At 65.4% G+C, this 111,378-nt stretch carries 110 protein-coding genes, 1 tRNA gene and 1 pseudogene (1 of these 112 only partly in view); 50 read left to right on the top strand and 62 right to left on the bottom strand.

The genetic code is table 11. The features are described from left to right. Window positions 1–113 carry the final stretch of an MFS transporter gene (locus HNP55_RS17400; protein WP_184302195.1) on the top strand. It extends 1,189 nt beyond the left edge of the window, so only the last 113 of its 1,302 coding nucleotides appear in the window; its start codon lies off the left edge, out of view; its stop codon occupies window positions 111–113. Here the strand turns inward: HNP55_RS17400 and HNP55_RS17395 are convergent. Genes HNP55_RS17395 through kbl form a run of 3 tightly spaced genes read right to left on the bottom strand, consistent with a single transcriptional unit; the run spans window position 101 to window position 3,190 of the window. After that, window positions 101–982, bottom strand: coding sequence for a MipA/OmpV family protein (locus HNP55_RS17395; RefSeq protein ID WP_184302192.1), 882 nt, complete (start codon window positions 980–982; stop codon window positions 101–103). The two genes, HNP55_RS17400 and HNP55_RS17395, sit on opposite strands and share 13 nt — an antisense overlap. A 41-nt stretch (window positions 983–1,023) precedes the next feature. After that, window positions 1,024–1,971, bottom strand: a complete 948-nt coding sequence (locus tag HNP55_RS17390; protein WP_184302189.1) for an NAD-dependent epimerase/dehydratase family protein — start codon at window positions 1,969–1,971, stop codon at window positions 1,024–1,026. 13 nt (window positions 1,972–1,984) lie between these two features. Beyond that, complete coding sequence (gene kbl, locus HNP55_RS17385) at window positions 1,985–3,190, bottom strand: glycine C-acetyltransferase (RefSeq protein WP_184302186.1); 1,206 nt, start codon at window positions 3,188–3,190, stop codon at window positions 1,985–1,987. Between the two features lie 94 nt (window positions 3,191–3,284). Between kbl and HNP55_RS17380 the strand changes: the two genes are divergently transcribed. Then, window positions 3,285–3,863, top strand: a complete 579-nt coding sequence (locus tag HNP55_RS17380) for a helix-turn-helix domain-containing protein (protein WP_184302184.1) — start codon at window positions 3,285–3,287, stop codon at window positions 3,861–3,863. Here the strand turns inward: HNP55_RS17380 and HNP55_RS17375 are convergent. Then, window positions 3,852–5,111 (bottom strand): YihY family inner membrane protein, encoded by a 1,260-nt coding sequence (locus HNP55_RS17375; RefSeq protein ID WP_184302182.1) that lies wholly within the window; start codon window positions 5,109–5,111, stop codon window positions 3,852–3,854. The genes HNP55_RS17380 and HNP55_RS17375 overlap by 12 nt on opposite strands. An 18-nt stretch (window positions 5,112–5,129) precedes the next feature. On the opposite strand from HNP55_RS17375, the gene HNP55_RS17370 reads away from it, so the two are divergent. Next, window positions 5,130–5,567, top strand: a complete 438-nt coding sequence (locus HNP55_RS17370) for a DUF2069 domain-containing protein (RefSeq protein ID WP_246448492.1) — start codon at window positions 5,130–5,132, stop codon at window positions 5,565–5,567. After that, a complete protein-coding gene (locus tag HNP55_RS17365) occupies window positions 5,567–6,973 on the top strand; it encodes an FAD-binding oxidoreductase (protein WP_184302703.1) in 1,407 nt (468 codons plus the stop codon). Before HNP55_RS17370 ends, HNP55_RS17365 begins: the two co-directional genes overlap by 1 nt. A 5-nt stretch (window positions 6,974–6,978) precedes the next feature. Here HNP55_RS17365 and HNP55_RS17360 read toward each other — a convergent pair whose 3' ends face one another. After that, window positions 6,979–8,166, bottom strand: coding sequence for a cytochrome c biogenesis protein/redoxin (locus tag HNP55_RS17360; protein WP_184302179.1), 1,188 nt, complete (start codon window positions 8,164–8,166; stop codon window positions 6,979–6,981). A gap of 10 nt (window positions 8,167–8,176) precedes the next feature. Then, window positions 8,177–8,713 (bottom strand): DUF2147 domain-containing protein, encoded by a 537-nt coding sequence (locus HNP55_RS17355; protein WP_184302176.1) that lies wholly within the window; start codon window positions 8,711–8,713, stop codon window positions 8,177–8,179. 165 nt (window positions 8,714–8,878) lie between these two features. On the opposite strand from HNP55_RS17355, the gene HNP55_RS17350 reads away from it, so the two are divergent. Both HNP55_RS17350 and HNP55_RS17345 read left to right on the top strand, forming a co-directional pair. Beyond that, window positions 8,879–9,628 (top strand): response regulator, encoded by a 750-nt coding sequence (locus tag HNP55_RS17350; RefSeq protein WP_184302173.1) that lies wholly within the window; start codon window positions 8,879–8,881, stop codon window positions 9,626–9,628. Continuing rightward, window positions 9,625–10,929, top strand: a complete 1,305-nt coding sequence (locus HNP55_RS17345) for a sensor histidine kinase (RefSeq protein ID WP_184302170.1) — start codon at window positions 9,625–9,627, stop codon at window positions 10,927–10,929. The genes HNP55_RS17350 and HNP55_RS17345 overlap by 4 nt, the downstream gene beginning before the upstream one ends. Here HNP55_RS17345 and HNP55_RS17340 read toward each other — a convergent pair. The 25 genes from HNP55_RS17340 to rpsO form a co-directional block, all read right to left on the bottom strand. Continuing rightward, window positions 10,905–14,102 (bottom strand): efflux RND transporter permease subunit, encoded by a 3,198-nt coding sequence (locus HNP55_RS17340; RefSeq protein ID WP_184302167.1) that lies wholly within the window; start codon window positions 14,100–14,102, stop codon window positions 10,905–10,907. The genes HNP55_RS17345 and HNP55_RS17340 overlap by 25 nt on opposite strands. A 3-nt stretch (window positions 14,103–14,105) precedes the next feature. Continuing rightward, a complete protein-coding gene (locus HNP55_RS17335) occupies window positions 14,106–15,242 on the bottom strand; it encodes an efflux RND transporter periplasmic adaptor subunit (protein WP_246448491.1) in 1,137 nt (378 codons plus the stop codon). A 180-nt stretch (window positions 15,243–15,422) separates the two neighbouring features. Further along, complete coding sequence (locus HNP55_RS17330; protein WP_184302161.1) at window positions 15,423–15,983, bottom strand: DUF1178 family protein; 561 nt, start codon at window positions 15,981–15,983, stop codon at window positions 15,423–15,425. An 18-nt stretch (window positions 15,984–16,001) separates the two neighbouring features. Beyond that, window positions 16,002–16,601, bottom strand: a complete 600-nt coding sequence (locus HNP55_RS17325) for an NUDIX domain-containing protein (RefSeq protein ID WP_184302158.1) — start codon at window positions 16,599–16,601, stop codon at window positions 16,002–16,004. After that, a complete protein-coding gene (locus tag HNP55_RS17320; RefSeq protein WP_184302155.1) occupies window positions 16,591–16,899 on the bottom strand; it encodes a DUF2818 family protein in 309 nt (102 codons plus the stop codon). The genes HNP55_RS17325 and HNP55_RS17320 overlap by 11 nt, the downstream gene beginning before the upstream one ends. A gap of 9 nt (window positions 16,900–16,908) precedes the next feature. After that, on the bottom strand, window positions 16,909–18,390 hold the full coding sequence (gene nuoN / locus HNP55_RS17315; protein ID WP_184302152.1) for an NADH-quinone oxidoreductase subunit NuoN: 1,482 nt from the start codon (window positions 18,388–18,390) through the stop codon (window positions 16,909–16,911). A gap of 16 nt (window positions 18,391–18,406) precedes the next feature. Beyond that, the gene (locus HNP55_RS17310) at window positions 18,407–19,939 is read right to left on the bottom strand and encodes an NADH-quinone oxidoreductase subunit M (RefSeq protein WP_184302149.1); all 1,533 of its coding nucleotides are present in this window, start codon (window positions 19,937–19,939) and stop codon (window positions 18,407–18,409) included. A gap of 21 nt (window positions 19,940–19,960) precedes the next feature. Further along, entirely contained in the window at window positions 19,961–22,018 is a 2,058-nt protein-coding gene (gene nuoL, locus HNP55_RS17305) for an NADH-quinone oxidoreductase subunit L (RefSeq protein WP_184302146.1), read from the bottom strand. Between the two features lie 7 nt (window positions 22,019–22,025). Beyond that, window positions 22,026–22,337, bottom strand: coding sequence for an NADH-quinone oxidoreductase subunit NuoK (nuoK, locus tag HNP55_RS17300; RefSeq protein WP_124450575.1), 312 nt, complete (start codon window positions 22,335–22,337; stop codon window positions 22,026–22,028). Further along, on the bottom strand, window positions 22,337–22,984 hold the full coding sequence (locus HNP55_RS17295) for an NADH-quinone oxidoreductase subunit J (RefSeq protein ID WP_184302144.1): 648 nt from the start codon (window positions 22,982–22,984) through the stop codon (window positions 22,337–22,339). The genes nuoK and HNP55_RS17295 overlap by 1 nt, the downstream gene beginning before the upstream one ends. A 68-nt stretch (window positions 22,985–23,052) precedes the next feature. Next, window positions 23,053–23,550 carry an NADH-quinone oxidoreductase subunit NuoI gene (gene nuoI, locus HNP55_RS17290; RefSeq protein ID WP_184302141.1) on the bottom strand — a complete coding sequence of 166 codons (498 nt, stop codon included), beginning with the start codon at window positions 23,548–23,550 and terminating at the stop codon, window positions 23,053–23,055. Window positions 23,551–23,561: 11 nt separating this feature from the next. Beyond that, on the bottom strand, window positions 23,562–24,620 hold the full coding sequence (gene nuoH, locus HNP55_RS17285; protein WP_184302139.1) for an NADH-quinone oxidoreductase subunit NuoH: 1,059 nt from the start codon (window positions 24,618–24,620) through the stop codon (window positions 23,562–23,564). Between the two features lie 13 nt (window positions 24,621–24,633). Beyond that, window positions 24,634–26,967, bottom strand: a complete 2,334-nt coding sequence (nuoG, locus tag HNP55_RS17280; RefSeq protein WP_184302137.1) for an NADH-quinone oxidoreductase subunit NuoG — start codon at window positions 26,965–26,967, stop codon at window positions 24,634–24,636. Between the two features lie 36 nt (window positions 26,968–27,003). After that, window positions 27,004–28,347 carry an NADH-quinone oxidoreductase subunit NuoF gene (gene nuoF, locus HNP55_RS17275; RefSeq protein WP_184302134.1) on the bottom strand — a complete coding sequence of 448 codons (1,344 nt, stop codon included), beginning with the start codon at window positions 28,345–28,347 and terminating at the stop codon, window positions 27,004–27,006. A 14-nt stretch (window positions 28,348–28,361) separates the two neighbouring features. Further along, complete coding sequence (gene nuoE, locus HNP55_RS17270) at window positions 28,362–28,871, bottom strand: NADH-quinone oxidoreductase subunit NuoE (protein WP_184302131.1); 510 nt, start codon at window positions 28,869–28,871, stop codon at window positions 28,362–28,364. A 15-nt stretch (window positions 28,872–28,886) separates the two neighbouring features. Further along, entirely contained in the window at window positions 28,887–30,140 is a 1,254-nt protein-coding gene (locus HNP55_RS17265; RefSeq protein ID WP_184302128.1) for an NADH-quinone oxidoreductase subunit D, read from the bottom strand. Window positions 30,141–30,142: 2 nt separating this feature from the next. Continuing rightward, entirely contained in the window at window positions 30,143–30,736 is a 594-nt protein-coding gene (locus tag HNP55_RS17260; protein ID WP_184302125.1) for an NADH-quinone oxidoreductase subunit C, read from the bottom strand. 33 nt (window positions 30,737–30,769) lie between these two features. Continuing rightward, window positions 30,770–31,246 (bottom strand): NuoB/complex I 20 kDa subunit family protein, encoded by a 477-nt coding sequence (locus tag HNP55_RS17255; protein ID WP_046113908.1) that lies wholly within the window; start codon window positions 31,244–31,246, stop codon window positions 30,770–30,772. Between the two features lie 134 nt (window positions 31,247–31,380). After that, a complete protein-coding gene (locus tag HNP55_RS17250; RefSeq protein ID WP_184302123.1) occupies window positions 31,381–31,740 on the bottom strand; it encodes an NADH-quinone oxidoreductase subunit A in 360 nt (119 codons plus the stop codon). A gap of 215 nt (window positions 31,741–31,955) precedes the next feature. Next, a tRNA-Leu gene (locus HNP55_RS17245) sits at window positions 31,956–32,040 on the bottom strand. Between the two features lie 206 nt (window positions 32,041–32,246). Then, window positions 32,247–32,621, bottom strand: coding sequence for a preprotein translocase subunit SecG (gene secG / locus HNP55_RS17240; RefSeq protein ID WP_184302120.1), 375 nt, complete (start codon window positions 32,619–32,621; stop codon window positions 32,247–32,249). Between the two features lie 64 nt (window positions 32,622–32,685). After that, entirely contained in the window at window positions 32,686–33,426 is a 741-nt protein-coding gene (gene tpiA / locus HNP55_RS17235; RefSeq protein WP_184302117.1) for a triose-phosphate isomerase, read from the bottom strand. A 24-nt stretch (window positions 33,427–33,450) separates the two neighbouring features. Next, window positions 33,451–34,437: an NAD(P)H-quinone oxidoreductase gene (locus tag HNP55_RS17230; RefSeq protein WP_184302115.1), complete on the bottom strand. Its 987-nt coding sequence runs from the start codon at window positions 34,435–34,437 to the stop codon at window positions 33,451–33,453. A gap of 16 nt (window positions 34,438–34,453) precedes the next feature. Further along, a complete protein-coding gene (gene pnp / locus HNP55_RS17225) occupies window positions 34,454–36,589 on the bottom strand; it encodes a polyribonucleotide nucleotidyltransferase (RefSeq protein WP_184302113.1) in 2,136 nt (711 codons plus the stop codon). A 286-nt stretch (window positions 36,590–36,875) separates the two neighbouring features. Next, window positions 36,876–37,145, bottom strand: coding sequence for a 30S ribosomal protein S15 (gene rpsO / locus HNP55_RS17220; protein ID WP_184302110.1), 270 nt, complete (start codon window positions 37,143–37,145; stop codon window positions 36,876–36,878). Window positions 37,146–37,496: 351 nt separating this feature from the next. Between rpsO and HNP55_RS17215 the strand changes: the two genes are divergently transcribed. Beyond that, entirely contained in the window at window positions 37,497–37,940 is a 444-nt protein-coding gene (locus tag HNP55_RS17215) for an Hsp20/alpha crystallin family protein (protein ID WP_184302107.1), read from the top strand. On the opposite strand, the gene tsaD is transcribed toward HNP55_RS17215, so the two are convergent. The 9 genes from tsaD to uvrB form a co-directional block, all read right to left on the bottom strand. Continuing rightward, window positions 37,941–38,981, bottom strand: coding sequence for a tRNA (adenosine(37)-N6)-threonylcarbamoyltransferase complex transferase subunit TsaD (tsaD, locus tag HNP55_RS17210; RefSeq protein WP_184302105.1), 1,041 nt, complete (start codon window positions 38,979–38,981; stop codon window positions 37,941–37,943). It lies immediately after the preceding gene. 15 nt (window positions 38,982–38,996) lie between these two features. Further along, window positions 38,997–39,335, bottom strand: coding sequence for an ISC system 2Fe-2S type ferredoxin (gene fdx, locus HNP55_RS17205; RefSeq protein WP_184302102.1), 339 nt, complete (start codon window positions 39,333–39,335; stop codon window positions 38,997–38,999). A 39-nt stretch (window positions 39,336–39,374) separates the two neighbouring features. Beyond that, entirely contained in the window at window positions 39,375–41,231 is a 1,857-nt protein-coding gene (gene hscA, locus HNP55_RS17200; RefSeq protein WP_184302099.1) for a Fe-S protein assembly chaperone HscA, read from the bottom strand. 3 nt (window positions 41,232–41,234) lie between these two features. After that, window positions 41,235–41,753 carry a Fe-S protein assembly co-chaperone HscB gene (gene hscB / locus HNP55_RS17195; RefSeq protein WP_184302096.1) on the bottom strand — a complete coding sequence of 173 codons (519 nt, stop codon included), beginning with the start codon at window positions 41,751–41,753 and terminating at the stop codon, window positions 41,235–41,237. A gap of 80 nt (window positions 41,754–41,833) precedes the next feature. Continuing rightward, on the bottom strand, window positions 41,834–42,157 hold the full coding sequence (iscA, locus tag HNP55_RS17190; protein ID WP_091724270.1) for an iron-sulfur cluster assembly protein IscA: 324 nt from the start codon (window positions 42,155–42,157) through the stop codon (window positions 41,834–41,836). 9 nt (window positions 42,158–42,166) lie between these two features. Next, window positions 42,167–42,562, bottom strand: coding sequence for a Fe-S cluster assembly scaffold IscU (iscU, locus tag HNP55_RS17185; protein WP_184302094.1), 396 nt, complete (start codon window positions 42,560–42,562; stop codon window positions 42,167–42,169). 32 nt (window positions 42,563–42,594) lie between these two features. Beyond that, on the bottom strand, window positions 42,595–43,809 hold the full coding sequence (locus tag HNP55_RS17180) for an IscS subfamily cysteine desulfurase (RefSeq protein WP_184302091.1): 1,215 nt from the start codon (window positions 43,807–43,809) through the stop codon (window positions 42,595–42,597). A 29-nt stretch (window positions 43,810–43,838) separates the two neighbouring features. Further along, window positions 43,839–44,372 (bottom strand): Fe-S cluster assembly transcription factor, encoded by a 534-nt coding sequence (locus HNP55_RS17175; protein WP_184302088.1) that lies wholly within the window; start codon window positions 44,370–44,372, stop codon window positions 43,839–43,841. 184 nt (window positions 44,373–44,556) lie between these two features. After that, a complete protein-coding gene (gene uvrB / locus HNP55_RS17170) occupies window positions 44,557–46,671 on the bottom strand; it encodes an excinuclease ABC subunit UvrB (RefSeq protein WP_184302085.1) in 2,115 nt (704 codons plus the stop codon). Between the two features lie 205 nt (window positions 46,672–46,876). On the opposite strand from uvrB, the gene HNP55_RS17165 reads away from it, so the two are divergent. The 3 genes from HNP55_RS17165 (at window position 46,877) to rsxB (ending at window position 50,447) form a co-directional block, all read left to right on the top strand. Beyond that, window positions 46,877–48,079, top strand: coding sequence for an amino acid aminotransferase (locus HNP55_RS17165; RefSeq protein ID WP_184302082.1), 1,203 nt, complete (start codon window positions 46,877–46,879; stop codon window positions 48,077–48,079). A 263-nt stretch (window positions 48,080–48,342) separates the two neighbouring features. Beyond that, a complete protein-coding gene (locus HNP55_RS17160) occupies window positions 48,343–49,713 on the top strand; it encodes a polyhydroxyalkanoate depolymerase (protein WP_246448489.1) in 1,371 nt (456 codons plus the stop codon). Window positions 49,714–49,781: 68 nt separating this feature from the next. Then, on the top strand, window positions 49,782–50,447 hold the full coding sequence (rsxB, locus tag HNP55_RS17155; RefSeq protein ID WP_246448512.1) for an electron transport complex subunit RsxB: 666 nt from the start codon (window positions 49,782–49,784) through the stop codon (window positions 50,445–50,447). A 17-nt stretch (window positions 50,448–50,464) separates the two neighbouring features. On the opposite strand, the gene HNP55_RS17150 is transcribed toward rsxB, so the two are convergent. From HNP55_RS17150 to HNP55_RS17135, 4 genes are all read right to left on the bottom strand, one after another. Further along, window positions 50,465–51,265, bottom strand: a complete 801-nt coding sequence (locus HNP55_RS17150) for a ChbG/HpnK family deacetylase (RefSeq protein ID WP_184302079.1) — start codon at window positions 51,263–51,265, stop codon at window positions 50,465–50,467. An 11-nt stretch (window positions 51,266–51,276) separates the two neighbouring features. After that, entirely contained in the window at window positions 51,277–51,654 is a 378-nt protein-coding gene (locus HNP55_RS17145; protein WP_184302076.1) for a GtrA family protein, read from the bottom strand. Then, the gene (locus HNP55_RS17140; RefSeq protein WP_409993754.1) at window positions 51,651–52,586 is read right to left on the bottom strand and encodes a glycosyltransferase family 2 protein; all 936 of its coding nucleotides are present in this window, start codon (window positions 52,584–52,586) and stop codon (window positions 51,651–51,653) included. Before HNP55_RS17140 ends, HNP55_RS17145 begins: the two co-directional genes overlap by 4 nt. 92 nt (window positions 52,587–52,678) lie before the next feature. After that, complete coding sequence (locus HNP55_RS17135; protein ID WP_184302071.1) at window positions 52,679–54,124, bottom strand: ArnT family glycosyltransferase; 1,446 nt, start codon at window positions 54,122–54,124, stop codon at window positions 52,679–52,681. Between the two features lie 95 nt (window positions 54,125–54,219). Here HNP55_RS17135 and nth point away from each other — a divergent pair, with 95 nt between their 5' ends. The 4 genes from nth to HNP55_RS17115 all read left to right on the top strand — a co-directional run bounded on the left by nth (window position 54,220) and on the right by HNP55_RS17115 (window position 56,151). Continuing rightward, window positions 54,220–54,864: an endonuclease III gene (gene nth / locus HNP55_RS17130; protein ID WP_184302068.1), complete on the top strand. Its 645-nt coding sequence runs from the start codon at window positions 54,220–54,222 to the stop codon at window positions 54,862–54,864. Next, window positions 54,833–55,099, top strand: a complete 267-nt coding sequence (locus HNP55_RS17125; protein ID WP_409993753.1) for a DUF904 domain-containing protein — start codon at window positions 54,833–54,835, stop codon at window positions 55,097–55,099. Before nth ends, HNP55_RS17125 begins: the two co-directional genes overlap by 32 nt. Then, window positions 55,096–55,431 carry a cell division protein ZapA gene (locus HNP55_RS17120; RefSeq protein WP_184302063.1) on the top strand — a complete coding sequence of 112 codons (336 nt, stop codon included), beginning with the start codon at window positions 55,096–55,098 and terminating at the stop codon, window positions 55,429–55,431. The genes HNP55_RS17125 and HNP55_RS17120 overlap by 4 nt, the downstream gene beginning before the upstream one ends. Before the next feature lie 258 nt (window positions 55,432–55,689). After that, the gene (locus tag HNP55_RS17115) at window positions 55,690–56,151 is read left to right on the top strand and encodes an EVE domain-containing protein (protein ID WP_184302060.1); all 462 of its coding nucleotides are present in this window, start codon (window positions 55,690–55,692) and stop codon (window positions 56,149–56,151) included. An 11-nt stretch (window positions 56,152–56,162) separates the two neighbouring features. Here HNP55_RS17115 and HNP55_RS17110 read toward each other — a convergent pair whose 3' ends face one another. Then, on the bottom strand, window positions 56,163–57,185 hold the full coding sequence (locus HNP55_RS17110) for a GGDEF domain-containing protein (protein WP_184302057.1): 1,023 nt from the start codon (window positions 57,183–57,185) through the stop codon (window positions 56,163–56,165). 389 nt (window positions 57,186–57,574) lie between these two features. On the opposite strand from HNP55_RS17110, the gene HNP55_RS17105 reads away from it, so the two are divergent. From HNP55_RS17105 to HNP55_RS17080, 6 genes are all read left to right on the top strand, one after another. After that, entirely contained in the window at window positions 57,575–58,804 is a 1,230-nt protein-coding gene (locus HNP55_RS17105) for an NAD(P)/FAD-dependent oxidoreductase (protein WP_184302054.1), read from the top strand. Window positions 58,805–58,984: 180 nt separating this feature from the next. After that, entirely contained in the window at window positions 58,985–59,197 is a 213-nt protein-coding gene (gene rpsU, locus HNP55_RS17100) for a 30S ribosomal protein S21 (RefSeq protein WP_007833691.1), read from the top strand. A gap of 179 nt (window positions 59,198–59,376) precedes the next feature. Further along, window positions 59,377–59,823, top strand: coding sequence for a GatB/YqeY domain-containing protein (locus HNP55_RS17095; protein WP_184302051.1), 447 nt, complete (start codon window positions 59,377–59,379; stop codon window positions 59,821–59,823). A gap of 21 nt (window positions 59,824–59,844) precedes the next feature. After that, on the top strand, window positions 59,845–60,189 hold the full coding sequence (locus tag HNP55_RS17090; RefSeq protein WP_184302048.1) for a TIGR01244 family sulfur transferase: 345 nt from the start codon (window positions 59,845–59,847) through the stop codon (window positions 60,187–60,189). A 141-nt stretch (window positions 60,190–60,330) separates the two neighbouring features. Next, a complete protein-coding gene (locus HNP55_RS17085) occupies window positions 60,331–60,939 on the top strand; it encodes a TRAP transporter small permease subunit (protein ID WP_184302045.1) in 609 nt (202 codons plus the stop codon). Then, window positions 60,939–62,450: a TRAP transporter large permease subunit gene (locus HNP55_RS17080; protein WP_184302043.1), complete on the top strand. Its 1,512-nt coding sequence runs from the start codon at window positions 60,939–60,941 to the stop codon at window positions 62,448–62,450. Before HNP55_RS17085 ends, HNP55_RS17080 begins: the two co-directional genes overlap by 1 nt. Here HNP55_RS17080 and HNP55_RS17075 read toward each other — a convergent pair. Beyond that, window positions 62,447–63,529: a TRAP transporter substrate-binding protein gene (locus HNP55_RS17075; RefSeq protein ID WP_184302040.1), complete on the bottom strand. Its 1,083-nt coding sequence runs from the start codon at window positions 63,527–63,529 to the stop codon at window positions 62,447–62,449. The genes HNP55_RS17080 and HNP55_RS17075 overlap by 4 nt on opposite strands. A 111-nt stretch (window positions 63,530–63,640) precedes the next feature. Continuing rightward, window positions 63,641–65,047 carry a metalloprotease PmbA gene (pmbA, locus tag HNP55_RS17070; protein ID WP_184302037.1) on the bottom strand — a complete coding sequence of 469 codons (1,407 nt, stop codon included), beginning with the start codon at window positions 65,045–65,047 and terminating at the stop codon, window positions 63,641–63,643. 119 nt (window positions 65,048–65,166) lie between these two features. Between pmbA and yjgA the strand changes: the two genes are divergently transcribed. Further along, entirely contained in the window at window positions 65,167–65,742 is a 576-nt protein-coding gene (yjgA, locus tag HNP55_RS17065) for a ribosome biogenesis factor YjgA (RefSeq protein WP_184302034.1), read from the top strand. Next, window positions 65,735–66,322: a molybdopterin adenylyltransferase gene (gene mog, locus HNP55_RS17060; RefSeq protein WP_184302031.1), complete on the top strand. Its 588-nt coding sequence runs from the start codon at window positions 65,735–65,737 to the stop codon at window positions 66,320–66,322. The genes yjgA and mog overlap by 8 nt, the downstream gene beginning before the upstream one ends. On the opposite strand, the gene cysE is transcribed toward mog, so the two are convergent. Both cysE and HNP55_RS17050 read right to left on the bottom strand, forming a co-directional pair. Beyond that, window positions 66,315–67,091, bottom strand: coding sequence for a serine O-acetyltransferase (gene cysE / locus HNP55_RS17055; RefSeq protein WP_184302029.1), 777 nt, complete (start codon window positions 67,089–67,091; stop codon window positions 66,315–66,317). The two genes, mog and cysE, sit on opposite strands and share 8 nt — an antisense overlap. A 53-nt stretch (window positions 67,092–67,144) precedes the next feature. Further along, window positions 67,145–67,918, bottom strand: coding sequence for an RNA methyltransferase (locus HNP55_RS17050; RefSeq protein ID WP_184302026.1), 774 nt, complete (start codon window positions 67,916–67,918; stop codon window positions 67,145–67,147). Window positions 67,919–68,085: 167 nt separating this feature from the next. On the opposite strand from HNP55_RS17050, the gene HNP55_RS17045 reads away from it, so the two are divergent. The 9 genes from HNP55_RS17045 to HNP55_RS17005 all read left to right on the top strand — a co-directional run bounded on the left by HNP55_RS17045 (window position 68,086) and on the right by HNP55_RS17005 (window position 77,641). Beyond that, window positions 68,086–69,048: an inositol monophosphatase family protein gene (locus HNP55_RS17045; RefSeq protein WP_184302023.1), complete on the top strand. Its 963-nt coding sequence runs from the start codon at window positions 68,086–68,088 to the stop codon at window positions 69,046–69,048. 81 nt (window positions 69,049–69,129) lie between these two features. Next, on the top strand, window positions 69,130–71,712 hold the full coding sequence (gene mutS / locus HNP55_RS17040; protein WP_184302019.1) for a DNA mismatch repair protein MutS: 2,583 nt from the start codon (window positions 69,130–69,132) through the stop codon (window positions 71,710–71,712). Further along, complete coding sequence (locus HNP55_RS17035; protein WP_184302016.1) at window positions 71,709–72,557, top strand: alpha/beta fold hydrolase; 849 nt, start codon at window positions 71,709–71,711, stop codon at window positions 72,555–72,557. Before mutS ends, HNP55_RS17035 begins: the two co-directional genes overlap by 4 nt. An 80-nt stretch (window positions 72,558–72,637) precedes the next feature. Continuing rightward, window positions 72,638–74,284, top strand: coding sequence for a CTP synthase (locus HNP55_RS17030; protein ID WP_184302013.1), 1,647 nt, complete (start codon window positions 72,638–72,640; stop codon window positions 74,282–74,284). A 15-nt stretch (window positions 74,285–74,299) separates the two neighbouring features. Continuing rightward, complete coding sequence (locus tag HNP55_RS17025; protein WP_184302010.1) at window positions 74,300–74,593, top strand: DUF1330 domain-containing protein; 294 nt, start codon at window positions 74,300–74,302, stop codon at window positions 74,591–74,593. Window positions 74,594–74,682: 89 nt separating this feature from the next. Continuing rightward, entirely contained in the window at window positions 74,683–75,966 is a 1,284-nt protein-coding gene (gene eno / locus HNP55_RS17020) for a phosphopyruvate hydratase (RefSeq protein ID WP_184302008.1), read from the top strand. A 65-nt stretch (window positions 75,967–76,031) separates the two neighbouring features. Then, window positions 76,032–76,301: a septum formation initiator family protein gene (locus tag HNP55_RS17015; RefSeq protein WP_184302006.1), complete on the top strand. Its 270-nt coding sequence runs from the start codon at window positions 76,032–76,034 to the stop codon at window positions 76,299–76,301. Window positions 76,302–76,331: 30 nt separating this feature from the next. Beyond that, on the top strand, window positions 76,332–76,973 hold the full coding sequence (gene pnuC / locus HNP55_RS17010) for a nicotinamide riboside transporter PnuC (protein WP_184302003.1): 642 nt from the start codon (window positions 76,332–76,334) through the stop codon (window positions 76,971–76,973). Then, window positions 76,970–77,641, top strand: coding sequence for an AAA family ATPase (locus HNP55_RS17005; protein ID WP_184301999.1), 672 nt, complete (start codon window positions 76,970–76,972; stop codon window positions 77,639–77,641). The genes pnuC and HNP55_RS17005 overlap by 4 nt, the downstream gene beginning before the upstream one ends. 3 nt (window positions 77,642–77,644) lie before the next feature. On the opposite strand, the gene HNP55_RS17000 is transcribed toward HNP55_RS17005, so the two are convergent. Together HNP55_RS17000 and HNP55_RS16995 are read right to left on the bottom strand one after the other, a co-directional pair. After that, complete coding sequence (locus tag HNP55_RS17000; protein ID WP_184301997.1) at window positions 77,645–78,601, bottom strand: Hsp33 family molecular chaperone HslO; 957 nt, start codon at window positions 78,599–78,601, stop codon at window positions 77,645–77,647. 52 nt (window positions 78,602–78,653) lie between these two features. Next, window positions 78,654–79,178, bottom strand: coding sequence for a gamma carbonic anhydrase family protein (locus HNP55_RS16995; protein WP_184301996.1), 525 nt, complete (start codon window positions 79,176–79,178; stop codon window positions 78,654–78,656). Between the two features lie 169 nt (window positions 79,179–79,347). On the opposite strand from HNP55_RS16995, the gene HNP55_RS16990 reads away from it, so the two are divergent. The 3 genes from HNP55_RS16990 (at window position 79,348) to HNP55_RS16980 (ending at window position 81,546) form a co-directional block, all read left to right on the top strand. Beyond that, window positions 79,348–80,154, top strand: coding sequence for a ferritin-like domain-containing protein (locus HNP55_RS16990; protein WP_184301994.1), 807 nt, complete (start codon window positions 79,348–79,350; stop codon window positions 80,152–80,154). Window positions 80,155–80,211: 57 nt separating this feature from the next. Further along, window positions 80,212–81,132, top strand: a complete 921-nt coding sequence (locus HNP55_RS16985) for a DMT family transporter (protein ID WP_184301992.1) — start codon at window positions 80,212–80,214, stop codon at window positions 81,130–81,132. A gap of 120 nt (window positions 81,133–81,252) precedes the next feature. Beyond that, window positions 81,253–81,546 (top strand): hypothetical protein, encoded by a 294-nt coding sequence (locus HNP55_RS16980; protein WP_221439648.1) that lies wholly within the window; start codon window positions 81,253–81,255, stop codon window positions 81,544–81,546. A 9-nt stretch (window positions 81,547–81,555) separates the two neighbouring features. On the opposite strand, the gene HNP55_RS16975 is transcribed toward HNP55_RS16980, so the two are convergent. Continuing rightward, entirely contained in the window at window positions 81,556–82,152 is a 597-nt protein-coding gene (locus HNP55_RS16975) for a PAS domain-containing protein (protein ID WP_184301988.1), read from the bottom strand. A 36-nt stretch (window positions 82,153–82,188) separates the two neighbouring features. Next, window positions 82,189–82,659, bottom strand: a complete 471-nt coding sequence (locus HNP55_RS16970) for an Lrp/AsnC family transcriptional regulator (protein WP_184301986.1) — start codon at window positions 82,657–82,659, stop codon at window positions 82,189–82,191. A gap of 175 nt (window positions 82,660–82,834) precedes the next feature. Between HNP55_RS16970 and HNP55_RS16965 the strand changes: the two genes are divergently transcribed. From HNP55_RS16965 to HNP55_RS16915, 11 genes are all read left to right on the top strand, one after another. Then, complete coding sequence (locus HNP55_RS16965; RefSeq protein ID WP_184301983.1) at window positions 82,835–84,145, top strand: aspartate aminotransferase family protein; 1,311 nt, start codon at window positions 82,835–82,837, stop codon at window positions 84,143–84,145. 165 nt (window positions 84,146–84,310) lie between these two features. Next, entirely contained in the window at window positions 84,311–85,621 is a 1,311-nt protein-coding gene (locus HNP55_RS16960) for an NAD(P)/FAD-dependent oxidoreductase (protein ID WP_184301981.1), read from the top strand. Continuing rightward, window positions 85,621–86,409 (top strand): gamma-glutamyl-gamma-aminobutyrate hydrolase family protein, encoded by a 789-nt coding sequence (locus tag HNP55_RS16955; protein ID WP_184301979.1) that lies wholly within the window; start codon window positions 85,621–85,623, stop codon window positions 86,407–86,409. Before HNP55_RS16960 ends, HNP55_RS16955 begins: the two co-directional genes overlap by 1 nt. Before the next feature lie 91 nt (window positions 86,410–86,500). After that, complete coding sequence (locus HNP55_RS16950) at window positions 86,501–87,868, top strand: glutamine synthetase family protein (RefSeq protein WP_184301977.1); 1,368 nt, start codon at window positions 86,501–86,503, stop codon at window positions 87,866–87,868. A gap of 22 nt (window positions 87,869–87,890) precedes the next feature. Then, window positions 87,891–89,273 (top strand): aspartate aminotransferase family protein, encoded by a 1,383-nt coding sequence (locus HNP55_RS16945; RefSeq protein ID WP_184301975.1) that lies wholly within the window; start codon window positions 87,891–87,893, stop codon window positions 89,271–89,273. Window positions 89,274–89,385: 112 nt separating this feature from the next. Next, window positions 89,386–90,513, top strand: a complete 1,128-nt coding sequence (locus tag HNP55_RS16940; protein WP_184301973.1) for a polyamine ABC transporter substrate-binding protein — start codon at window positions 89,386–89,388, stop codon at window positions 90,511–90,513. 20 nt (window positions 90,514–90,533) lie between these two features. Next, window positions 90,534–91,631, top strand: coding sequence for an ABC transporter ATP-binding protein (locus HNP55_RS16935; protein ID WP_184301972.1), 1,098 nt, complete (start codon window positions 90,534–90,536; stop codon window positions 91,629–91,631). Beyond that, window positions 91,628–92,557: an ABC transporter permease subunit gene (locus HNP55_RS16930; RefSeq protein WP_184301970.1), complete on the top strand. Its 930-nt coding sequence runs from the start codon at window positions 91,628–91,630 to the stop codon at window positions 92,555–92,557. Before HNP55_RS16935 ends, HNP55_RS16930 begins: the two co-directional genes overlap by 4 nt. Beyond that, window positions 92,557–93,408, top strand: coding sequence for an ABC transporter permease (locus HNP55_RS16925; RefSeq protein ID WP_184301968.1), 852 nt, complete (start codon window positions 92,557–92,559; stop codon window positions 93,406–93,408). Before HNP55_RS16930 ends, HNP55_RS16925 begins: the two co-directional genes overlap by 1 nt. A 42-nt stretch (window positions 93,409–93,450) precedes the next feature. Next, on the top strand, window positions 93,451–94,848 hold the full coding sequence (locus HNP55_RS16920; protein WP_184301964.1) for a DUF3138 family protein: 1,398 nt from the start codon (window positions 93,451–93,453) through the stop codon (window positions 94,846–94,848). 7 nt (window positions 94,849–94,855) lie between these two features. Then, window positions 94,856–96,358, top strand: a complete 1,503-nt coding sequence (locus HNP55_RS16915) for an aldehyde dehydrogenase (protein WP_184301961.1) — start codon at window positions 94,856–94,858, stop codon at window positions 96,356–96,358. Here HNP55_RS16915 and HNP55_RS16910 read toward each other — a convergent pair. From HNP55_RS16910 to HNP55_RS16890, 5 genes are all read right to left on the bottom strand, one after another. After that, on the bottom strand, window positions 96,352–100,494 hold the full coding sequence (locus tag HNP55_RS16910; protein ID WP_184301960.1) for an NACHT and WD repeat domain-containing protein: 4,143 nt from the start codon (window positions 100,492–100,494) through the stop codon (window positions 96,352–96,354). The two genes, HNP55_RS16915 and HNP55_RS16910, sit on opposite strands and share 7 nt — an antisense overlap. Further along, the gene (locus HNP55_RS16905; protein ID WP_184301957.1) at window positions 100,491–101,894 is read right to left on the bottom strand and encodes a toll/interleukin-1 receptor domain-containing protein; all 1,404 of its coding nucleotides are present in this window, start codon (window positions 101,892–101,894) and stop codon (window positions 100,491–100,493) included. Before HNP55_RS16905 ends, HNP55_RS16910 begins: the two co-directional genes overlap by 4 nt. Before the next feature lie 127 nt (window positions 101,895–102,021). Beyond that, window positions 102,022–103,116 (bottom strand): rhodanese-like domain-containing protein, encoded by a 1,095-nt coding sequence (locus tag HNP55_RS16900; RefSeq protein ID WP_184301954.1) that lies wholly within the window; start codon window positions 103,114–103,116, stop codon window positions 102,022–102,024. A gap of 19 nt (window positions 103,117–103,135) precedes the next feature. Further along, on the bottom strand, window positions 103,136–103,552 hold the full coding sequence (locus tag HNP55_RS16895; protein ID WP_184301952.1) for a DUF6691 family protein: 417 nt from the start codon (window positions 103,550–103,552) through the stop codon (window positions 103,136–103,138). 1 nt (window position 103,553) lies between these two features. Then, on the bottom strand, window positions 103,554–103,997 hold the full coding sequence (locus tag HNP55_RS16890) for a YeeE/YedE family protein (RefSeq protein ID WP_184301949.1): 444 nt from the start codon (window positions 103,995–103,997) through the stop codon (window positions 103,554–103,556). A gap of 119 nt (window positions 103,998–104,116) precedes the next feature. On the opposite strand from HNP55_RS16890, the gene HNP55_RS16885 reads away from it, so the two are divergent. Genes HNP55_RS16885 through HNP55_RS16865 form a run of 5 tightly spaced genes read left to right on the top strand, consistent with a single transcriptional unit; the run spans window position 104,117 to window position 107,738 of the window. Continuing rightward, entirely contained in the window at window positions 104,117–104,557 is a 441-nt protein-coding gene (locus HNP55_RS16885; RefSeq protein WP_184301946.1) for a GNAT family N-acetyltransferase, read from the top strand. A gap of 7 nt (window positions 104,558–104,564) precedes the next feature. After that, window positions 104,565–105,497, top strand: a complete 933-nt coding sequence (locus HNP55_RS16880) for a DMT family transporter (protein WP_184301943.1) — start codon at window positions 104,565–104,567, stop codon at window positions 105,495–105,497. Window positions 105,498–105,513: 16 nt separating this feature from the next. Next, window positions 105,514–106,503 carry a succinylglutamate desuccinylase/aspartoacylase family protein gene (locus HNP55_RS16875; protein WP_184301940.1) on the top strand — a complete coding sequence of 330 codons (990 nt, stop codon included), beginning with the start codon at window positions 105,514–105,516 and terminating at the stop codon, window positions 106,501–106,503. Window positions 106,504–106,514: 11 nt separating this feature from the next. After that, window positions 106,515–107,159, top strand: a complete 645-nt coding sequence (locus HNP55_RS16870; protein WP_184301938.1) for a DsbA family oxidoreductase — start codon at window positions 106,515–106,517, stop codon at window positions 107,157–107,159. Between the two features lie 33 nt (window positions 107,160–107,192). Continuing rightward, entirely contained in the window at window positions 107,193–107,738 is a 546-nt protein-coding gene (locus tag HNP55_RS16865) for a PaaI family thioesterase (RefSeq protein ID WP_184301936.1), read from the top strand. Here HNP55_RS16865 and eda read toward each other — a convergent pair. The 4 genes and pseudogenes from eda to HNP55_RS16845 all read right to left on the bottom strand — a co-directional run. After that, window positions 107,729–108,367, bottom strand: a complete 639-nt coding sequence (gene eda, locus HNP55_RS16860; protein ID WP_184301933.1) for a bifunctional 4-hydroxy-2-oxoglutarate aldolase/2-dehydro-3-deoxy-phosphogluconate aldolase — start codon at window positions 108,365–108,367, stop codon at window positions 107,729–107,731. The two genes, HNP55_RS16865 and eda, sit on opposite strands and share 10 nt — an antisense overlap. A gap of 25 nt (window positions 108,368–108,392) precedes the next feature. Then, window positions 108,393–110,210, bottom strand: coding sequence for a phosphogluconate dehydratase (edd, locus tag HNP55_RS16855; protein WP_184301930.1), 1,818 nt, complete (start codon window positions 110,208–110,210; stop codon window positions 108,393–108,395). Between the two features lie 323 nt (window positions 110,211–110,533). Further along, a complete protein-coding gene (locus tag HNP55_RS16850) occupies window positions 110,534–111,253 on the bottom strand; it encodes an ABC transporter ATP-binding protein (protein WP_184301927.1) in 720 nt (239 codons plus the stop codon). A gap of 17 nt (window positions 111,254–111,270) precedes the next feature. Beyond that, window positions 111,271–111,378, bottom strand: a pseudogene (locus HNP55_RS16845) (ABC transporter ATP-binding protein); the annotation flags it as partial.

Here is a 111,378-nt window from a genome sequence, read left to right as displayed (position 1 = left end):
ACGCCACCGGCCAGACCAGCTGGGGCATGCTGATGCTGGCGGCCAGCTTGTTGCTGGGGGCCTTGCTGGTCTTGCTGGCCGTCAAGCTGCCGGCCCGGGGTCAGTTGCGATAACCCAGGCTGAGGCCCAGGCTGTAGCCGCCGGCACGCTCGCTCAAGGGGCTGGCCGCTGCCGCCCCGAGCAAATGGCTCCAGCCCAGGCTGCTATTGAAAACCCAGTGCGGGCTCAGGGCGCGGGTATAGCTCAGGCCCAGATTGGCCTCGCTGAAACTGGCGCCCGGCGTGTAGCTGCGGCCCAGGCGCTGGGCGGCCTGGCTGTCGGCGGGCACGCCGAAGTAACTGAGCATATAGCGGCCATCGCCGCCGCTCAGGCCCGCGCCCGCCATCAACTCGCTGGCGCCGTCGCTGGAACGGTAGAACCGGTGGGCCAGATCCATATTCCAGATCGCCCCGCCCTTGCGGCCCAGCGCGTCCTGGCTCCATGCGGCGGAGAGCTGCCATTGCGGCGCCAGGGTCTTGCTGGCGTAGAGCCGCAGGCGCAGGGTGCGGCCGATATCGGGCAGGCCTTCGGTGTAAGCGGCATCGCTGCTGCGGCGGCCGCTGTCCAGGCGCAGGGTCAGGCCCAGGCGCAGCGTTGCCGAGCGATACAGATCGCGGCTGGCGCCCGAACCCGGGCCTATGGACTCCGCACCAAAACCCATCAGGCCGGCGCCGCCGGAACTGGACAAGCGCCATTTGCCCCAGCGCGCCGCCCACATGGGTTTGATCGAGGTTTCCATGCTGCGCGCGCCGGGGTAGGACGGCGCGTAACTCAGGCTGGCGCCCAGCAGATAACGCAAATCATCGCCGGGCAGATCGAACCAGGAGGGCTCGGCCGGCTGCGGCTGGCCGCCCTCGGCCCCGGCTTCTGCGGCCACCACCGAGTTGGCGGCGGCCCACAAGCTCAGGCAAAAAAAGGCGGGGGCAAGAAGCTTGCTGGGCATGATGAGCCCAGCTTAGCAGCAGCCCCGCAAAGCAAGGCCGCTTAAACCGGCTCTTTGCGGGCTATTTCCTTCAACATATCGGCCACGATGGCGCGCAGGTCGTACTCCAGCTTCCAGCCCCAGTCGCGCTGGGCCTCGCTATCGTCGATACGCTGCGGCCAGCTGGCGGCGATGGCCTGGCGGAAATCGGGCGCGTAGGCGATCTTGAAATCGGGCAGATGGGCGCGGATGGCCGCGGCGATCTCGGCCGGGGTGAAGCTGACACCGCCCAGATTGTAGGAACCGCGCTGCTTGACGGATTCCGCCGGCGCTTCCATCAGCTCGATGGTGGCACGCAAGGCGTCGGGCATATACATCATGGGCAGGCCCTGCTTCTCTTCGAGGAAGCAGTTGTAGCTGCCGGTCTTCAGTGCGTGGTAGAAGATGTCGACCGCGTAGTCGGTGGTGCCGCCGCCGGGCGGGGTCTTGTGGCTGATCAGGCCGGGGTAGCGGATGCTGCGCACGTCCACGCCATGGTTGGCGTGGTACCAGGCGCACCAGCGCTCGCCCGCTAACTTCGAGATGCCGTAGATGGTGGTCGGGTCCATCACCGTGGTCTGGGGCGTGTCCAGCGTCGGCGTCGAGGGGCCGAAGGCGGCGATGGAGCTGGGCCAGAAGATGCGTTCCAGCTTCTGCACCCGGGCCAGTTCCAGCACATTCAGCAGACCCTTCATATTCAGGTCCCAGGCCCACATGGGGTGCTTCTCGCCGGTGGCCGAGAGGGCGGCGGCCAGATGGTAGATCTGGGTGATGCCATGGCGCTTGACGACGGCGGCCAGGGCGGCGGCATCGGTCACGTCCAGCATCTCGTGCACCAGCTGGGGCACGCGGCCTTGCGGGGCCAGATCGCTGGTGATGATATTGGCATTGCCGTGGCGCAGGGCCAGCTCGGCGGCCAGCTCGGAGCCAATCTGGCCGTTGGCGCCGATGATGAGGATCTTGGTGGTCATAGTAAAAAAGAAATTAGGACTTGATCAGGCCCAGTTCACGGCCCGCCTGGGTGAAGGCGGCCACGGCTTTTTCCAGGTGTTCGCGCTCATGGCCGGCCGAGACCTGCACACGGATGCGGGCCTGGCCCTTGGGCACGACGGGGAAGAAGAAGCCCACGGCGTAAATGCCCAGTTCCAGGATGCGGGCGCTGAGTTTTTGCGCCGTCACGGCGTCATAAACCATGATGGGCACGATGGGGTGGCTGCCGGGCTTGATCTCGAAACCGGCGGCCTGGATGGCCTGGCGGAAATAGGCGGTATTGGCTTCCAGCTTGTCGCGCAAGGCGGTGGAGGCTTCCAGCAGGTCCAGCACCTTGATGGAGGCGCCAACGATGCTGGGCGCCACGGTGTTGCTGAACAAATAGGGGCGCGAGCGCTGGCGCAGCAATTCGATCACTTCCTTGCGGCCGCTGGTGAAGCCGCCCGAGGCGCCGCCCAGGGCCTTGCCCAGGGTGCCGGTGATGAGGTCGATCTTGCCGAACACGCCACGGTACTCATGCGTGCCGCGGCCGGTCTGGCCCAGGAAGCCGCTGGCATGGCATTCATCGATGCCCAGCAAGGCGCCGTACTGGTCGCACAGGGCGCGGATCTTGTCCAGCTGGGCGATGGTGCCGTCCATGGAGAACACGCCGTCGGTGAACACCAGGGTGTGGCGGGCGCCGGCCGCCTTGGCGGCCTCCAGCTGGGCTTGCAGATCGGCCAGGTCGTTGTGCTTGTAGCGCAAGCGCTTGGCCTTGCACAGGCGGATGCCGTCGATGATGGAGGCGTGGTTCAGCTCGTCGCTGATGATGGCGTCCTGCTCGCCCAGCAGGGGCTCGAACAGGCCGCCGTTGGCGTCGAAGGCCGCGGCGTAGAGGATGGTGTCCTCGGTGCCCAGGAATTTGGACAGCCGGGCCTCCAGGGTCTTGTGCAGGTCTTGCGTGCCGCAGATGAAACGCACCGAGGACAGGCCATAACCATGAGTCCGCAGGGCCTCGTGCGCGGCCTCTATCACCTCGGGGTGAGAGGACAGACCTAAGTAGTTATTTGCGCAGAGATTGATGACCTCGCGGCCATCATTGGTGTGCACCACGGCACTCTGGGCGCCGGTGATGATGCGCTCGCTCTTGTAAAGGCCGGCCTCGCGAATGCCGGCGAGTTCGGCATTGATGTGGGCGTAGAAGTCTTGCGCTGTAGCCATGGTCTGTCTCCTGATGCACAATTCACTAAATTGAACGCAGTTCGATATATCGAATTTGTGTGCAGTATCTAGGATTTCATTTTCAAGGTCAAGCATGTCTGCAGCGAATCTCGACACCCTAGAACCTCCCAAGGTAGGTGCAACCCTGCAAGCCTTGCGGCAGGCCCAAGGTCTGTCGCTGGACGAGTTGTCCCGCCGCGCCGGGGTTTCCAAGTCCATGTTGTCGCAGATCGAGCGCAATCAGGCCAATCCGACCGTGGCCGTGGTCTGGCGCCTGGCCAATGCCTTGCGGGTGGAGCTGGCCGAACTGCTGGGCGGCGAGCGCACAAGCCCGCCCGCCATCGAGACCGTGCCGGCCCATGGCACGCCGGCCATGAGCAGCCCCGACGGCCTGTGCCAGCTGCGCATCCTGGGCCCTATCGATCTGGCCGGGCAGTTCGAGTGGTATGAGCTGAGCGTGCAGCCCGGCGGCGCGCTGGAGTCGGCCGCCCATGAGCCCGGCTCGCGCGAGCATCTGAGCGTGCTCAGCGGCAGCCTGGTGGTGAACGCCGGCGGTGCCTCGCAGACCCTGTCGGCGGGCGAGACGGCCCGCTACGCGGTGGACGGGCCCCACGCCATCCGCAACCCGGGCCAGCAGCCCGCCATGGCCCTGCTAGTGGTCTTACACAGCTGAGCCAGGGGCCGCCTCGGGCGGCAGCAGATCGACCAGGCGCAGGCGCTCCCAGTCGCTGCGCGCCCACAGCAGCTGCAGGCCCGGCGTGCGCTGGGCCACGGTGGCTTGCAGCAAGGCCTGGGCCGGCACCTGCTCCGGCGCGCACAGCAGCACCAGGCGCTGCACGCCGCCCTCCTCCAGCCGGCCCACCCAGTCCAGCCCGACCAGGCCGTCCAGCACCGCCTCCAGCTGCAGCGGGTCCACCCGCAGCGTCAGCGCCAGGGTCGAGCTGCTCAAGCCCCCACGTCCCTCGCGCTGCGCGCGCCACAAGGCCCGCAAGACGTCCAGGGCCAGCTCCAGCTGCAGCCCCGGCGCCTCGGCCCGGCGCGGCATGCCGCCGGCCAGGCTGGGCGCATTGGCCGCGAGCACGGCGCCGATCAGCATGATCACCCAGCCCAGATAAAGCCAGATCAGGAACACCGGCACCACGGCAAAGGCGCCGTAAAGCGTCGAATAGGTCGGCACATGTTTCAGATACCAGGCCAGCGCCCATTTGGCCGCGCTGAAGGCCAGGGCCACGAACAGCCCGCCAAAAGCGGCATGGCGCCAGCGCACATGGGTGTTGGGCACATAGTGGAACAGGCCCGATACCGCGGCCGCCATGATCAGCACCTGCACCAGGGACAGAAAGAAAGACCAGTTGCCGGGCAGATCGCCCAGCCAGTCCTGGCCGGTGGTGATGGCATAGCTGGTCAACACGATGCTGCCGCCCAGGATCAGCGGACCCAGCGTCATCGCAAACCAGTAAACCAGCACCCGCTGGGCGATGGGCCGTGGCCGCTTGACCCGCCAGATCAGATTCAGCGTGCGGTCTATCGTCAGCATCAGGGCCAGGGCGGTGAAGCCCAGCAAGGCCACGCCCATGCTGCCCAGGCCCTTGGCCTTGGCGGCAAACTGGGTCAGGCCGGTCAGCACCGGCCGGGCGATATTGGCCGGGATCAGGTTCTGCAGAAAGTACTTCTCCAGCGCCACCTGGAAGGACGAGAACATGGGGAAGACGGTGAACAAGGCCAGCATCACCGTCAGCAAGGGCACCAGGGAGATCAGCGTCGTGAAGGTCAGACTGCCGGCCGTCAGGCCCAGATGCTCTTCCTTGAAACGGGCATGCAGATTGACCAGCACCAGCCACAAACGGCTTTGGCGGATTTGGCTGAACTTCCTCGGCGCCGGAGCGGCGGCATTCGGATCGATAACAGGGGAATTTCTCATGCTGGCTATGATGCCAGCATGTCCGCACCCTCCCCCATGAACGCCCCCACAAGCCCCCTCACCTCGCCCGCCGCCCCGGCCCAAAGAACGCAGGCCGATGCCCGCGAGGCCCTCAGCCGCTGGCTGGCCCTGGGCGGACTGATCGCCCTCTTTGTGCTCTGCCTGGCCTGGGAGCTGTGGCTGGCCCCCACCGGCCGCGGCACCCTGGCCATCAAGGCCTTGCCCCTGCTGATCCCCATGGCCGGCCTGTGGCGCTACCGGCTCTACACCTTCCGCTGGTTGAGCCTGATGATCTGGCTCTATTTCGCCGAAGGCGCCGTGCGCGCCACCAGCGAGCAAGGCCTGTCCGTCTGGCTGGCGAGTTTGGAGGTCTTGCTGAGCATCCTCATCTTCACGGCCTGCGCCCTGCATGTGCGCCAGCGCCTGGCCGCCGCCAAGGCCCACACCCAGGCATGATGACAGCCCTGAGCGAGCTGCAAGCCCTGCTCGGCGAGGGCGGCCTGCTGCAAGCCCCCACCCACGATCTGGCGGCCTATGAAAAGGACTGGCGCGGCCGTTACCGGGGCCGCGCCCTGGCCGTGGCCCGGCCGGCCAGCACCGAGCAGGTGGCGCAAGTGCTGCGCTGCTGCGCCCGCCACGGCATCGCAGTCGTGCCGCAGGGCGGCAATACCGGCCTGGTCGGCGGCGGTGTGCCCGATGGCAGCGGCCGGCAAATCCTGCTGAGCCTGCAGCGCATGCAGGCCGTGCGCGCCCTCGATGCCCACAACCTCACGCTGACGGTGGAAGCCGGCTGCACGCTGCAAGCCGTGCAGGACGCGGCCGCGGCCCAAGGTCTGCTCTTCCCCCTCAGCCTGGCCTCGCAGGGCTCGTGCACCCTAGGCGGCAATCTGGCCAGCAATGCCGGCGGCACGCAGGTACTGCGTTATGGCAATGCCCGCGAGCTTTGCCTGGGCCTGGAGGTGGTGACTGCCCAGGGCGAGATCTGGCAGGGCCTGAGCGGCCTGCGCAAGGACAACACCGGCTACGACCTGCGCGATCTCTTCATCGGCAGCGAAGGCACGCTGGGCGTGATCACCGCCGCCACCCTCAAGCTGTTTGCCCGGCCGCGCGCCCAGATGACGGCCCTGGCCGCCTGCCCGGACCTGGATTCGGCCCTGGGCCTGCTGAGCCTGGCGCGCCACCAGGCCGCGGCGGCGCTGACCGGCTTTGAGCTGATGAATGCCTTCTCGCTGGCCCTGCTGGGCCGCCACTTCCCGCCGTTGCACCAACCCCTCGCCCCCTGTGCCTGGACGGTGCTGCTCGAGCTGTCGGACAGCGAAAGCGAAGCCCACGCGCAAAGCCAGTTCGAGGCCATTCTGAGCGAGGCCCTGAGCCAGGGCCTTGTCAGCGATGCGGCCGTGGCGCAAAGCCTGGCGCAGTCGCAAGCCATGTGGCAGCTGCGCGAATCCATCCCGCTGGCGCAGAGCAAGGAGGGGCTCAATATCAAGCACGATATCGCCCTGCCCCTGTCCCGCATCCCCGCCTTTGTGCTGGAGACCGATGCCGCCCTGGCCCAGGCCTTCCCGGGTGTGCGCATGGTCTGCTTCGGCCATCTGGGCGACGGCAATCTGCACTACAACGTGCAGGCAGCCGAGGGCGTACCACCGCAGGAGTTCCTGACCCAGCACGAGGCCGCCATCAACCGGCTCGTGTACGACGCGGTGCAGCGTTATGAGGGCTCGATCTCGGCCGAGCATGGCATAGGCCAGCTGAAGCGCGAGGACTTGGCCGCCCGCAAAAGCCCGGTGGCCCTCAACCTGATGCGGGCCATCAAGGCGGCGCTGGATCCGCAGGGCTTGCTCAATCCGGGGCGGCTGCTGTAGCTCGCTCAAGGCGCTTGCGCCAGCAGCTTCTGTATCTCCGCCTCGATCAGCGCCTCATCGCCCTCCCCCACATGGCGCAAGCGCACGCGGCCCTGGCGGTCCAGCAGAAAAAGCGTGGGCCAGGCCTGCACCTGCCAGTTGCGCCAGTTGCGGTATTGGTTGTCCTGGGCCACGGGGTAGCCGAGGCCCAGGCGCTGGATGGCGGCCTGCAGCTGGGCCGGGTCTTTCTCGAAGCCGAGTTCGGGCGTGTGCAGGCCTATCACCACCAGGCCCTGGGCCGCATAGCGCCGATGCCAGGCCTGTAAATGCGGCACGCTGCGCACGCAGTTGACGCAGGCAAAGGTCCAGAAGTCCAGCAGCACGACCTGGCCGCGCAGCTGGGCCAGGCTCAGCGGCGGGCTGTTGAACCAACGCGTTAGCTCCTGCAACTCGGGCGCTGCGGCGGGCTGCAAGGCCTCGCTGCGGGCGGCTTGTTGCCAGCTCAGGCGCTCGGCCAGCCAGGCCGAGATCTGCGTGTCCAGTTGCCAGTGAATGGCGGCGGCCGTCAGCAGCATCAACAGGCCGAACAGGCGCCGCAAGGCCTCGGCACGGCGCTTCAGGGCCGCCAGCCGGTGCATGAAGAACTGGCCGCCGTAGGCGATCAACAACATGGGCAGACCGGCCCCCAGGGCGTAGAGCAGCAGCAAGGCAGCGGCCTTGGCCGGCTGCGCCTCGCTGGCCACCAGGGCCAGCACGGAGGCCAGCACCGGCCCGGCGCAAGGCGTCCAGACCAGGCCCAGGCTGGCGCCCAGCAGCAGCGCCCCGCCCTGGCGGGCGGTGGCGCGCTCACCCAGGCGCTGGCCCCAGCCGGCCAGGCCGGCACTGGGAGTTTGCAGCAGGCGGCCGAGCAGGCGATCCAGCGCCGGCCAGGCCAGCATCAGGCCAAAGCCCCCCAGCACCAGCACGCTGACAAGGCGCAAGCTCTGCGGCGACAAGCCCAGCACCCGCGTCGCCGCGCCCAACAAAACCGCGGCCGCCGCAAAGGCCAGCACAAAGCCCAGCACGATGAACAGCGGGCGCAACTGGGCCCCGGCACGACCCTGCTGGCGCGCCGGCGTGAGCGATGCCCCCAGGATCAGGGGCAGCATGGGCAGGATGCAGGGGCTGGCCACGGTCGCCACCCCTGCGCCAAAAGTCAGCATGGCTTGCAGCATGTCAAACCTCTTACTTCGGCTGACCGGACAAGGGTCCGGAGGCCGGGCTGACCACATCCGCCTCCAGCGCACGCTGCCAGCGCTGCGTCTTGCCGAACAGGGGCAGGCCCACATAGGCGTGCAGAACCAGTTCGCCGCGGGCCTGGTTCTCGGTGCTGACGCGCATCTGGCAGGCATAGCTCTTGCCGTTTTCGCGGTTGTAGATCTGGCCTCGCCACTCGCGCTCGGCCGGCGCCGCTGCGTCGGTCGCCGGCTCATGCAGGGGCAGGAAGTCGCTGAGGATCTGCATCCCCAGCACCGGGCGGCCATCCACGGGTTTCATCTCGCCGCCGCCCGGCGTCATCGAGCGATTGCCCAGCAGCTTCACCGCCTTGCCACACAAGGCCTTGCCGCAGGCGCTGATTTCCACCTCCAGATTGCCGTTGGCCGTGACCCAGCGGCCGCGTGGATCATCGGCCGGCGTGTCGCCAGCCGCCGCAGCCAGCAGGGGCGAGAGCAGCAGGGCCAGCAAGGCCGGCCGGCGGAATTTCAGATGAGTAAGTAGCATCGTGCAGCTCCTGAACAGGGTTTGAAGACCGAGGCTTGATTGCAAACCCGCCCGGCCCTGCCCGTGTTTGCGAAGGCCGCCGTATTTGTCGCCGCCTGTGTCGGCGGCGCCGGCAGACAAACTCCGATACAAATCCCCGGCCCGGTTTGCGGCTATCGTTGCCATATGAACCCACGTGTCGAACATCTGCTGCTGGTCGATGACGAGCGCCACATCCTGGCCCTGCTGCGCGACTACCTGAGCCAGGCCGGCTACCGCATCAGCACGGCCAGCCATGCGGCGCAGGCGCGCGAGCTGCTGCGCCAGGGCGATGTGGACCTGCTCATCCTCGACCTGATGCTGCCGGGCGAGGACGGGCTGTCGCTCTGCCGCGATCTGCGGGCCTCCGGCGCGGCGCCGCTGCCGGTGCTGATGCTCAGCGCCCGCGGCGAGGAGGCGGACCGCATCCTGGGCCTGGAGATGGGGGCCGACGACTACCTCAGCAAGCCGTTTGCGCCGCGCGAGCTGTTGGCCCGCGTGCGCGCCGTGCTGCGCCGCAGCCAGATGCTGCCGCCCAATCTGCGGCCCCAGCGGCCGGCGCGCGAGCTGTGCTTTGGCGACTGGCGCCTGGACACCGTGGGCCGCCAGCTGCTGGACGGCCAGGGCACGCTGGTGCCACTGACCGGCGCCGAATACCGGCTGCTGCAGGTCTTGCTGGAGCGGCCGCAATGCGTGCTGAACCGCGACCAGCTGCTGAGCCTGACCCAGGGCCGCGACGCCGATCCCTTTGACCGCTCCATCGACCTCTTGATCAGCCGCCTGCGCCGCCGCCTGCGCGAGGACTCGCGCGAGCCGCGCTATATCAAGACCGTCCGCTCCGAGGGTTATGTGTTCTGCATGGAAGTGCGCAGCCTGGCCGCGCCGGCACCGCGATGAGGCTGCGACTGTGGCCCGCCAGCCTGTACGGCCGGGTCGCCCTGCTGGTGTTCTCGGCCCTGGTGCTGGCCCATGGCCTGACCTTTCTGGCCCTGCTGCGGGAGCGCAGCCAGCTCTCGCAAACCATGATGCTGGCCTATCTGGGCCGCGATGTGGCCTCGGCCGTGGCCATGCTGGAGCGCCTGCCCGCGGCGGAGCGGCCGCCCTGGCTGGCCCTGCTGGAGCGGCCCAATTACCGCTATGCGCTGCTGGACGGCCCGCCCGCCCAGGCCTACCGACTCGAAGGCCGGGAGCAGGCCTTGGCCGCGGGCTTGAGCGAGCAACTCCGAGCGGCGGATCGGCCGTCCAGCTTCGCCCTGCGCCTGCAGGACGGCCAATGGCTCAGCCTGCAACTGGCCTTGCCGCCGCTGGCCGTGTCAGACAGCGCCAAGCGCCTGCTGGCCCTGCAGCTGGGCCTGCTGGCCCTGGCCACCTGGTGGGGCGTCAGCCTGGCCGTGCGACCCTTGCGTGAACTGGCCGAGGCCGTGGACGGCATGGGTCGCCGCCAGCCCGTCAAGCCTTTGACGGAGAGCGGCCCGCTGGAGGTGGCCCAGGCCGCCCGCGCCTTCAACACCTTGCAGACCCGCATCGCCGCCCATGTGACGGAGCGCCTGCATCTGCTGGCCTCCATCTCGCACGATTTGCAAACCCCCATCACCCGCCTCAAGCTGCGCCTGGAAGCCACGGATCTGGAACCCGCCCAGCGCGAGCGCCTGCTGGCCGATCTGGACGGCATGCAAGCCCTGGTGGAACAGGGGCTGGCCTATGCCCGCACCCGCCAGGCCCAGCTGGAAACACCCCGGCCGGTGGACCTGGAGGCCTTGCTGGACGGCATGGTTTGCGACGCCGTCGATGCCGGCCAGGCAGCCAGTTGGACGGGGGCCTGCCCCGCGCCCCTGCTGACCCGGCCCCAAGCCCTGCGCCGCGTGCTGGGCAATCTGATCGACAACGCGCTGAAGTTCGGCGGGCGGGCCGAGCTTGAGCTGGAGCAAACAGCGGGCCAGGTGCTGATCCGCCTGCGCGACGGCGGGCCGGGCATCCCCGAGCAGGAGCTGGCCAAGGTCATGCAGGCCTTCTACCGCGTCGAGGGTTCACGCAATCTTGAGAGCGGCGGCAGCGGCCTGGGCCTGGCCATCGCCAAGGCCTTGGTGGACGAGGCCCTGGGCGGCCAGCTCAGCCTGCACAATCTGGCCGGGGGCGGGCTGGAGGTCGGGCTCAGCCTGCCGCTGCGCCCGCCTCAGGCCTGCTTTGCCGAAACCTGAGAGCGGGGCAGCAAGCGGGCCAGCAAACGCCACACCAAACGCAGCATCAACAAGGCCAGGACGGCTTCGCCCAAGGTCAGCACAAAGGCCAGGAAACCACCCCAGCGCGTTTCACGCCGGTGGAATTTGGCGATGGCGCGGTCGCGGGCCTGCTCGATGCTGTCGTAAAAGCTGGGCACAACCAGCAGGGTCAGCAGGGTCGAGGTGATGGTGCCGCCGATGATGGCCACGGCCATGGGGCGGTAGAACTCGCCGCCCTCACCCACGCCTATGGCCACCGGCAACATGCCGGCGATCAGGGCGAAGGTGGTCATCAAGATGGGGCGCAGGCGCTTGCGGCCGGCCTGCATCAAGGCCTCTTCGCGATCCACGCCTTCCTTTTCCAGTTGGCGGGCGGCGTCCAGCAAAAGAATGGCGTTCTTGGCCACCAGGCCCATCAGCATGATGACGCCGATAAAGCTCATCAGGTTCAGCGTGCCCTTGGTCATCAGCAAGGCCAGCACCACGCCGATCAGGGACAGCGGCAGCGACAGCATGACCGCCAGCGGCGCGGTGAAGGAGCCGAACTGCATCACCAGGATCAGATACATCAGGCCGATGCCGCTGACCAGGGCCAGCCCCATCTCGCCAAACACCTCTTGCTGGTCGCGCGAGGCGCCCTCCAGGTCGATGCCATAGCCGGGCGGGAAGTTCATGGCCTTGGCGATTTTCATCGCATCGGCCGTCACCTCGCCGTCGGAGCGACCCTGGGCGTTGGCGGCCACGGTGATGGTGCGCTTGCCATCGGCATGCTGGATCTTGGAGGGGCCGCGGCCCATGCGAATGGTGGCGATCTGCTCCAGCGGCACCATCTGGTTGGCGCCGTTGATGGCGATGGGCAGGCGCTCGATATTGCCGAGGTCCACCCGGTCGTCGGGATGCAGGCGCACGGCCACATCGCGGGCCTCGCCGGTGGGGTCCACCCAATCGCCCACCTCCACGCCGGCAAAGGCCACGCGCAGGGAATTGGCGGCGTCGCCGACCGAAAGCCCCATGGAATTGGCTAGGCCGCGGTTCAGCTCGATCTGCAACTCGTTCTGCGGGTCTTGCTCGGACAGGCCCACATCCACCGCACCCGGCACATTGCGCAGCTTGACCATGAAGTCGTTGGTGATGGCCAGCAGCTTGCGCGAATCGGGGCCGGAGAAGCGGATCTGCACCGGCTTTTGCGCGCCGTTATTGAAGTCGTCCAGCACCGTGTACTCGGCGCCCACCAGGGTGGCGACCTTTTTGCGCAGCTCGACCCCGATCTCGATGGCCGAACGCTGGCGCTTGCTGCTCTTGCCGATGTCCACATAGATGCGGCCGCCGCCCGGGTTCACATAACTATTGGTCGCCTCGGTTTCGGGAATGCTGCGCGCCAGCAGGGCGGCGGCCTCCAGCTTGCGGCGTGAATACTCCAGATTGCTGCTGGCGGGCGTGCGCACATCGATGGCCAGCATGCCGTTGTCCGATGAAGGCAGGAAGCTGGAGCCGCCCAGCTTGGCCTGCAAGGCAATCGCCGCCACCAGGCTGGCCACCGCGAACAGCGCCATCCAGCGGCGGTGGTGCAAGGCCCAGGCGATCACATGGCCGTAGCGGTCGCTCTGGTGGTCAAACCAGCTGTTGAAGCGGGCCAGCTGTTTGCTGATGCCGGTCTTGGGCGCTTCGTGATGGCCCGGTGGGTCGCCCCAATAAGCCGAGAGCATGGGGTCCAGGGTGAAGGAGATGAATAAGCTGACCAACACCGAGGCCACCACGGTCAGGGCAAAGGGCCGGAACCACTCGCCCGAGACGCCGGGCATAAAGGCCACGGGCACGAACACCGCGACGATGGAGAAGGTGGTGGCCGCGACGGCCAGGCCGATCTCGGCCGTGCCCTCCAGCGCGGCGGTACGGCGGTCCGAGCCGCGCTCCATATGGCGCACGATGTTCTCGCGCACCACGATGGCATCGTCGATCAGCACACCGATGGCCAGCGACAAGCCCAGCAAGCTCATGAAATTGAGCGTGAAGCCGCACAGCCAGACGGCGATGAAGGCGGCGATCACCGAGGTCGGCAGGCTGAGCGCGGTGATCAGGGTCGAGCGCCAGGAGTTGAGGAAGACATAGACCACGAAAATCGTCAGGCCCGCCCCGAAGACCAGGGCGTGGATGACGTTGTTGAGGTTGTCCTCGGCCTCCTTGCCGCCGTCGCGGGTCACCTCCAGCGAGGTGCCGGGCGGCAGTTCGGCGCTGATTTCCTCCCTGAGCTTGCGCACCTTATTGGCCACCGTGACGGTGGAGGCATCGCGCGCGCGGTTGATGGACAGGCCCACATTCGGGTGGCCGTTGCGCACGCTGAAGCCCGTCACCTCGGCAAAGCCGTCGGCGATGGTCGCGACCTGGCCGAGCCGGACCAGCTCGCTGCCGCTGCGCTTGATGACGATTTGCTGGAACTCGGAAGGGTTCTCGATGCGGCCCAGCAGGCGGATGCTTTGATCCTCCAGGCCGCCGCGCACCTTGCCCACCGGCGCCGTCACGTTCTGGCTGCGCAGGGCCGCCACCACCTCGGTCACCGAGACCTTGTACTCGCGCAGCTTCTCGGCCCGCAACAGCACGCTCAGCTCGCGCTTGAGCGCACCGTTGACATTGACGACCGAGACCCCGGGGATGCCGCGGAATTTGTCGGCCAGCTTGTCCTCGGCCAGGCGCGAGATCTCGGCATGGCTCAGCGAGGTGCTGGACAGGGCCAGTTGCATGATGGGCTCGGCGCTGGGGTCCACGCGTTCGATCACCGGCTCGCGGATCTCGGTCGGCAGCTTGTAGCGCACGGTGGAGATGGCGTTACGCACCTCTTCCGAGGCCTCGATCATGTTCTTGTTGAAGTTGAAGATCAGCAGGATGCTGGCATGGCCCTCGGCGGCCGTGGCGCGCACCCGGTCAATGCCCGAGATGCTTTGCAAGGACTTCTCGACCCGGTTGACAACTTCGCGCTCCACCGTCTCGGGCGAGGCGCCGGGGTAGTTGATGCTGACGACCAGCAAGGGTTCCTGCACATCGGGAATCTGGTTGACGCGCAGCTTCTTGAGCGCCAACAGGCCCAAGCACATCAGCGAGATGATGATGACGATGGCCGCGATAGGCTTTTTGATGGCGAAGTCGGACAGGAACATGGCTTACTTCCCTGCCGAGGCCGCCGGCTTGGCCGCCGATGCGTTCAGCGGCGGCGTGGCCACCAGCTTGACCGCCTGGCCGTCCTTGAGATTGGAGCCGGGGCTGCGCAGCACCTGGTCGCCCTCGTTCAAGCCCTTGCGCACCGCGTACTCGCCGCGGCGGGCATCGCGCTCGCCCAGCTCCAGCCTGACCTTGGCCAGCTTGCCGTCCTTGACCCGCCAGGCATAGGCCTCATCGCCCGCACGCAGCAGCGAGCCCTCGGCCAGCATCAGGCTGCGCACCGCGCCCGATTCGACCCGCCCCTCGGCGTACAGCCCGGCCACATCGGGGCTCTTGCCATCGGCAAAGTCCACCAGCACCTCGACCTGGCGGGTAGTGGCATTGGCCGCCACGTCGATGCGGCGGATCTTGCCGACGAAATCGCTTTGCGAATAGCCGTTGACGCGGAACATGACCTGCTGGCCCAGCTGCAACTCGTGCCGGCGGTCGGCCGAGACCAGGCCCTCGAAACGCATGCTGCGCGGGTCTATCACCTTGAGCAACTCCTTGCCGACCTGGGCCGTGTCGCCGATGGAGACCTTGCGCTCGCTGAGCACGCCGTCAAAAGGCGCACGCACCTCGGTGCGTTGCAGCAGCTGGCGCGCGCTGACCACGCGGGCCTTGGCCGCCACCAGATCGCTTTGCGCGCCGTTGCGGCGCAGCTCGGCATCTTCCAGCGCCTGCAGCGAGCTCATGCCCTGAGCCTGCAAGGTCTTGAGGCGTTGGACCTGGCGCTCCGCCTGCTCGAAGGTCTGGGCCGAGGCGCGGGCGGCCTCATCGGCCGAAGCCAGGCCGTCGCGGATGGCCGTGTCGTCCAGGCGCACCAGCAGCTCGCCCTTTTTGACCAGTTGCCCGTTTTCCTTCAGCACCTGCTGCACCACGGCCGAGACCTCGGCGCGCAGATCGGCCCGCCGCTCGGGCTGGATGGAGCCGGTGATCACCGGGCCCACGGCATAGGCGCCGACGCTCATGCTGCGCAAGTCTTCGGGCGCGATCTGCAGCGGCTCGCTGGCGACGGCGGCCTCGGTCTTGGCCTTGTCCTTGCTACAGGCCGTCAGACTCAGGGCAAGCGCACAGACTATGGCTGTTGCGAGGGCCAAGCGCAGCGGGCCTTGCGGAAATCGAGAGGGGGCAGACGGCGAAGAGGCACGCGACATCGAAGGAACTCCGGAACTGGACGGTCTTTTGGGAAGCGCGCCAGCTTATCCTGAAACAACACCCCTGCCGTTGGTCATGTTCACGCTCTGCCGCCGAGACTGCTGCGGGAGCAAATGGGCCACTTATTGCAAGCGGCGCCCCACGGGCAGGGGCAAGGCGAGGATGGAGATGCCTTCGTCCTCCAGCGCAGCGGCCTCATCCCTCGTGGCCTGGCCACGGATGCCGCGCTCGGGCGACTCGCCGTAGTGGATGCGGCGGGCTTCTTCCGCGAACTGCGTGCCCACGTCCTCGGTATGGGCCTCCACTTGCTGCACCACCTGCTGCAGCGCCTGCATCAGCTTGGCCTGCAAGACCTGCATGGACTCACGCGGGTCCGGCCCGGCGGCGATGGGCTGCGATGCGGCCGGCGGCGCGGGCTTGGATAAGGCGGGCTGGACGGCCGCTGCCGCGCCCTGCCCTGCCTGCCGGGCCTGCCCGGCATCGGGGCGGGCCGGCGGCGGCGTCTGCTGGCGCAGATGCGAGACATTCAGATGGGGCGCGCTGGGCATGCGCTTGACCTTGGCGTCAGCACACACCGGGCAGCTCAGCAGGCCGCGCTCGGTCTGGGATTGGAAATCGGCGTTGGAGCCAAACCAGCCCTCAAAGCGATGGTCGGAGCTGCAAGCCAGATTGAGAACCAGCATGATGGTTGCGGCGCGGCTTCAAGCGGCCGCTTGCCAGTCCAGCGCCCAGGCACCGCCTTGCCAGCGGCTCAGCCACAGCAGGCCGATCAGGGTCTTGGCATCGGTCAGCTGGCCCTGGGCCGCGAGCTGGTCCAGCTCCCCGACGCTATGCGTCACCAGATCCAGGAACTCGCCCTCGTCCAGCGCCTGCTGGCCGGGCTTGAGGCCGCGGGCGAAGAAGATCTCTATGCCTTCGTCCGAATAGGCGATGGCATTGTGCAAGACGCCGGCATGGGCCCATTCGCGGGCCTGATAGCCGGTTTCCTCCAGCAACTCGCGCTGGGCGCAATGCAGGGCAGCCTCGCCGGCGTCCAGCTTGCCGGCGGGGAACTCCAGCATCACCCGACCCATGGGATAGCGGAACTGGCGCTCCAGCAACAGGCGACCGTCGTCCAGCAAGGGCACGATCATCACCGCGCCGGGATGGCGGATGAACTCGCGCGTCGCCGTCTTGCCGTCGGGCAGGCGGACCGTGTCGCGCTGCACCTTCAGAAAGTTGCCGCTGAACACGGTCTCTTGCTGCAAGCCCTGCTCACGCAGATGCAGGTCGGCGCAACCGGCCACTGGCTCAATCGGCATGCCGGCCTCGGCGCAGATAGCGCCACACAAAACCGGGGAAGCCCAGGGTGACGAAGAGGCAGGCGGCCGCGGCGTAAAACTCCCAGCCCTGGGGCTGGCGTTGGCCGATGCGGGCCTCCAGCGCAAAACCCAGGCCCAGGCAAGCCAGGGCCAGCAGCACAAGCTCAAGCAGGCGCCAAGCCACCGATTTGGGCTTTTGCAAGGGGCCGAAGAACAGCACCCGCTCGCTGAAATAAGGCAGATTGGCCGCCGCCACGGCAGCCAACAAGACCAGCCAAACGGCTGCGCTCTGATCCATCGTCGGTCTTCAGGTCGCCAGGGTCTTGACGATGGCTTGCGCGCACCAGGCCATCAGGCCGCCAGGCAGCAGGCCGAAGGCCAGCACGGCCACGCCGTTCAAGCTCATCACCACGCGCACATCGGTGGGCGCGCCCAGGGGCGTGTGGTCGGTGGGCTCGTCAAAGAACATGACCTTGATGACGCGCAGATAGTAGTAGGCACCGATCAGGGAAACCACCACGGCCGCGATGGCCAGGCCCAGATAGAGCGGGTTATTGGTCGAGATCATGGCCTGCAGCACCGACAGCTTGGCGTAGAAGCCCGCCGTGGGAGGAATACCGGCCAGGGACAGCATGAAGATGGTCATGACCGCCGCATACCAGGGGCTGCGCTTGGCCAGGCCGGCCATGTCCTTGATCTCTTCGGCTTCGTGACCCTGGCGCGAGAGCAGCAGAATCATGCCGAAGCTGCCCAGCGTCGTCATCACATAGGTGACGGCATAGAACATTGCCGAGCTATAGGCATTGGCGGCCGACAAGGTGTTGTCATTGACCACGCCCGAGGCCAGGCCCAGCAGCATAAAGCCCATCTGCGCGATGGTCGAGTAGGCCAGCATGCGCTTCAGATTGCTCTGGGCGATGGCGGCCAGATTGCCGACCAGCAGCGAGGCGATGGACAGCACGATCAGCATCTGCTGCCAGTCCACGGCCAGGCCAATCATGCCCTCCACCAGCAGGCGCACGGTGATGGCAAAAGCGGCCAGCTTGGGCGCAGCGCCGATCAGCAGAGTCGTGGCCGTGGGCGCGCCGTGGTAGACGTCGGGCACCCACATATGGAAGGGAGCGGCACCCAGCTTGAAGGCCAGGCCGGCCACCACAAAGACCACGCCAAACACCAGCACGGACTTGTTGGCCTCACCCAGGCTGATGACCTCGAACACACGCGGAATCGACAGCGAACCGGTGGCCCCATACATCATGGACAGGCCGTAGAGCAGGAAGCCGCTGGCCAGGGCACCCAGCACAAAATACTTCATCGCCGCTTCGGTCGCGTTGGCGTTGTCGCGGCGCAGAGCCACCAGGGCATAGAGCGACAAGCTCATCAGCTCCAGACCCAGATACACCACCAGGAAGTTATTGGCCGAGACCATCACGCTGACGCCCAGCATGGAGAACAGCGTCAAGGTGAACAACTCGCCCTTGAGCATCTCACGCGAGGCGGCGTAGGGGCGTGCATAGACCAGGGTCACGATGGTGGCGACGCAGGCGAAGAAGGCCAGCAGATGACCCATGGGGTCGGCCACCACCATGCCTTGCATGGCGTAGACGGTCAGGCCGTCATGGAAATAGCTCAGGTGGATGGCGCCCACCACGGCCAGGGTCAGCTGAGTCAGCCAGTAAGTCGGGCGGCGCTGCGGGTCGGTGACCCACAGATCCACCATGGCCACCACGCAGGTCATGGCCAGAAGAATGATTTCGGGATAGACCGCGAGCCAATTCATAGTATTCATTTGTTCCTGGCCCCTCTCAGTTGGCAGCCGGCTGGGCCGGCATTTCAGACACGGCGGGGGCCGTAGCTTGGACAGGCAGCGGCAGCTTGGAGCTGCCCACATGCTGGAGCAGATGGCTGACCGATTTATCCATCACATCGGTGAAGGGCTTGGGGTAGACGCCCATCCACAGCACGGCGATCGCCAGCACCGCCATCATCAGGAACTCGCGTGCATTGAGGTCGGTCAGGGACTTGACGTTCTCATTCGTCACCGGGCCGAAGTAGACGCGCTTGTACATCCACAGCGAGTAGGCAGCGCCGAAGATCAGGGCCGTGGCCGCGATGGCGCCCAGCCAGAAGCTGTACTTGACCGTGCCCAGGATCACCATCCACTCACCGACGAAACCGGCGGTGGCGGGCAGGCCGCAATTGGCCATGGTGAAGAAGAGCGCGAAGGCCGCGAACTTGGGCATGGTGTTGACGACGCCGCCATAGGCCGCGATCTCACGCGAGTGAACGCGGTCGTAGAGCACGCCGATGGACAGGAACATGGCGCCCGAGACAAAGCCGTGCGAGATCATCTGCACCAGGCCGCCGGACACGCCCAGCTCGTTGAAGATGAAGAAGCCCAGGGTCACAAAACCCATATGGGCGATGGAGGAATAAGCCACCAGCTTCTTCATGTCCTGCTGCACCAGGGCCACCAGGCCGATATAGACCACGCCGATCAAGGACATGGCGATGATCAGCCAGGACCAGTGATGCGCGGCATCGGGAGCGATGGGCAGGGAGAAACGCAGGAAGCCATAGGCACCCAGCTTCAGCATGATGGCGGCCAGCACGACGGAGCCGCCGGTGGGCGCTTCCACGTGGGCATCCGGCAGCCAGGTGTGCACCGGCCACATCGGCACCTTGACCGAGAAGGCGGCCAGGAAGGCGAAGAACAGCAGGGTCTGGGTGTTCAGCGGCAAGGGCAGCTTGTGCCAGGTCTGGATGTCGAAGCTGCCACCTGAACTGAAGTACAGGTAGAGCAAGGCGATCAGCATCAGGAGCGAGCCGGCCAGGGTGTAGAGGAAGAACTTGAAGGCGGCGTAGACCCGGCGCGGGCCACCCCAGACGCCGATGATGATGTACATCGGGATCAGGGTCGCTTCGAAGAAGACGTAGAACAGCAGGCCGTCCAGGGCCGAGAACACGCCGATCATCAGGCCCGACAGCACCAGGAAGGCGCCCATGTACTGGTTGACGCGCTTCTCGATGACCTCCCAGGCGGCGATCACCACGATCACGGTGATGAAGGCCGTCAGCGGCACGAACCACATCGAGATGCCGTCTACGCCCAGGTGGTAGCGCACATTGAAGCGCTCGATCCAGGGCTGGTTCTCGACGAACTGCATGGCAGCGCTGGAGGTGTCAAAACCGCAGATCAGGGGCAGCGTGACGGCAAAGCTGGCCAGCGCGGCCAGCAGAGCCAGCCAGCGCACGGCGCGGGCCTGATCGTCACGGCCCAGTGCCAGCAGCACCAGTCCGCAAACGATGGGCAGAAAAATCGAAAGACTAAGCAACATATTTCTTTTCTCCGCCGCGTGTCACAGGCCCAGGCCAAACAAGGCCTTGAGTTGGGGGCCGATGAAGGGCCACAACTGCCAAGTCATCAAGCCAATCACACCCAGCATCATCACCAGGGCATACCAGTAGAGATGGCCGGTCTGCACCAGCCGGACCAGGCTGGCGATACCACCCACGGTGCGGGCCGAACCGTTCACCAACACGCCGTCGATCAGGGCGACGTCGCCGCCCTTCCAGAAGGCCAGGCCCAGGCCGCGGGCCAGGCGGGCCAACACGTTCTCGTTGAACCAGTCCATGTAGTACTTGTTCTCCAGCACCACGGCCAGGGGACGCAGCACGCGGCCCAGGGTCGCGGGGATGGCGGGAGCGACCATATAGAAGATATAGGCCGTCGCCACACCGCCCACAGCCAGCCAGAAAGGCAGGGTCTGCAAGCCGTGCAAGGCCATCGCCCAGGCACCGTGGAAGTGATGCTCCAGCTCATGCATCGCGGGGTGCAGGGTCTCGTTGACGAAGATCGAAGACTTGAAGAAGTCGCCGAACAGCATCCCGTCTATCGTCAGATAACCGATGGCCACCGAAGGAATCGCCAGCAACACCAGGGGCGCCGTCACCACCCAGGGCGACTCATGCGGCACATGGGGCTCATGGTGGCCGTGGTCATCGTGATGGTCATGCTCGCCCGGGAAGGGCTTGTGACGGAAGTTCTCCTTGCCATGGAAGACCAGGAAATACATGCGGAAGCTGTAGAAGGCCGTGACGAACACGCCCGCCACCACGGCAAAGTAGGCAAAGCCCGCGGCCGGCAGATTGCTGGCATGGACCGACAGAATGATGCTGTCCTTGGAGTAGAAACCCGAGAACAGGGGCGTGCCGATCAAGGCCAGCGAACCCAGCAGCGAGGTGATCCAGGTGATGGGCATGTACTTGCGCAGGCCGCCCATATTGCGGATGTCCTGGTCATGGTGCATGCCGATGATGACCGAGCCCGCACCGAGGAAGAGCAAGGCCTTGAAGAAGGCGTGCGTCATCAGGTGGAAGACGGCGACCGAATAGGCCGACACACCCAGGGCCACCGTCATATAGCCCAGCTGCGACAGCGTCGAGTAGGCCACGACGCGCTTGATGTCGTTCTGGATGATGCCCATGAAACCCATGAACAGCGCGGTGATGGCACCGATGACCAGCACGAAGTTCAGCGCCGTGTCCGAGAGCTCGAACAAGGGGCTCATGCGCGAGACCATGAAGATGCCGGCCGTCACCATGGTGGCGGCGTGGATCAGCGCGGAGATGGGGGTCGGGCCTTCCATCGAGTCGGGCAGCCAGACGTGCAGGGGGAACTGCGCGCTCTTGCCCATGGCGCCGATGAACAAGCAGATGCAGGCCACCGTCAACATCATCCAGTCACCACCCCATAGCGGAGCGGTGAAGGCGACCTGGGCCAGCTCGTCCTTCTTGGCGAACACCTCGCCGTAGTTCAGCGAGCCGCTGTACGCGACCAGCAGGCCGATGCCCAGGATGAAGCCGAAGTCACCCACACGGTTGACCAGAAAGGCCTTCATATTGGCGAAGATGGCGGTCGGCTTGGTATACCAGAAGCCGATCAGCAGATAACTGACCAAGCCCACGGCCTCCCAGCCGAAGAAAAGCTGCAGCATATTGTTGCTCATGACGAGCATCAACATGGAGAAGGTGAACAGCGAGATATAGCTGAAGAAGCGCTGGTAGCCCGGATCTTCCTCCATATAGCCGATGGTGTAGATGTGCACCATCAGGGACACAAAGGTCACCACGCACATCATCATGGCCGTCAGGCCATCGACCAGGAAGCCGACTTCCATCTTCAGGCCACCCACCACCATCCACTCATAAATGGTCTGGTTGAAGTGGGCACCGTCGTTGATGACGGCCTTGAGCGTCATCACCGAGAGGATGAAGGAGATCAGCACGCCGAGAATGGTCACGCTGTGGGCGCCACGGCGGCCCACTTGCTTGCCGAAGAAGCCGGCCACCACCGCGCCGACCAGCGGCGCCATGGGCACCGCCAGCAGCATGTTTTGAGAGAGTTGTGCAGACATATGGCGATCAGCCCTTCAGCGCGTCAAGTTCATCGACATTGATGGTGGCGCGGTTACGGAATAGCACGACGAGAATGGCCAGGCCAATCGCCGATTCCGCCGCGGCCACGGTCAGGATGAAGAACACAAACACCTGACCTGCCATATCGCCCAGATAGTGGGAGAAGGCGACGAAGTTCAGGTTCACCGCCAAGAGCATCAGCTCGATCGCCATCAGCAGCACGATCAGGTTCTTGCGGTTCATGAAGATGCCGACCACCGACAGGGCGAACAAAATCGCGCCCAGGGTCAGGAAATGGCCCAGAGTAATTGCAGCCATCATGCGGCTCCCTTATTGTTCTCGGCGGCCGCTGCATCAGCAGCCGGCGCTTCGACGCTAGGCGCCATCTTGATGATGCGCAGGCGGTCGGCCTTCTTGGTGCGGACTTGCACGCCGGCGTTCTGGCTGCGCGAGTCCTTGCGCTCACGCAAGGTCAGGGCGATGGCGGCGATGATGGCCACCAGCAGCAGCACGGCCGCGATTTCCAGCGGATACAGATACTGGGTGTAGATCGCGATGCCCAGCAGCTTGCTATTGCCCAGTTGCAGGGCGACGGCGCTGGCCTCAGGCGCTGCATTCAGGCGGAAACCGCCCATCAGCACAAAGGACATTTCCAGCGCAGCGAAGGCACCCACCAGGCCGGCCAGCGGCAGATGGCGCCAGAAGCCCTGGCGGACCTTGTCGCTATTGATGTCCAGCATCATCACGACGAAGAGGAAGAGCACCATGACGGCGCCGATATAGACCAGCACCAGGGTGATGGCCAGGAACTCGGCCTTCAGCAGCATCCAGATGCAGGCTGCATTGAAGAAGCCCAGGATCAGGAACAGGGCGGCATGCACGGTGCTTTGCGCCGTGATGACCCGGAAGGCCGAACCCAGCAACACGGCCGAGAACAGGTAGAACAGAACGGTAGTGATTTCCATGCGATTCCTGCAAGAACAACACTTGGGACTCATCAAGACCTGCCCGCCGGGGTCAGGTCTTGCCAGCCTCAGCGGTACTTGGCGTCGGCCTCCTTCTGGGCAGCGATCTGGGGCTCGTACCTGTCACCCACCGCCAGGAGCATGTCCTTGGTGAAGTAGAGGTCGCCGCGCTTTTCGCCGTGGTACTCAAAAATACTGGTCTCGACGATGGAGTCCACCGGGCAGCTCTCCTCGCAGAAGCCGCAGAAGATGCACTTGGTCAGGTCGATGTCGTAGCGGGTGGTGCGGCGCGAACCGTCGTCCCGCACATCGGACTCGATGGTGATGGCCATGGCCGGGCACACGGCCTCGCAGAGCTTGCAGGCGATGCAACGCTCTTCGCCGTTCTCATAGCGGCGCAGTGCATGCAGGCCACGGAAGCGAGGGCTCAGAGGCGTCTTCTCTTCCGGGAACTGCACGGTGATATTGCGCGAGAAAAAATGCCGGCCGGTCAGGGCCATGCCTTTGAACAGCTCAAGCAGCATGAAGCTCTTGAGCGTGTCGATGAAGGAACTCACTGCAGACATGGGTTTCCTCCTCACTGCCAGATATTGAACGGGGACTGGATCCACAGGCCGACGACGACCAGCCAGACCAGGGTCACGGGGATGAAGATCTTCCAGCCCAGGCGCATGATCTGGTCATAGCGGTAGCGCGGGAAGGTGGCGCGCACCCACAGGAACAGAGTCACAACCACGAAGGTCTTGATGCCAAGCCAGATCCAGCCGGGGATGAAGTCCAGGAAGGCCACCGGCGACATCCAACCACCCAGGAACAGGGTCACGGTCAGGATGGAGACCAGAATCATATTGGCGTACTCGGCCAGGAAGAACATGGCGAAGGACATGCCCGAGTACTCGACCATATGGCCGGCCACGATTTCCGATTCGCCTTCCACCACGTCGAAGGGGTGGCGGTTGGTTTCGGCCAGGCCCGAGATGAAGAAGACCACGAAAATGGGCAGCAGGGGCAGCCAGTTCCAGGACAGGAAGCCCAGACCCATATCGGCAAACATGCCCTGCCCTTGCTGCAGCACGATGGCACTCATATTCATCGTGCCGCTGACCATCAGCACCACCACCAGGCAGAAGCCCATGGCGATTTCGTAACTGACCATCTGTGCGGAAGCACGCAGCGCGCCCAGGAAGGCGTACTTGGAGTTGGAGGCCCAGCCCGCGATGATGACGCCGTAGACCTCGATCGAGGTGATGGCCATCAAGAGCAGCAGGCCGGCATTGACATTGGCCAGCGCCACCTCGGGGCCGAAGGGGATCACGGCCCAGGCGGCCAGGGCCGGCATGATGGTCATGATGGGGCCCAGGAAGAACAGGCCCTTGTTGGCGGCCGAGGGAAGAATGATTTCCTTGAAGATCAGCTTCACCGCGTCGGCGATGGGGGTCAGCAGGCCGTAGGGGCCCACGCGGTTGGGGCCCGGACGGATCTGGGTCCAGCCGATGGCCTTGCGTTCCCACAAGGTCAGGTAGGCCACGCAAATCATCAGCGGTGCGACGACCGCGATGATCTTGATCAGGGTCCACACCACGGGCCATGCGCCGCCCAGCAGGCCGGCACCAGTTTGGTAGAGGGTATCAATCATTGCTGTTCTCGCCTCACACCTTGGTCACGTTCAGGCCGGCAAACGCCGCGCCCAGGGCCGCCGTCTCGGGCAGGCCTTGCGGCACGCGCACGACATGGGCCGGCAGCTTGGCATCCAGCTTGGCCGGGATTTGCACCGAGCCGGCGCCGTCCTGGCTGATCCGCACGCTGTCGCCAGCGTTCAGGCCCAGCTGGGTCCATAGCGCTTGCGGCAGGCTGGCCACGGCAGCCTGGCGGGCGTCGGCCGTCAGCTGCAGCGATCCGGCGTGGCGCACCAGCAGATCGGCCGCGTAGATGGGCAAATCGGCCAGGCGCTCCAGGCCTTCGCCTGCGGTGCGCAGCTCGATCGCGGCGCTGGAGGCATTGCTCAGCTTGGCCGACAGATCGGTGTCCACACCCAGTGCTTCGGCGCGGACTTGCTCCGAGCTTTCCTGCTGGAAGCCATCGAGTGCCAGCAGATTGGCCAGCACGCGCAGAATCTTCCAGCCCGGGCGGGTTTCGCCCAGGGCCTTGGCCACGCCCACAAAGCTCTGCGCACGGCCTTCGGCATTGACGAAGGTGCCCGAGGTCTCGGTGAAGGGCGCGGTCGGCAGCAACACGTCGGCGTATTCCAGGCCGGTCTTGAAGGGGCTCATCACCACCACCATATCGGTGGCGGCCAGGGCCTTGGCGGCAGCGGCCGCATTGGCGCTGTCCAGCACCGGGTCGGTGTTCAAGAGCAGCAAGCCCTTCAGGGCCTGACCTTCCCCACTCAGCATTTGCGCGGCGTTCAGGCCGCCTGCGCGGGGCAGCGCGCCGGCCAGTTGCGCACCCACCGTGTTGGCGGCTTCGCTCAGATAGCCGACCGTGGCGCCGGTCTGCGCAGCAATCCAGTTAGCCAGGCTCAGCAAGGCGCCGGCCTGAGGATGTTGAGCGGCGGCGTTACCGAGCAAAATGGCTTTGCGCTGGCCGGACAGCAGCGAAGCGGCGATGGCGTTCGAAGCCTCGCTGGCCTGAGCGACGACCGGCGCGCTCACGCTATTCGCCCCTGCAATCGATGCAGCGACCGCCGCCAGTTCTTGCAGCCAGGCGCTGGGCGCGCTGGTGACTTCGGTGGCAATGGGCAGCAGCCAGTCATCGGCGCTGGCGCCGATGCGGCTGATCTGGGCACCGCGACGCGCGGCTTGGCGCAGGCGCTGGGCAAACAGCGGATGATCCTTGCGCAGGAAGGAGCCGACGACCAGGGCACGGTCCAGCTCGGACAGCGCGGCAATCGAGCTGCCCAGCCATTGGGCCTGGCCGGCGGGCGCCGTGTTGGCGAAGTCGGCGTGGCGCAGGCGGTGGTCGATGTTCTCGCTGCCGATGCCACGCACCAGGGCGGCCAGCAGGTGCAACTCTTCCACCGTGCTCTGCGCCGAGGCCAGGGCGCCGAAACCGGCGGCACCGTGCTCGGCCTTGATGACCTTGATGCCATTGGCCACGTATTCCAGGGCCGTGGTCCAGTCGACGGTCTTCCAAGCCCCACCCTGCTTGATCATGGGCTGGGTCAGGCGGGCGTCGCTGTTCAGGGCCTCGTAGGAGAAGCGGTCGCGGTCGGAGATCCAGCATTCGTTGACGGCATCGTTCTCCAGCGGAACGACACGCATCACCTGGTTGTTCTTGACCTGGACGATCAGATTGGCACCGGTCGAATCATGCGGGCTGACGCTCTTGCGGCGCGACAGCTCCCAGGTGCGGGCGCTGTAGCGGAAGGGCTTGCTGGTCAGGGCGCCGACCGGGCAGATGTCAATCATATTGCCCGACAACTCGGAGTCCACCGAGCGGCCGACAAAGGTCTGGATCTCTGCATGCTCACCGCGGTGGGCCATGCCCAGCTCCATCACGCCGGCGATTTCCTGGCCGAAGCGCACGCAGCGGGTGCAGTGGATGCAGCGGCTCATTTCCTGCATGGAAATCAACGGGCCCACATTCTTCTGGAACACCACGCGCTTTTCTTCGGTGTAGCGCGACTTGCTGCCGCCATAGCCCACGGCCAGATCTTGCAGCTGACATTCACCGCCCTGGTCGCAGATGGGGCAATCCAGCGGGTGGTTGATCAGCAGGAATTCCATCACGCCCTGCTGGGCCTTCAAGGCCTTCTCGCTCTTGGTGCGCACGATCATGCCTTGCGTGACCGGCGTGGCGCAGGCCGGCATGGGCTTGGGCGCCTTCTCCACATCGACCAGGCACATGCGGCAGTTGGCGGCGATGGAGAGCTTTTTGTGATAGCAGAAATGCGGGATGTAGGTACCGGCCTGTTCGGCGGCATGCATGACCATGCTGCCTTCCTTGACCTCTAGCTTCTGCCCGTCGAGTTCGATTTCAATCATGTCCTGTCCTGTCCAGTCCTGCGGCCTAGCGTTAAGTTAGGCCGCAGCCTTCTGGGGCTGTTCGATCAGTTGAACGAACTCCTGTTTGAAATTCTTGATCATGGCGCGCACCGGCATGGCCGCCGCGTCACCGAGGGCGCAAATGGTGCGGCCCTGGATGTTGTCCGCCACGGAATTCAGCAGATCAATGTCTTCCGGTTTGCCATGGCCGGTGGCGATGCGCTCGACCACGCGGTGCATCCAACCCGTGCCTTCGCGGCAAGGCGTGCACTGGCCACAAGACTCGTGGGAGTAGAAATAGGTCAGGCGCAAGAGGCTCTTGACCATGCAGCGGCTGTCGTCCATCACGATCACCGCGCCCGAGCCCAGCATGGAGCCGGCCTTGGCGATGGAGTCGTAGTCCATGGTGCAGTCCATGATGACCCCGGCCGTCAGCACGGGCGAGGACGAACCGCCAGGGATCACCGCCTTCAGCTGGCGGCCCTTGCGCACGCCGCCGGCCAGTTCCAGCAGCTTGCTGAAGGGCGTGCCCAGCGGGATCTCGTAATTGCCGGGCCGCTCCACATCGCCGGAGACCGAGAAGATCTTGGTGCCACCGTTATTGGGCTTGCCGATCTCGAGGTAAGGCTGGCCACCGTTGCGGATGATCCAGGGCACCGCGGCAAAGGTCTCGGTGTTGTTGATGGTGGTCGGGCGGCCGTAGAGGCCGAAGCTGGCCGGGAACGGCGGCTTGAAGCGCGGCTGGCCCTTCTTGCCTTCCAGCGACTCCAGCAAGGCGGTTTCCTCGCCGCAGATATAGGCACCAAAACCGTGGTGGGCATGCAGCTGGAAGCTGAAGCCCGAGCCCAGGATGTCGTCGCCCAAATAGCCGGCGGCACGCGCCTCTTCCAAGGCGGCTTCGAAGCGGTCATAGACCTCGAAGATCTCGCCGTGGATGTAGTTGTAGCCCACCCGAATGCCCATCGCGAAGGCGGCAATGATCATGCCTTCGATGACGATGTGCGGGTTGAACATCAGGATGTCGCGGTCCTTGCAAGTGCCGGGCTCGCCCTCGTCCGAGTTGCAAACCAGATACTTGTGGCCGGGGAATTGGCGGGGCATGAAGCTCCACTTCAGGCCGGTGGGGAAGCCCGCACCGCCACGGCCGCGCAGGCCGGAGGCCTTGACCTCGGCAATCACCTGGTCCTGAGTCAGGGGGCTGCCTTCGGGCGCGCCCTCGCCCTTCAAGATCTTGCGCAGGGCCGCATAGCCACCGCGTGCTTCGTAGTCCTTCAGGCCCCAGTTCTTGCCATCCAGACCGGCGTAGATTTGCGCGCCGATATGACGGTCATGGAAGCAGGTTTCTTGGCCCGTGGACTGAAATTTGGAGAGATCCAACATGGTGTGCCTGTCCTTCAGTTCTTGGCCGCATGCGCGCGCAGGGTGTCGACCAATTCGTCGAGACGCTGAGGGCTCATGAAACTGCACATCTGCCTATCGTTCACCAGCATCACCGGCGAGTCGGCGCAGGCACCCAGACACTCGCTCTTCTGCACGGTGAACAGGCCGTCGGCCGTGGTGCCGCCCTCTTCCACGCCCAGCTTGCTGCACAGATGGTTCAGTGCAGATTGGCCGTCACGCAAAAGGCAGGGCAGATTGGTGCAGACGTTCAACTTGAACTTGCCCAGCTTGCGCTGGTTGTACATGTTGTAGAAGGTCGTGACCTCGTACACGGCGATGGCCGGCATGCCGAGGTAGTCGGCAATGGCGTCCTCGCTGGCGCGCGAGACAAAGCCAATCTCCTGCTGCACGATGGCCAGGCAAGCCATCACGGCCGACTGCTTCTGGTCGGCCGGGTACTTGGCGACTTCGCGAGCAAAACGCGCGGCGGTCGCTTCACTCAAATGATAGGTGTCAGTGCTCATAGCAAGGTGTCCAAATCAACGATCAATCTCGCCGAAAACAATGTCCATGGTGCCGATCACGGCCACCGCGTCGGCAATCATGTGGCCGCGCGACATCTCGTCCAGCGCAGCCAGATGCGAGAAGCCCGGGGCGCGGATCTTCAGGCGGTAAGGCTTGTTGGCACCATCGCTGACGATGTAGATGCCGAACTCGCCCTTGGGATGCTCGACGGCGGCATAGGCCTCACCTTCGGGCACATGGAAGCCTTCGGTGAAGAGCTTGAAGTGGTGGATCAGCTCCTCCATATTCGACTTCATGTCGACACGCGAGGGCGGCGCCACCTTGTGGTCATCGGTGATGACAGCGCCAGGATTGGCACGCAGCCAGTCCACGCATTGCTTGATGATGCGATTGCTCTGACGCATTTCCTCGACGCGCACCAGATAGCGGTCGTAGGTGTCGCCATTCGTGCCGACGGGCACATCGAAGTCCATCTTGTCGTAGACGTCGTAGGGCTGCTTCTTGCGCAGGTCCCAGGCCACGCCGCTGCCGCGCAACATGGCGCCGGTGAAGCCCAGATTCAGGGCGCGGTCGGGCGAGATGACGCCGATGCCCACGGTACGCTGCTTCCAGATGCGGTTGTCGGTCAGCAGGGTTTCGTAGTCGTCGACGTTCTTGGGGAAGCGCTTGCAGAAGTCATCGATGAAGTCCAGCAAAGAGCCCGAGCGATTCTCATTGAGCATCGCAATGGTCTTGGCGTTCTTGATCTTGCTGACCTGGTACTGAGGCATCGAATCCGGCAGGTCGCGGTAGACGCCACCCGGACGGAAGTAAGCCGCATGCATGCGCGCGCCGGAGACGGCCTCGTACATATCGAACAGATCTTCACGCTCGCGGAAGGCGTAGATCAGGATGTTCATCGCGCCGCAGTCGATGCCGTGCGCGCCCAGCCACAGCAGGTGGTTGAGCAGACGTGTGATCTCGGCAAACATCACGCGGATGTATTGCGCGCGCAGCGGCACCTGCACGCCCAGTATCTTCTCGATGGCCAGGCAGTAGGCATGCTCGTTGGACATCATGGACACATAGTCCAGGCGGTCCATATAGGGCAGCGACTGGATATAGGTCTTGCTCTCGGCCAGCTTCTCGGTGGCGCGGTGCAGCAGACCGATATGCGGGTCGGCGCGCTGGATGACTTCGCCATCCAACTCCAGCACCAGACGCAAAACGCCGTGGGCGGCGGGGTGCTGGGGACCGAAGTTCAGGGTGTAGTTTTTGATCTCGGCCATGCTCAGTGTCCGCCGTAGTTGTCTTCGCGAATGACGCGCGGCGTGATCTCACGCTGCTCGATCGTGACCGCTTGGTAGATCACGCGACGCGCCTCGGCGTCGTAACGCATTTCCACATTGCCCGTGGTGGGAAAGTCCTTGCGCATCGGGTGGCCGATGAAACCGTAGTCGGTCAGGATGCGGCGCAGGTCCTCGTGGCCCTCGAAGATGATGCCGAACAGGTCAAAGGCCTCGCGCTCGAACCAGTTGGCCGAGGTCCACAGCGGCGTCAGCGCAGCGACGCAGGGGAAATCATCATCGGGGCAGAAAACCTTCAGCCGCACGCGCCAGTTCTTGTTGACCGACAGCAGATGCACGGCCACGGCATAACGCGGGCCCTCAACAGCGCCGTCTTTGTAGCTGCTGTAATCCAGGCCGCAAAGATCGATCAGCTGATCGAAACGCAGCTCCGAGTGGTCGCGCAGGATCTTGGCTGCGGCCGCGTAGTCGGCGGCGCTCACCTGGACGGTGATCTCGCCAAACTCGGTCTTCAGGTTTTGAATCTTCTCGCCAAGCGCTGCTTCGAGCGCTGCTTTGAGGGTGTCAAGTTTGCTCATCTGTGAGGGACCTTTTCAGCCTTGAGGTTCAGCTCAACGCGCGATGGTGTTTTCGCGCCGGATCTTGGCTTGCAGCTGCAAGATGCCGTAGAGCAAGGCCTCGGCCGTGGGCGGACAGCCCGGCACATAAACGTCGACCGGCACGATGCGGTCGCAGCCACGCACAACCGAATAGCTGTAGTGGTAGTAGCCACCACCGTTGGCACAGGAACCCATGGACAAGACCCAGCGCGGCTCGGCCATCTGGTCATAGACCTTGCGCAGCGCGGGAGCCATCTTGTTGCACAGGGTGCCGGCCACGATCATCAGGTCACTCTGACGCGGGCTGGGGCGGAACAACATGCCAAAACGGTCGATGTCATAACGCGCAGCGCCTGCGTGCATCATTTCGACCGCACAGCAGGCGAGACCGAAAGTCATCGGCCACAGGGAACCGGTCTTGGACCAGTTGATCAGCTTGTCAACCGAGGTGGTGACAAAGCCTTCTTTCAAAACGCCTTCGATACCCATATCGAGCTTCCAATCTGACTAGGCCACGCGGGCCGAGCGCCGGGCCGCTCCTCAGCTTGCCCGCAATGCCGGCACCAAGGCCGGCGTCCTCGCCAGGGCGCGCCCGAAGCAGCCCCAGGACGAGAGACCAACAATCACTCCCAGTCCAGGGCGCCCTTTTTCCACTCGTAGGCGAAACCCACGACCAGAATGCCCAGGAAAATCATCATGGCCCAGAAACCAGTTGCACCGATTTCCTTGAGCGAAACCGCCCAGGGAAACAGGAACGCAATTTCCAGGTCAAACAAAATAAACAAAATGGCCACGAGGTAATAGCGGACGTCGAATTTCATTCGCGCGTCTTCAAAGGCCTCGAAGCCACATTCATAGGGGGAGTTTTTGGCCTGATCCGGCCGATGGGGCCCGAGCAATGCGCCGAGCACTTGAGGCGCCACGCCGACGCCTGCGCCGACCAGGATGAAGAGGATGACGGGCAGGTACTGATCCAAGTTCATGGGTGACGCTCTCTAAAGCTGCCTTACGCCTCCAGGCGATTCACAGCAGTTACCACAAAAAGCAACGGGCGCGCCGCCAGCGAATTCTCGCTTACGGACTGCGCCCGCTCGGGTCCCCTGCAGAACAGACTCAAACTAGGTTCAAGCAAACTCTGCGACGAGGCGCTTTGGCAAGTAGTTCACGGGCTCCAACCCAAGAATACTAACCGATGATCTGGTGCCGTCGGCGAGACTCGAACTCGCACAGCTTTCGCCACTACCCCCTCAAGATAGCGTGTCTACCAATTTCACCACGACGGCTATTTATTAACTCTCGATTTCGACTAGATTTACCTGAGGATTGACTCGCGTCTTGCTATCTAGCCAGCCTCAAATTCTATACCGAAAATCCTGCCCTTTCGGCTAATTCGCAACAAATTCTCAGCGTTTTTTGAGCTTGCGCATGCAGGCCACTGCAGCAGGCACCCGAAGCAAGCAGCTCCTGCGCCTGCGGCAGACGGCGCCGCTTACTTCGAGGCAGCGGGAGCAACTGCCGGAGCAATCACCGCAGGCGCGGCGCCGGGGATGGCGGCGGCGCCAGAGGCGGCAGCCGCAGCGGGAGCAGCCTTGTCGAGAATCGTTTCATTGCCAGTCTGGCCGCTGCGGCTATTGGACATATAGGCCAGGGCCAGGGTGCAGACAAAGAAGACCGTGGCGCAGACGGCCGTGCTGCGCGACAGGAAGTTGGCACTGCCAGTAGCGCCGAACAAACTGCCCGAGGCGCCGCTGCCAAAAGAGGCCCCCATATCGGCCCCCTTGCCATGCTGGACCAAGACCAGGCCAATCATCACCAGGGCGCTCAGCAGCTGAACCACCAACACCAAATTCATCCAGAATTGCATCTCAAAAACTCCAAAAAATCTCAGAAATCAGCTCTTCGCCACCGGGCGAACAGGCTCAATAAATTCAGCTCGCGGCGCGGCAGATCACGCTGAAGTCCGCCGTCTTCAAAGCCGCCCCGCCAATCAGGCCACCATCGATATCGGCACAGGCAAACAGCTGAGCCGCGTTATCGGGCTTGACGCTGCCGCCGTACAGAATGCGCATGGCATCGGCCTTTTGCGTCGCTGCCTGCAATTGCTTGCGCAGCACCGCGTGCACCGCCTGGGCCTGCTCGGGCGAGGCCGTCAGACCGGTACCAATCGCCCACACCGGCTCATAGGCCAGCACGATCTCACCGATGCAATGCGTCAGCGTGTGGATCACAGCCGCCAGTTGACGCTTGACCACCAACTCGGTTTGACCCGCCTCGCGCTCGACCAGCGTCTCGCCCACGCACACAATCGGCGTCACGCCATGCGCCAGCGCGGCCTTGGCCTTGTCGGCCACCAATTGATCACTCTCATGGTGATATGCGCGGCGCTCGGAGTGGCCGACGATCACATAACGGCAACCCAGATCGGCCAACATGGCCGAGGACACCTCACCCGTGAACGCGCCCTGCTCTTGCGCCGAGCAGTCTTGCGCACCAAAGGCGATGGCCTGGCTGGTCAGCGCCAAGGCGGTTTCGGCGATGTAAGGGAAAGGCACGCAAACCGCCACATCAGCATTCCATGGCCCAGCCTCCTTCAGCCCAGCCAACAAGGCCGCATTGGCGCTGCGATTGCCATGCATCTTCCAGTTGCCGACGACCAATTTCTTACGCATTGCCCTATCCCCCAAATCTCTTTATCACCAACTCAAAACAATCTTGCCGACATGCTCGCCGGACTCCATCAAGGCGTGCGCTGCCGCCGCCTCTTCGGCGGGCAGCTGGCGGTAGACCACCGGCACCACCTGACGCGCCTCCAGCAAGGGCCAGACTCGCTCACGCAGCGCGCGGGCAATGGAAGCCTTGAAGGCCAGCGAGCGCGGCCGCAAGGTCGAGCCGCTGATCGTCAAACGCCGGCGCAGCACGGCACCGGCATCCAACTTGGCCTCCACACCGCCCTGCACCGCGATGATGACCATGCGGCCATCGTCGGCCAGGCATTGCACACCGCGCTCCACATAGGAGCCGGCCACCATGTCCAGAACAACGTCCACACCGCGCTGACCCGTGGCGGCCTTCACCTCGGCCACAAAGTCCTGCTGCTTGTAATTGATCGCCACATCGGCGCCCAAGGCCAGGCAGGCCTGAGCCTTGGCCTCGCTGCCCACGGTCACGATGACCCGTGAGCCCAGGGCCTTGGCCAGTTGGATGGCCGTTACCCCGATGCCGCTGCTGCCGCCATGCACCAGCAAGGTCTCGCCCGGCTGCAGGCCCGCCCGCTCGAACACATTCGACCAGACGGTGAAGCAGGTCTCGGGCAGGCTGGCGGCCTCGGCCATGCTCCAGCCCGCCGGGACCGGCAGGCAATGTCCCACCGGCGCCACGCACAGCTGGGCATAGCCACCGCCCGGCACCAGGGCACAGACCGCGTCACCCAGCTTGAAACCCGCCGCGGCCAGGGCCTCGGCATCGCCCGCAAGAATGCGGCCCGCCACCTCCAGGCCAGGCAGGTCGCTGGCGCCGGGCGGGGGCGGATACACACCCTTGCGCTGCAGCACATCGGGGCGGTTGATGCCATAGGCCTCAACCGCGATCAAGCACTCCCCTGCCCCCGGCCGGGGGTCGGGGCGCTCGATGAGCTGCAGCACCTCGGGGCCGCCGGGGCGGCTGATGGCGATAGCTTGCATGCGCGCGGTTGGCTGCTTAGGGCTGAACTTCGTCGGCCGGCGCAGCCACGGGAGCGGCGTCGCGGTCGATCAAGGCCTTCATCGACAGCTTGATGCGGCCCTTCTCGTCGGTCTCCATGACCTTGACCTTGATGATCTGGCCTTCCTTCAGGAAGTCGGTCACCTTCTCGACGCGCTGGTGGGCGATCTGGCTGATGTGCAGCAGGCCGTCCTTGCCGGGCAGCAGATTGACCAGGGCACCGAAGTCCAGGATCTTGGTGATGGGGCCTTCGTAGACCTTGCCGATCTCGACCTCGGCCGTGATCTCCTCGATGCGCTTCTTGGCGTGCGCGGCCTTGTCGGCATCGGTGGAGGCGATGGTGATGGTGCCGTCTTCGCCGATGTCGATGGTGGTGCCGGTCTCTTCGGTCAGCGCACGGATGGTGGCGCCGCCCTTGCCGATCACGTCTCGGATCTTCTCGGGGTTGATCTTCATGGTGTACAGACGCGGCGCGAATTGCGACACCTCGGTATTGGCCGTGCCCATGGCTTCCACCATCTTGCTCAGGATGTGCAGACGAGCTTCCTTGGCTTGCGCCAGGGCGACCTGCATGATTTCCTTGGTGATGCCCTGGATCTTGATGTCCATCTGCAGAGCGGTGATGCCGCCGGTCGTGCCGGCCACCTTGAAGTCCATATCGCCCAGATGATCTTCGTCACCCAGGATGTCGGTCAGCACGGCGAAACGGTTACCGTCCTTGATCAAGCCCATGGCGATGCCGGCCACATGGGCCTTCATCGGCACGCCGGCATCCATCAAGGCCAGGCAGCCGCCGCAGACCGAGGCCATCGACGAGGAGCCGTTGCTCTCGGTGATTTCCGACACCACGCGCATGGTGTAGGGGAAGTCTTCCTTGCTGGGCAGGGCGGCGATCAGCGCGCGCTTGGCCAGGCGGCCGTGGCCGATTTCGCGGCGCTTGGGGCTGCCCACACGGCCGGTTTCGCCGGTGGCGAAAGGAGGCATGTTGTAGTGCAGCATGAAGCGGTCTTCGAACTCGCCGGCCAGGGCGTCGATGCGCTGGGCGTCGCGGTCCGTGCCCAGGGTGGCGACGACCAGGGCCTGCGTCTCACCACGGGTGAACAGGGCCGAGCCGTGGGTGCGCGGCAAGATGCTGTTGCTGATCTCGATGGGGCGCACGGTGCGGGTGTCGCGGCCGTCGATGCGGGGCTCGCCGGCCAGGATCTGGCCACGCACGATACGGGCTTCGATCTCGAACAGCAGGCTTTCCACCTCGACCTTGTCGAATTCCACGCCTTCGTCGGTCAGCGCCTTGAAGACGTTAGCAGCCGCAGTACGGCAAGCTTGGGTGCGGGCTTGCTTGTTGCGGATCTGATAGGCGGCGGCCAGGGCCTCGTTGGCCAGGGCGCCGACCTTGGCGATCAGGGGCTCGTTCTTGGCAGGAGCCTGCCAGTCCCAGACCGGCTTGCCGGCATCGCGCACCAACTCATTGATGGCGGCGATGGCGATATTGCCTTGCTCATGGCCGAACACCACGGCGCCCAGCATGACTTCTTCGGACAGCGCGTCGGCTTCGGACTCCACCATCAGCACGGCGGCTTGCGTGCCGGCGACGACCAGGTCCATCTTGCTGTTCACCAGCTCGGTCTTGCCGGGGTTGAGGATGTACTCGCCATTGACATAGCCCACGCGCGCCGCACCGATGGGGCCGTTGAAGGGGATGCCGGAGACGGCCAGCGCGGCGCTGGAGGCGATCAGGGCGGCGATGTCGGCCTGGACCTCGGGGTTCAGCGACAGCACATGCACGACGACCTGGACTTCGTTGTAGAAGCCTTCGGGGAACAGGGGGCGGATGGGGCGGTCGATCAGGCGGCTGGTCAGGGTCTCCAACTCGCTGGGGCGGCCTTCACGCTTGAAGAAGCTGCCAGGGATCTTGCCGGCGGCATAGGTCTTCTCCAGATAGTCCACGGTCAGCGGGAAGAAGTCCTGGCCGGCCTTGGCCTCGGTCTTGGCCACCACGGTCGCCAGGACCACGGTGCCTTCGATGTTGACGAGCACCGCACCGCTGGACTGGCGAGCGATCTCGCCGGTTTCCATCGTGACGGAATGGGGGCCCCACTGGAAGGTCTTGGTGACTTTATTGAACAAGCTCATGGCTCTCTCCTTTTGGCGAAGCGGCTTGCGGCCCGCCTCTTGACCGGGAGTGAGTCTGGGTTTGGCGGGATGCCATTCCAGTGCGTCTGCATTCGGTAAAACAACAAGCCGCAGAAGCTTTGGAATGACACAGCAGCGCCACGTCAGCTCAACTCCGAAAACTCAACTCAGTACAACAACGGATAAACAAACTTCAGCTTCAGCGACAGCAAATCCGATCGCTGAAAAAACAAAGAGCCTGTGCAGGCGTCAATACCCAGACAGGCTCCTTGCTTGCACGCGTGAATTACTTACGCAGACCCAGCTTTTGAATCAGGTCGGTGTAACGCGTCGCGTCCTTGGACTTCAGATAGGCCAGCAGGCTCTTGCGAGTGTTGACCATCTTCAGCAGACCACGACGGCTGTGGTGATCCTTCATATTGGCCTTGAAGTGAGGCATCAGGCCATTGATACGTGCGGTCAGCAGAGCGACCTGGACTTCCGGCGAGCCGGTGTCGTTGGCGCTGCGTGCGTTGGACTTGACGATTTCTGCCTTGTTGATGTCGGCGACTGACATGTTTGCGTTCCTTGCATGATGGAAGCCGCCGGGCTGCGCTTAAAAGCGGCAGCACACAAACGGTTTCCAAAGGTTTCAACTTGCGGTCACGGGTGAAACCGACCCGAGCCGTGCTCTTAATCCTGTGGCTCAAACCACAAAACTTGTCGATTATAGACCAGATTGGGAAGCCGGCCCGAGGGTCGCGGCCGCCTCACCGGCCAGCCAAAGCATCTGGCGCCACTTGCCGCGCTTCCAAGCCCGGGTTTGAAGATATTTTTCCGGGGCTTGAAGCCGGGCGCATGAGGCCAATTTTTGCAAGCATGGGGCCGCAGCAGGCCCCGTAACTCTAGCCTCACAGGAGCCCTCACCATGTTTGTCTTCCCCGTCCACGCCAGCGCCCGCCAAGCCCAAGCCCGCCAGGCCAGCGATATTGCCCAGCGCATCGAACGCATTTTCCAGGGTGCGGAATCCGCCCTGGCGCTGCGCAGCCCCGCTCTGGATGTGAGCGAGACCGACACGGCCTACATCCTGCAGCTGGACATGCCGGGCGTGGACAAGACGGCCGTCAAGATCAGCATCGAGGGCCGGCGCGTCAATATCGATGCCGAACAGGCTGACCCCGCCGAGACGGAGGCTGTGGCCAGCCCCCGCCAGCTCTACCGCGAACGCGCCCTGACGCGCTTCTCGCGCAGCATCGCCCTGCCCCAGGAGGTGAACCAGGGCGATTCGACGGCCCGGCTGGAGTCCGGCGTGCTGACCCTGACCCTGGTCAAACGCCAGGCCACAGGGCCCAGCCATCTGACGGTGAGCTGATCAAGCCGAGCCCAGGGGCCAGCGCGGGCGCACCTCGAAACCGCCCGCGTCCGGCCCGGTTTGCAAGACGGCCATGCCGCGCTGCAAGCGCATGGCGGCGGCCATGGCAATCATGGCGCCGTTGTCGGTGCACAGACTCAGCTCGGGGTAGTGCACACGCACGCCGCGCCGGGCGCAAGCGGCGTTGAGCTGCTCGCGCAGCAGGCGGTTGGCACCCACGCCGCCGGCCACCACCAGGCGCTTCAAGCCGGTAGTTTTCAAGGCCAGCAAAGACTTCTTCACCAACACCTCGACGATGGCCGCCTGCGTGGCGGCCGCCAGATCGGCTTTTTGCTGCTCCGTCGGCGCCTCACCCAAGCGCTTGACCTGGGTCAGCACGGCCGTCTTCAGGCCGGCAAAGCTGAAGTCAGGCTTGCCGCTGTGCAGCAAGGGACGCGGCAACTCGAAAGCCGCCGCATCGCCGCCCTCGGCCAGGCGGGCCAGATGCGGCCCACCCGGATAAGGCAGGCCCAGCAGCTTGGCACTCTTGTCAAAGGCTTCACCGGCGGCGTCGTCAATCGTCTCGCCGAGAATCTCGTACTGCCCCACCTCGGTGACCCGCATCAGCTGGGTGTGGCCGCCCGAGACCAGCAAGGCCACGAAGGGAAACTCCGGCGCATCGGCCGACAGAAAGGGCGAGAGCAAATGCCCTTCCAGATGGTGGATGCCCAGCGTGGGTTTTTCCAAGGCCGCCGCCAGAGCCACCGCCACACCCGCCCCCACCAGCAAGGCGCCGGCCAGGCCGGGCCCCTGGGTGTAGGCCACGACATCGATCTCGGCCAACGCGGTATTTGAGTTAGCCAAAACCTCGCGAGCCAGCGGCAACACGCGGCGGATATGGTCGCGCGAGGCTAACTCGGGCACGACGCCGCCATAGGCCTGATGCATGCTGATCTGGCTGTGCAAGGCCTGGGCCAGCAACTGAGGCGCGCCCTGCTCGGGCACGCGCACCAGGGCCACGCCCGTCTCGTCGCAAGAGGATTCAAAACCCAGGACCAGCATCGCGACCCCGCCCTCTCAATGATTCTCTTTGGCGTGATTGATCGAGTACTTGGGGATCTCGATGGTCACGTCCTGCTGGCCCAGAATGGCCTGGCAGCTCAGGCGCGAATCGGGTTCCAGGCCCCAGGCACGGTCCAGCATGTCTTCCTCGCCCTCCTCCATCTCGGACAGCGAGCGCATGCCCTCGCGCACGATGACGTGGCAGGTCGTGCAGGCGCAGACCATATCGCAGGCATGCTCGATGGCGATTTTGTTGTCCAGCAAGGCCTCGCAGATGGAGGTGCCGGAGGGCGCGGAAACCGTCGCCCCCTCGGGGCAGTACTCGGCGTGGGGAAGAATCTTGATGATGGGCATGGGGTTCTCCTGGAGCGGCGCAAGCCGGATCTCAAGCACTCAAATTTGGTCGACGCTGCGGCCGGTCAGGGCCTTGTGGATGCCACGATTCATGCGGGCGGCGGCGAAGCTCTCGGTGCCCTTGGCCAGCGCCTCAACGGCGGCATCGATCGCATCGGCGTCATCGGCCTCGGCACTCAAGGCCAGGGCCTGGAGCAAAGCCGCCAAGTCGGCTCGCTCGGCCTCGCCAAGCAGATCGCCATCGGCCGCCAGGGCACTTTGGGTGGCCAGCGTCATGCGCTCGGCCTCAACCCTGGCCTCGCGCAGCTTGCGGGCGGCCATATCGGTCTCGGCGCTGGCAAAGCCGTCCTTCAGCATGCGGGCGATCTGCTCGTCAGAAAGACCATAGCTGGGCTTGACCGTGATGGCCGCCTCCACGCCAGAGGCCAGCTCCTTGGCCGAGACGCTCAGCAAGCCATCGGCATCGACCTGGAATGTGACGCGTATGCGCGCAGCACCGGCCACCATGGGCGGGATGCCGCGCAGCTCGAAGCGCGCTAAGGATCTGCATTCGCTGACCAGCTCGCGCTCGCCCTGCAACACATGGACGGCCATGGCCGTCTGCCCGTCCTTGAAGGTGGTGAAGTCCTGGGCCTGGGCCACCGGGATGGTGGCATTGCGCTCGATGACGCGCTCCACCAGGCCGCCCATGGTCTCCAGACCCAGCGACAAGGGGATCACGTCCAGCAGCAAAATCTCACCATCGGCCGCATTGCCGGCCAGCTGATTGGCTTGAATCGCCGCGCCCTGGGCCACCACCTCGTCGGGGTTGAGATTGACCAGCACTTCGCGGCCGAACAGCGCACTGACGGCCCGGCGCACGCAGGGCATGCGGGTCGAGCCGCCCACCATCACCGTGCCCTGCACCTCATCGGCCTTGACCCGGGCATCGCGCAACACGCGGCGAACGGCGGCCAGGGTCTTGTCCAGCAAGGGCTGGGCCAGCTCATCAAACTTGACGCGGCTGACCGTGACGCTGAGGCGGCCGGCATTCAGCTCGGCGGCCAGCAACACCTCCTGCGCATCGGACAACTGCTCCTTGGCCGCGCGCGCAGCCACCAGCACGGCACGTTTGTCGTGGCTGCTCTCGGCTTGCAGGCCCGCTTGCGCCAGGGCCCAGTCGGCCAGGGCACGGTCGAAATCATCGCCACCCAGGGCCGCATCGCCGCCCGTGGCCACCACCTCAAAAACGCCCTGGCTCAGACGCAGCAGGGAGATGTCGAAGGTGCCGCCGCCCAGGTCGTAGACGGCGTACAAGCCCTCGCTGGCATTGTCCAGGCCGTAGGCGATGGCCGCCGCCGTGGGCTCGTTGATCAGGCGCAGCACATTCAAACCCGCCATTTGAGCGGCGTCCTTGGTGGCCTGGCGCTGGGCATCGTCGAAATAGGCCGGCACGGTGATGACCGCGCCGAACACATCGTCGGCAAACGAGTCCTCGGCACGAAAGCGCAAGGTGGCCAGGATCTCGGCCGAGATTTCCACCGGCGACTTCAGGCCATGACGCGTATTCAAGCTGACCATGCCCGGCGTGTCTTCGAAGCGATAGGGCAGCTTGCCGGCCTCGCGGATATCGCTGAGGCTGCGGCCCATGAAGCGCTTGACCGAGACCACGGTGTTCTCCGGGTCCTCGGCCTGGGCGGCCAGGGCCTCGGCGCCGATCTGGCGCCGGTCCTCGCTCAGATAGCGCACGGCCGAGGGCAGGATCACCCGCCCCTGTTCGTCGGGCAGGCATTCGGCCACGCCATGCCGCACGGCCGCCACCAGGGAATGGGTGGTGCCCAGATCGATGCCTACCGCGATGCGGCGCTCGTGCGGATTGGGCGATTGGCCGGGTTCGGAAATTTGCAAAAGAGCCATAACTTATTGTTCCAGGGCGTCCAGCCGTTGATCGATATCGGCGCGGAAACGATGGATGAACATCAGCGCCCTCACCTGCTCCGCGGCTGCCGCGGCGTCACACTCATCGTCCAGCAGGCGCTGGACCTCGTTCAGCAGAGCGGCTTCGCGGGCCGCCACCTCGGCGTCTATGGCCTCGACCTCGGCGGCCGTCCGCGCCTCGTCCAGGCTCTCGCGCCAGCTCATCTGCTCCATCAAAAAACTCGCCGGCATGCGGGTATTGCTATGGGCCTGCAGGGCCGCGCCGCGCAACTCGCAAAGATAGGCGGCGCGCTTGAGCGGATCGCGCAGGCGTTGATGCGCCTCGTTGACGCGCACGGCCCATTGCATGGCCAGGCGCTGCGAGGCGGCCCCCTCGGCGGCGAATTTGTCTGGATGCACCCGGGCCTGCAAGGCCTTCCAGCGCGCATCGACCTCGGCCCTGTCCTGCGCGTAGCGCTGGGGCAAACCGAACAGGCTGAAATCGTCGTCACTGAGTTGCATGGAGGGCCAAGGGATGCTGAGTGATTGGCAAGAAAAAGGCGCGGTCATTCGCCGCGCCTCATTCACAAGAAGGCGGCACTTTACACGCGGAAAGACTCACCACAGCCGCAGCGATCCTTCTCGCGCGGATTGCGGAACTTGAAGCCTTCGTTCAGGCCTTCGCGCACAAAGTCCAGCTCGGTGCCGTCCAGATAGGGCAGGCTCTTGGGGTCGATCAAAACCTTCACGCCATGACCTTCAAACACCACGTCCTCGGGCGCCACCTCATCGGCGTACTCCAGCTTGTAGGCCAGGCCTGAGCAGCCGGTGGTCTTCACGCCCAGGCGCACGCCCACGCCGCGCCCGCGCTTGGCGATATAGCGCGTCACATGGCGGGCCGCCGCTTCGGTCAAGGTCACAGACATGCAAACTCCTTACTGCGCCACCGGGGCGTGCTTGGCGCGGTAGTCATCCACCGCCGCCTTGATGGCGTCTTCGGCCAGGATGGAGCAGTGGATCTTGACCGGCGGCAGGGCCAGTTCTTCGGCGATCTGGGTGTTCTTGATGTCCAGGGCCTGGTCCAGGGACTTGCCCTTGACCCATTCGGTCACCAGCGAGCTCGAGGCAATCGCCGAGCCGCAGCCATAGGTCTTGAACTTGGCGTCTTCGATCAAGCCGGTAGCCGGGTTGACCTTGATCTGCAGCTTCATCACATCGCCGCAGGCCGGAGCACCGACCATGCCGGTGCCGACCGAGTCGTCGCCTTTTTCAAAAGCGCCGACATTGCGGGGGTTTTCGTAGTGGTCAACGACCTTGTCGCTATAAGCCATGATGTTCTCCTGTTATTTGCTGCTGCGATCCGTCAGTGGGCGGCCCACTGGATGGTGCTGATGTCGATGCCGTCCTTGTACATATCCCACAGCGGCGACAGCTCGCGCAGCTTGGCCACACGGTCCTTCAGCGTGGCGATGGCGTAATCGATTTCTTGCTCGGTGGTGAAGCGGCCTATGGTCATGCGCAGGCTGCTGTGCGCCAGCTCATCGCTGCGACCCAGGGCGCGCAAGACATAGCTGGGTTCCAGGCTGGCCGAGGTACAGGCCGAACCCGAGGACAGGGCCAGACCCTTGACGCCCATGATCAGGGACTCGCCTTCCACATAGTTGAAGGAGATGTTCAGGTTGTGCGGCACGCGCTTCTCCAGGTCGCCGTTGACGAACACCTGTTCGATGTCCTGCAGACCGTCCAGCAAGCGGGTGTGCAGGCGGCGGATGCGCTCGTTGTCGGCCGCCATGTCCTCGCGCGCGATGCGGTAGGCCTCGCCCATGCCGACGATCTGGTGGGTGGCCAGGGTGCCGGAGCGCATGCCGCGCTCATGGCCGCCGCCATGCATCTGGGCCTCCAGGCGCACGCGAGGCTTGCGGCGCACAAACAGGGCACCAATGCCCTTGGGGCCATAGGTCTTGTGCGAGGCCAGGCTCATCAGATCGATGGGCAGCTCGGCCACATTGATCTCGATCTTGCCGGTGGCCTGGGCGGCGTCGACGTGGAAGATGATGCCTTTCTCGCGGCAGAAATTGCCGATGGACACCACGTCCTGGATCACGCCGATCTCGTTATTGACGTAGAGCACCGAGGCCAGGATCGTGTCCGGCCGTACGGCGGCCTTGAACTTATCGAGGTCCAGCAGGCCGTTCTCTTCCACATCGAGATAAGTCAGCTCAAAGCCCTGGCGCTCCAGCTCGCGGCAGGTGTCCAGCACGGCCTTGTGCTCGGTCTTCAGGGTGATGATGTGCTTGCCGCGGGTCTTGTAGAACTGCGCCGCGCCCTTGATGGCCAGATTGATGGACTCGGTGGCGCCCGAGGTCCAGACGATCTCGCGCGGATCGGCGCCGATCAAGGCCGCCACCTGCTCGCGGGACTTCTCCACAATCGCCTCCGCCTCCCAGCCCCAGGCATGGCTGCGCGAGGACGGATTGCCGAAATGCTCGCTGAGCCAAGGCACCATGGCGCTCACAACGCGCGGGTCGACCGGCGTCGTCGCGCCGTAGTCCATATAGATGGGGAAATGCGGTGTCATTTTTTCTTGTGCCAACAAAGAGGAAAGAATTACTTGCTCAGGACATTGCCCAGGGCAAAGACCGAGTTGGGAGCGGTGACGCGGATGGGCTTGAGCACGGGTTGCGTCGAGATGGCGCGTTTGATCGAGGCCTCCTCGATGGTGACGCCCTTGGCCAGCTGATCCTCGACCAGCTTGCGCAGCGACACCGAGTCCAGATACTCGATCATCTTGGCGTTCAAATTGGTCCAGAGTTCATGGGTGATGCATTTGCCGGTGTTCTCGCCCATGCAGTTTTCGTGCCCGCCGCAGCCGGTGGCGTCCAGGGGCTCGTCCACGGCGACGATGATGTCGGCCACGGTGATCTCGCTGGACTTGCGGCCCAGGGAATAGCCACCACCGGGGCCGCGCGTGCTTTCCACCAGCTCGTGGCGGCGCAGCTTGCCGAACAGCTGCTCCAGATAGGACAAAGAGATTTGCTGGCGCTGGCTGATGGCCGCGAGCGCCACCGGCCCGCCGTTTTCACGCAGGGCCAGATCAATCATCGCGGTGACGGCAAAACGACCTTTGGTGGTAAGGCGCATCGAACTCTCCTTCGGTCCACAAGACCATGGGGCAGCACAGGCAAGCGTGGGTGAAGCCCGCCAGGGCCGGCGGCCACCCGCAAAGGCGGCGCCGGGTATACCCTGGCTTATTTCCGACCATTTTACTCAATTACTGGCAGGCTTGCCGGGCACAGCCTTTGCCCGCTCAGGAAACGGGGTGTTCTCAGGCACGCGCCGCGGGCGGCACATGGTCGTGCACCACGGCGCCAAAGGCCTGTTCGCGCAGCTGGGCCAGCTGATCGCGCACCCGGGCCGCTTTTTCGAACTCCAGATTGCGGGCATGCTCCAGCATCTGCTTCTCCAGCAAGGCCATGCGCTTGCTGAGGTCTTTCTCCGACAAGTCCTCCACCGCTGCCATCTGCAAGAGCTTCTGATCGTCGCGCCCGGACTTCTCGGAGTAGACGCCGTCAATCATGTCCTTGATGCGCTTGACGACCGAGCGCGGCGTGATGCCATGCTCGGCATTGAAGGCTAACTGTTTGGCTCTACGCCTCTCGGTCTCGTCGATAGCACGGCGCATGGAATCGGTGATGCGGTCGGCATACAGAATCGCCTTGCCGCGCAGATTGCGGGCCGAACGGCCTATGGTCTGGATCAGGCTGCGCTCGGAGCGCAAAAAGCCTTCCTTGTCGGCGTCCAGAATGGCCACCAGCGAGACCTCGGGAATATCCAGGCCCTCGCGCAAGAGATTGATGCCCACCAGCACATCGAAGGCACCCAGGCGCAGATCGCGCAGAATCTCCACCCGCTCCACCGTGTCCACATCGGAGTGCAGATAGCGCACCTTGACGCCGTTATCGCTCAGGTAATCGGTCAGCTGTTCGGCCATGCGCTTGGTCAGCGTGGTGATCAGGACGCGCTCACTGCGTTCCACCCGCTCGCGGATCTCCTGCAGCACATCGTCCACCTGATGGGTGGCGGGGCGCACCTCCACCTCCGGGTCCACCAGGCCGGTGGGCCGCACCACTTGCTCGACGATCTGGCCCGAGTTCTCCTGCTCATACGTTGCCGGCGTGGCGGTGACGAAAACGGCCTGGCGCATCTTGCGCTCGAATTCGGCGAACTTGAGCGGGCGGTTGTCCAGGGCCGAGGGCAGGCGGAAGCCATACTCCACCAGCGTGGTCTTGCGCGCCCGGTCGCCGTTGTACATGCCGCCGAACTGGCCGATCAGCACATGGCTTTCGTCCAGAAACATCAGGGCGTCGGGCGGCAGATAGTCAATCAAGGTGGGCGGCGCCTCACCCGGCTGGGCGCCGCTGAGATGTCGGGTGTAATTCTCGATGCCCTTGCAATGACCCACCTCCTGCAGCATCTCCAGATCGAAGCGGCTGCGCTGCTCCAGGCGCTGGGCCTCCACCAGCTTGCCGTCGCGCACAAACTCGCCCAGGCGCACGCGCAACTCCTCCTTGATGCCCTCCATGGCGGCCAGCACCCGCTCGCGTGGGGTCACGTAATGGCTGCTGGGGTAGACGGTGAAACGAGGGATCTTCTGCCGCACCTTGCCGGTCAGGGGATCGAAGAGCTGCAAGGTCTCGACCTCGTCATCGAACAGCTCGATGCGCAGGGCCAGTTCTGAGTGCTCGGCCGGGAAGACGTCGATGGTGTCGCCCCGCACCCGGAAAGCGCCGCGACTGAACTCCACCTCGTTGCGGGTGTACTGCATGCGGATCAGCTGAGCGATCACGTCGCGCTGACCCAGCTTGTCACCATTGCGCAGCGTCATCACCATCTGGTGATAGTCGGCCGGGTTGCCGATGCCGTAGATGGCCGAGACCGAGGCCACGATCACCACATCGCGCCGCTCCATCAGGCTCTTGGTGGCCGACAGGCGCAGCTGCTCGATGTGCTCGTTGATGGCGCTGTCCTTCTCGATGAAAAGATCGCGCTGCGGCACATAGGCCTCGGGCTGGTAGTAGTCGTAGTAGCTAACAAAGTACTCGACCGCATTGTTCGGGAAGAAGTCCCTGAACTCGCTGTAGAGCTGGGCCGCCAGCGTTTTATTGGGCGCGAAGATGATGGCCGGCCGGCCCAGGCGGGCGATCACATTGGCCATGGTGTAGGTCTTGCCCGAGCCGGTCACGCCCAGCAGGGTCTGGAAGCTCAGGCCATCGTTGATGCCCTCACACAGCTGCGCAATCGCCGTGGGCTGATCGCCGGCCGGCGGAAAGGGCTGAAACAGCTCGAAGGGCGAGCCTTCGAAAGAAACGAACTCACCCTTCGGCCCTTCGGCGGATTCCTTGGTTTCGTCACTGAGGCTGACTGATGATGAGTCCTGCATACGTCGTTTTCCTGGGTCTTGACTATCACGGCATTCGCGGGCCGGGAACAAAACACGGCCCGGCAAGGCCTAAAATCTCGGCGCCGCGCAACCCGACAGGTTAGCGCAGGCCAAGCCCTTGCGTCGGCTGCCTGGCCAGATATTGCCAGCCGCAGTCACGCCGACTCCCTCCGCTATTGCCAACGTCCTGTCAGGAAGCCTTCCCATGTCTTTGTTCGCCGCCGTCGAAATGGCCCCCCGCGACCCCATCCTGGGTCTGAACGAGCAATTCAACGCCGATCCCAACCCTGCCAAAGTCAATCTGGGCGTCGGCGTCTATTTCGACGCAAACGGCAAGCTGCCCCTGCTGCGCTGTGTGGCCCAGGCCGAGGCCGCCATGCAGGCCGATCCCAAGGCGCGCGGCTACCTGCCCATCGACGGCATCGCGGCCTATGACAAGGCCGTGCAGGGCCTGGTGTTTGGCGCCGACAGCGCCGTGCTGCAGGCCAAGCGCGTAGCCACCGTGCAGGCCATTGGCGGCACCGGCGGCCTGAAGATAGGCGCCGACTTCCTCAAGCGTCTGAACCCCGACGCCCAGGTGCTGATCTCCGACCCCAGCTGGGAAAATCACCGCGCCCTGTTCAGCAATGCCGGCTTCCAGGTCGGCAGCTACCCCTATTACGATGCCGCCAAGCTAGGCATCAACTTCGACGGCATGCTGGCGTCGCTCAACACCGCCACCGCCGGCACCGTGATCGTGCTGCATGCCTGCTGCCACAACCCGACCGGCTATGACCTCAGCCCCGCGCAGTGGGAGCAGGTGGTGGCCACGGTCAAGGCCCGCCAACTGGTGCCCTTCCTGGACATGGCCTACCAGGGCTTTGGCGAAGGCATTGCCGAGGACGGCGCGGTGATCCAGCAATTCCTGGCCGCGGGTCTGGATTTCTTCGTCTCCACCAGCTTCTCCAAGAGCTTCTCGCTCTACGGCGAGCGCGTGGGCGCGCTGAGCGTGGTCTGCGCCTCGGCCGAGGAAGCCGGCCGCGTGCTCAGCCAATTGAAGATCGTCATCCGCACCAATTACTCCAACCCGCCCACCCATGGCGCCCAGGTGGTGGCCCTGGTGCTGGGCACGCCCGCCCTGCGCCAGCTGTGGGAGGAAGAGCTGGCCGGCATGCGCTTGCGCATACGCGCCATGCGCAGCGCCCTGGTCGAGGCACTGAAGACCGCTGGCGTGGATCAAGACCTCAGCTTCGTCACTCGCCAAAAAGGCATGTTCAGCTACTCGGGCCTGAACGCCGCTCAGATGCAGCGTTTGCGCAGCGAGTTCGGCGTCTACGGCGTGGACTCGGGCCGCATCTGCGTGGCCGCGCTGAACGAGCAGAACCTGCCCCAGGTGGCGCAGGCCATGGCCGCGGTGATGCGCGGCTGAGTTCGGGCCCTGGCCGAGACAGGGCCCGCTGCGGCGGGCCCCCAGACTCTTCTTTTCAAAACAAGGCGGCAACTCCGCCGGAGTTCGGGCCATTGCGGGGATGACTAAATCAGTTTTGCCGGTTAGCCTAGAACACAAGCAGATTCGCCATTTTGGCGTCAGCGAGTTGTCAGTTTCACCGCAGGATTTTGATAAAATGCTGCAGCGCACAAATTCTGGCATCATGGCCAGAATTGCCCACCCCGAAAGCCAGAGTCCATCCCATGCTGTATCAACTTTTTGAAACCCAGCGCGCGCTGATGAGCCCCTTCTCGGAGTTCGCCAGCGCCTCGGCCAAGCTCTACAGCCACCCGCTGTCCCCGTTTGCTCATACGCCCATGTCGCAGCGAGTTTCCGCCGGCCTGGACCTGATGCACCGCCTGGCCAAAGACTACGAAAAACCCGAGTTCGGCATCCGTGGCGTGGAGGTCGACGGCGTTGAAGTGGCCGTGCAGGAACTGGTGCCGGTGAGCAAGCCCTTTTGCCGCCTGCTGCGCTTCAAGCGCTATACCGACGATCCGGGCGTGCTGAGCAAGATGAAGGACCAGCCCACCGTGCTGGTCGTCGCTCCCTTGTCCGGCCACCACAGCACCTTGCTGCGCGACACCGTGCGCCAGCTGCTGAAGGATCACAAGGTCTTCATCACCGACTGGACCGATGCCCGCATGGTGCCGCTGGAAGTCGGCCCCTTCCATCTGGACGACTACATCGCCTACGTGCAGGAGTTCATCCGCCACATCGGCGCGGACTGCCATGTGATCTCGGTCTGCCAGCCCACCGTGCCGGTGCTGGCCGCCATCTCCTTGATGGCCTCGAACGGCGAGCCGACCCCACGCAGCATGACCATGATGGGCGGACCCATCGACGCCCGCAAGAGCCCCACGGCCGTCAACAATCTGGCCATGAACCGCAGCCACAGCTGGTTCGAGAACAATGTGATCTACCGCGTGCCGACCAATTTTCCGGGCGCGGGCCGTGCGGTCTACCCAGGCTTTTTGCAGCACACCGGTTTTGTGGCCATGAACCCGGATCGCCATCTGAGCTCGCATTACGACTACTTCCTCGACCTGGTGCGGGGCGACGACGACAGCGCCGATTCGCACCGCCAGTTCTATGACGAGTACAACGCGGTGCTGGACATGCCGGCCGAGTACTACCTGGAAACCATTCGTGTCGTGTTCCAGGATTTCTCCCTGGTCAACGGCACCTGGATGGTCAATGGCCAGCTGGTGCGTCCGCAAGACATCAGCCAGACCGCCTTGCTGACCATAGAAGGCGAGTTGGACGACATCTCCGGCACCGGCCAGACCCGCGCGGCCCATGATTTGTGCTCGGGCGTCGCAAGCGAACACCAATTCCATTACGACGCCCTCGGTGCCGGCCATTACGGCATCTTTGCGGGCCGCCGTTGGCGCGAAAACATCTACCCCGAGGTGAAGAACTTCATTCTCAAATACGACCACCCCAATGCCGTGGGCGCTGCCACCAAGAAAACCGCGGCCGCTCAGCCCAAGGCGGCAACGGGCAGCGCAGCCAGCACCCGCCAGATCGAGGCGCCCAAGCGCCCGGCTCGTGCCAAGAAAAGTACGGCTTGACTCTCCCGACCCCCCTCCCCGCCCCTGTCCAGCCTGAGCTTGGCGCCGCTGCCGGCCCACAACTCAGGCTGATCGAACGCCTCAACGCCGCGCTGCCGCAAACGCAGTGCACGCGTTGCGGCTACCCAGACTGCCACAGCTACGCCCAGGCCATCGCCCGGGGCGAGGCCGCCATCAACCAATGCCCGCCAGGTGGCGCCGTCGGCGTGGGGCGTTTAGCCGCCATCACCGGCGTGAACCCCGTGCCCGCGCTCAGTGCCGAGCACGGCCTGGAGGCGCCCCGCCTGCTGGCCGTGATCGACGAGGACTGGTGCATAGGCTGCACCCTATGCATCAAGGCCTGCCCGGTGGACTGCATCGTCGGCGCGCCCAAGGCCATGCATCTGATCGTGGCCGAGCAATGCACCGGCTGCGAGCTCTGCCTGCCGGCCTGCCCGGTGGATTGCATCAGCCTGCTCAATATCAGCGGTGAACAGACCGGCTGGGACGCCTGGAGCCCCTTGCTGGCGGATCAGGCGCGGCAGCGCTACGAATTCCATCAGATCCGCACGGCCCGCGCGCCGGCGGAGAACGAGGCCCGCCTGCTGCTCAAGGCCCAGCACAAGCTGGAAGGCCTGAGCAGCAATCCCGCCGAAGTCACCAAGAATGCCGAGCCCGATGAAGTGGCGCGCAAGAAAGCCACCATAGCGGCAGCCCTGGCCCGCGCCCGGGCCAAGCGCGAAGCGCAGGCCTGAACCCCAAGCTCAGGCACTCAGGCCTTGGGCCAGTCTTCGGAAAGCCCTAACTGAACCGACAGACGGGCCAGCATCTCGCCCGCCTCGGCACTGAGCCAGAAGGCTCGCTCGCTCGCGCGTGCGCCCCGTATCAGGTCGGCCCGCGTCTGGGTGGCGGCGGCCCGGCCCGGGTGCGTCATCATCAGGCCACCATCCGGCAACGAGGCCAGCCAGGCCTCGGCCAGCTGCGGAAACTGGGCCTCGGGACCGAAGTCATAGACGCCGGCGAAGTCGCGATTGCAGCGCAGCCCACCCTGCCGGGCCCCGCGGCGCAGCGCGGCCGAACCCAGGGCCGCGATGACGGCGGCCTTGCTTCCGCGCCAGCTTTGATTGCCGGTGCAGCGCAAGGCGCAGCGCTCGCCATAACGCGAACTCAGGGCGGACAGCACCGCCTGCCGGACCTGGGGCAGCTGGTGCACATGTTGATGACCATCCAGATAATCCGGCGCCCGCTGCATGGCGGCCTCATAAGCATCCAACTGGGTATTCACCCAGGCCTGTACCTGCTGCGCATCCAGGCGACGTGCGTAGGCCTGGCCAATCCAGCCCGACAGGGCTCGGCCGGGCGCATAGTCGGCAAACTCGTTCAGGTCCAGATGCAGGCCAAAGTCGGCGCCGCCGACCCGTTCACGCAAGGCCGGCGCCCAGGCCGACCAGAGCGGCGACAAGACCATGCAGCTGGTGGCGCTGATGCGACCGGCATCCAGGCACTCCAGAATGCCCTGGCTGATCGCATCGTCAAAAGCAAAGTCATCGGCGCAGATCTGTATGCGCTTCAAGGCCGCCCCCTTCATGCCGCCCTCGTGCGGAAGGCCCAGAAGCGGCTGAGCATCCAGGTCATGGCGGCCACACCGACCAGCACCAGCAACAGGGCCAGGCGGTACTCCATGCCCAGGCCTAGCAGCAAGGCGTAGAGCAACTCATTGCTGGCAAAACCCAGCACGGCCACGGCCGCAAAACGGGGCAGGGACTCGCGCACCGTGGCCTGCTGCGCGGCGAAACTCAGGCGATGGTGGCCCGCAAAGCTAATGCCAAAAGCCAGGAGAAAGCCGGCCACATTGGCCGCCAGGGCCGGTAAGGCCCAGTTCTCGACCAAGATCCAGACCACGCCGAAATGCACGGCCGCGGCCGAGGCGCCCACCACGCCAAACCAGAGCAGAGACTTCACAACTCCTCCGGCGCGTCCAGCGGGGGTGTCAACTCCTGCACCAGATAGAGCGGGCGCTGCTTGACCTCGTCGAACACCCGGCCCAGATACTCGGCAATGATGCCCAGGCACAGCAGTTGCACACCGGCCAGAAAGGTGATGGAGGCGGCCAGCGTGGCAAAGCCGGAGACCGGGTTGCCGAACAAGGTCTTCTCCAGAATGATCCAGAAGCCGAAGAACACCGACACCGCCGACACCACAAAGCCCAGCAGGGACACCATGCGCAGCGGCACCTTGCTGAAGGCCGTCAGCCCCACGACGGCCAGGGACAGCAGGCGCATGAAGTTGAAGCTGGTCTCGCCATGGGCGCGGGCATCGGGCACGAAGTCGATTGCGCGCGATTTGAAACCCACCCAGGCGAACAAGCCCTTCATATAGCGGGCCCGCTCGGGCAGGCTGCGCAAGGCCAGCACCACGCGCCGGTCCAGCAGGCGGAAATCGCCGGCGTCCGAGGGCAGCTCAAAGCGCGAATCGCGCTGCATCAACCAGTAGAAAAACTTGGTGTAACCGCGCCGGGAAGCGGACTGGGAAGCGCGCCGCCCGGTCTGCACGCCGTAGACCACGTCAAAACCCTCGCGCCAGGCGGGCAGCATCTCCAGCGCCGTGGCAATGGGATGCTGGCCGTCGGAATCCATGGTCAGCACCACATCGCCCTCGGCCGCGTCCAGGCCGGCCGACAGCGCCGCCTCCTTGCCGAAATTGCGTGACAGGCGCAGCAAGCGCACCGGCAAACCTTGCTGGATCAGGCCATGGACCACCAGCGCGGTTTCGTCCTTGCTGCCATCGTCGACCACCAGCAATTCCAAGCGGCGCGCCTGGCCTTGCAGCTTGGCAGCCAACTCCGGCAGAAACCAGGCCAGATTCTTCGCCTCGTTGAAGGCCGGCAAAACCACGGACAAAAGCCCGGGCAGGCCGCGCCCGCGTGTCAGCGCGGAAGAGCTTACAGGCGGAGCAATGGTGGGGGAGGTAGAAATAGCTTGTTGCATCAGCGTGGACCAGCCGCGACACCCTCGTCGCGCAGCAGACATTGTTCCTTGTTACAGACCAGCGCATCGCTGGGGCGTGAAGATTTTTTCTCGACCGGCAGCACCTTGAAGGCCGGCGCACCCGGCCGACCGGGCAGGCCGGCGTACAAGCGGCCCTGGGTGTAGAAAAAGGCCGAGTACGGCGGCTTGCTTTCGTAGCGCAGCGCGCAGTCCTCGGCCGGGCAGGCGGCGCGGTAGGCATCGATCAGGGGCTTGTCCGAATGCTGTTGGCCCACCTCGGGCAGCTTGACGAAGAAAGCCCAGGCGTAAAGCGCCGTCCACAGCAGGGCCAGGCCCCAGGCCTTGGCTCCGCTCAAGGCCCGCTCCGGCAACACCGTCACCGCCAGCAAGGCCAGGCCGGGCAAGGCCGTCATGGCATAGGTGAAGATCAGATTGCGCGAGGCGCTGAAGATCAGCAGCGGCGCCAGCACGATGCACAGGGCATAACAAGCCAGCTCCACGCCACCCGAGGCCTGCAACTGCCGCTTGAGGCTGCCCGCCCCCTGGCGCCAGCGCAACAAGGGCAGGCGCGCCAGCAGGAGCAGCACGGCCGGCAAGGCCGCGACCAGGGTGAAGGCCCAGATCATGCCCAGCGGCTGGGCATGGGCGAAGCCATAGCGGTCGCCCTTCCAGCCGGGCTGCAGAAAGCGCATCACATGCTCGCCCAGCACAAAGTACTGCAAGAAACCCGGCGTCTTGATTTCGGCAACGATGTACCAGGGCAGGGACAGGCCCAGGCAGATCAGCCACACCGAAGGGTCGCGCAGCACGGTCAGCACCACCGCCCAATGCCTGCGCCAAGCAGCATGGATCAGAATGGGCAGCAAGGCCAGCACGGCCGCGGCCGGCCCCTTGGTCAGCAAGGCCAGAGCCATGCCCAGACCCAGAATGCGGGCGGCCTGCTGGCGCGCCCTGCCCTCGCTGTTCAAGACCCGCCACCAGGCCGCCTGCACCAGCATCACGCAAGCACCCAGCGTGGCATCGGTCATCACCGCGCCGGCGCTGATGAAGAACAAGGGACTCAGGCTCAGCAGGGTCAGGACGGCGGCGATCTGCAAGCGGCTCAGGCTGCCGCGCAACATCCAGGCCAGGGCGGCCAGGCTCATCAGGCTCCAACCAACAGCCGGCAGACGCGCCGCCCACTCGCTGATGCCGAAGGCCTGCATGCTCAGGGCCTGGCTCCAGGTTGATAAAGGGGGCTTGGCCCAGAAGACCTCGGCGGGCGTGATGTGCGGGCTGACCCAGTCACCCAGCTGAACCATCAGGCGGGCAATCTCGGCGTAGCGCGCCTCGGTGTGATCCGTCAGCGGCATGGTGGCCAGGCTCAGCAGGCGCAGCAGCAGGATCAGGGCCAGCACCCAGAGCCAGGGCCGGACGGACAGACGCATGTCTTTGGAAAGATTCATGGAACGAGCGAAAAAATCAATCTTGTTTTGCAAGCAGCAAGGGGCGCCATCATGCCTGAGCTTGCAAGCTCGGCCGCAGAGGACAATAGCCGACCATGAACGCCCAGCAGATCCAAACCTTCTTCGCCACCCTGAGAGCGGCCAATCCCTCGCCCCAGACCGAACTGGAATACGCCAGCGTGTTCGAGCTCCTCAGCGCCGTGCTGCTGTCCGCCCAGGCCACCGATGTGGGGGTCAACAAGGCGACGCGGCGGCTTTTCCCGGTGGCCAACACACCGCAAAAAATCCTCACCCTGGGCCTGGAGGGCCTGAGCGAATACATCCGCACCATAGGCTTGTACCGCAGCAAGGCCAAACACCTGATGGCCACATGCCAGATCCTGGTCGAACAGCATGGCGGCCAAGTGCCGCGCAGCCGTGAGGCCCTGGAGGCCTTGCCCGGCGTGGGCCGCAAGACCGCCAATGTGGTGCTGAACGTCGCCTTTGGCGAACCCACCATGGCCGTGGACACGCATCTATTCCGAGTCAGCAACCGCACGGGCCTGGCCCCCGGCAAGACACCGCTGGCCGTGGAGATGGGCTTGCTCAAGCGCATCCCGGCCGAGTTCATGGTGGATGCCCATCACTGGCTGATTCTGCACGGCCGCTATGTCTGCAAGGCACGCCAGCCTTTGTGCAGCGCCTGCACGGTTTCAAGCCAGTGCGATCATGGCCGCCGCCTACAATCAGTCCTTGACTAGAAAGCCACGGGAAGCCATGCCAAGCCTCACCGATCTGCTGGAACGCGTTGAGCGTTTGCTGCTGCGACACGATGAACTGAAACGCACCAATGCCTTGCTGCAAGAGCAGGTATTGCATTTGAGCCAGGAGCGCGACAGCTTGCGCTCCCGCCTGAACGCGGCACGCGGGCGCATCGACGCCTTGCTGGAGCGCCTGCCCGTCGACAACGAAGCCGGAAAGAACCCCAACTCATGAAGCAGATGGAAGTCACCATCATGGGCCAGAGCTATCTGCTGGGCTGCCCCGAAGGCGGTGAGGCCGCACTGGCCGAAGCGGTCAGCCAGGTGGATCGCGAGATGTGCGCCATCCGCGACGGCGGCAAGGTCAAGGCCCGCGAACGCATCGCCGTGCTGGCTGCTTTGAATCTGGCCTATCAATTGGCCGAAGACGGCGGCACGGCCGCGCCTGCGGCACAAGCCGAGGCCAGCGCTCAAGCCGCCGCACCAGACCTCGGCCGCCTGCCCGATCTGGACGGCCTGATGCGCCGCCTCGACGAGGCCCTGGAGCATGACGGGCATTTGCTCTGATCTTGCCGGCGACGCTAACGCCAGGCCTTAGAATCGCCCTTGTCCACTGCGTTTGCGTGAGTCTTATATTTCCTTGAACCAATGCTCTACGAGCTTGGGCTTGGAATATGTCCTCTGCAGGTGTGATCATCTCGCGTCAGATGAACCCGAAGCTTGGCTGACCTCGCCCCCCTGAACCCCCGGTTCAGGAATGCGGCTCACGGCTCGCGGTGGACACCCCCCACTTTCTGCCCACCCCATCGGTCAAAGGCCAAGCCCTTGAACTACTGGTTGATGAAGTCCGAGCCCGAAGAGTGCTCGATCGATGATTTGGCCCGCGCGCCCAATCAAACCGTGCCCTGGGTGGGCGTGCGCAACTACCAGGCGCGCAACTTCATGCGCGACGCCTTTGCCTTGGGCGATGGCGTGCTGTTCTACCACTCGTCCTGCCCACAACCCGGCATCGCCGGCCTTGCTGAAGTCGCCAGTGCCGCCTATGTGGACGCCACGCAATTCGACGCGAACAGCCCTTACCACGACCCCAAATCAAAGCCCGAGGCGCCGCGCTGGCTGCATGTGGATGTCCGCTTTGGCCGCAAGACGCGCTTGCTTAGCTTGGCCGAGATGCGCGCCGAACCCAGGCTGCAAAGCATGCGGGTGCTGCAAGCGGGCAACCGTCTGTCGATCACCCCCGTTAGCACCGAGGAATGGCGGGCCCTGCAAGAGCTGCTGGCCGACTAGGGCCGCCAGCGTCAGAGCTCAAAAGGGATGGACGCCAGCACCACCTGATTGCCGCCCCGCCGCTGGGCCTCACGCACCGCGGCCTCGCTGGCGGCTTGCAACTCGTCTTGCTTGGAGGCGGTATGCGGAAAGCTGGAGACGCCCATGGACAGAGACAGGCCCATGTCCTGGCCATTCATCACGATGATTTGCGCCGTGCACTGGCGGCGCAACTGCTCCATGCGGGCATGAGCAGTCGCCAGGCCCACGCCCGACAGCAGCACCGCAAACTGCGATTCGCCGATGCGGCAGGCCGCGTCCATGGCGCGGGTATTGGCCCGCAGCATGCGGCCCATGCCTTCCAGCAAACGCTCCTGCGCCGCCTCGCCCAAGGCCTCCATCGTGGCGGGCAAGGGATCCAAGGCGATGATGACCAGGGCAAACTCCCGGTGCTCGCGGGTGGACAAATCGATCTCGCGCAAGAGCTGGTCGTCAAACTGCGGGCGCAGGTAAAGGCCCGACATATCGTCCCGGCCACTGCCCTGCTGCAATTCGCGCCGAATCTGCTCCAGCGCCTTTTGCTGCTGCTCGATCTGCAATAACGCTCTTTGCAGATGGGATTCGCGATGGCGCTCTTCGGTGCGCTCATGCCAGACGGACAGCAAGAATTCCTTGCCAACCGGGGTGCGGGTGACGGTGAACTCACGTCGGCGCCCTGCCAGCTCCAAGCGATGCTCGCTCACCACCACCGAGTCCTGGGCCATCACCGCCTGCTCGACCCGTCGCATGGCCACCACGTCTTCGCTGCGCATCAAGTCATTGTCATTACTACCCACCACGGGCTTGTTGGCAAAAAGCTGATCCAGACCTCCGCTGGCGAAAACATAACGCCCATTCGAGACGGCTTTGATGGCGGCAAAAGTGTTGAGCGGCTCGGTCAAACTCAGCAGTTTGACAGCCAAGCCCTGGGCCAATTCAGCATGCGTCCGCAACCACAGAGCAAGGCTGCCCGGCTGGGGTGTTTCCTCATCGTGCGAAGCGGCTGAAATGTCCATGAATCCTCAATAAAACCGGGGCCGACAAACAAGCCTTGCCGCAGAACTTAGCAGCGATGCATCGAATGTAGATGGCATGGCATCGCATGATCAAGAGGGCCAGAGCTTGGGCCGGCTGGCTCCCCCTAGATTGGCAGTGTCGCGGCATGGTATCCAAGCCCCTGCGGGTTTACAGGCGAATACAGAAAAAACTTTGCGTGGGTGTTGCATTCAGGTGCGAAATGCCAGCCGCGAATGCCAGGGCACATCATGCGCGCCAAGCCCCCCAGGCAATCAAAAGAACATCCACTGTTTCAGGCCCGAATTGCCAGCGCAAGTTCCACCGGACAATAGCGCCATCCCGCGAAGCCTTTTCGCGGCTCTTTCTTCCGCGAGCAAAAAGAAAACCCATGCAGTTTGATTTGGTGGTTGTTGGCGCCGGTGCCGCCGGTTTGTTTTGTGCCGGCCTGGCCGGTCAGCGCGGCCTGCGCGTGCTGGTGATTGACCATGCGGAAAAAGTGGCGGAGAAGATCCGCATCTCGGGCGGCGGCCGCTGCAACTTCACCAATCGCGACGCAGGCCCGGCCAACTTCATCTCCAACAACCCGGCTTTTTGCCGCTCGGCCCTGGCCCGCTACAGCTCGCAAGACTTCATCGCCCTGGTGCAAAAGCATGGCATCGCCTTTCACGAAAAGCACAAGGGCCAGCTCTTTTGCGACGACTCCGCCGAGCAAATCATTCGCATGCTGCTGGACGAGTGCGAGGCCGGTGGGGTACAGCGCTGGCAGCCCTGCACGGTGGCCGATGTGCGCCGAATGGAAACCGCCACCGATGCCGAGCCCGCATTCGAGCTCGACACCAGCCGCGGCCGGGTCTTGACCGCCCGGCTGGTGATCGCGACCGGCGGCCTGTCCATCCCCAAGATTGGCGCCAGCGATTGGGGCCTGCGTTTGGCACAACGCTTTGGCCACGCCATCGTCGAGCCCCGCCCGGCCCTGGTGCCGCTGACCTTTGATGCGCAGCAGTGGGCGCCCTTCTCGGCCTTGTCCGGCTTGTCCCTGCCCGTGGTGGTGAGCACCGGCAAAGGCAAGGAAAAAGGCCGTTTCCTGGAGGATTTGCTCTTCACCCACCGCGGCCTCAGCGGCCCGGCGATTCTGCAGATCTCCAGCTTCTGGCAAGAGGGGCAGGCCTTGCAGATCGACCTGGCGCCCGAGCAGAACCTGCAAGAACAGCTGATGGGTGCCAAAAGCGACTCCAAACGCCAGCTGGGCAATGTGCTGGCCGCCCTGTTTCCGCAGCGCCTGGCGCAGGCCTGGATCGAGCGCCTGGGCCTGAACAGCCAACGCAGCATGCCCGAATGCAAGGACAAAGACCTGCAAAACCTGGCCCAGCAGTTGCAGGCCTGGCAACTCACGCCGAATGGCAGCGAAGGCTGGCGCAAGGCCGAAGTGATGCGCGGCGGCGTCGATACCCGCGAGCTCAGCTCCCAGACCATGGAGAGCAAACGCGTGCCCGGCCTCTTCTTCATCGGCGAAGTAATGGACGTCACCGGCTGGCTGGGCGGTTACAACTTTCAGTGGGCCTGGGCCAGCGCCGCAGCCTGTGCAAATTCATTGCCCATGAATTTGTCAAACCAATGATTTTCAGGCTACAATCTTCCTCTTTGCTGGCAAACCCTGCGCGTCGATTCGCAACACGACTGAAGCGAAATCCGGAACCTTTCGATTCTTTCGCTGTTTCAGACATTTCTCAAAACTAGTTTCGATGTTTTGAGAAGTGGACGGCGGACACCGAGCGCATATTGAAGGAACTACCTTTTCATGACCACGATTCGCGTCAAAGAGAACGAGCCGTTTGATGTGGCACTGCGCCGCTTTAAGCGCACTATCGAAAAACTGGGCCTGCTGACCGACCTGCGCGCCCGCGAGTTTTACGAGAAGCCCACTGCAGAGCGCAAGCGCAAGAAGGCAGCCGCCGTCAAGCGTCACTACAAGCGCGTTCGCAGCATGCAGCTGCCCAAGAAGCTGTACTGATCTCGCAAGAGTCAGCGGGAGCTTGAAGCCCCACGGCAACAAGCCTCCTTGAGCTTGCACAGCTCTCCAGAAGAAGCCCGCACAGGACGCTGTCGCGGGCTTTTTCTTTTTGCGCCTGTTTTGCGCTTGCCTCCCTTCTCATCCGACATTCAAATCCAAACCCAACACGAGGAATCACCATGAGCTTGAAAGACCGCATCACCGAAGACATGAAAGCCGCCATGCGTGCCAAGGAAGCCGACAAGCTGACCACCATCCGTGGCCTGCTGGCAGCCGTCAAGCAAAAGGAAGTGGATGAGCGTGTGGTGGTGGACGATGTGGCCTTGATCGCCATCGTCGACAAGCTGGTCAAGCAGCGCAAGGATTCCATCACCCAATTCATCGCCGGTGGCCGCCAGGATCTGGCCGACAAGGAGGCCATCGAGCTGACCGTGCTGGAGGCCTATCTGCCTCAGCGCATGTCGGCCGAAGAAATTGCTGCCGCCGTCGCCGCCATCGTCACCGAACTGGGCGCCAAGGGTGCCGCCGATATGGGCAAGGTGATGGGCGCGGTCAAGGCGCAATTGGCGGGCAAGGCCGATATGGGCCTGGTGTCTGCCGCGGTCAAAAAAGCCCTGAGCAACTGATACAAACAGAGGGAGCCTCGCATGAGCTTGTTGCCCATCCAAACCGTCGCACCCGAGTTCTGCGTCGCTCCCCAGCTCCTGCCGGAAGCGATGCAGGCAGCGGCTGCGGCCGGCTTTCGCAGCGTGATCAATAACCGCCCCGATTTCGAAGGCGGCCCCGATCAACCCACCAGCGCGCAGATGGCCGCGGCCGCTGCGGCCGCAGGCTTGGCCTACCAGCACCTGCCGGTGCAGGGCGGCTATCAGTCGCCGGAAGAGATCGCGGCCTTCCGTGCCCTGCTGGACAGCTTGCCCAAACCCGTGCTGGCCTTCTGCCGTTCGGGCGCTCGCTCGACCCGGCTATTCATGGCCGCCTCGGCACTTTGAGATCGAGGCACCAGCCTGACCCTCGGTGCTTTCCCTGAAGAGGGGCAATTTCAGGCCCAATTGAGCGGCGGGGGCGACAGGCCTCGCTAAAGTGACGGGCTCGCTGCGCAAGCAGCGGGTCCGTTTGCTTTTGGGAGCGCCATGAATGCCCTTCTCGCCCTGGCCCGGGCCGTCGATCAGATCAGCGCCCGCTTTGGCCTCATCGCCAGCTGGGCGGTGCTGCTGTCCTGTCTGATCAGCGCTGCCAATGCGGTGCTGCGTTATGCCTTTGACTACAGCTCCAACGCCTTCACAGAAATTCAGTGGTATCTCTTCGCCGCCTGCGTGATGCTGGGCGCACCCCAGGTGCTCAAGCTCAACGAGCATGTGCGGGTCGATCTCTGCTACAGCCGGCTGAGCGGGCGCGGCAAGGTTGGCGTCGACCTGTTGGGCCTGCTGGTCTTTTTGCTGCCGGTGATGGCTTATCTGACCTGGCTGTCGGGCCAGATGTTCTGGCTCAAGCTGAACACAGGCATGAACCCCGCCGACAGCATGGCCAGCCTGGGCGCCCTGCCCTATCTCTGCAAGCTGCTCAGCAGCGGCGAGATGTCGGCCAACGCCGGCGGCCTGATTCGCTGGCCGGCGGCCTTATTGCTGCCGCTGGGCTTCGGTCTGCTCTGCCTGCAGGCGCTGGCCGAGGTGATCAAGCGCATCGCCTGGCTGAATCACCGGCTGGAGATGGATGTGCAGTACGAGAGGCCGCTGCAATGATGGCCATGGAGAACTTTCCGCCCCTGATGTTTGCGGGGCTGATCCTCATCATGCTGATCGGCTTCCCGGTCGCCTTCTCGCTGGCGGCCCTGGGCCTGGCCTGCGGCTTCTACGCCGTGTCGCAGGGCTGGTTCCCGCCCGAGTTCATGGCCAATCTGCCGCAGAACGTGTTCGGCATCCTGTCCAATGACCTGCTGCTGGCCATTCCCTTCTTCACCCTGATGGGCGCCCTGCTGGAGCGCTGCGGCCTGGCCGAGGACATGCTGGACTCCATGGGCCAGCTCTTCGGCCCGGTGCGCGGCGGCCTGGGCTATTCGGTCATCATCGTGGGCTTCATCCTGGGCGCCATCACGGGCACGGTGGCGGGCCAGGTGATCGCCATGGCCATGATCTCGCTGCCGGTGATGATGCGCTACGGCTACAACATGCGTTACGCCACCGGCGTGCTGGCGGCCTCGGGCACCATCACCCAGCTGGTGCCGCCTTCGCTGGTGCTTGTGGTGCTGGCCGATCAGCTGGGCCGCTCGGTCGGCGATATGTACAAGGCCGCCTGGGGTCCGTCGATTTTGCAGGTTTTGATTTTCACGCTCTACACCTTTGCCCTCACCCGGCTCAAGCCGCACTACCTGCCCGGCATCCCCAAGACCGAGCGCTCGCTGCAGGGCTGGGCGCTGTGGAAAAAATGCCTGCGCGGCATCATCCCCTCGGCCATCCTGATCTTTGCCGTGCTGGGCAGCATGGGCGGCCTGCCTGGTATCGACACCGCCATCTGTACCCCCACCGAGGCGGGCGCCATGGGCGCCGTGGGTGCCGGCATCCTGGCCGCCCTGCATGGGCGCTTGAATTGGCCGCTGCTGCAAGGCGCCATGGCCGGCACCATGCGCATCACGGCCATGGTGGTCTTCATCCTGATCGGCTCGCGCACCTTCTCCCTGGTCTTCCAGGGCGTGGAGGGCGGCGCCTGGATCGAGCACATGCTCAGCCATCTGCCCGGCGGCCAGACCGGCTTTCTGATCGCCGTCAACCTCTTCATCTTCTTCCTGGCCTTCTTCCTCGACTTCTTCGAGATCGCCTTCATCATCCTGCCCCTGCTGGGCCCGGTGGCGGACAAGATGGGCATAGACCTGGTCTGGTTCGGCGTGATGCTGTGCGTGAATATGCAGACCAGCTTTATGCACCCGCCTTTTGGCTTTGCCCTGTTCTATCTGCGCGGCATCTCCGACAGCTTGTTCAAGAGCGGCGCCATCCCGCGCAAGGTGGCCTCCTCGGACATCTATCTGGGCGCCATCCCCTGGGTCTTGATGCAGCTGATCCTGGTGGCCATCGTGATCTTCGTCCCGCAGTCGGTGACGATGTTTCTCGACAAGGAGAAGGCGGTGGACCTGAATCAGGCCACCGAGTTGCTGCAAGGCCTTGAACATGCGCCCGACAAATCGCAGGACAACGCCGACGAGGCCTTGCGCCAGATGGCGGCCGAGCCGCCCGCCAGCGCCGCCAAGAATCAGCGTTAGAGTTTTTGCGACTGCATGAAGTCGTCGAAGCCGGCCTCGGTGAAGCGGAACCACAGGTTCTGGTCACGCCGGAAGCTGCTGAAGTCTTCGTAAACCTTTTTCCAATGCGAGTTCTTGGCCGAGAGCTCGCTGTAGACGGCCTGCGATTCCTTGAAGGCGATGTCCATCACCTCCTTGGGGAAGCGGAACAGCTTGGTGCCCGAGCCCACCAACTGCTTGAGCGCGGCCGGGTTCTTGGCATCGTACTTGGCCTGCATGTCCACATGGGCGGCAAAGGCCGCGCACTCGACGATGGCCTTGTACTCGGCCGTCAGGCCCTCAAAGGACTTGCTGTTGATGAAGAAGTCCACCTGCGGGCCGCCCTCCCACCAGGCCGGGTAGGCGTAGAAGGGTGCCACCTTGTTGAAGCCTAGCTTCTGGTCGTCGTAAGGCCCCACCCATTCGGCGGCATCGACCGTGCCTTTTTCCAGCGCCGAATAAATTTCACCGCCCGGAATATTGAGCGGCACCGAGCCCATGCGCTCCAAGATTCGACCGGCGAAGCCACCCACGCGGAACTTCAGCCCCTTCATCTCGCCCACCGACTTGATCTCCTTGCGGAACCAGCCGCCCATCTGCGCACCGGTATTGCCGCCCAGGAAGTTGATGATGTTGTACTGGCGGTAGAACTCCCGCATCAGCTTCAGGCCATTGCCCTCCACCATCCAGGCCGTCATCTGGCGGCTGTTCAGACCAAAGGGGATGGCGCAGCCCAGGGCAAAGGTCTCGTCCTTGCCGAAGAAGTAGTAAGGGGCCGTATGCGCAATCTCGACGGCGCCGCTCTGCACCCCGTCCACCACCTGGCCCGGCGGCATCAGCTCGCCGGCGGCATGCAGCGAGATCTGGAACTTGCCGCCACTCATCTCGCCCACTTTTTTGGCGAACAGCTCGGAGGCTCCAAATAGAGTGTCCAGCGCCTTCGGAAAGCTGGAGGCCAGGCGCCAACGGAGATTGGCCTGCGCGTGCACGAGGGCGGGCGCTGCACCCGCGGCCAGCACACCGGCCAGGCCCGTATGACGAACAAAGGAACGACGTTGCATCGAGGTCTCCTGGAATGGTTTGGGAAGGCCCGGACCCGGCCGGACCGCCGCACGATTCTAGGGTTGGGCCGACGTCCAGGCCGGCCGAATGTACCCCGGGGCAAACCCCTGTCAGCGACCCGCCAGCTTCATGCGCGAGATCAGCAGCGAACCCACGGTCTTGCCGCCCATGGTGTAGGTGTCGCGGCCGATGCCGATGATGTTCTGGAACATTTCCGGCAGCGTGTCGGCAATAGTCACCTCATGCACCGGGTAGGCGATCACGCCGTTCTCCACCCAGTAGCCGCTGGCGCCGCGCGAATAGTCGCCGGTCACATAGTTGACGCCCTGCCCCATCAGCTCGGTGACGAAGAGGCCTGTCCCCAAGCGACGCAACATGGTGGGCAGATCATCGCCGGGCGCGGTGAGCCGGCTCGTCATGCGCAGATTGTGCGAACCGCCGGCATTGCCCGTGGTCCGCATGCCGAGCTTGCGCGCGGTATAGGTGGACAGGAAATAACCCTGCAGCTGACCGGCTTCCACCACCTTGCGGGCGCGGGTCGTGACGCCCTCGTCGTCAAAAGGCGAACTGCCCTTGCCCTTGAGTTCATGCGGGTTCTCGTCCACATCGATATGCGAGGCCAGCACCGGCTTGCCCAGGCTGTCCAGCAAAAAGCTGGCGCGGCGATACAGCGCACCGCCGCTGGTGGCCTGCACCAGCGAGCCCAGCAGGCCGGCGGCGGCCGAGTTCTCGAACAGCACCGGCACCTCGGCCGTGGCCACGCGGCGCGACTTCAGGCGCGCCAGGGCGCGCTCCGCCGCATAGCGGCCGACGGCCTCGGGCGAGGCCAGATCCTTGGCATCGCGCATGGAGCTGTACCAGGCATCGCGCTGCATATCGGCGCCGCGACCGGCGATGGGCGCCACCGAGATGGAATGGCGCGAGCTGGCATAGCCGCCACGGAAGCCGCGGCTATTGCCGGTGTAGAAATGCGAAGTCTGGGCCGAGACGGCCGCGCCTTCGCTATTGCGGATGCGCGGGTCGGTGGCGAAGGCCGCGGCCTCGCAGCGCAGGGCCAGTTCGGCGGCGGCTTGGGCGTCGATGGCCCAGGGGTGGAAGAGATCCAGCTCGGGGCGGCTGCCGGCATCCAGCGACAGGTCTTCCACATCGGGCAGGCCGGCCACCGGGTCTTCGGCGGTGAAACGGGCGATGTCAAAAGCCGCGCGCACCGTGTCGCGCAAGGCCCTGGGCGAGAAGTCGGAGGTACTGGCATTGCCGCGGCGCTGGCCCACATAGACCGAGATGCCCAGGGACTTGTCGCGATTGCGTTCCACATTCTCCAACTCGCCCATGCGGGTGGAGACCGACAGGCCGCAGCCCTCCGACACCTCGGCACCGGCGTCACTGGCGCCGATGCGCTGGGCCTCCTGCAACACGTCTTCGATCAACTGCTGGAACTGCTCGACCCGGTAGGCAAAGCCGCTGCCGGCCTCGGGCGCGGCGGAGTTGGTGATGGCGGGCGAAACTGGCTTGGGCATGAATAGAGGACTCGTGTTTTGATGCCAGCCCAGCGCAAAAGGCTGGGCCTGGAAGTAGGGGACAATCATAAGGTCGCAGGCGCCCGCCGGAGCGCACATCAACCCGCAGCACCTTCATCATGAGAACACAAGAAGAATTCACCGCCCCGGAAGACGATGATTTCGACAACCGCCCCAGCAAAAGCCAGCTCAAGCGCGAGATGCATGATCTGCAAGCCCTGGGCGAAGACATGCTGACCTTGCCCGCCAGCCGGATCGAACCCCTGGGCCTGCCGGAAATCCTGGCCGACGCCATCAAGGCCGCCAAGAAGATCGCCGCCCACGAGGGCCGCCGCCGCCAAATGCAGTACATCGGCAAGCTGATGCGCCGGGTCGACCCCGAGCCCCTGCGCCAGGCCGTGGCCGACTTCAAGCTGGGCCATGCCAAGGACAGCCTGGCCCTGCACCAGAGCGAAGCCTGGCGCGAGCGCCTGCTCAAGGACGACAACGCCCTGCAAGCCTTCATCCAGGCTCATGAAGGGGTGGATGTACAGCAGCTGCGCAGCCTGCTGCGCGCCGCTCGCAAGGACGCCGCGCTGGAGCCCGAGAAGCGCAGCGGCCGCGCCTACCGCGATCTATTCCAGTTCATCAAGGCCGAGCAGCTGCGCATCAATCCCAGCGAAGACAAGCAGGATGAGGAAGACAGCGATGAGTGAAGCCGTTCGCATTGGCATCGTCTCCGTCAGCGACCGCGCCTCCAGCGGCGTCTACGAAGACAAAGGCCTGCCCGCCCTGCAAGACTGGCTGAGCCGCGCCCTGCGCAACCCCATCCACTTCGAGCCCCGCCTGATTCCCGATGAGCGCGCGCTGATCGCCCAGACCTTGCGCGAGCTGGTGGATGAGGCTCGCTGCGATCTGGTGCTGAGCACCGGCGGCACCGGTCCGGCCCTGCGCGATGTAACGCCCGAAGCCACGCTGGATGTGGCCGACAGGGAAATGCCTGGTTTTGGCGAGCAGATGCGGCAGATCTCGCTGCGCTTCGTGCCCACGGCGATCCTGTCGCGCCAGGTGGCGGTGATACGCGGCAAAAGCCTGATCATCAATCTGCCGGGCCAGCCCAAGGCGATCGCGGAAACGCTGGAAGGCCTGAAAAGCTCGGACGGCGAAACCCTGGTGCCCGGCATCTTCGCGGCCGTGCCTTACTGCATCGACCTGATCGGCGGCCCCTATCTGGAAACCGTCGAGGCGGTACTCAAGGCCTTCCGCCCCAAATCGGCCCAGCGGCCGGCTACTTGACCAGGCGGCTCAGCTCCGCAGCGTCAAAGGCCTCGGCCTGCTGGGCGTCTTGCGGCACGCAATTGCCCACCTTCTCGCCCGAGGCGGCCGAGAGCTTGCACACCGCCTGCCACAGCAGGGCAATCTGATGCTCATGGCCGGCCGCGTTATCGATCAGGCCGCGCATGGCCTGGGCCACCGGGTCATCACCCTGCGACACGCCGTAGGCCGAGAAGCCCATGCGGGCCGCCACTTCCTCGCGCTTGGCATCCGCCTTGGCCTCGATGATGCGGGCCGGGTTGCCCACGGCCGTGGCGCCGGCCGGCACCGGCTTGGTCACCACCGCACCCGAGCCCACACGGGCCCCGGCGCCCACGGTGAAGCCGCCCAGCACACAGGCATTGGCGCCGATGATGACGCCGGCCTCCAGCGTGGGATGGCGCTTGGCGCCCTTGACCAGGGCCGTGCCGCCCAGGGTCACGCCCTGGTAAATGGTGCAGCCCTCGCCGATCTCGGCCATCTCACCGATGACGATGCCCATACCGTGGTCGATGAAGACTCGGCGTGCGATCTTGGCGCCCGGGTGAATCTCGATGCCGGTGAAAAAGCGCGCCAGGTGGGAGATGAAGCGGCCTAACCACTTCCAGCCACGGACCCAGCAGCCATGGGCCAGACGGTGAAACATCAGCGCATGCAGGCCCGGGTAACAGGTCAGCACCTCCCAACGACTGCGTGCCGCAGGATCGCGTTCAAGAATGCAGGCAATGTCTTCGCGTATGCGCTGAAACATGAGGGGCTACTTCATAAAGGGACGGGAGGGGGCGGCCAGTTTAGCGGCCCGCATCAAGCCTCGTCCCGGGCGCCCGATTTACCCGTAGCCGACGTGCCGGCAAGCGCCGCGCTTTGCTTGAGCATGGCGCGCGCAATACCGCGCCAGATGTGCAGCTCTTCCACCGTCAGCTGGGCGCGGTTGAAGAGCTGGTTCAGGCGCGGCAGCAGCTTTTTGGGCGCGGCCGGGTCCAGATATTCCACCGCCACCAGCGCCTCTTCCAGATGGCGCAGCAGGCCCTGCACGGCCGGTGCATCGGCCAGGCGCGGGTCGGCCGTGCGGGCCTGCACCGGGAAGCCGCCCAGGGCTTGGCGCCAGTCATAGGCCAGCAATTGCACGGCCTGGGCGAGGTTGAGCGAGCCGTAATCCGGATGGGTAGGAATCGACAGCACGGCGTGGCAGCGGTAGACATCCTCATTGCTCATGCCGTAACGCTCGGAGCCAAACACCAGGGCGAGCTTGTGCGCGCTCTCGGCGGGTGCCGCGGCCAAGTCGGCAAACAGCGCGCGCGGCTCACGCACGGGCGGGCCGAAATCGCGCGGCGTCATGGCGGTGGCGCAGGCAAAGGTGCAGCCGTCCAGCGCCTCTTCCAGCGTGGCGACGATGCGGGCGCGGGCCAGGATATCGGCCGCGCCGCTGGCCATGGCCACGGTCTCCTCCTGGCACAAGACATCGGCAAAGCGCGGCGCCACCAGCACCAGTTCGGAAAAGCCCATCACCTTCATGGCACGGGCGGCGGAGCCCACATTGCCGGGATGGCTGGTCTGGATCAGGACGAATCGTGTCATATCAACGCGGGCGCAGCCCGGGGCTGGCCGCTTCCGGAGGAATTTGGTTAAAATCGGGGATTATCCGTATCCTGAACCGGATCCGTTCTTTCTCTTCGCCAGTCCCCTCTTTCGCCGCAGACCCCCGGGTCATCGGTGCCGTTTTCCATTTTTCCAAGGTTTCACGAATGACGCAGCAAGCTTCGCTCCACCCCATGCTCAATGTCGCCATCAAGGCGGCGCGTGCAGCCGGCGCCATCATCAACCGGGCCTCCATGGATCTCGACATCCTGCGCATCAACACCAAGTCGCCCAATGACTTCGTGACCGAGGTGGACCAGGCCGCTGAACAGATCATCATCGAAACCCTGCTGCAGGCCTACCCCGAACACGGCATCCTGGCCGAAGAGTCGGGCCGCGAGCATGGCGCCAAGCATTCCGAATTCGTCTGGATCATCGACCCGCTCGATGGCACGACCAATTTCATCCACGGCCTGCCCATGTACTGCGTGTCCATCGCCCTGGCGCACCGCGGCGTGGTCCAGCAAGCCGTCGTCTACGACCCCACCCGCAACGATTTGTTCTACGCCACCAAGGGCCGTGGCGCCTTCATGAACGACCGCCGCCTGCGCGTCTCCAAGCGCACCCGCATGAGCGACGCCCTGATCGGCACCGGCTTCCCCTTCCGCCGCGGCGACAACTTCAAGCGCTATCTGAAGATGTTTGAAACCGTCATGACCGAATGCGCCGGCCTGCGCCGCCCGGGTGCCGCCGCCTTGGATCTCTGCTATGTGGCCGCCGGTTACTACGACGCCTTCTTCGAGACCGGCCTGCAACCCTGGGACGTGGCCGCAGGTTCGCTGATCATCACCGAAGCCGGTGGCCTGATCGGCAACTTCACCGGCGAGTCCGACTTCCTGATGCAGCGCGAGGTGGTGGCCGGCAGCCCCAAGATCTACGGCCAGCTGGTGCAATTGCTGGCCCCCTACACCCGTGTGATCAAGGAAGAAGAGCTGGCCGCCGACGCCACCGGCGAAGGCAAGGATGCCGCCGCCGTGGTGGCCGCTGCCGCGGCTACCCAGGCTCCTGCCGCCCCCAAGAAGCGCGCCGCGGTGCGCATCAAGAAGTCCGAGGGCGGCGAGACGAATTAAACTAGGCCGCAAGCTTCTACGCAAAACCAATGCAAAGCCCTCCGATGAGGGCTTTGTTCATTTCCAGAACACCCAAGCCAGATGAGCCAAGCCCCGGACTTCTCCGCCCACACGCCCGTGATGGCCCAATACCTGCGCCTCAAGGCCGAGCATCCGGACGCGCTGGTTTTTTTCCGCATGGGGGACTTTTACGAAGTCTTCTTTGACGACGCCCGCAAGGCCAATGCCTTGCTGGACATCACGCTGACCACCCGCGGCCAGAGCGCCGGCCAGCCGGTCGTGATGGCGGGCGTGCCGGTCAGCGCGCTGGAGTCCTATCTGGCCAAGCTGATCAAGCTGGGCGAGCCGGTAGCGATTGCCGAGCAGGTGGGCGATGTCGCCACCTCCAAGGGCCCGGTGGAGCGCAAGGTGGTGCGCGTGGTCACGCCCGGCACCGTCACCGACAGCGAGCTGCTGGCCGACAAGCAGGACTCGGTCTTGATGGCCGTCGTCACCCAGGGCAAGACTTATGGCCTGGCCTGGCTGTCCATGACCCAGGGCCAGCTGGGCCTGGCCGAATGCACGGACAAAGAGCTGCCCTCCTGGCTGGCGCGCCTGAGCCCGGCCGAGGTGCTGGTGGACCGCGAACGCCAGCCCGCCGCCGTGCTGGCCGCCCGCGCCCCCATCACCAACCGGCCCAGCTGGCAGTTCGACACCGCCCTGGGCGCCCGCAAGCTCTGCGAGCAACTGGGCGTGGCCAGCCTGGCCGGCTTCAATGCCCAGGAGATGAAGGCCGCCCAGGCCGCTGCCGCTGCCCTGCTCAGTTATGCCGAGCACACCCAGGGCCGCGCCCTGGCCCATGTCAAGACACTCACGGTGCAGCGCAGCGGCGAGCTGCTGGACATGCCGCCCGCCACCCAGCGCAATCTGGAGCTGGTGCTGACCCTGCGCGGCGAGACCTCGCCCACGCTCTTGTCCCTGCTGGACAGCTGCCGCACCGGCATGGGCAGCCGCGCCCTGCGGCATTGGTTGCTGCATCCTAAGCGCGAGCGCAGCCAGGCCCTGGCCCGCCACGAGGCCATCGCCCTGCTGCAGCAGGCCAGCCCCGAACCCTTGCGCGAGGCCTTGCGCCATGTCTCCGACGTCGAGCGCATCGCCGCCCGCATCGCGCTGCGCCAGGTGCGCCCGCGCGAGCTGACCGGCTTGCGCGCCACCCTGCAAGTCCTGCCCGATCTGCAGGGCACCTTGCCGGCCGGCAGCCCGCTGATTGAGGAGCTGGCCCAGGGCCTGCTGGCCTCGCCCCATATCGAGGAATTGCTGACTCGCGCCATCGCCGAGGAACCCGCCGTGCTGGTGCGCGACGGCGGTGTGATCGCCCCGGGCTTCGATGCCGAGCTGGACGAGTTGCGCGGCATCAGCCAGAACTGCGACGCCTTTTTGCTGGACCTGGAAACCCGCGAGCGCGCCCGCACCGGCATCGGCAATCTGCGCGTGCAGTACAACCGGGTGCATGGCTTCTACATCGAGGTCACCCAGGGCCAGGTGGACAAAGTGCCGCTGGACTACCAGCGCCGCCAGACCCTCAAGAATGCCGAACGCTACATCACGCCCGAGCTGAAGGCCTTCGAGGACAAGGCCTTGTCGGCCCAGGAACGTTCGCTGGCCCGCGAGAAGCTGCTCTACGAGCTGCTGCTGGACCAGCTGATCGAAGAACTGCAGCCCCTGACCCTGCTGGGCCGCGCGCTGGCCAGCCTGGACGTGCTGGCCGCCCTGGCCGAACGCGCCAGCACCCTGGGCTGGTGCCGGCCCGAGTTCGTCGGCCAGCCCTGCATCAGCATCACGGCAGGCCGCCACCCGGTGGTGGAGGCGCGTCTGCGCGAGACGGGTGCTGGTGAATTCATGGCCAATGACTGCAAGCTCGACGCCCGCACCCGGATGTTGATGATCACCGGCCCGAATATGGGCGGCAAGAGCACCTTTATGCGCCAGGTGGCCTTGATCTGCCTGCTGGCCAGCATGGGCTCCTTCGTACCGGCCACGGCCTGCCGACTCGGGCCGCTGGACGCCATCCACACCCGCATCGGCGCGGCTGATGACCTGGCCAATGCCCAGTCCACCTTCATGCTGGAGATGACCGAGGGCGCGGCCATTCTGCACAGTGCCAGCGAGCAGTCCCTGGTGCTGATGGACGAGATCGGCCGCGGCACCTCCACCTTCGACGGCCTGGCCCTGGCCGGCGCGATTGCCAGCCATCTGCACGACAAGACCCGCGCCTTCACGCTGTTTGCTACCCATTATTTCGAGCTGACCGAGTTCCCGGCCAAGCACCCACAAGCCATCAACTGCCATGTGGGCGCGGTGGAGAGCGGGGACGACATCGTCTTCCTGCACGAGATCCAGCCCGGCCCCGCCAGCCGCAGCTATGGCGTGCAGGTGGCGCGTTTGGCCGGCATGCCGGCCAGCCTGGTGAGACAGGCCCGTGCCACGCTGGAGGCGCTGGAGGCCAAGGCCACGGCGGGCGAGGCACAGATCGATTTGTTCGCCGCCCCGCCCGAAACGCCCTCGCCTGTCATCGAAGAGACAAGCGCCTTGAGCGAAGCCATGAAGAATGTAGACCCCGACACCCTCACCCCGCGCGAGGCCCTGGATCTGATCTACGCGCTCAAAAAACTCAGCCCCGCATGAAGCCGCCAAGCGCCAGCCCCAGCAAGACGATTGTTTTCTCGCATGCCAATGGCTTTGGTGCCGGCTGCTACCGCGTGCTGTTCGAGGCCTGGCGCGCTGCGGGCTGGCAGGTCTTTGCCCTGCCCCAGTTCGGCCACGAGCCGGCCTTCCCCGTCACCAGCAACTGGCCGCATCTGCGCGATCAGCTGATCCAGTTCATCGAACAGGAGGTACAGCCCCAGATGGCCGAGGCCGGGCCGGTGACGCTGATGGGCCATTCCCTGGGCGGCATGCTGAGCCTGCTGGCGGCCTGCCGCCGGCCAGATCTGGCCCAGGGCCTGCTGATGCTGGACTCCCCGGTGGTCAGCGGCTGGCGTGCCCACAGCCTGCAGGTGGTCAAGGCCACGCGCCTGATGCACCGGGTCTCGCCGGGCAAGATCTCGCGCCAACGCCGGCATGAATGGCCCAGCCGCCAGGCCGTGCTGGAACACTTTGCCGCCAAGAGCAAATTCGCCCGCTGGGACCCGCGCGTGCTGCAGGACTATGTGGACACGGGCTTCGAGGAGCGCGGTGGCAAGACGCATCTGAAATTCCGCCGCGAGATCGAGACCCGCATCTACGACACCCTGCCCCACCACCTGGGCCGGCTGCTGCAAAAGCACCCGCCCAAATGCCCGGTGGGTTTTATCGCGGGCAAGCGCTCCGAGGAATTGCGCCAGGCCGGCGCCACCGCCTCCAAACAATTGGCCGGCCGGCATTTCCACTGGGTAGAGGGCGCGCATCTCTTCCCCTTCGAGCAACCCGAGGCGACCGCCGAATTGGTGCTGAAAATACTGGCGGAGATGCAGTCCGAGACCAAGACCTGAGCCCCGGCGCGCCCGTCGGGCCGCCACCTCGCTATAATCGCTTTTTACCACCACAGCGTTTTAAATAGGCGCTGCAAGACATGACCAAGTACGTCTACGTCACGGGCGGTGTGGTGTCCTCACTCGGCAAGGGCATCGCATCAGCCTCACTGGCTGCCATCCTCGAATCGCGCGGCCTCAAAGTCACCCTCATCAAGCTCGATCCCTACATCAATGTGGACCCGGGCACCATGTCGCCCTTCCAGCACGGTGAAGTCTTCGTGACCGAAGACGGTGCGGAAACCGACCTCGATCTGGGCCACTACGAGCGCTTCATCACCACCCGCATGAAGCGGGCCAATAACTTCACCACCGGGCAGATCTATATGTCGGTGCTGGAGAAGGAACGCCGCGGCGACTATCTGGGCAAGACCGTCCAGGTCATCCCCCACATCACCAATGAGATCCAGGACTTCGTGCGCCGCGGCGCCGGCGCCGGCACGCCCGAGGCCGTCGATGTGGCCATCGTCGAGATCGGCGGCACGGTGGGCGATATCGAGTCCCTGCCCTTCCTGGAAGCGGCCCGCCAGATGAGCTTGAAGGCCGGCCCCAACAATGTCGCCTTCGTCCACCTGACCTATGTGCCCTGGATCGCCGCCGCCGGCGAGCTGAAGACCAAGCCCACCCAGCACACGGTGCAGAAGCTGCGCGAGATCGGCATCCAGCCCGACGCCCTGCTGTGCCGCGCCGACCGCCGCATCCCCGACGACGAGCGCGAGAAGATCTCGCTCTTCACCAATGTGCCCGAGTACGGTGTGATCTCCATGTGGGACGTCAACACCATCTACAAGGTGCCGCGCATGCTGCACGAGCAGGGTCTGGACCAGCTGATCTGCACCAAGCTGCAGCTGAACACCCGCTCCACGGACTTGAAGCGTTGGGACACCTTGGTGCACGAGGTCGAGAATCCCGCCCGCGACATCACCATCGCCATGTGCGGCAAGTACACCGATCTGTCGGACAGCTACAAGTCGCTCAACGAGGCCTTGCGCCACGCCGGCATCCACAACCATGCCCGTGTCAATATCGAGTATGTGGACTCCGAGCTGCTGACGGCAGAGAACATCTCGCAGCTGGCGCAGTTCGATGCCGTGCTGGTGCCCGGCGGCTTCGGCAAGCGCGGCGTGGAAGGCAAGATCCTGGCCGCCCAATACGCCCGCGAGCACAAGCTGCCCTATCTGGGCATCTGCCTGGGCATGCAGGTCGCCACCATCGAGTACGCCCGCCATCTGGCAGGTCTGACGGGCGCCAACTCCACCGAGTTCGATCCCGAGACACCGCATCCCGTCATCGCCTTGATCGACGAGTGGCAGGACGCCGACGGCAGCATCCAGAAGCGCGATGAGAAGAGCGATCTGGGCGGCACCATGCGCCTGGGCGCGCAAAGCTCGGACGTGGCCCCCGGCACGCTGGCGCACGACATCTACGGCCCGGTCGTCACCGAGCGCCACCGCCACCGCTACGAGGCCAACGAGAAATATCTGGAGCGCCTGCAGAACGCCGGCCTGGTGATCTCCGCCATCACCCAGCGCGAGAAGCTGACCGAAATGGTCGAGCTGCCGCGCACCGTCCACCCCTGGTATGTGGGCGTGCAATTCCACCCGGAATTCAAGTCCACGCCCTGGGACGGCCACCCGCTGTTCACCGCCTTCATCAAGGCAGCGCTGGAGCACAAGGCGGCCGCCTGAACCTCGCCTGAACGCATGAGCAGCAGCGCCTACATTCTTGCCAACGTCCAGGTGACGAACCCCGTCCAGTACGAGGCCTACCGCCAGTTCTCCAGCCAGGCCATCGCGGCCCATGGCGCCGAGGTCTGCGTGCGTGGCGGCAAGGTGGAGGTGCTGGAAGGCGACTGGGCGCCCGAGCGGGTGGTACTGCTCAAATTCCCCACCCTGGCCGCGGCCAGGGCCTTTTACGAATCCCCCGAATACAGCCAGGCCCGGCAGGCTCGCGCCGGCGCGGCCCTGATGCGCATGGTGCTGATCGAAGGCGTTTGAAGGCGCAGGCATCTTGTTCTGCGCTGGTAACGCAAAACGGGCACCATGCACGGCTTGCATTGAGATTTTGACCTTTTGGAGACTGAAGAATGAGTGCCATTGTTGATATCGTCGGCCGCGAAATCCTCGACAGCCGCGGCAATCCCACCGTGGAATGCGATGTGCTGCTGGAATCGGGCGTGATGGGCCGCGCCGCCGTGCCCTCGGGCGCTTCGACCGGTTCGCGTGAAGCCATCGAACTGCGCGACGGCGACAAGAGCCGCTACCTGGGCAAGGGCGTGCTGAAGGCCGTCGAGCACATCAATACCGAAATCTCCGAGGCCGTGCTGGGCCTGGATGCTTCCGAGCAAGCCTTTCTGGACCGCACCCTGATCGAGCTGGACGGCACCGACAACAAGGGCCGCCTGGGCGCCAACGCCATGCTGGCCGTCTCCATGGCCGTGGCCCGCGCCGCGGCCGAAGAATCGGGCCTGCCCCTGTACCGTTACTTCGGCGGCATGGGCGGCATGCAGCTGCCGGTGCCGATGATGAACGTCATCAACGGCGGCGCCCACGCCAACAACAGCCTGGACCTGCAAGAGCTGATGATCATCCCCGTGGGCGCCCCCAGCTTCCGCGAGGCCGTGCGCTACGGCGCCGAGGTCTTCCACGCGCTGAAGAAAATCATCCATGACAAGGGCATGAGCACGGCCGTCGGCGACGAGGGCGGCTTCGCCCCCAGCGTGGCCAGCCATGAGGCCGCCATCCAGATGATTCTGGAAGCCATCGACAAGGCCGGCTTCGTCGCCGGCGAGCAGATCGCCCTGGGCCTGGACTGCGCCGCCAGCGAGTTCTATAAGGACGGCAAATACGTGCTGGGCGCCGAAGGCCTGAGCCTGACGGCCCAGGAGTGGACCTCCATGCTGGCCACCTGGGTGGACAAATACCCCATCATCTCCATCGAAGACGGCATGGCCGAGGGCGATTGGGATGGCTGGAAGCACCTGACCGAAACCCTGGGCAAAAAGGTCCAGCTGGTGGGCGACGACCTCTTCGTCACCAACACCAAGATCCTGCAAGAAGGCATCGACAAGGGCATCGGCAATTCCATCCTGATCAAGATCAACCAGATCGGCACCCTGACCGAGACCTTCGCCGCCATCGAGATGGCCAAGCGCGCCGGCTACACCGCCGTGATCTCGCACCGCTCGGGCGAGACCGAGGACTCCACCATTGCCGACATCGCCGTCGGCACCAATGCCGGCCAGATCAAGACCGGTTCGCTGAGCCGCTCGGACCGCATGGCCAAGTACAACCAGCTCCTGCGCATCGAAGAGGACCTGGGTGATGTGGCCTCCTACCCCGGCCGCAAAGCTTTCTACAATCTGCGCTGATTGAAGACAGCCCCTTGCCAAGGGGCTGTTTTTTTAGCCTCCACGGCTTTGGTTACACTGCGCGCGTGAAAACCATCAGCATCCTCCTCGCTGCTTTTCTGCTCCTCATCCAGGCTCAGCTCTGGATGGGCAAGGGCAGCCTGCCGCGCGGGGCGCAGTTGCGCGAGCAACTGGCCACGGCCCAGCATGCCAACGACGAAGCCCGCGCCCGCAATGCCCAGATCGAGGCCGAGTTGCGCGATCTACGCGAGGGCCTGGAGATGGTGGAAGAAAAAGCTCGCAACGAGCTGGGCATGATCAAGCCCGACGAGATCTATGTGCAGGTTCGCCGCTGAACCTGCCGCTTCCCAATCCCTGCCTTTCCGATGGACGATTTGCTGCAAACGCTGCAACCCCTGCTGCGCCCCGCTTTCACCCTGCTGGGCAGCCCCATCACCTGGACCGAGGTGCTGGCCTTTGTGATGGCGGTCTGGATGGTGATCTGCAATATGCGGGTCCATGTGCTGGCCTGGCCACTGGCCATCGCCAGCTCCCTGCTTTACTTCCTGCTGTTCTGGAACGGCAAGCTCTACGGCGAGGCCTCGCTGCAACTGCTGTTCGCGGCCCTGGCCGTCTGGGGCTGGTGGCAGTGGCTGCACGGCAAGGGCGATGACGGCCAGAGCCTGCGCGTGCGCCGCCTGAGCCCCCGAGGCCTGGGCGCGGCCGTCTTGCTGACCCTGCTGGCCTGGCCGGTGCTTGGCCTCTTCCTGCATCACCAGACCGATTCCACCGTCCCCTTCTGGGACGCCCTGCCCACCGTCGCCAGCGTGCTGGGCCAATGGTTGCTGGGCCGCAAATACCAGGAGAACTGGTCGGTCTGGGTGCTGGTCAATATCGTCAGCGTGGCCTTGTTCGCTTACAAGGGTTATTGGCTGACGGTTGTGCTCTACGCCTGCTTCATCCCCATGTCGGTGGCGGGCTGGCGGGCTTGGCAGCGGCAACTCGCCCCCCAGACCGCGCCGGCATGAGCCCGACCCTGCGGATTGCCCTGCTGGGGGCGGAGAGCAGCGGCAAGTCCACCCTGGCTCAAGCCCTGAGCCAGGCCTTGGCCGAGGCCACGGGCCTGCGCTGCAGCTGGCTGCCGGAGTATCTGCGGCAGTGGTGCGATGAGCGGGCGCGCACGCCTCGCCCCGACGAGCAGGCAGCGATTGCCGCCACCCATGCCGCGCAGATCGAGGCGGCCAGCGAAACTTGCGATGTGCTGATCTGCGACACCACGCCGCTGATGACGGCCGTCTACAGCCAATACCTGTTCCAGGACGATGCGCTGCTGCCCGGCGCCCTGCAGTTTCAACGCGGCTTCGATTTGAATCTGCTGAGCGCCCTGGATCTGCCCTGGGTGGCCGACGGCCTGCAGCGCGATGGTCCGCAGGTCCGCGCTCCCGTCGATACAGCCTTGCGCCAGGCCTTGCTGCAAGGCGGCCTGGCCTGGTCGGTGGTGGCGGGTCGCGGAGGCGCAAGGCTGGAATCGGCCCTGAATGCGCTGACGCCGCTGCTGCTCAAGCGCAGCCAGCGCGGGCCAGGCACCGGCCTATTCACCCGGCTGGCACAACGCCAGGCCCAACTGCCGAGCTGGACCTGGGTATGCGAGAAATGCGATGTGCCCGAGTGCGAGCACCAGAGCCTGCGGCGATAGCGCTTACTGAATGGTTCCGCTGACATCCGGCTGAGCCTGGCCACCGGCGAACAGGCCGCCCACATCGACCGCATCGAAGTGGTATTGCAGGCCGCAGAACTCGCAGCCTATCTCCACAGTGCCGCGTTCGGCCAGGATGCCCTCCACCTCTTCGGTACCCAAGCCCTTGAGCATCTGGCCGACCCGCTCGCGCGAGCAGCTGCAGGCGAACTTGGGCGTTAGCGGCTCGAAGCGGCGCACCGTCTCCTCCCAGAACAGGCGGCGCAAAATGGTGTCGGCATCCAGGCCCAGCAGCTCTTCGGACGTCAGCGTGGAGGCCAGCATGCTGATGCGGTTGTAGGCATCGCTGAGGCCGATATCGTCCTCGTTGCGCGCGCCCTGCAGATTGCCCTCGCCCTGGATGGGCAGGCGCTGGATCAAGAGGCCGGCCGCGATCTCGTCGTTGGCGGCCAGGATCAGCTTGGTGTCCAGCTGCTCAGACTGCAGCATGTAATGCTCCAGCACCTCGGAGAGCTTTTGCAGGGGCTCGCGCTGGTCGCCGTGCAGGGGCACGACGCCCTGGTAGGGTTGCTGGCCCGGGAATTTGTCCTTGGGGTCCAGGGTGATGGCGCAGCGGCCCTGGCCCTGCACATTGAGCATGGCCTCCAGCTGCGCGCCGGCCGGCACCTCGCCCACCTGCTTGGCGGTGGCGCGGAAGCTCAGGTCCGGCTGCACCTCGGCCACGGCCAGCTTGACCGGGCCGTCGCCAAACACCTGCAACACCAGGGCGCCGTTGAACTTGATATTGGACTGCATCAGCACACCGGCCGCCGCCATCTCGCCCAGCAGGGCGCGCAGTTCGGGCGGATGGGCGCCGATGGCCTCGCGGCGCTTGAGCACCTCGCGCCAGCTCTCGGTCAGCCTCACCAAGATGCCGCGCACCGGCAGGCCTTCAAACAGGAATTTATGCAGCTCACTCATGGACGCTCTTTTCTTTGATTTGTGCTTGTGTTCTTGATTTGCTGCTCAGCGCTCAGGCGATCTTCTTCAGACCCCTGGCGTACTGGCGGGCGTTCTCGATGTAGTGGGCGGCGCTCAGCTTCAGCCCCTCGATCTGCTGCGGGCTCAACTCGCGGATCACCCGCGCCGGGCTGCCGACGATCAGCGAGCCATCGGGGAACTCCTTGCCCTCGGTCACCAGAGCGCCGGCGCCGACCAGGCAGTGTTTGCCGATCTTGGCGCCGTTGAGCACGATGGCACCTATGCCGATCAGCGAGTAGTCGCCCACCGTGCAGCCATGCAGCATGACCTTGTGGCCCACCGTCACGCCCTCGCCCAGGACCAAGGGACAGCCATGGTCGGCGTGCAGCACCGAGGCGTCCTGGATATTGCTGCGCGCGCCTATCGTCAGGCTCTCGGTATCGCCACGCAGCACGGCATTGAACCAGACGCTGACGTCCTCACCCAGGCTGACGCGGCCGATGACCTCGGCGCTTTCCGCCACCCAGGCCTTGGGGTGCAGCGCGGGCACATCCTCGTCCAATTGATAAACAGCCATTTCCAAACTCCTGGGCGGGCCATGGCCGCAGCGGAGCGGCAAGCATGGCTTTGTATTTAAGCGAAAAACGCGTGATTTTAACGAGGCAGGCCCGGCCGGAGGCCCGAGCGCCAAATGCCCGTGACCAGACGCGCCTGGCGGCGTTGGCCCACGCTCGATAATCAAAGGCATGGAAATCCGCCAACAAGCGCTGCAAATCCTCTGCATCCGCGACCCCGCCCACAAAGCTGAGGCCATCACCCGGCTTTATCAAGACTTGCAGGAAACCAAGGCCCAGGGACTTGCCCTGCCTCTTGACCCCCAGGCCCAGTTCGAACGCCCGGCCGAGCTGCCCGGCAGGCCCGAGCACCCCCGCCTGCTCTCGGCCCTGCAGGTGCCGAACCGCTCGCCCTTCACGCGGGAGGGGCGGGCCGCCCTGATCCACGCCATCGCCCACATCGAGTTCAATGCCATCAATCTGGGCCTGGACGCGGTCTGGCGTTTTGCCGATATGCCTCAGCAGTTCTATCTGGACTGGCTGCAGGTGGCGGCCGAAGAGGCCTTGCACTTCAATCTGCTGCACGGCCATCTGCAGACCCTGGGCCGTCGCTACGGCGACTTCGACGCCCACGACGGCTTGTGGACCATGGCCGAGCGCACCGCCGGCGATGTGCTGGCCCGCATGGCCCTGGTGCCCCGCACCCTGGAGGCACGCGGCCTGGACGCCACGCCACCCCTGCAGGCCAAGCTGGCCAAGGCCGGCGACACGCGGGCGGTGGAGATCCTGGACATCATCTTGCGCGACGAGATCGGCCATGTGCAGATCGGCAACCACTGGTACCGCCACTGCTGCCGCGAGCGCGGCCTGGACCCGATCGCGCTCTACCCCGATCTGGTGGCCCGTTACGAGGCACCGCGCCTGCGCCCGCCCTTCAACTTCAGCGCCCGCGAGGCGGCGGGCTTCAGCGAGCAGGAGCTGGCCTATCTGCGCGGCTGAGAGCCCCTGGATGGGGCGGCGGATAATGCGCGCTTACGCCGGCCCAAGTTACCCCTCATGTCCCGCATACGCGCCAATCTTCTGCTCGTCCTCATCGCCCTGATCTGGGGTTCGGCCTTTGTGGCGCAAAGCCGGGGCATGGAGCATATCGGGCCCATGCTTTTCACCGGCGTGCGCTTCCTGATCGGCGCCCTGGTGGTGCTGCCCCTGGCCTGGCTGGAGTCGCGCCGCCTGCAGGCCGAGCAGCGCGGCCTGGTGCAAGGGGACGGGCTCAAAATCATCGGCCTCGGCAGCCTGCTGCTGCTGGGCGCGGCCATGCAGCAAATCGGCATCGTCCACACCACCGTCACCAACGCCGGCTTCCTCACCGCGCTCTACGTGCCCCTGGTGCCCGTGCTGGGCTATCTGCTGCTGCGCCAGCTGCCGCACTGGTCGGTCTGGCCGGGCGCGCTGGCCTGCCTGGTCGGCGCCTTCCTGCTCTCGGGGGCGAAAGAGCTGAACATCGGCGTGGGCGACCTCTGGGTGATGGTCTCCGCCCTGCCCTGGGCCCTGCATGTGCTGATGGTGGGCCGGGTGGCCGACCGCATGGCCGCGCCCTTCACCGTGGCCTGCGGCCAGTTCCTGTTCTGCGGCCTGGTGGCCCTGGCCTGGGGCCTGATATTTGAAGACTATTCCTGGGCCGGCCTGCAGGCCGCCAGCTGGCCGATTCTCTACACCGGGGTGATGTCGGTGGGCATTGCCTTCACCGCCCAGGTCGTGGCCCAACGCTATGCCCATGCGGCGGATGCCGCCATCATCCTCTCCAGCGAGACCCTGTTCGCCGCCGGCTTCGGCTTTGTGCTGATGGGCGACCGCCTCAGCCCGGCCGGGCTGCTGGGCTGCGGCCTGATCTTCGCCAGCATGATGGCCGTGCAGCTTTTGCCCATGCTGGGCAGCTTGCACAGCAGCTGGCTGGCGCGCGGCAACCAGGCCAGCTGAATTGCAGGAATAACGCCCAATCGCCACTCATATTTGCCTGGCAGAAAGTGCCGGCAAGATCCATACTGAGGCCGCACACAAGGCCCGGAAGGGGCTTGTGGCTGCCGATGGCCCGCCACGATGCACATGGTCTGGGCCGAGGCCCCCCTGGCTTTGCGTATCGAGCTTGCCATGAATGCCTACCTCAGCTGCAACCCCGTTCGCCACCTCTGCCACCGCGCGGCCGCGCTGCTGGCCCCCAGGCTTTGCTTTGTGCCGCCCATGCCGCGCGACGATGAGGACGGCTTCCCCGGCCTGCGCCAGCGCAAAACCCATTGGCCGGCCCACTGGATGGACCTGATCGAAGACGCCGCCCATCTCGCCTTGCTGATTTACATCGCCAGCGTCGGCCTGGGTATTTTCCTGCTGAGCTGAGACTGAGACTCAGGCCCTGCCGAGTTGCGCCATCGCGGCCTGCAGCAGGTCCTCCACCTGGCCCAGCACCTGCGCCCGTTCCCGCAGCAAGCGGGCCGGGTCCACGCCGGCCGACTCATCGCTCAGCAACTGGTGAAAGGGCAAGTCCAGGGGCGCAGCGCCCATCTGATCACGCAGGCCGTCGGGCAGGCCCGCGCGCGGCGTCAGCGGGCGGTCGGTCAGATCGATCATGGCCCCGACCATGCGAAGCGCTCGCCCATCGGCATTGCGCAGCACGACCCGGCCGCGGGAATGGATCAGGCGGTAGCCCGAGCCATTGCTGCGCAGCCGGAAGCACGCTTCGTAGCAGCCTAGCTCGCCGCGCGCATGCGCAAGCATGGCCGCCGTCATGGCGTCGAGGTCTTCGGGATGGACCCGGCAGCGCCAGAAATGCGTGCTGTCCGCACGCTGCGGCTCGGGAAAGCCCAGGCGAGACTTCCACTGCGGCGAGTGCTGAACCGTTTCCGACTCATGCCTCAGATCCCACAGGCCGAGCTCGCCCCTTGCCACCGCTGCTGCCACCGCTGTTCTCCACCGCCCGTCGAAAAATAGCTGCTGTGCTTGCATGGCAGGGATTGTGGCATCGGGGGCCAGCAATGCGGTTCAAAGCTCGAACGCCGTCGTCTTCTTGACCGTGCGCAGCACCAGCATGGAGTTGGAGCGGGCGACGCCCGGCAAATGCATCAACACATTGCTGTGCAGGCGCTCCAGGTCCTCGGCATCGCGGTAGGCAAAACGCAGCAGATAGTCATTGGTGCCGGCCACGTAGAAGCAGTCGAGGATTTCGGGGATGTCCCGCACCGCCTGCTCGAAGGCGCCCAAGGCCTGGGGCGTCATGCGCTCCAGATTGATGATGGTGTAGCTGATACCAGGCTGGCCCACCGCCTTGGGGTTGACCAGGGCCACATAGCCGGCGATGACGCCGCTGTCTTCCAACTGCTTGACCCGCCGCAAACAGGCCGAGGGCGAGAGGTGGACGGCCCTCGCCAGCTCCACATTGGAGAGCCGGCCGTCTTTTTGCAGCTCGTTCAGGATATTGCGGTCGATCGCATCCAGTTGCACTTCTGAACTCATTTTTCGCAGATTCAAGCAAATCAGGCCCTGATGTTCGCACAGAATTGCAAGAACTCGGGAAAGCACCGAGGCCAGAGCGCAAGCACATTGCGCGCACAACTGTCTAGACTGAGCTCAATCGCTGGGTCGCAAGCACAGGCTGAAAGCGCCCCGGCCCGCCCATCAAGGAGCCCTCATGTCAGACCCGAAACTCGACGCCTACTGGATGCCTTTCACGGCCAACCGCCAGTTCAAGAAATCACCGCGACTGATCACCGGCGCCGACGGCATGTATTTCACCGACGACAAGGGCCGCCAGGTGCTGGACAGCATCGCCGGCCTGTGGTGCGTCAACGCCGGCCACAACCGGCCCCGGATCGTGCAGGCCATCCAGAACCAGGCGGCCGAGCTGGACTTCGCACCACCCTTCCAGATGGCCCATCCTAAGGCCTTCGAGCTGGCCACCCGCCTGGCCGCGATTGCGCCTGAGGGGCTGAACAAGGTCTTCTTCACCAACTCGGGTTCGGAGTCGGTGGAGACGGCGCTGAAGATGGCGATCGCCTACCACCGCGTGCGCGGCGAAGGCGCCCGCACCCGCTTGATCGGCCGCGAGCGCGGCTACCACGGCGTCAATTTCGGTGGCATCTCGGTGGGCGGCATGGTGGCCAATCGCAAGATGTTCGGCAGCATGCTGGGCGGGGTGGACCATATCCGCCACACCCATGATCCGGCGCGCAATGCATTCACCGTGGGCCAACCCGCCCACGGTGCCGAGTTCGCCGAGGACCTCGAGCGCCTGATCGCCCTGCACGACGCCTCCACCATCGCCGCCGTCATCGTCGAGCCCGTCGCCGGCTCCACCGGCGTGCTGATCCCGCCGCAAGGCTATCTGCAGCGCCTGCGCGAGATCTGCGACAAGCACGGCATCTTGCTGATCTTTGACGAGGTCATCACCGGCTTCGGCCGCACCGGCCAGCCCTTCGCCGCCCAGACCTTTGGCGTGACGCCCGATCTGATGACCGTCGCCAAAGGCCTGACCAATGGCAGCGTGCCCATGGGCGCCGTGTTCGCCAAGCAAGGCATTTACGACACCTTTATGAACGGGCCCGAGCATCTGATCGAGTTCTTCCACGGCTACACCTACTCGGCCCACCCGCTGGCCTGCGCCGCCGCGCTGGGCACGCTGGACACCTATGCCGAAGACGGCCTGCTGACCCGGGCCACGCAGATGCAAGCCATGTTTGCCGAGGCCCTGCATTCGCTGCGGGGCGAGCCTCACGTGATCGATGTGCGCAATATCGGCCTGGTGGGCGGCATCGAGCTGGCCGGCCTGCCCGGTGAGCCGGCCAAGCGGGCCTTCAACATCTTCCTCGACTGCTGGGACAAGGGCGTGCTGATACGCACGACCGGCGACACCATCGCCATGAGCCCGCCGCTGATCATCGAGCCCCAGCACATCGAGCACATCATCGCCACCGTGCGCGCCGCCCTGCGCCGCGCTGCCTGAGAAGGTGGGAACTTTTTACTACGCGGCTGTCATGCGTCGTTGGGCGGTGCTCGGAATCCTCACGTACAGGAAGTACGTTCCGGTTCCTGTGCTCCGTCCGCCTAGCCTGACAGCCGCTCGCTACAAAAGTTCTCACCCTCTGAACCAAGGACTTGCCTAGCGCTTATGAGCCTGCTGAGCATCGACCGTGAACTGAGCCGCGATTCCTACTATGTCGCAACAGCCCCTCGCCAGGAGGCTTATGCGCCCTTGCAGGAGAACTGGGTCGCCGATGTGGCCATCGTGGGTGCCGGCCTGGCCGGCCTCTCGGCCGCCATCGAGCTGGCTGAAAAGGGGCGCAAGGTCGTGCTGCTGGAGGCCGGCCAGGTGGGCGGCGGGGCCTCGGGCCGCAACGGCGGCCAGGCCATCCACGGCCTGGCCTGCGAGCAAGGCGAGATCGAGCGCCAGCTGGGCCTGGCGGACGCCCGCCGCGTCTGGGCCATGAGCCTGGAGGCGCTGGACATCCTGCAGCAGCGCATGCACGAACACCGGATAGCCGCCGACTGGCAGGCCGGTTTCATGAGCCTGGCCACCAACGAGAAAAAGGCCGCCGAGCTGCGGCAATGGCAGCAGCGCATGGCCGAGGTCTACGACTACCCCATGCAGTGGATCGCGCCGCAAGAGATCGGCGGCTGGATCGCCAGCCCGCGCTTCAAGGCCGGCGTGCACGACCCGCGCTCCGGCCATCTGCACCCGCTCAAATACTGCCAGGGCCTGGCGGCCGCGGCTCAGCGCCTGGGCGTGCGCATCTGTGAGCACAGCGCGGTCACAAAACTCGACGAGGGTCAGGTCTTGACCCTGCACACGGCCGGCGGCCAAGTGCGCGCGGCCCAGGCCCTGCTGGCCGGAAATATCTATCTGCCCGAGATCGCCCCGCAGCTGGCACCCCGGCTGGCCAGCCGCATCATGCCGGTGGGCACCTATATCGTCTGCAGCGAGGCCATGGACGCGGCGCGCTGCCAGGCCCTGATCCCCAGCCGCTCGGCCGTCTGCGACACCAATTTCATCCTCGACTACTTCCGCCCCACGGCCGACCAGCGCCTGCTCTACGGCGGCCGGGTCAGCTACAGCACGCGTTCGCCCCGCTCGGTCAAGGCCAGCATGCACGCTAAGCTGCTGCGCAGCTTCCCCCAGCTGCTTGACGTGGGCATGCAGTTTGCATGGGGTGGTTTTGTGGACATCAGCATGAATCGCGCCCCCGATTTCGGCCGCATCGGGGCGGCCCGGAACATTTATTACCTGCAAGGCTTCTCGGGCCATGGCCTGGCCTTGACCGGCCTGGCCGGGCGGGTCACGGCCGAGGCCATGCAGGGTGATTCCGAACGCTTCGATGTGTTCGCCAAGCTACGCCACCAGCCCTTCCCGGGTGGCAAACTGTTCCGCACGCCCGCCCTGGTGCTGGGCATGCTGTATTACCGACTGAAGGACCTGCTGTGATGCGCAATGCAAAACCAGTCGTGCTGGTGCCGGCCTGCAACTCCAAGGTAGGCGATCACCCCTTCCACATCGTCGGCAAGAAGTATGTGGACGCCGTGCGCCTGGCCGGCTGCCTGCCCCTGGTCGTGCCCAACTCCTCGGTGGCGGAGCTGGACGAGTTGCTGGCCCTGGCCCACGGCGTCTTGCTGACCGGTTCGCCCTCCAATGTCCACCCCAGCCATTTCGAGGAAGAGGTCTATGACGCCGAGCTGCCGCTGGACCCCGAGCGCGATGCCTGGACCCTGCCCCTGATTCGCAAGGTGGTGGCACAGGGCATGCCGCTGTTCGCCATCTGCCGCGGCTTTCAGGAAACCAATGTGGCCCTGGGCGGCAGCCTGCACCAGGCGGTGCAGGAACAGCCCGGCCTGCTGGACCACCGCGCCCCGCCCGGCCAGCCGCCCGAGATCGCCTACGCGGCCCAGCATGCGCTCAACATCCTGCCCGGTGGCCGCTTGGAGAGCTTGTTAGGCCTGGCGCCCGTGCAGGTCAATTCCCTGCACGGCCAGGGCATCAAGCAACTGGCCGAGGGCCTGCGCGTCGAGGCCCTGGCGCCCGACGGCCTGGTGGAGGCCTTCAGCATCGCGCGCAGCCCCGGCTTCTCGCTCTGCCTGCAATGGCACCCGGAATGGCAGGCGGCCGGCAACCCCGTCTCCATGGCCTTGCTGCAGGCCTTTGGCCAGGCCTGCCGCGACTACCGCGATGAAGTCGCCGCCATCCGCCACGACTCGGTGCGCGACCCCGAGACCTAGTGCCTGCGAGCTGAACCCTGTCCCGATTTGGGGGCTGCGCGCCGAGGCATCCGCCCTCGCCCGGCCCGTCTGCAACGAACAAAGGTCACTCATGGTCGATAGAAACAATTTCACCTTCAGCGAGCTGGAGAGCTGGCTGCAAGCACAGCGCGTCACCGAGATCGAATGCCTGGTCCCCGACTTGACCGGCGTCGCCCGCGGCAAGATCCTGCCCCGGCAGAAATTCACCGAAGACCGCGGCATGCGCCTGCCCGAGGCCGTGGTGGCCATGGGCGTGACGGGCGAGTTCCCCGAGGAGGGCCCGTACTACGACGTCATCAGCCCGAATGACCGCGATATGCATCTGCGCGCCGACCCGACGACGGCCCGCCTCGTGCCCTGGGCCGTCGACCCCACGGCGCAAATCATCCACGACTGCTTTGACCGCGATGGCGAGCTGGTGCCGTTTGCGCCGCGCTCGGTGCTGCGCCGGGTCTGCGGCCTGTTCGAGGCCGAGGGCTGGTCGCCCGTGGTGGCGCCGGAGCTGGAGTTCTATCTGGTGGCGCGCAACTCCGACCCCGATATGCCGCTGAAGCCGCCGGTGGGCCGCTCGGGCCGGGCCGAGACCTCGCGCCAGGCCTATTCCATCGACGCCGTCAACGAGTTCGACCCGCTGTTCGAGGACGTCTACGAGTACTGCGAAAAGATGGAGCTGAACGTGGACACCTTGATCCACGAGGTCGGCGCGGGCCAGATGGAGATCAACTTCTTCCACGCCGCGCCCCTGGGGCTGGCGGACGAAGTCTTCTTCTTCAAGCGCACGGTGCGCGAGGCGGCGCTGCGCCACGATATGTTCGCCACCTTCATGGCCAAGCCCATCGCCGGTGAGCCCGGCAGCGCCATGCATGTGCACCAGAGCGTGGTCAATCAGAAGACCGGCCGCAACCTCTTCAGCAATACCGATGGCTCGCCCTCCAAGGAGTTCTTCTGGTATATCGGCGGCCTGCAGAAATACATCCCCGCCGCCATGGCCTTGTTCGCGCCCTATGTGAACAGCTACCGCCGCCTGGCCCGCCACACGGCCGCGCCCATCAATATCCAGTGGGGCACGGACAACCGCACCGTGGGCATACGCTCGCCCCTGGCCGAGCCCAATGCCCGCCGCATCGAGAACCGCGTCATCGGCGCCGATGCCAACCCCTATGTGGCCCTGGCCGCCACCCTGGCCTGCGGCTACCTCGGCATCAAGAACCAGATCGAGCCCACGCCCGAGTGCAAGGGCGACGCCTATCTGGGCGACTTCCAGCTGCCCCGCAGCCTGGGCGAGGCGCTGACCCTGCTGCGCGAGGAAAAGGAACTGGCGGCCGTGCTGGGCGAGTCTTTCGTGAGCGTGTACACCGAGATCAAGGAGATCGAGTACGCCGAGTTCATGAAGGTGATCTCACCCTGGGAACGCGAGCACCTGCTGCTGCATGTCTAAAAAATACTAACCGGAGATTCCCATGACAACCGCCACCCGTTCCACCGCCGAATGGCAGAGCGCCGACAGCCGGCATTTCCTCCACCCCTTCACCGACTTCAAAGGCCTGGCCAAAAAGGGCGCCCGCATCATCGAGCGGGCCGAGAACATCTACCTCTGGGACAGCGAGGGCCACAAAATCCTCGACGCCATGAGCGGCCTGTGGTGCGTCAATGTGGGCTATGGTCAGCAAAGCCTGATCGATGCGGCCACCCGGCAGATGCAGGAGCTGCCCTTCTACAACGCCTTCTTCCAGACCGCTACCCCGCCGGCCATCGAGCTGGCCGAGGTGCTGGCCGAGATCTCGCCGCCGCAGTTCCAGCATGTCTTCTTCACCAGCTCGGGCTCCGAGGGCAATGACACCGTGGTGCGCATGGTGCGGCGCTACTGGGACGTGCTGGGCCAGCCGGCGCGGCAAATCATCATCGGCCGCAACAACGGCTACCACGGCTCCACCATGGCCGGCGCCTCGCTGGGCGGCATGAGCGGCATGCATGCCCAGGGCGGCCTGCCGATTCCAAACATCAGCCATATCGAGCAGCCGCACTGGTTCGAACTGGGCGGCACGCAAAGCCGCGAGGAATTCGGCATCACGGCCGCGCGCTGGCTGGAGGACAAGATCCTGGCCCTGGGCCCCGAGCGGGTGGCCGCCTTCATCGGCGAGCCGGTGCAGGGCGCGGGCGGGGTGATCGTGCCGCCCTCGACCTACTGGCCCGAGATCCAGCGCATCTGCGACAAGTACGGTGTTCTGCTGGTCAGCGACGAGGTGATCTGCGGCTTTGGCCGCACCGGCAACTGGTTCGGCTGCGAGACCCTGGGCAGCAAACCCGATCTGATGACCTTCGCCAAGGGCGTCAGCTCCGGCTACATCCCGCTGGGCGGGGTGATGGTGGGCGAGCGCGTGGCCAAGGTGCTGATCGAGCAAGGCGGCGAGTTCAACCACGGCTTCACCTACTCCGGCCACCCCACGGCCTGCGCCGTGGCCCTGGCCAATATCAAGCTGCTGCGCGAGCAGGACGTGGTGCGCAAGGTGCGCGAGGACTTGGGGCCTTATCTGGCCCAGCGCTTTGCCGAGCTGAACGAGCACCCCCTGGTGGGCGAGACCCAGAGCTGCGGAATGATGGCCGCCGTGCAACTGGTGAAGGACAAGGCCGCACGCCAATGCTTCGACGGCGCACTGGAAGTGGGCATGATGTGCCGGGCCCATTGCTTCGCTAACGGCCTGATCATGCGGGCCGTGGGTGACCGCATGATCGTCGCCCCGCCGCTGGTGATGACGCGCGCCCAGATCGACGAAATGATGGCCTTGATCAAACGCTGCCTGGACCTCACTCTGGCCCAGCTCAAGGAGCTGGGCCAGCTTTGACAGGGCTAGGGGTTTGGTCGGATGGGGGCCCAACTCCCCTCATCCTAGACTGGCCCGCTGCCCAACCCGGCCTCCCCCTCTTTTGCCCCCAATAGCTACAGGAGACTTGACCATGCCCACGACTCCCTTGCGCCGCAGCCTGGCCCGATTCGCGCTCGTGACCCTCGCCGCCTCTGCCTTGGCTTGCGGCAGCGCCCGCGCGCAGGAAGAAGAGAAGGTCCTGAACGTCTACAACTGGTCGGACTACATCTCCGACGACACGATCAAGAACTTCGAGAAAGAAACCGGCATCAAGGTCCGCTACGACAATTTCGACAATAACGAAATCGTCCACGCCAAGCTGGTGGCGGGCAAGACGGGCTATGACATCGTCGTGCCCTCCAGCTACTGGGCCAAGCTGCAGGCCGATGGCGGCCTGCTGCGCAAGATCGACAAATCGCAAATCCCCAATTACAAAAACCTCGATCCCGATCTGCAGACCCAGTTGGCCAAGCTGGATCCGGGCAATGAGTACATGGTGAACTGGCTGTGGGGCTTCACCACCGTGGGCATCAATGTGGACAAGGTCAAAGCCGCCCTAGGCAGCCTGCCCATGCCCGACAACGCCTGGGACCTGATCTTCAAGCCCGAGTACATCTCCAAGCTGAAGAGCTGCGGCGTCAGCTTTCTGGACTCGGCCACCGAAGTCATCCCGGCCGCCCTGCACTACCTCGGCAAGCCGGCCTATAGCAAGAGCCTGGGCGACTATGCGGGCGTGCCGGCCCTGCTCAAGCCCATACGCCCGCATGTGACCCTGTTCAGCTCCTCGGGCTATATCAACGACATGGCCAATGGCTCGATCTGCCTGGCCCTGGGTTGGTCGGGCGACATCAATATCGCCCGCCAGCGCGCCATCGACGGCAAGACGGGCCAGAAAATCGAGGCCCTGATCCCCAAGACCGGCGGCATCATCTTTATGGACACCATGGTGATCCCGGCCGACGCCGCCCACCCCGGCAATGCCTATAAATTCATCAACTACATCCTGCGCCCCGAGGTCCACGCCAGCCTGACCAACAAGGTCTTCTACGCCAACCCCAACAAGGAGTCGCGCAAATTCGTCAAGCCCGAGGTGGTCAACAACCCCAGCGTCTTCCTCAGCGACGCCGATATGAAGCGCATGGCCGCACCCGACGCCATCAATAACGACATCCGTCGCCAGATGACGCGCATGTACACCTCCTTCAAGACCGGCCTGTGAGCCTTGACAAGGGATCATTGATGAGCACAGCAGCCCCCGCCTATCTGCGCATCGAGAATGTGGTGAAGGACTTTGGCGGCGGCTCCATCGCCGTCAACCACGTCTCCATCGACATCGCCAAGGGCGAGATCTTCGCCCTGCTGGGCAGCTCGGGCTGCGGCAAGACCACCTTGCTGCGCATGCTGGGCGGCTTCGAGACGCCCAGCAGCGGCCGCATCATCCTGAACGGTCAGGACCTGGCGGGCCTGGCGCCGTATGAGCGGCCCATCAATATGATGTTCCAGAGCTATGCGCTATTCCCGCACCTGACGGTGTGGGACAACATCGCCTTCGGCCTGCGCCGCGACGGCATGGCCAAGGACGAGATCGCCGCCCGGGTCGAGGCCATGCTCAAGCTGGTGCAGCTGGGCAAGTTCGCCAAGCGCAAGCCCCACCAGCTCTCCGGCGGCCAACAGCAGCGCGTGGCCCTGGCGCGCAGCCTGGCCAAGAAACCCCAGCTGCTGCTGCTGGACGAGCCCCTGGGCGCCTTGGACAAAAAGCTGCGCGAGGAAACCCAGCTGGAGCTGGTGGGCATCATCGAGGACGTGGGCGTGACCTGTGTGATGGTGACCCATGACCAGGAGGAGGCCATGACCATGGCCAGCCGCATCGCCGTGATGAGCGAGGGCCGCATCCTGCAGATCGGTGCGCCGGTGGACATTTACGAGACCCCGGCCAGTCGCTTTGTGGCCGACTTCATCGGCAATGTGAACATGATGGAGGGCTCGCTCAGCGTCGACCAGCCCGACCACGTCGTCATCCAATGCGCCGACTGCCAGCATTATGTGGGCCATGGCATCACCGGCGTGGAAGGCATGGCCGTGGCCGTGGCCTTGCGGCCCGAAAAAATCCGGCTGACTTGTGAAAAGCCCGAGGGCGAATTCAATCAGGTCCAGGGCAAGGTGCGCGATCTGGCCTATTTCGGCGCCTTCACCGTCTACCACCTGCAACTGCCCAGCGGCCAGGTCATCAAGGTCAGCGAGAGCAATCTGGCCCGCTACCGCAATGACCCGCTGAGCTGGGGCCAGGAGGTCTGGGCCTCCTGGTCGCCCACGGCCCAAGTGGTGCTGACGCAATGAAGGCACTGCGACGCTTCACAGCCTGGCTGGCGCGCGGGCGCACGGCCGTCATCGCCCTGCCCTATGCCTGGCTGCTGCTCTTCTTCGCCCTGCCTTTTCTGATCGTGCTGAAGATCAGCGTCTCCGAGATGGAGACGGTGCACTTCAAGGATCTGATCAGTTATGCCGACGGCGTGCTCCGCATCGCCATCAAGACCAGCAACTACCTCTTCATCACCCAGGACGATCTCTATGTGCTGGCCTATCTGGCCAGCCTGAAGTACGCAGCCATCACCACCCTGGGCTGCCTGCTGATCGGCTACCCCTTCGCCTACTTCATGGCGCGCGCCCGCCTCACGCTGCAGCCGGCCCTGCTGATGCTGGTGATGCTGCCCTTCTGGACCAGCTTTCTGCTGCGCGTCTATGCCTGGAAGGGCTTGCTGGGCGAGCATGGCTGGGTGGCCAACGCCATCGAGGCCCTGGGCCTGGACCGGCTGCTGCTGGCCGCTGGCCTGATCCCGGCCCTGGGCAATCTGCTGCACACACCCTTCTCCCTGGTGGTGGGCATGGTCTACACCTATCTGCCCTTCATGATCCTGCCGCTCTACGCCAATCTGTCCAAGATGGATCTGCGCCTGCTGGAGGCCGCCAGCGATCTGGGCGCCACGCCCTGGACGGCCTTCTGGCGCATCACCGTGCCGCTGTCCAAGGCCGGCATCATCGCCGGCTCCATGCTGGTCTTCATCCCCTGCGTCGGCGAGTTCGTCATCCCCGAACTGCTGGGCGGCCCGCAGACCTTGATGATTGGCCGCGTGCTGTGGGACGAGTTCTTCAGCAATAACGACTGGCCCATGGCCTCCAGCGTGGCCGTGGTGATGGTCTTGCTGATCCTCGTGCCCCTGGCCTTGTTCAGCAAATACCAGGCCGAGAGCCGGGAGGGCGTTTGATGAAGCGCGCAATCTTCGGCCCCAAGACGGCGCAAGCGGTGGGGCGGACCTGGCTGGGCCTGGGCTTTGCCTTCCTCTATCTGCCCATTCTTGCCCTGATTCTTTACTCCTTCAACGACTCCAAGATCCCGGCGGTCTGGGGCGGCTTCACCCTCAAATGGTATGGCGCGCTGATGGAGGACCGCGAGGTGCTGAGCGGCCTGCGGCTGTCGCTGGAGATCGCCTTCATGACCGCCTGCGCCTCGGTGCTGCTGGGCTGCTTTGCCGCCTTCGCCCTGGTCAAGTACAAGCGTTTCAAGGGCCGCACCCTGTTCACCGGCATGGTCAATGCGCCGCTGGTGATGCCCGAGGTCATCATCGGCCTGTCCCTGCTGCTGATGCTGGTGTCCATGCAGCGGGCCCTGGGCTTCCCGGAACGCGGCGCCATGACCATCTGGCTGGGCCATCTGCTGCTGGGCATGGCCTATGCCACGGTGATGATCCAGGCCCGGCTGAGCGAGCTCAACCCGCAGCTGGAAGAAGCCGCCATGGACCTGGGCGCCAAGCCCTGGCAGGTGTTCCGCCTGGTGACCCTGCCGATGATTGCGCAGTCCATGCTCTCGGCCTGGCTGCTGACCTTCACGCTCTCGCTGGACGATGTGGTGCTGTCGGCTTTCTTAAGCGGCCCGGGCTCCACCACCCTGCCCCTGGTGATCTTCTCGCGCGCCCGCCTGGGGGTCAGCCCCAGCATCAATGCGGTGGCCACGGTCATCATCGTCATCGTGTCCATCGGCGTGATCGCCGCCAGCTGGTGGATCGCCCACAGAGAACGCCAGCGCCTGCGGGAGATGCTGGAGGCCCAAAAGAGTTGAGACGGCTTGCAAGCACAGAAACCTAACGTGGAGAAACGACAGATGAAGAACGCCCTCGCTGCCCTCCCCCTGGCCCTGGCCCTGGCTTACGGCCCCCCGGTCCTGGCCCAAAGCAATGAAGAACTGCTCAAAGAGCTGCGCGCCCTGCGCGACCGCGTCACCCAGCTGGAAGAAAAACTCAAGGCCGCCGAGGCCAAACCCGCCGCCACGCCGCAATGGGGCATGAGCCAGCAGCAGGTGCAGGACTTCAACCGCATCGCCGTCAAGACCGAGGCGCTGGAAGATGCCGTCGAGTTCCAGGGTTTGAAGCAGCTCAAGATCAGCGGCTATGCCGACCCCAGCTTCATCTACAACAAGGCCCAGAACCGCGCCGGCGTGCAGTTCCTGAACCGCGTCTCCGACGACGGCTACAACTACGACAACGGCTATATGGGCGTGGCCAGCCTGGACTTCCAGAAGGAGATGGACGGCGGCACGAAATGGCGCCTGACCCTGATGCCCAACCGCGGCGCCGGCAGCATCTCGGACAGCGGTGGCTTCTCCCTCGTCCATGAGGCCTCGGTCAGCATCCCCCTGGGCGATCTGCAGACCCGCTTCATCGCCGGCCAGATCCCCGACTGGTCGGGCTATGAGTACGTGCAGCCCACCACCACCAAGCTGGTCACCCGTGGCCTGCTCTTGGACTTCACCGAACCCAGCGCCTACACGGCGGCCGGCTTCGACATCACCCGCGGCAAGTGGCAGATGAAGGCCGTGCTGGGCAATATGAACAGCACCCGCACGCCACAGGGCTCGCGCTCGCCCATGCTGGCCTACCGGGTGGACTATGCCAAGGGCGAGTTCAACGGCTTCGGCTTCGCCGGCGTGCATGGCAAGGTGGCCAATTTCACGGGCAATGTGCTGGACGGCAATGGCAATGTGATCAACCAGCCCAACTCGCATCTGGACCTGTTCGAGGTGGACGGCTACTTCATCCGCGGCGACTTCACGGCCCAGGGCCAGATCGGCTTTGGCCGTCAGAAGAATGCCGCCATCAGCACCGCCGAGGACGGCAGCCTGCAAGACGCCCAGTGGTGGGGGATCTCGGGCCTGCTGGCCTATAAATTCATCCCGCGCTGGGAGGCCGTGGCCCGCGCCGACTATATCGACAACCACAAGAACGGCGGCGGCCTCTTGGGCTACTCCAGCGCCGATGGCCGCAACGGCCTGGGCCCCGACCCGGCGCTGAACTGCGGCGCCGGCTACAGCGCCGACTGCGCCCGCGGCGCCAAGCGCTGGGCCCTGGCCTTGGGGCTGAACTATCTGTTCAATAGCAATACCACCATCAAGGCCGAGTACCGCCTGGACCAGGCCGACCTGCCGGTGTTTTTCGACGTCAGCAGCGGCGGCTACACCAAGACCAACCATCTGCTGGGCACCTCCGTCGTCGTCAGTTTCTAAAAATCCTATGAACTCAAAATCCCCCGCCATCGACTGGCACGCCCGCGCCGCAGCGCTGGCCCTGGACGGCCGCCCCTTCATCGGCGGCCAAAGAGTGAGCAGCGTCGACGGCCTCACATTCGACTGCATCTCGCCCATAGACGGTCGCAATCTGGGCCAGATCGCGCGCGGCCAGGCCGGCGATATCGACCGCGCCGTGCAAGCCGCGCGCAGCGCCTTTGACGACGGCCGCTGGGCGGCGCGCCCACCGGCGGCACGCAAAAAAGTGCTGCTCAAATTCGCCGACAAGATCCTGGCGGCCAAGGAGGAACTGGCCCTGCTGGAGACCCTGGACATGGGCAAGCCCATCCAGTACTCGCTGAGCGTGGACGTGCCGGCGGCGGCCCGCTGCATCGCCTGGTATGCCGAGGCGGTGGACAAGATCTACGACGAGATCGCCCCCACCGGCCCCAATGCCCTGGCCCTGATCCAGCGCGAGCCCATGGGCGTGATCGGCGCCATCGTGCCCTGGAACTACCCGATGATCATGTCGGCCTGGAAGCTGGGCCCGGCCCTGGCCGCCGGCAATTCGGTGGTTCTGAAACCTAGCGAAAAGTCTCCGCTGACCGCGCTGCGCCTGGCCGAGCTGGCCCTGGAGGCGGGCCTGCCCGAGGGCGTCTTCAACGTCGTGCCCGGCTTTGGCCACGAAGCCGGCGAGGCCCTGGCCCTGCATCTGGATGTGGACGCCATCGGCTTCACCGGCAGCACCCGGGTCGGCCGCAAGATGCTGGAGTACGCCGGCCGCAGCAACTTGAAGCGGGTCTACAACGAGCTGGGCGGCAAATCGGCCTTTCTGGTCTTCCCCGATTTCGACGACCTGCCCCGCGCCGCCGCCACGGTGGCCGGCAGCATGTTCTTCAATCAAGGCGAGAGCTGCAACGCGCCCTCCCGCGTGCTGGTGCATGAGAGCATTGCCGATGAGTTTGTGAGTTTGGTCGCGGCCGAGGCGCCCAAATACCAGGCCGGCGACCCGCTGGACCCCAGAACCGTGATGGGTGCCCTGGTGGACGAGGGCCAGCTGCGCACGGTGATGAGCTATATCGAGGCTGGCCTGCTTGAGGGCGCCCGTGCCCGGGTCGGCGGCAAACAGACGCGCAGCGAGAGCGGCGGCTTCTTCGTCGAACCGACGGTGTTCGAGGGCGTGGCCCCGGCGATGAAGATCGCCCGCGAGGAAATCTTCGGCCCGGTGATGAGTGTGCTGCGCTTCAAGGACGAGGCCGAGGCCGTGGCGATGGCCAATGCCAGCCCCTACGGCCTGCAGGCCAGCGTCTGGAGCAGCCATATCGACCGCGCCCACCGCGTGGCCCGCGCCCTGCGCGCCGGCACGGTCCACGTCAACCAGTACGACGAGGACGATATGACCGTGCCCTTCGGCGGCTACAAGCAAAGCGGCAACGGGCGCGACAAGTCCCTGCATGCCTTTGACAAGTACACCGAGTTGAAGACCACCTGGCTGCGCATCAATCAGTAAGCCTGGCGGCGTGAAGGCGCAGCCTTCATCTCCTCCAGCCAGGCTTTGTCGTCCTCGCTCAGCTGCAGCTGCCGGGCCGCCCTGGCCTTGAGTTCGGCCAGGGGCAGCACACAGGCCTCGCAGGGGCTGACCAGGGCCGTGCCATCGTCGCCGACCGAGATGATGCTGCGGCCATCGGGGTGGAAAGCGGCCTGGTTGACCTTGCCGCGATGGCGGCCCAGCAGGGCGGCCTTTTCCTGGCCGTTGAGGCTGTCCCAGACGCGGATGCTGCCATCCGCCCCGGCGGTCACCACCCAGTGGCTGTCGGGGCTGAAGGCGGCCGAGCTGAGCGAGCTGCTGTGGCCGCCGCCCAGCTGGCGCGAGGGCAGCTCTTGCAGCGGCGCCGCGGCCGGCCCCTGCTTGAGCAGAGGGGCCAGCTCCCAGACCCTGGCCGTGCTGTCGGCGCTGGCCGTCACCAGCATTTGGCTGTCGGGGCTGAAAGCGATGTCGCGCAGATCGCCCTGGTGCCCATCTAGCCGCGCCAGCTCGCGCCCGCCCTGGCGGCGGTCCCACAGGCGCGCCACGCCGCCCTCGGCCGTGGCGATCCAGCGTCCGTCGGCGCTCAGGGCCAGGCCCAGGCAGCTGGCGTCCCCGCATTTGAAGGCCAGCAAGGGCTGGCCCGGCGGCGCGCTGGCAGCCAGGGCGCTAACAGGCCAGAACTTCACCCCACCCTCCTTGTCCTGCAGGGCCAGCTGGGCCTGTTTGGGGTCGAACAAGGCCATCTGGCTGCCCTGCATCCAGGCCGGCGCCAGCCGGCTCAGCCCGTCGCCCTCCAGGGAAAAGCTCCAGAGCTGGCGCTCGGAATAGATGTTGTAGCGGCGCGAGAACACCATGGCCAACATGCCGTCGGCCGAGAAGCTGGCGGTATCGGTGCTGTGGCTGATATTGCCGGTCTCGGCCCGGGCCTGGGCCGCCTGCTGGCGCGCCGAACGCTTGATGGCGAAATGTTCGGAGGCCACGCCCTCATCCAGGCCTTCGCCGACCCGGCGCGACAGGGCGCTGAAGGCACAGGCCGCGCTATCGCTGCCGGCCTCGCTGCCGGCCTCGCCACACAGCATGATCAGCCGGTCCTGGCCCCAGTCCTTCATGCCCGCTGGCGCCAGGGCGAAGGAGAGCTGGGGCCGCTTGCTGGCCAGCAGCAGATGCGGCAGCTGCAGGCGCCAGACCCGCAGGCTGCCGTCCAGGCTGCTGGTAATGACGCGGCGCTGGCCCGCGCGCTCGTTCAGCAAGACGCGGGAGATCAGATTGGTGTGGCCGCGCAGCTGGGCCAGGGCCACGGTGGAGCGGCTGGACCAGACCCGCGCCGTGCCGTCTTGGCTGGCCGCCACCAGCAGCTCGCCGTCCAGGCGGGAGACATCGAGGGCATTGACCCAATCATCGTGCCGGCGCTCCTCGTGGCGCTGCTCATGGCTCCAGAGATTGACGCGCCAGTCCGAGACGGTGAGCAGCAGATTCTTGTCATCCGCCCGGTCCAGAAAGCGCAGTTTGCTGACGCTGCGGTCATGGTGCATCTGATGTTCGCCGTCCGCCCCCGTCGCCAGCCGGCCGGCCGCCAGGTCCAGATGCCAGACGCGGGCAAAGCCATCGTCACCCGCGCTGGCCAGCAGGCCGGGCTGGCTGGGGCTGAAGACCAGCTCGTTGATGGCCGCCGCATGGCCGAAGCGCCTGTTCGCCCGGCCCTCTATCCAGGCCGCACCCGCAGCCTGCCCGCCCCGCCACACCGCCAGCCGGCCGGCGCTATCGCCCGAGGCCAGGTACTGCCCGTCCGGCGTGTAGGCCAGGGCCGTCACCGGCGCCGCGCTGTCCGACAGCAGGCGGATCTGGCGCGGCGCCGCCCCGGCCTCGCCCCCAGCCTCACCCAGCTGCCAGCGCGACAGGCTGCCGGCACCCCAGGCATCGACACAGCTCAGCGCCAACTCGGGCTGCAGGGGGTGCAGGGCCACGCCCCAGGCCACCGAGCCGGCGGCACACAGCGCCAGGCTTTGCACGGCCCCCTGGGCGTCCAGCAAGACCACCTCGCCGCGCTCGTTGATCACGAGCATGCGGCCATCGTCCAGCAGCCAGGCCCGGCTGAGCTTGCCCAGGCGCTCCGGCAGCTTGACGTGCAGAACCTGCAAATCCTCGGGCCGGCTGCCCTCGCCTGCGGCGGGTGGGCCGGCGGTCAAGCGTTCGTCCTCGAACACCCACAGGCTGTGCTCGCCCGCCACCAGCAGGCGGCGTTGGTCGGGGCTGTAGCGCGCCTCCAGCAAAGGCTCAGGGAAGTTGAGGATGCGCTCCGCCGAGCTCAGCTCCAGCGCCGCCATGGCGCGGCGCAGCGCGAACTCGCCGCGCTCATTGGCCTCGTCCTTGTTCACCGCCGCCAGCGCCAGGGCGGCGCTGCGCGCGGGGTCGCGGGCGATCTGCAGCAAGGCCTTGGCCCCCCACTCGCGCGACAAGGCCCGCTCGTGCTGGCTCATGCCGTTGAGCGCGGCCCCCAGCGACACCACCGTCACCAGCAGGCCCAGGCCGCGCAAGCTCCACAGCATGGCCCGGCGCCGGCCCTGCTCCTTGTCCTGGGCCTCGGCGCTCTGGTCCAGAAAGGCCTTGACCAGTTGGAAGTCCTGCTCCGCCTGCGCCTCGCTGCCCCCGGTGCAAAGGCGCACCCAGGCCGGGTTGGGCCGCTTGCGCTGCTGCCAGTCACGCGCACGCTCCAGGCTGCGGCCGCGCCAGAGTTCGCCCGCCGCCGCCTGCTGGGCGCGGGCATCGGCCACCAGGCGCAGCAAGGCGGCCTTGGCCTCGGCCTCGGCCAGCACCCAGCCGCGCAAGCGCGTCCATTGACGGATCAGGCTCTCATGCGAGATATCGATCACCGAGCTGGCCTGCAAGGCCTGGCCGGGGGCGGGCAGCAAAAAAGCCGTGTCGCTGCGGCGGTAACGCTCCAGCACCGCCAGCACCTCGGCCTCGCCGATCAGCGGCGCGGCGGCCTTGCGCAGCAGGCGGCCGCGGGCCGGTGCCGGCCCGGGGTCGGCGCAGATGGCGCACAGCTGGGCTAACTCGATAGGCCGGCGCACCTCGACCCCCTCGGCCATGCGCTCGGTCAGGGCACGGAACACCCGCTCCACCGCCCCGCCCGGCTCGCCCAGCACGCCCAGCGAATCCAGCGCCTCGTCGGCATGGCGGGACAGCGCATCCAGCGCCCCGCCCACGGCCTCGTAATCCTGCAGATCGATGGGGCGGCTGCCCCCGCAATCGCGTGCCCAGTGCTGCCAGCTGCGCGACAGCGCGTGCTGCATCACCGGCAGATCGTCGAAGTCCGAGCTGACATCGCTCAGCAGGCGCTGCACCAGGCGGGGCGCGATCTCGGCGCCACGCAGAGCCACCGGCTTGATGATGGCGTCCTTGCGCTGCTGGCGGTTCAGGCGCGGCACCAGATAGCCGCCCGCACTGACGGCCTCGGCCAGGCCGGGGAAGTCGGCACAGCCGCCCAAGGTGTCGGAGCGCAGGGTCAGCACCACACGGATGCGCGAGCCGGCGTCCTCTACCGCCTGCAGCAAGAGCTTGACGAAGGCGCTGGCCTCGTCGGCATCGGCCATGCGCTTGAAGCGGAAGATCTCCTCGAACTGGTCGACCACCACCAGCACCCGCAAGCCCGGCGGCAGATTGGCCCGCCGCACCAGCTCCACCAAGGCCATGCCGCCCAGGCGCAGCTGACCGTGGAGCGAGGCCAGGCGGCGCTCGGCCGGGCTCAAATCCGCGGCAGCGGCGGCCGGGTCAGGCTCAGGCGCGGGTTCCAGCACCGGCAGCAGGGCCGCGGCCAGGGCGGCAATCGGCTGTATGCCCGGCCGCATCAGCACGGCCAGCCACTCGGCCTCGTCCTCCTCCAGATGGCGGCGCCGCAGCTCGTTCAACAAGCCGGCCTTGACCAGGGAGGATTTACCGCAGCCCGAGGCCCCCGAGACCGCCACCAGAGGCCACTGGGCCAGGCGCTCCAGCAAGGCCTGGATCTGACCCTCGCGGCCAAAAAAGCGGTCGGCCTCGGCCGGCTCAAAGCTGCGCAGGCCGGGAAAGGGGTTGGCCGCCAGCAGGCGCTGCAGCGCCTCTTCCGCTGCCGGGCTCATGCCTCAGCCCGGCGACGGCCGCTTTGCACAAAGCCCTGCAGCTCGGAGGCTTGGGGCCCTTCGCGCAGCACCGAGGCCTTGGCGCTGAGGAAACCGGCCTTCTCCTCGCTGGCCGCGCCCGCGATGTAGACGCCCAGCGAGTCCTTGCCCAGATGCCCGGCCAGCTCGGGCAGATCGAGCAGGTCGTAAACCCATTCCTCGGGCTGACTCCCCCAGAAGATCAGGGCTTGCGGGCAGGCTTGCAGCGTGCGCTGCAGGCGGGCCGCGTCTTGCGCGCTGCTGCCGCTGAACTTGATGGGCCGGGGCTCCACGCCCAGACTATCGACCAGCCGGCTTTTCAGCGCGGCCAAGGCCGGCAGATCGCCGGCCTCCACCAGCACGGCCATATCCAGGGGCTTGAGCGGCGCCGGCTGCTGCGGCTTGGGCAGCATGTCCAGCAGCTGCGTCTTGAGCTCTTCCAGGCTGCCTTGCAGATAGTCCGCCCCCTCGTTGGCCAGCTCCTGCTCGATAAAGTCCACCAAGGCTTGCTTGTCGGGCGCGGTGCTGCTGGCGGGCTGTATCCAGACCAGGGGCGGGCTGACACCCCGGGCCCGCATGCGCGCATGCGCCAGCTCCAGCTGCTGGCGGTCGCGCTGGGCCGTCAGCGGCTCCACCGACTCGCCGCGCGCCACCAGATGCACGGCCAGCAAGGCCTGGTCCAGATCGGCCGTGATGCGCTGCTGGCAATCATCGGCATTCCACAGATATTCCTTTTCGGGCAGGACCAGATAGCCGCGCTGGCGCAGATCGCTGCGCAGGCGTTCGCGGGCCTGCGAGAGCTCGGGCCCCACCCTGGCCACAAACACCCGGCCCAGGGCCCGGCGCTGCTGGCGGCCCAGCAGCTCCTCCAGCGCCACGGTCAGGTCCTGCACCATGCGGCTCATGCGTTCCCAGTAGTCGTCGGAGTCGCGCTTGGGGTCCAGCTCGCGCCAGCTATCGGCCTCCTGGATGAAGAACTCGTGGTGGCCGATCTCGCGCAGCTCGGCCGGCAACTCGTCCTGGCTGCGGCTGGGGTGTTTGTAGATCGGCACGAGCTTGCAGTTATCCCGCCCGCCCACCGCTTTCAGCCGGCCCAAAAAACGGTCCAGCTCCTTGCGGCACTCGTCGCTGTCGAAATAGGTGCGCGAGATCAGGGCCAGAAAAATACCGGTGGACTCCAGGGCATCGGCGATCTCCTGACGCCAGGTCTCGCCGGCGCGCAGCTCGGCGGTATCGCGCCAGATCGCCACATCGCCGACCCGGTCGCGCAGCTCGGAGCGCAGATGGCTGCAAAAGCTATCGACCCAGCGGTCCGGCGAATCATTCGCGGCACGTCGATAACTGACAAACAGATCGTTCTGGTACTGCGGCAGAAAACTCATGGGCCCACCCCTGAAGCCAGCGTCTCCAGGGGCGAGTATCGCCCTTGCCTGCGGCTTGGCAAGGCGGGGCGGGCGTGCAAGCCACACCGTCTCGGGCGCCGTCCTCCGGCTTGGGGACGATCCTCGATCAGTCCCCCCCGCCCTCCACCGCCAGCGCCTCGGCCCGCCAGCGCAGCATGCCGCCGTTCAGATTGGCGACCTGGCTGAAGCCGGACTTCTGCAGCAGCACGGTCGCCTGGGCCGAACGGGCGCCCGAGCGGCACACGGCCACCACGGGGCGCCGCGCATCCAGCTCGTCCATGCGGGCCGCCAGCTGCGACAGCGGCAGCAGGCTCGCGCCAGGGATATGGCCCAGCACATCGACGAACTCCTGCGGCTCGCGCACATCGATCAGCTGGATGGCCGCAGCACCGGCCAGACCCTCCTCCAGCGCATGCGGCGTGATCTCCCAGATGCCGCTGAAGCTGTAAGTCAGCGCCGCCCATTGCTGGTCGGCCATCGCCTCACCGGCATCGCCTTCCGGTCGGCCGCAGCGCAGATTGGCCGGCACGGCGATGTCCATCAGCTTGGGATGGGGCAGGCCCAGATGCTGCATATAGCCGGCAAAGTCGGCCGCGTCGATATCGCCGCCCAGGCGTGGGTTGTAGCGCCGCTCCTCGGCAACGCTGCTCACCGTCAGGCCGCGGTAGTCGTGGCCGGGGTAGAGCAGGCAGTCGTCCGGCAGGCTGAGGATCTGCTCATGCACCGAGCGGTACAGCAAGCCGGGGCTGCCTTGCTGGAAGTCGGTGCGGCCGCAGCCGCGTATCAGCAGGCAGTCGCCGGTGAAGGCGCGGCTCAGGTCGTCCAGCACAAAGCTCAGGCAGCCATTGGTGTGGCCGGGCGTGGCCCTGACCTCCAAATAACGTGAACCGAAGGCAACACGCTCGCCATGCCTGAGCAAGCGGTCGCAATGGGCCGCACCGGCGGCCTCGGACAAGAGAATCTCGCTGCCACAGCGCTGCTTGAGCAACCAGGCGCCGGTGACGTGGTCGGCATGCACATGGGTGTCCAGCGTGGCGACCAGGCGCAGGCCCAGCTCGCGCAGCAGGGCCAGATCGCGGCGCTCGTGCTCGAACACCGGGTCGATCAGCAGCGCCTCGCTGCTCGCCCCGTCGCCCAGCAGATAGGTGTAGGTGGAGGAGGTAGCGTCGAAGAGCTGGCGAAAAACAAGCGCTGAGGTCATGGGGAAGAACTCCTGTCAATCAAGGGCGGGGCTTGAACAGCCCATCAGGCAAAAACATGCCCAGCAACATGGCCGGTACAAAGATCCAGGCCTCGACCATGCCGCTGCTCAAGGCCACCAGGGCCGGGCCCGGGCAAAAGCCGGCCAGGCCCCAGCCGGTGCCGAAGAGCAGGCCGCCCACGATCAGGCCTTTGTCTAGGGTCTTGCGCTGCGGGATCTCCATGGCCACGCCCGTCCAAGCGCGGGAGCGGCCGCGTGCTCTTGCAAAAGCCACGGCGGCCACCGCGATGGCCCCCACCATCACCAAGCCCAGGCTGGGGTCCCAGGCGCCGCCCAGGTCCAGAAAACCCTGCACCTTGGCCGGGTTCGTCATACCGCTGAGCAAAAGGCCCAGGCCGAAGATCAGGCCGCTCAGGGCCGCCAGCAACAAAGCCATTTCAAGCCACCCAGCGCAGCAGGGCCACGCTGACAAAACCCGCGCCCATGAACACCCCCACATTGAGCAGCGAACGCAAGGACAAGCGGGCCAAGCCGCAGACCCCATGCCCGCTGGTGCAGCCATTGGCCATGCGCACGCCGACGCCGACCAGCAGGCCCGCCGCGATCAACAAGCCGGGCCCCGCCACCGCCCGCGCCGCGGGCAAGGCTGCGAAGGCCTGCCAGGCCCAAGGTGCGGCCAGCAGGCCGAACAGAAAGGCGATGCGTATCCATTCGGGCCGCAGAGACTGGCGCTGCGCAAGCGCACGCAGGGGGCTGAACAAAATGCCCGAGATGCCGGCGATGCGGCCATTGCCCAGCAGATAGAGCGCTGCGGCCAGGCCGATCAGGGCGCCGCCGATGAGGGCGCTCCAGGGGGTGAAAAGATGCCAGGCAATCGTCATGAAATGTTTGAGAAGAAAGGACCAGAAGCAAAAAATGCTCGTTCAAGTTTAGCCTTGGGGTTGACGCAAAATTCGTCGCCCAGCCTGGCCCAAAAACCCAAACCCCAAAATTCCACAGCATGAACTCCGCCTACCGCAGCATCCACCAGACCCCGGACATTGCCACCTACCAAGCTCTGCGCCAGCAAGCCGGGCTCAGCCCCAAAAGCCATGAAGCAGCGGCAATGGGCTTGCCCAATAGCTTGTTCTCGGTGCAGATACTTCAAGGCGAAACGCCCGTGGGCATGGGCCGTGTCATCGGTGACGGCGGCTGCTTCTTTCAGGTGGTGGACATCGCCGTGCTACCCGCCCATCAAGGCCAAGGCCTGGGCAAACGCATCATGGCCGAGATCATGAGCTATCTGCGGGAGGCCGTGCCGCCCAGCGGCTACGTCAGCCTGATCGCCGATGGCCAGGCCAAGGAGCTGTATACCCAATACGGTTTCAAAGAGACAGCGCCACGCTCGGTCGGCATGGCCCTGCCAGTGCAAAAGTCGGCCAACCCGGCCACCGAGGCATGATGGCTGCATGACGCGAACCCACAGCCCTGCCGGCAACCCATCCGCCCCCCACCTCCCCTGGGCCGCCCTGGCCTGCCTGGCCCTGAGCACCAGCCTGGTGGGCAGTTATGTGGGCTTGAGCAAGCTGCTGGTGCTGAGCTTCCCGGTCTTTCTGCTGGCCTGGATGCGCTTCGGCATCGCGGCGCTGCTGATGCTGCCCTGGCTCAAGCGGGGGCCGACCGAGCCGCCGCTGGATGCGCGCACGCGTCGGCTCTTGTTCTGGGAGTCCTTCATCGGCAACTTCCTCTTCTCCATCTGCCTGCTGTTCGGGCTCAAGCAGGCCTCGGCCATGGCCGCCGGCGTCATCATGGCCGCCATTCCCGCGGCCGTGGCCTTGCTGAGCCGACTCTTGCTGGGCGAAGCCATCAGCCGCCGGGTGCTGATAGGCATAGGCCTGGGCGTGGCCGGCATCGCCCTGGTGGCGCTGGAGCGCGGCCAGGCCGCGGCCGGCCAACAAGCCACCAGCTGGCTGGGCGCCCTGCTGCTGATTGCCGCCGTGTTCTGCGAGGCGGCTTATGTGGTCATCGGCAAAAAGCTCACGGCCCAGGTCTCGCCCAAGCGCATCAGCGCCCTGATCAATCTCTGGGGCCTGGCCCTGGTGACGCCGCTGGGGCTGTGGCAGGCGCTGAGCTTTGATTTCGCGGCGCCCACGCCCGGCCTCTGGGGCCTGCTGCTGTTTTACGCGGCCGCCGCCAGCGTGGTGACGGTGTGGCTATGGATGACGGGCCTGCGCCAGGTGCCCGCCGCCAAGGCGGGGGTCTTCATGGTCTTTCTGCCCGTCGCCACCGGCCTGGTGGGCTGGTGCCTGGGCGAGCGGCCCAGCGCGAGCCAGTTGATGGCCTATGCCCTGGCCCTGGGCGGCGTGGTGCTGGCCACCTGGCCGGCCAAGGCCCGCGCTTGACCTAACATCCCACACCATGAATCACCTTCCCCAACCCCGCCATCTCCGCATCCATCAATTCGCCGGCCTGCAGCCCGGCCCCAAGCTGCTGGTCACCGCCGCCGTCCATGGCAACGAGGTCTGCGGCGTGGCCGCCATCCAGGCCGTGATGGCCCAGCTGGATGCCGGCACGCTGGCGCTGCTGCGTGGCACGCTGACCTTCGTCCCCATCGTCAACCCGCTGGCCCACAGGCTGCAGCGCCGCGAGGGCGAGCGCAATCTGAACCGCAATCTGCGCCCGCCCGTCGTGCCGCAGGATTTTGAGGACCGCATCGCCCGCCAGCTCTGCCCCCTGCTGGCGGCGCACGAGGTCTTGCTGGACCTGCACTCCTTCCAGGGCCATGGCCAGGCCTTTGCGATGCTGGGCCCGCGCGACAACCAGGGCGAGCTGGAGCCTTTTGCCCATGCGGACAAGGAGTCCGCGCTGGCCGCCTGCCTGGGTGTGAACCGTGTCGTCGAGGGCTGGCTCTCCACCTACGAGCTGGGCCTGCAGCGACGCGCGGCCAAGGGCGCCGACGGCAGCCGCGCCGGCGCCCTGGTACAGGACCCGCATTACGGCGTGGGCACGACCGAGTACATGCGCTCGCAAGGCGGCTGGGGCCTGACGCTGGAATGCGGCCAGCACCAGGACCCCAAGGCCCCCGAAGTGGCCAGGCTGGCGATTCTGCGCAGCCTGGTCCAGCTGGGCATGGTGGCGCCCGAGGCGGTGGAATTGCATCAGCCGGCCACGCCCGCCGAGGTCCTGCAGCTCTACGAGGTGATAGACCGCGAGCATGCCGACGATCAGTTTGAGCGCGAATGGGCCAGCTTCGACGCGGTAGAACTGGGCCAGCGCATAGGCACGCGCTTTGATGGCCGGCCGGTGCTGGCCCCTTCCAGCGGCCGCATCGTCTTCCCCAATAACAAGGCCCTGCCCGGCCAGGAGTGGTTTTACCTGGCGCGGGCAAGCGATCGCAGCCTGGGCTAGAGTCGGTGCCCATGAAAATCGATTTCGTCTCCGACGTCTCCTGCCCCTGGTGCGCCATCGGGCTCAAATCCCTGCAACAAGCCCTGGCCCAGGCACCTGAGCTGGCGGCGGAGCTGCACTTCCAGCCCTTTGAGCTGAACCCGCAGATGCCGCCCGAGGGCGAGGAGATCAACGCCCACCTGGCGCGCAAATACGGCGCCGGCCCGGCCCAGCTGGAGCAGACCCGCGAGGCCATACGCCAGCGCGGCGAGGCCTTGGGCTTCACCTTCACCAAGGGCGCGCGCGACCGCATCTACAACACTTTTGATGCGCACCGCCTCTTGCACTGGGCGGGCGAGCTGGGCGGCGATACCCAGCTGAAACTGAAGTTAGCCCTGTTGAAGGCCTATTTCACCGAGGGCCAGAACCCCGGCTCGCACGCCCTGCTGCAAAGCGTGGCCGAGGCCCAAGGCCTGGACGCCGACGAGGTACGCGCCATCCTGGCCAGCGAGCGCTACGCGCAAGAGGTGCGCCAGGCCGAGGCCTTCTGGCAGGCCCAGGGCATCCACTCGGTGCCGGCCATCATCATCAACGACAAGCACCTGATCCAGGGCGGTCAGCCGCCCGAGGTGTTTGTGCAGGCCCTGCGCCAGATCGCAGAAGAATCCAGCCTCTAAGCCTTATTCTCTCCTCTCCAAGGGAAAGCTCCGATGAAAGCGTCTGACGATCAAGTGCTGGCCCAGTGGTTGGCCGAAGAAGCCGCGGTGCGCGCACGCGTCCAACCCCAGACGGGCCTGGCCACCCGCGAACAGGTTCAGGGCCGCAGCGGACTGGCCGTGATGCAGGCCATGCTGGCCGGCGAACTGCCGCCCCCGCCGATTGCCGAGACCCTGGACTTCTGCCTGCTCAGCGTGGCCCAGGGCGAGGCGGTGTTCCAGGGCAAACCGCTGCGCCGCCACTACAACCCGCTGGGCACGGTGCACGGCGGCTGGTTCGCCACGCTGCTGGACTCGGCCCTGGGCTGCGCCGTCCACACCACCATGCCGGTGGGCCGGGCCTACACGACGCTGGAATTCAAGGTTAACCTGGTGCGTGCCTTGACCGACAAAGTGCCCGTGGTGCGAGCCATCGGCAAGGTCGTCCACTCGGGCCGCCAGGTGGCGACGGCCGAGGCCAGCCTGCTGGGGCATGACGGGCGCTTGTACGCCCACGCCAGCACGACTTGCCTGGTGTTTGAGATGCCCGATCAGACCTGAGCGCGCAGCGCCGCCGCCTCGGCCGCCAGGCGGGTGATGCGGGCCCAGTCGCCCGCGTCGATCGCGTCTTGCGGAGTCAGCCAGGAACCGCCGCAGACCTTGACATTGGCAAGCTTCAGAAACTGCGGCGCCGTCTCCAACGTGATGCCGCCGGTGGGGCAGAAGGCCACGTCCGGGAAGGGCCCGCTCAAGGCCTTGAGCAGATTGATGCCGCCCACGGCCACGGCCGGGAACAGCTTCAGAAATTGATAGCCGGCGGCATTCGCCTGCATCACTTCGCTGGCGGTGGACACGCCGGGCAGCAGGGGCAGGCCTTGCTCATGGCAGGCCGCACCGATAGCCTCGGTATAGCCGGGGCTGACGCCGAACTGGCAGCCGGCGTCGCGGGCGGCCCGCACATCGGCCACCGTGCGCAGGGTGCCGGCGCCGACGATGGCCTCGGGCACGGCGCGCGCCATCGCCTCCATGGCTTGCAGAGCCACCGGGGTGCGCAGCGTCACCTCCAGCACCCGCACGCCGCCGGCCACCAGGGCTTGCGCCAGGGGCACGGCGTCTTGCAGACGCTGGATCACGATGACGGGAATGACTGGGCCGTGGCTGGCCAGGCTGAGGGTGTTGGGGATGCTCATGGTGTCTTGATTCTGAAAATTGAATTTACAGCCAGCTGACCGCGCCTTCTTCCGCCGTGCGCACATTGCGTCGCATGCCGGCGAACAGATCGCGGCCCAGGCCGTGGCCGTTCTCCAGGGCTTGAGCCTCGGTGATCCGGGCCGGCTCGCGGGCCGCCCATTCCTCGGCCGGCACCAGGGCTTGCAACTCGCCGCTCACGGCGTCCAGGCGAACCACATCGCCATCGCGCAAGCGGCCCAGCGGGCCGCCGGCCAGGGCCTCGGGGCTGACGTGGATGGCGGCCGGCACCTTGCCCGAGGCGCCGCTCATGCGGCCATCGGTCACCAGGGCGACCTTGAAGCCCTTGCCTTGCAGCACGGCCAGCGGCGGGGTCAGCTTGTGCAGCTCGGGCATGCCGTTAGCCTGCGGGCCCTGGAAGCGCACGACCACAATCACATCGCGCTCCAGCTCGCCGGCCTTGAAGGCGGCCAGCATGGATTCCTGATCGCTGAAAATGCGAGCCGGGGCCTCGACGATGTGGCGCTCCTCGGGCACGGCCGAAACCTTGATGACGGCGCGGCCCAGATTGCCGTCCAGCAGCTTGAGGCCGCCGGTGGCGCTGAAGGGCTGCTCGGCTGTGCGCACCACACTCTCGTCGCCGCTCTCGGGGGCCAGGTCTTGCCAGGCCACGCGGCCGCCCTGCTCCAGCACCGGCAGCTTGCCAAAGGCCTGCAGCGAGGGGCCGGCCACGGTCAGCACCTGCTCGTGCATCAGGCCGACCTTGAGCAGCTCGCGGATCACGAACGCCGGGCCGCCCGCCGCCTGGAACTGGTTCACATCGGCCGCGCCGTTAGGGTAGACGCGCGACAGCAGGGGCACAACGCCCGAGAGCTCGGAGAAATCGCTCCAGTCGATCAGGATGCCGGCCGAACGCGCCACCGCCACCCAGTGGATCAGATGGTTGGTGGAGCCGCCGGTGGCCAGCAAGGCCACCATGGCGTTGACGATGCAGGCCTCGTCCACCACCCGGCCTATGGGGGCGTAAGCCTGCTTGTGGGTGATGCTCAGGGCCTGGCGCACGGCCTGGCGGGTCAAGACCTCGCGCAGCGGATCATGCGGGTGGACAAAGGCCGCGCCGGGCACATGCAGACCCATGGCTTCGAGCAGCATCTGATTGCTATTGGCCGTGCCGTAGAAGGTGCAGGTGCCGGCGCCGTGGTAGGCGGCGGACTCGGCCTTCAGCAACTCCTCGCGCCCCACCTTGCCCTGGGCGTAAAGCTCGCGCACCTTGGCTTTCTCGTTATTCGACAGGCCACTGCTCATGGGCCCGGCCGGCACGAAGACGCAGGGCAGATGGCCGAAATGCAGGGCGCCGATCAAGAGGCCGGGCACGATCTTGTCGCAGATGCCCAGCAACAGGGCGGCGTCGAACACATCGTGGCTCAGCGCGATGGCCGCGCCCATGGCGATGGTGTCGCGCGAGAACAGGCTCAGCTCCATGCCCGGCAGGCCTTGGGTGACGCCGTCGCACATGGCCGGCACGCCGCCCGCCACCTGCACCGTGGCACCCTGGGCATGGGCCTCCTGGCGGATCAGGGCCGGATAGGCCTCGTAGGGCTGGTGGGCCGACAACATATCGTTATAGGCCGTAACGATGGCCAGATGCGGCGCCTTCTCGGCCACGATGCGCAGCTTGTCATTGCCGGGCATGGCCGCAAACGCGTGGGCCACATTGGCGCAACCCATGCGGTCCACCCCGCGCTTGCGCCCCGCCAACCGATCCAGGCCCTCCAGATATTGGCCACGGGTGGTGGCACTGCGCTGGCGGATGCGCTCGGTAACGGCAAGAAGGGTCTTGTTCATGGGCTCAGCTGCCGATGTAACTCGGCCGATTGAAAACTGGTAACCATATTACACGATCAGAGGAAAGCGCCCCCAGTGTTTCCGGCATATCCAGGTACAAGGCGGTTACAGCGGGCCGTCTTGAAAAACAAAAAGGCAGCCACTCTGGCTGCCTTTTCTTTTCATTCCCCTGGACCGACTCAGAGGGTGAGAACTTTTGTCGCGAGCGGTCGTCAGGCTAGGCGGACGGAGCTGCGGATGCCGGAACGTACTCCCTGTACGTGAGGATTCCGAGCACCGCCCAACGACGCATGGCGACCGCGCAGTAAAAAGTTCTCCCCCTCTCACTCGCCCAGATAAGCCGCCCTGACCTTGGGATCATTCAGCAAGGCCTGGCCCTCGCCCGTCATCGTGATCAGGCCGGACTCCATCACATAGCCCCGGTTGGCAATCGCCAGCGCGCGGCTGGCGTTTTGCTCCACCAGCAAGACCGTCACGCCCTGTTTGTGGATGTCGTTCACCACCTCGAAGATCTTGTCCACCATGATGGGAGAGAGGCCCATGCTGGGCTCGTCCAGCAGCAGGACCTTGGGTTGGGCCATCAGCGCCCGCCCCATGGCCAGCATCTGCTGCTCGCCGCCGCTCATGGTGCCGGCCAGCTGGTCTTTGCGCTCTTTCAGCCGCGGGAAGATGCCGAAGACCTTGTCGATATCGGCCAGGATCTGCGCCTTGTCGCTGCGGATGTAGGCGCCCATCTGCAGGTTCTCGGTGATGGTCATGCGGGTGAAGGTGCCGCGCCCCTCGGGCACCATCACCAGGCCTTGCTTGACCAGGTCCCAGGCCCCCTGGCCTTTGAGCGATTGGCCCATGAAGAGGATGTCGCCGTCGGCCACCGGCTGCAGGCCGGTGACGGCTTTGAGCGTGGTGGTCTTGCCCGCGCCGTTGGCGCCGATCAGGCTGACCAGCTCGCCTTGCCGTACTTCAAAGCTCACGCCCTTGACGGCCTGGATGCCGCCGTAGGCCACTTTCAGGCCTTTGACTTCCAGCAGGATATTGTTCGACATAGTTTTGTCCTGTCCGTTTAATGGTGGCTGTGGCCCGCGCCCAGATAGGCTTCGATGACCTTCTCGTTGCGCTGCACTTCCTGCGGTGTGCCCTCGGCGATCTGCTTGCCGTAGTCCAGCACCGT

Source organism: Roseateles oligotrophus, from assembly GCF_014204525.1.
Lineage (GTDB): Bacteria > Pseudomonadota > Gammaproteobacteria > Burkholderiales > Burkholderiaceae_C > Paucibacter_A > Paucibacter_A oligotrophus_A.
Note: the sequence above shows the minus strand (reverse complement) of the source record. Positions and strands in the feature narration are given on the sequence as shown.

Excerpts from the sequence above, each read along its gene's own strand:
- HNP55_RS17320 (WP_184302155.1), bottom strand. The coding sequence starts at position 16,899 with ATGGATCAGAGCGCAGCCGTTTGGCTGGTCTTGTTGGCTGCCGTGGCG.
- HNP55_RS17125 (WP_409993753.1), top strand. The coding sequence starts at position 54,833 with ATGGCCGCCGCCTACAATCAGTCCTTGACTAGAAAGCCACGGGAAGCC.
- HNP55_RS17325 (WP_184302158.1), bottom strand. The coding sequence starts at position 16,601 with ATGCCGATTGAGCCAGTGGCCGGTTGCGCCGACCTGCATCTGCGTGAG.
- mog (WP_184302031.1), top strand. The coding sequence starts at position 65,735 with ATGAGTGAAGCCGTTCGCATTGGCATCGTCTCCGTCAGCGACCGCGCC.
- rpsU (WP_007833691.1), top strand. The coding sequence starts at position 58,985 with ATGACCACGATTCGCGTCAAAGAGAACGAGCCGTTTGATGTGGCACTG.
- uvrB (WP_184302085.1), bottom strand. The coding sequence starts at position 46,671 with ATGCAGGACTCATCATCAGTCAGCCTCAGTGACGAAACCAAGGAATCC.
- HNP55_RS17025 (WP_184302010.1), top strand. The coding sequence starts at position 74,300 with ATGAGCAGCAGCGCCTACATTCTTGCCAACGTCCAGGTGACGAACCCC.
- HNP55_RS17160 (WP_246448489.1), top strand. The coding sequence starts at position 48,343 with ATGCTGTATCAACTTTTTGAAACCCAGCGCGCGCTGATGAGCCCCTTC.
- hscA (WP_184302099.1), bottom strand. The coding sequence starts at position 41,231 with ATGGCTCTTTTGCAAATTTCCGAACCCGGCCAATCGCCCAATCCGCAC.
- HNP55_RS16895 (WP_184301952.1), bottom strand. The coding sequence starts at position 103,552 with ATGGCTTTGTTGCTGGCGGCCCTGAGCGGCCTGATCTTCGGCCTGGGC.
- HNP55_RS17370 (WP_246448492.1), top strand. The coding sequence starts at position 5,130 with ATGTCCGCACCCTCCCCCATGAACGCCCCCACAAGCCCCCTCACCTCG.
- tsaD (WP_184302105.1), bottom strand. The coding sequence starts at position 38,981 with ATGCTGGTCCTGGGTTTTGAATCCTCTTGCGACGAGACGGGCGTGGCC.
- yjgA (WP_184302034.1), top strand. The coding sequence starts at position 65,167 with ATGAGAACACAAGAAGAATTCACCGCCCCGGAAGACGATGATTTCGAC.
- HNP55_RS16955 (WP_184301979.1), top strand. The coding sequence starts at position 85,621 with ATGCGCAATGCAAAACCAGTCGTGCTGGTGCCGGCCTGCAACTCCAAG.
- HNP55_RS17365 (WP_184302703.1), top strand. The coding sequence starts at position 5,567 with ATGACAGCCCTGAGCGAGCTGCAAGCCCTGCTCGGCGAGGGCGGCCTG.
- HNP55_RS16920 (WP_184301964.1), top strand. The coding sequence starts at position 93,451 with ATGAAGAACGCCCTCGCTGCCCTCCCCCTGGCCCTGGCCCTGGCTTAC.
- nuoF (WP_184302134.1), bottom strand. The coding sequence starts at position 28,347 with ATGTTGGATCTCTCCAAATTTCAGTCCACGGGCCAAGAAACCTGCTTC.
- cysE (WP_184302029.1), bottom strand. The coding sequence starts at position 67,091 with ATGTTTCAGCGCATACGCGAAGACATTGCCTGCATTCTTGAACGCGAT.
- HNP55_RS17345 (WP_184302170.1), top strand. The coding sequence starts at position 9,625 with ATGAGGCTGCGACTGTGGCCCGCCAGCCTGTACGGCCGGGTCGCCCTG.
- pmbA (WP_184302037.1), bottom strand. The coding sequence starts at position 65,047 with ATGCCCAAGCCAGTTTCGCCCGCCATCACCAACTCCGCCGCGCCCGAG.
- nth (WP_184302068.1), top strand. The coding sequence starts at position 54,220 with ATGAACGCCCAGCAGATCCAAACCTTCTTCGCCACCCTGAGAGCGGCC.
- HNP55_RS16950 (WP_184301977.1), top strand. The coding sequence starts at position 86,501 with ATGGTCGATAGAAACAATTTCACCTTCAGCGAGCTGGAGAGCTGGCTG.
- HNP55_RS16915 (WP_184301961.1), top strand. The coding sequence starts at position 94,856 with ATGAACTCAAAATCCCCCGCCATCGACTGGCACGCCCGCGCCGCAGCG.
- nuoL (WP_184302146.1), bottom strand. The coding sequence starts at position 22,018 with ATGTCTGCACAACTCTCTCAAAACATGCTGCTGGCGGTGCCCATGGCG.
- nuoI (WP_184302141.1), bottom strand. The coding sequence starts at position 23,550 with ATGTCTGCAGTGAGTTCCTTCATCGACACGCTCAAGAGCTTCATGCTG.
- tpiA (WP_184302117.1), bottom strand. The coding sequence starts at position 33,426 with ATGCGTAAGAAATTGGTCGTCGGCAACTGGAAGATGCATGGCAATCGC.
- HNP55_RS16870 (WP_184301938.1), top strand. The coding sequence starts at position 106,515 with ATGAAAATCGATTTCGTCTCCGACGTCTCCTGCCCCTGGTGCGCCATC.
- HNP55_RS17360 (WP_184302179.1), bottom strand. The coding sequence starts at position 8,166 with ATGCTGCAAGCCATGCTGACTTTTGGCGCAGGGGTGGCGACCGTGGCC.
- fdx (WP_184302102.1), bottom strand. The coding sequence starts at position 39,335 with ATGCCCATCATCAAGATTCTTCCCCACGCCGAGTACTGCCCCGAGGGG.
- HNP55_RS17120 (WP_184302063.1), top strand. The coding sequence starts at position 55,096 with ATGAAGCAGATGGAAGTCACCATCATGGGCCAGAGCTATCTGCTGGGC.
- HNP55_RS16900 (WP_184301954.1), bottom strand. The coding sequence starts at position 103,116 with ATGACCTCAGCGCTTGTTTTTCGCCAGCTCTTCGACGCTACCTCCTCC.
- HNP55_RS16945 (WP_184301975.1), top strand. The coding sequence starts at position 87,891 with ATGACAACCGCCACCCGTTCCACCGCCGAATGGCAGAGCGCCGACAGC.
- HNP55_RS17135 (WP_184302071.1), bottom strand. The coding sequence starts at position 54,124 with ATGAATCTTTCCAAAGACATGCGTCTGTCCGTCCGGCCCTGGCTCTGG.
- HNP55_RS17030 (WP_184302013.1), top strand. The coding sequence starts at position 72,638 with ATGACCAAGTACGTCTACGTCACGGGCGGTGTGGTGTCCTCACTCGGC.
- nuoG (WP_184302137.1), bottom strand. The coding sequence starts at position 26,967 with ATGATTGAAATCGAACTCGACGGGCAGAAGCTAGAGGTCAAGGAAGGC.
- HNP55_RS17105 (WP_184302054.1), top strand. The coding sequence starts at position 57,575 with ATGCAGTTTGATTTGGTGGTTGTTGGCGCCGGTGCCGCCGGTTTGTTT.
- iscU (WP_184302094.1), bottom strand. The coding sequence starts at position 42,562 with ATGGCTTATAGCGACAAGGTCGTTGACCACTACGAAAACCCCCGCAAT.
- HNP55_RS17330 (WP_184302161.1), bottom strand. The coding sequence starts at position 15,983 with ATGCTGGTTCTCAATCTGGCTTGCAGCTCCGACCATCGCTTTGAGGGC.
- HNP55_RS17000 (WP_184301997.1), bottom strand. The coding sequence starts at position 78,601 with ATGAGTGAGCTGCATAAATTCCTGTTTGAAGGCCTGCCGGTGCGCGGC.
- HNP55_RS16965 (WP_184301983.1), top strand. The coding sequence starts at position 82,835 with ATGTCAGACCCGAAACTCGACGCCTACTGGATGCCTTTCACGGCCAAC.
- HNP55_RS17310 (WP_184302149.1), bottom strand. The coding sequence starts at position 19,939 with ATGTTGCTTAGTCTTTCGATTTTTCTGCCCATCGTTTGCGGACTGGTG.
- HNP55_RS17265 (WP_184302128.1), bottom strand. The coding sequence starts at position 30,140 with ATGGCCGAGATCAAAAACTACACCCTGAACTTCGGTCCCCAGCACCCC.
- HNP55_RS16975 (WP_184301988.1), bottom strand. The coding sequence starts at position 82,152 with ATGCAAGCACAGCAGCTATTTTTCGACGGGCGGTGGAGAACAGCGGTG.
- HNP55_RS16875 (WP_184301940.1), top strand. The coding sequence starts at position 105,514 with ATGAATCACCTTCCCCAACCCCGCCATCTCCGCATCCATCAATTCGCC.
- HNP55_RS17380 (WP_184302184.1), top strand. The coding sequence starts at position 3,285 with ATGTCTGCAGCGAATCTCGACACCCTAGAACCTCCCAAGGTAGGTGCA.
- nuoH (WP_184302139.1), bottom strand. The coding sequence starts at position 24,620 with ATGATTGATACCCTCTACCAAACTGGTGCCGGCCTGCTGGGCGGCGCA.
- HNP55_RS16890 (WP_184301949.1), bottom strand. The coding sequence starts at position 103,997 with ATGACGATTGCCTGGCATCTTTTCACCCCCTGGAGCGCCCTCATCGGC.
- HNP55_RS17165 (WP_184302082.1), top strand. The coding sequence starts at position 46,877 with ATGTCTTTGTTCGCCGCCGTCGAAATGGCCCCCCGCGACCCCATCCTG.
- HNP55_RS17250 (WP_184302123.1), bottom strand. The coding sequence starts at position 31,740 with ATGAACTTGGATCAGTACCTGCCCGTCATCCTCTTCATCCTGGTCGGC.
- eno (WP_184302008.1), top strand. The coding sequence starts at position 74,683 with ATGAGTGCCATTGTTGATATCGTCGGCCGCGAAATCCTCGACAGCCGC.
- HNP55_RS17050 (WP_184302026.1), bottom strand. The coding sequence starts at position 67,918 with ATGACACGATTCGTCCTGATCCAGACCAGCCATCCCGGCAATGTGGGC.
- HNP55_RS16905 (WP_184301957.1), bottom strand. The coding sequence starts at position 101,894 with ATGAGTTTTCTGCCGCAGTACCAGAACGATCTGTTTGTCAGTTATCGA.
- HNP55_RS17085 (WP_184302045.1), top strand. The coding sequence starts at position 60,331 with ATGAATGCCCTTCTCGCCCTGGCCCGGGCCGTCGATCAGATCAGCGCC.
- HNP55_RS17230 (WP_184302115.1), bottom strand. The coding sequence starts at position 34,437 with ATGCAAGCTATCGCCATCAGCCGCCCCGGCGGCCCCGAGGTGCTGCAG.
- HNP55_RS17395 (WP_184302192.1), bottom strand. The coding sequence starts at position 982 with ATGCCCAGCAAGCTTCTTGCCCCCGCCTTTTTTTGCCTGAGCTTGTGG.
- HNP55_RS17035 (WP_184302016.1), top strand. The coding sequence starts at position 71,709 with ATGAAGCCGCCAAGCGCCAGCCCCAGCAAGACGATTGTTTTCTCGCAT.
- HNP55_RS16995 (WP_184301996.1), bottom strand. The coding sequence starts at position 79,178 with ATGGCTGTTTATCAATTGGACGAGGATGTGCCCGCGCTGCACCCCAAG.
- HNP55_RS16850 (WP_184301927.1), bottom strand. The coding sequence starts at position 111,253 with ATGTCGAACAATATCCTGCTGGAAGTCAAAGGCCTGAAAGTGGCCTAC.
- HNP55_RS17215 (WP_184302107.1), top strand. The coding sequence starts at position 37,497 with ATGTTTGTCTTCCCCGTCCACGCCAGCGCCCGCCAAGCCCAAGCCCGC.
- eda (WP_184301933.1), bottom strand. The coding sequence starts at position 108,367 with ATGAGCATCCCCAACACCCTCAGCCTGGCCAGCCACGGCCCAGTCATT.
- iscA (WP_091724270.1), bottom strand. The coding sequence starts at position 42,157 with ATGTCTGTGACCTTGACCGAAGCGGCGGCCCGCCATGTGACGCGCTAT.
- edd (WP_184301930.1), bottom strand. The coding sequence starts at position 110,210 with ATGAACAAGACCCTTCTTGCCGTTACCGAGCGCATCCGCCAGCGCAGT.
- HNP55_RS16865 (WP_184301936.1), top strand. The coding sequence starts at position 107,193 with ATGAAAGCGTCTGACGATCAAGTGCTGGCCCAGTGGTTGGCCGAAGAA.
- HNP55_RS17080 (WP_184302043.1), top strand. The coding sequence starts at position 60,939 with ATGGCCATGGAGAACTTTCCGCCCCTGATGTTTGCGGGGCTGATCCTC.
- HNP55_RS17175 (WP_184302088.1), bottom strand. The coding sequence starts at position 44,372 with ATGCGCCTTACCACCAAAGGTCGTTTTGCCGTCACCGCGATGATTGAT.
- HNP55_RS17045 (WP_184302023.1), top strand. The coding sequence starts at position 68,086 with ATGACGCAGCAAGCTTCGCTCCACCCCATGCTCAATGTCGCCATCAAG.
- HNP55_RS16930 (WP_184301970.1), top strand. The coding sequence starts at position 91,628 with ATGAAGGCACTGCGACGCTTCACAGCCTGGCTGGCGCGCGGGCGCACG.
- HNP55_RS17355 (WP_184302176.1), bottom strand. The coding sequence starts at position 8,713 with ATGCTACTTACTCATCTGAAATTCCGCCGGCCGGCCTTGCTGGCCCTG.
- HNP55_RS17260 (WP_184302125.1), bottom strand. The coding sequence starts at position 30,736 with ATGAGCAAACTTGACACCCTCAAAGCAGCGCTCGAAGCAGCGCTTGGC.
- pnp (WP_184302113.1), bottom strand. The coding sequence starts at position 36,589 with ATGAGCTTGTTCAATAAAGTCACCAAGACCTTCCAGTGGGGCCCCCAT.
- nuoE (WP_184302131.1), bottom strand. The coding sequence starts at position 28,871 with ATGAGCACTGACACCTATCATTTGAGTGAAGCGACCGCCGCGCGTTTT.
- HNP55_RS17095 (WP_184302051.1), top strand. The coding sequence starts at position 59,377 with ATGAGCTTGAAAGACCGCATCACCGAAGACATGAAAGCCGCCATGCGT.
- HNP55_RS17005 (WP_184301999.1), top strand. The coding sequence starts at position 76,970 with ATGAGCCCGACCCTGCGGATTGCCCTGCTGGGGGCGGAGAGCAGCGGC.
- HNP55_RS17390 (WP_184302189.1), bottom strand. The coding sequence starts at position 1,971 with ATGACCACCAAGATCCTCATCATCGGCGCCAACGGCCAGATTGGCTCC.
- secG (WP_184302120.1), bottom strand. The coding sequence starts at position 32,621 with ATGCAATTCTGGATGAATTTGGTGTTGGTGGTTCAGCTGCTGAGCGCC.
- HNP55_RS17295 (WP_184302144.1), bottom strand. The coding sequence starts at position 22,984 with ATGGAAATCACTACCGTTCTGTTCTACCTGTTCTCGGCCGTGTTGCTG.
- HNP55_RS17255 (WP_046113908.1), bottom strand. The coding sequence starts at position 31,246 with ATGGGTATCGAAGGCGTTTTGAAAGAAGGCTTTGTCACCACCTCGGTT.
- HNP55_RS16935 (WP_184301972.1), top strand. The coding sequence starts at position 90,534 with ATGAGCACAGCAGCCCCCGCCTATCTGCGCATCGAGAATGTGGTGAAG.
- HNP55_RS16925 (WP_184301968.1), top strand. The coding sequence starts at position 92,557 with ATGAAGCGCGCAATCTTCGGCCCCAAGACGGCGCAAGCGGTGGGGCGG.
- rpsO (WP_184302110.1), bottom strand. The coding sequence starts at position 37,145 with ATGTCAGTCGCCGACATCAACAAGGCAGAAATCGTCAAGTCCAACGCA.
- HNP55_RS17375 (WP_184302182.1), bottom strand. The coding sequence starts at position 5,111 with ATGAGAAATTCCCCTGTTATCGATCCGAATGCCGCCGCTCCGGCGCCG.
- HNP55_RS16985 (WP_184301992.1), top strand. The coding sequence starts at position 80,212 with ATGTCCCGCATACGCGCCAATCTTCTGCTCGTCCTCATCGCCCTGATC.
- HNP55_RS17180 (WP_184302091.1), bottom strand. The coding sequence starts at position 43,809 with ATGACACCGCATTTCCCCATCTATATGGACTACGGCGCGACGACGCCG.
- HNP55_RS16880 (WP_184301943.1), top strand. The coding sequence starts at position 104,565 with ATGACGCGAACCCACAGCCCTGCCGGCAACCCATCCGCCCCCCACCTC.
- HNP55_RS16885 (WP_184301946.1), top strand. The coding sequence starts at position 104,117 with ATGAACTCCGCCTACCGCAGCATCCACCAGACCCCGGACATTGCCACC.
- kbl (WP_184302186.1), bottom strand. The coding sequence starts at position 3,190 with ATGGCTACAGCGCAAGACTTCTACGCCCACATCAATGCCGAACTCGCC.
- HNP55_RS16960 (WP_184301981.1), top strand. The coding sequence starts at position 84,311 with ATGAGCCTGCTGAGCATCGACCGTGAACTGAGCCGCGATTCCTACTAT.
- nuoK (WP_124450575.1), bottom strand. The coding sequence starts at position 22,337 with ATGGCTGCAATTACTCTGGGCCATTTCCTGACCCTGGGCGCGATTTTG.
- HNP55_RS17075 (WP_184302040.1), bottom strand. The coding sequence starts at position 63,529 with ATGCAACGTCGTTCCTTTGTTCGTCATACGGGCCTGGCCGGTGTGCTG.
- HNP55_RS16990 (WP_184301994.1), top strand. The coding sequence starts at position 79,348 with ATGGAAATCCGCCAACAAGCGCTGCAAATCCTCTGCATCCGCGACCCC.
- pnuC (WP_184302003.1), top strand. The coding sequence starts at position 76,332 with ATGGACGATTTGCTGCAAACGCTGCAACCCCTGCTGCGCCCCGCTTTC.
- HNP55_RS16970 (WP_184301986.1), bottom strand. The coding sequence starts at position 82,659 with ATGAGTTCAGAAGTGCAACTGGATGCGATCGACCGCAATATCCTGAAC.
- HNP55_RS17340 (WP_184302167.1), bottom strand. The coding sequence starts at position 14,102 with ATGTTCCTGTCCGACTTCGCCATCAAAAAGCCTATCGCGGCCATCGTC.
- HNP55_RS16910 (WP_184301960.1), bottom strand. The coding sequence starts at position 100,494 with ATGAGCCCGGCAGCGGAAGAGGCGCTGCAGCGCCTGCTGGCGGCCAAC.
- HNP55_RS17110 (WP_184302057.1), bottom strand. The coding sequence starts at position 57,185 with ATGGACATTTCAGCCGCTTCGCACGATGAGGAAACACCCCAGCCGGGC.
- nuoN (WP_184302152.1), bottom strand. The coding sequence starts at position 18,390 with ATGAATACTATGAATTGGCTCGCGGTCTATCCCGAAATCATTCTTCTG.
- HNP55_RS16980 (WP_221439648.1), top strand. The coding sequence starts at position 81,253 with ATGCACATGGTCTGGGCCGAGGCCCCCCTGGCTTTGCGTATCGAGCTT.
- HNP55_RS17350 (WP_184302173.1), top strand. The coding sequence starts at position 8,879 with ATGAACCCACGTGTCGAACATCTGCTGCTGGTCGATGACGAGCGCCAC.
- HNP55_RS17090 (WP_184302048.1), top strand. The coding sequence starts at position 59,845 with ATGAGCTTGTTGCCCATCCAAACCGTCGCACCCGAGTTCTGCGTCGCT.
- hscB (WP_184302096.1), bottom strand. The coding sequence starts at position 41,753 with ATGCAACTCAGTGACGACGATTTCAGCCTGTTCGGTTTGCCCCAGCGC.
- HNP55_RS16940 (WP_184301973.1), top strand. The coding sequence starts at position 89,386 with ATGCCCACGACTCCCTTGCGCCGCAGCCTGGCCCGATTCGCGCTCGTG.
- mutS (WP_184302019.1), top strand. The coding sequence starts at position 69,130 with ATGAGCCAAGCCCCGGACTTCTCCGCCCACACGCCCGTGATGGCCCAA.